At 40.7% G+C, this 96,042-nt stretch carries 80 protein-coding genes and 1 pseudogene (1 of these 81 cut by a window edge); 41 read left to right on the forward strand and 40 right to left on the reverse strand.

Features of this window, described 5'->3' with window-relative positions; all coding sequences use genetic code 11:
- Positions 1–605, forward strand: the 3' portion of a protein-coding gene (locus H6G08_RS11410; protein ID WP_190541918.1) for a class I fructose-bisphosphate aldolase. Its footprint begins 478 nt before the window's first position; only the last 605 of its 1,083 coding nucleotides appear in the window; its start codon lies beyond the left edge, outside the window; its stop codon occupies positions 603–605.
- A gap of 111 nt (positions 606–716) precedes the next feature.
- Here H6G08_RS11410 and H6G08_RS11415 read toward each other — a convergent pair whose 3' ends face one another.
- The gene (locus H6G08_RS11415; RefSeq protein ID WP_190541921.1) at positions 717–905 is read right to left on the reverse strand and encodes a hypothetical protein; all 189 of its coding nucleotides are present in this window, start codon (positions 903–905) and stop codon (positions 717–719) included.
- A gap of 261 nt (positions 906–1,166) precedes the next feature.
- On the opposite strand from H6G08_RS11415, the gene H6G08_RS11420 reads away from it, so the two are divergent.
- Complete coding sequence (locus tag H6G08_RS11420; RefSeq protein ID WP_190541924.1) at positions 1,167–1,967, forward strand: RMD1 family protein; 801 nt, start codon at positions 1,167–1,169, stop codon at positions 1,965–1,967.
- Positions 1,968–2,271: 304 nt separating this feature from the next.
- Here H6G08_RS11420 and H6G08_RS11425 read toward each other — a convergent pair whose 3' ends face one another.
- Positions 2,272–3,882: an acyl--CoA ligase family protein gene (locus H6G08_RS11425; protein WP_190541928.1), complete on the reverse strand. Its 1,611-nt coding sequence runs from the start codon at positions 3,880–3,882 to the stop codon at positions 2,272–2,274.
- Positions 3,883–4,009: 127 nt separating this feature from the next.
- Complete coding sequence (locus H6G08_RS11430) at positions 4,010–4,678, reverse strand: ribonuclease T2 family protein (RefSeq protein ID WP_190541931.1); 669 nt, start codon at positions 4,676–4,678, stop codon at positions 4,010–4,012.
- 243 nt (positions 4,679–4,921) lie between these two features.
- On the opposite strand from H6G08_RS11430, the gene H6G08_RS11435 reads away from it, so the two are divergent.
- Positions 4,922–5,584: a CAP domain-containing protein gene (locus tag H6G08_RS11435; protein WP_190541934.1), complete on the forward strand. Its 663-nt coding sequence runs from the start codon at positions 4,922–4,924 to the stop codon at positions 5,582–5,584.
- Between the two features lie 55 nt (positions 5,585–5,639).
- On the opposite strand, the gene H6G08_RS11440 is transcribed toward H6G08_RS11435, so the two are convergent.
- Both H6G08_RS11440 and H6G08_RS11445 read right to left on the reverse strand, forming a co-directional pair.
- Positions 5,640–5,843: a hypothetical protein gene (locus H6G08_RS11440; RefSeq protein WP_190541937.1), complete on the reverse strand. Its 204-nt coding sequence runs from the start codon at positions 5,841–5,843 to the stop codon at positions 5,640–5,642.
- Positions 5,844–6,956: 1,113 nt separating this feature from the next.
- Complete coding sequence (locus H6G08_RS11445) at positions 6,957–7,448, reverse strand: orange carotenoid protein N-terminal domain-containing protein (protein WP_190541940.1); 492 nt, start codon at positions 7,446–7,448, stop codon at positions 6,957–6,959.
- A gap of 252 nt (positions 7,449–7,700) precedes the next feature.
- Between H6G08_RS11445 and H6G08_RS11450 the strand changes: the two genes are divergently transcribed.
- The 3 genes from H6G08_RS11450 (at position 7,701) to H6G08_RS11460 (ending at position 11,114) form a co-directional block, all read left to right on the forward strand.
- Complete coding sequence (locus tag H6G08_RS11450) at positions 7,701–9,245, forward strand: FAD-dependent oxidoreductase (protein WP_190541943.1); 1,545 nt, start codon at positions 7,701–7,703, stop codon at positions 9,243–9,245.
- A 180-nt stretch (positions 9,246–9,425) separates the two neighbouring features.
- Positions 9,426–10,133 (forward strand): actin-binding WH2 domain-containing protein, encoded by a 708-nt coding sequence (locus H6G08_RS11455; protein ID WP_190541946.1) that lies wholly within the window; start codon positions 9,426–9,428, stop codon positions 10,131–10,133.
- Between the two features lie 273 nt (positions 10,134–10,406).
- Complete coding sequence (locus H6G08_RS11460; protein WP_190541949.1) at positions 10,407–11,114, forward strand: actin-binding WH2 domain-containing protein; 708 nt, start codon at positions 10,407–10,409, stop codon at positions 11,112–11,114.
- Positions 11,115–11,301: 187 nt separating this feature from the next.
- On the opposite strand, the gene H6G08_RS11465 is transcribed toward H6G08_RS11460, so the two are convergent.
- Positions 11,302–13,884 carry a CHAT domain-containing protein gene (locus tag H6G08_RS11465; RefSeq protein WP_190541951.1) on the reverse strand — a complete coding sequence of 861 codons (2,583 nt, stop codon included), beginning with the start codon at positions 13,882–13,884 and terminating at the stop codon, positions 11,302–11,304.
- A gap of 165 nt (positions 13,885–14,049) precedes the next feature.
- Between H6G08_RS11465 and H6G08_RS11470 the strand changes: the two genes are divergently transcribed.
- Both H6G08_RS11470 and H6G08_RS11475 read left to right on the forward strand, forming a co-directional pair.
- Positions 14,050–14,337, forward strand: coding sequence for a hypothetical protein (locus tag H6G08_RS11470; protein ID WP_190541954.1), 288 nt, complete (start codon positions 14,050–14,052; stop codon positions 14,335–14,337).
- Positions 14,337–14,681: a type II toxin-antitoxin system VapC family toxin gene (locus tag H6G08_RS11475; RefSeq protein ID WP_190541958.1), complete on the forward strand. Its 345-nt coding sequence runs from the start codon at positions 14,337–14,339 to the stop codon at positions 14,679–14,681. Before H6G08_RS11470 ends, H6G08_RS11475 begins: the two co-directional genes overlap by 1 nt.
- Before the next feature lie 120 nt (positions 14,682–14,801).
- Here the strand turns inward: H6G08_RS11475 and H6G08_RS11480 are convergent, their stop codons facing one another.
- Both H6G08_RS11480 and H6G08_RS11485 read right to left on the reverse strand, forming a co-directional pair.
- Positions 14,802–20,045 carry a two-partner secretion domain-containing protein gene (locus tag H6G08_RS11480; protein WP_190541961.1) on the reverse strand — a complete coding sequence of 1,748 codons (5,244 nt, stop codon included), beginning with the start codon at positions 20,043–20,045 and terminating at the stop codon, positions 14,802–14,804.
- A 776-nt stretch (positions 20,046–20,821) separates the two neighbouring features.
- A complete protein-coding gene (locus tag H6G08_RS11485; RefSeq protein WP_190541964.1) occupies positions 20,822–21,766 on the reverse strand; it encodes a putative 2-dehydropantoate 2-reductase in 945 nt (314 codons plus the stop codon).
- A 146-nt stretch (positions 21,767–21,912) separates the two neighbouring features.
- On the opposite strand from H6G08_RS11485, the gene cupS reads away from it, so the two are divergent.
- The 3 genes from cupS to H6G08_RS11500 all read left to right on the forward strand — a co-directional run bounded on the left by cupS (position 21,913) and on the right by H6G08_RS11500 (position 24,082).
- Positions 21,913–22,314 carry a CO2 hydration-associated protein CupS gene (cupS, locus tag H6G08_RS11490; protein WP_096643120.1) on the forward strand — a complete coding sequence of 134 codons (402 nt, stop codon included), beginning with the start codon at positions 21,913–21,915 and terminating at the stop codon, positions 22,312–22,314.
- 193 nt (positions 22,315–22,507) lie between these two features.
- A complete protein-coding gene (locus H6G08_RS37465) occupies positions 22,508–22,849 on the forward strand; it encodes a hypothetical protein (RefSeq protein WP_242046131.1) in 342 nt (113 codons plus the stop codon).
- Positions 22,850–22,942: 93 nt separating this feature from the next.
- The gene (locus H6G08_RS11500) at positions 22,943–24,082 is read left to right on the forward strand and encodes a glycosyltransferase family 4 protein (RefSeq protein WP_313941846.1); all 1,140 of its coding nucleotides are present in this window, start codon (positions 22,943–22,945) and stop codon (positions 24,080–24,082) included.
- A 111-nt stretch (positions 24,083–24,193) separates the two neighbouring features.
- On the opposite strand, the gene H6G08_RS11505 is transcribed toward H6G08_RS11500, so the two are convergent.
- On the reverse strand, positions 24,194–25,006 hold the full coding sequence (locus H6G08_RS11505; protein ID WP_190541969.1) for an Rpn family recombination-promoting nuclease/putative transposase: 813 nt from the start codon (positions 25,004–25,006) through the stop codon (positions 24,194–24,196).
- 334 nt (positions 25,007–25,340) lie between these two features.
- Between H6G08_RS11505 and H6G08_RS11510 the strand changes: the two genes are divergently transcribed.
- Positions 25,341–25,727 (forward strand): hypothetical protein, encoded by a 387-nt coding sequence (locus H6G08_RS11510; protein WP_190541973.1) that lies wholly within the window; start codon positions 25,341–25,343, stop codon positions 25,725–25,727.
- Positions 25,728–26,043: 316 nt separating this feature from the next.
- On the opposite strand, the gene H6G08_RS11515 is transcribed toward H6G08_RS11510, so the two are convergent.
- From H6G08_RS11515 to H6G08_RS11530, 4 genes are all read right to left on the reverse strand, one after another.
- Complete coding sequence (locus tag H6G08_RS11515; RefSeq protein WP_190541976.1) at positions 26,044–26,220, reverse strand: hypothetical protein; 177 nt, start codon at positions 26,218–26,220, stop codon at positions 26,044–26,046.
- A gap of 3 nt (positions 26,221–26,223) precedes the next feature.
- Positions 26,224–26,766, reverse strand: coding sequence for a bifunctional pyr operon transcriptional regulator/uracil phosphoribosyltransferase PyrR (gene pyrR, locus H6G08_RS11520; protein WP_096643124.1), 543 nt, complete (start codon positions 26,764–26,766; stop codon positions 26,224–26,226).
- Between the two features lie 131 nt (positions 26,767–26,897).
- Positions 26,898–27,869 (reverse strand): adenosylcobinamide-phosphate synthase CbiB, encoded by a 972-nt coding sequence (gene cbiB / locus H6G08_RS11525; RefSeq protein WP_190541979.1) that lies wholly within the window; start codon positions 27,867–27,869, stop codon positions 26,898–26,900.
- 231 nt (positions 27,870–28,100) lie between these two features.
- The gene (locus H6G08_RS11530) at positions 28,101–28,544 is read right to left on the reverse strand and encodes an Rrf2 family transcriptional regulator (protein WP_096643126.1); all 444 of its coding nucleotides are present in this window, start codon (positions 28,542–28,544) and stop codon (positions 28,101–28,103) included.
- A 457-nt stretch (positions 28,545–29,001) separates the two neighbouring features.
- On the opposite strand from H6G08_RS11530, the gene H6G08_RS11535 reads away from it, so the two are divergent.
- A complete protein-coding gene (locus H6G08_RS11535) occupies positions 29,002–29,415 on the forward strand; it encodes an AbrB/MazE/SpoVT family DNA-binding domain-containing protein (RefSeq protein ID WP_190541982.1) in 414 nt (137 codons plus the stop codon).
- 94 nt (positions 29,416–29,509) lie between these two features.
- On the opposite strand, the gene H6G08_RS11540 is transcribed toward H6G08_RS11535, so the two are convergent.
- Complete coding sequence (locus H6G08_RS11540; protein WP_190541985.1) at positions 29,510–31,393, reverse strand: chloride channel protein; 1,884 nt, start codon at positions 31,391–31,393, stop codon at positions 29,510–29,512.
- Between the two features lie 482 nt (positions 31,394–31,875).
- On the opposite strand from H6G08_RS11540, the gene H6G08_RS11545 reads away from it, so the two are divergent.
- Positions 31,876–32,253 (forward strand): hypothetical protein, encoded by a 378-nt coding sequence (locus H6G08_RS11545; protein ID WP_190541988.1) that lies wholly within the window; start codon positions 31,876–31,878, stop codon positions 32,251–32,253.
- Between the two features lie 859 nt (positions 32,254–33,112).
- Here H6G08_RS11545 and H6G08_RS11550 read toward each other — a convergent pair.
- Both H6G08_RS11550 and H6G08_RS11555 read right to left on the reverse strand, forming a co-directional pair.
- On the reverse strand, positions 33,113–34,468 hold the full coding sequence (locus H6G08_RS11550; protein ID WP_190541991.1) for a UDP-N-acetylmuramoyl-tripeptide--D-alanyl-D-alanine ligase: 1,356 nt from the start codon (positions 34,466–34,468) through the stop codon (positions 33,113–33,115).
- A 159-nt stretch (positions 34,469–34,627) separates the two neighbouring features.
- Positions 34,628–35,857: a TetR/AcrR family transcriptional regulator gene (locus H6G08_RS11555; protein ID WP_190541994.1), complete on the reverse strand. Its 1,230-nt coding sequence runs from the start codon at positions 35,855–35,857 to the stop codon at positions 34,628–34,630.
- Between the two features lie 183 nt (positions 35,858–36,040).
- On the opposite strand from H6G08_RS11555, the gene H6G08_RS11560 reads away from it, so the two are divergent.
- The 6 genes from H6G08_RS11560 (at position 36,041) to H6G08_RS11585 (ending at position 44,718) form a co-directional block, all read left to right on the forward strand.
- Positions 36,041–36,895, forward strand: coding sequence for an acyl-CoA desaturase (locus tag H6G08_RS11560; protein WP_190541997.1), 855 nt, complete (start codon positions 36,041–36,043; stop codon positions 36,893–36,895).
- 152 nt (positions 36,896–37,047) lie between these two features.
- Positions 37,048–39,711 carry a two-partner secretion domain-containing protein gene (locus H6G08_RS11565; RefSeq protein ID WP_190542000.1) on the forward strand — a complete coding sequence of 888 codons (2,664 nt, stop codon included), beginning with the start codon at positions 37,048–37,050 and terminating at the stop codon, positions 39,709–39,711.
- Positions 39,712–40,228: 517 nt separating this feature from the next.
- Entirely contained in the window at positions 40,229–40,795 is a 567-nt protein-coding gene (locus H6G08_RS11570) for a tail fiber domain-containing protein (RefSeq protein WP_190542002.1), read from the forward strand.
- Positions 40,796–40,871: 76 nt separating this feature from the next.
- A complete protein-coding gene (locus tag H6G08_RS11575; protein ID WP_190542005.1) occupies positions 40,872–41,402 on the forward strand; it encodes a tail fiber domain-containing protein in 531 nt (176 codons plus the stop codon).
- 53 nt (positions 41,403–41,455) lie between these two features.
- Positions 41,456–43,681: a TOMM precursor leader peptide-binding protein gene (locus H6G08_RS11580; RefSeq protein ID WP_190542008.1), complete on the forward strand. Its 2,226-nt coding sequence runs from the start codon at positions 41,456–41,458 to the stop codon at positions 43,679–43,681.
- A 95-nt stretch (positions 43,682–43,776) separates the two neighbouring features.
- Positions 43,777–44,718, forward strand: coding sequence for a sensor domain-containing diguanylate cyclase (locus H6G08_RS11585; protein ID WP_190542011.1), 942 nt, complete (start codon positions 43,777–43,779; stop codon positions 44,716–44,718).
- Between the two features lie 110 nt (positions 44,719–44,828).
- On the opposite strand, the gene psaB is transcribed toward H6G08_RS11585, so the two are convergent.
- A complete protein-coding gene (gene psaB / locus H6G08_RS11590; RefSeq protein WP_190542014.1) occupies positions 44,829–47,057 on the reverse strand; it encodes a photosystem I core protein PsaB in 2,229 nt (742 codons plus the stop codon).
- A 1,252-nt stretch (positions 47,058–48,309) separates the two neighbouring features.
- On the opposite strand from psaB, the gene aspS reads away from it, so the two are divergent.
- Positions 48,310–50,097 carry an aspartate--tRNA ligase gene (gene aspS / locus H6G08_RS11595; RefSeq protein ID WP_190542017.1) on the forward strand — a complete coding sequence of 596 codons (1,788 nt, stop codon included), beginning with the start codon at positions 48,310–48,312 and terminating at the stop codon, positions 50,095–50,097.
- Between the two features lie 273 nt (positions 50,098–50,370).
- On the opposite strand, the gene arr is transcribed toward aspS, so the two are convergent.
- From arr to pirA, 3 genes are all read right to left on the reverse strand, one after another.
- On the reverse strand, positions 50,371–51,120 hold the full coding sequence (gene arr, locus H6G08_RS38670; RefSeq protein WP_390625600.1) for an NAD(+)--rifampin ADP-ribosyltransferase: 750 nt from the start codon (positions 51,118–51,120) through the stop codon (positions 50,371–50,373).
- Positions 51,121–51,194: 74 nt separating this feature from the next.
- On the reverse strand, positions 51,195–52,397 hold the full coding sequence (locus H6G08_RS11605) for an acetyltransferase domain-containing protein (protein ID WP_190542024.1): 1,203 nt from the start codon (positions 52,395–52,397) through the stop codon (positions 51,195–51,197).
- 751 nt (positions 52,398–53,148) lie between these two features.
- The gene (pirA, locus tag H6G08_RS11610; protein ID WP_190542027.1) at positions 53,149–53,304 is read right to left on the reverse strand and encodes an arginine synthesis PII-interacting regulator PirA; all 156 of its coding nucleotides are present in this window, start codon (positions 53,302–53,304) and stop codon (positions 53,149–53,151) included.
- Positions 53,305–53,422: 118 nt separating this feature from the next.
- Here pirA and H6G08_RS11615 point away from each other — a divergent pair, with 118 nt between their 5' ends.
- The 3 genes from H6G08_RS11615 to H6G08_RS11625 are packed head-to-tail and all read left to right on the forward strand — an operon-like array spanning position 53,423 to position 55,641.
- Positions 53,423–54,265: an SAM hydrolase/SAM-dependent halogenase family protein gene (locus H6G08_RS11615; protein WP_190542030.1), complete on the forward strand. Its 843-nt coding sequence runs from the start codon at positions 53,423–53,425 to the stop codon at positions 54,263–54,265.
- A gap of 36 nt (positions 54,266–54,301) precedes the next feature.
- Positions 54,302–54,958: a DUF2301 domain-containing membrane protein gene (locus H6G08_RS11620; RefSeq protein ID WP_190542033.1), complete on the forward strand. Its 657-nt coding sequence runs from the start codon at positions 54,302–54,304 to the stop codon at positions 54,956–54,958.
- Positions 54,958–55,641, forward strand: coding sequence for an ElyC/SanA/YdcF family protein (locus tag H6G08_RS11625; protein ID WP_190542036.1), 684 nt, complete (start codon positions 54,958–54,960; stop codon positions 55,639–55,641). The genes H6G08_RS11620 and H6G08_RS11625 overlap by 1 nt, the downstream gene beginning before the upstream one ends.
- Before the next feature lie 219 nt (positions 55,642–55,860).
- On the opposite strand, the gene H6G08_RS11630 is transcribed toward H6G08_RS11625, so the two are convergent.
- Positions 55,861–57,012 carry an extracellular solute-binding protein gene (locus tag H6G08_RS11630; protein WP_190542039.1) on the reverse strand — a complete coding sequence of 384 codons (1,152 nt, stop codon included), beginning with the start codon at positions 57,010–57,012 and terminating at the stop codon, positions 55,861–55,863.
- A gap of 902 nt (positions 57,013–57,914) precedes the next feature.
- Here H6G08_RS11630 and H6G08_RS11635 point away from each other — a divergent pair.
- A complete protein-coding gene (locus tag H6G08_RS11635) occupies positions 57,915–58,292 on the forward strand; it encodes a hypothetical protein (RefSeq protein ID WP_190542040.1) in 378 nt (125 codons plus the stop codon).
- Between the two features lie 52 nt (positions 58,293–58,344).
- On the opposite strand, the gene cobT is transcribed toward H6G08_RS11635, so the two are convergent.
- The 4 genes from cobT to H6G08_RS11655 form a co-directional block, all read right to left on the reverse strand.
- Positions 58,345–59,478: a nicotinate mononucleotide-dependent phosphoribosyltransferase CobT gene (gene cobT, locus H6G08_RS11640; protein ID WP_190542044.1), complete on the reverse strand. Its 1,134-nt coding sequence runs from the start codon at positions 59,476–59,478 to the stop codon at positions 58,345–58,347.
- A gap of 83 nt (positions 59,479–59,561) precedes the next feature.
- The gene (locus H6G08_RS11645) at positions 59,562–60,323 is read right to left on the reverse strand and encodes a DUF2232 domain-containing protein (protein WP_190542163.1); all 762 of its coding nucleotides are present in this window, start codon (positions 60,321–60,323) and stop codon (positions 59,562–59,564) included.
- Between the two features lie 146 nt (positions 60,324–60,469).
- Positions 60,470–61,171 carry a Crp/Fnr family transcriptional regulator gene (locus tag H6G08_RS11650; RefSeq protein ID WP_190542047.1) on the reverse strand — a complete coding sequence of 234 codons (702 nt, stop codon included), beginning with the start codon at positions 61,169–61,171 and terminating at the stop codon, positions 60,470–60,472.
- Positions 61,172–61,792: 621 nt separating this feature from the next.
- Entirely contained in the window at positions 61,793–61,930 is a 138-nt protein-coding gene (locus tag H6G08_RS11655) for a hypothetical protein (RefSeq protein ID WP_190542050.1), read from the reverse strand.
- A 206-nt stretch (positions 61,931–62,136) separates the two neighbouring features.
- Here H6G08_RS11655 and H6G08_RS11660 point away from each other — a divergent pair, with 206 nt between their 5' ends.
- The gene (locus H6G08_RS11660) at positions 62,137–65,904 is read left to right on the forward strand and encodes a hypothetical protein (protein ID WP_190542053.1); all 3,768 of its coding nucleotides are present in this window, start codon (positions 62,137–62,139) and stop codon (positions 65,902–65,904) included.
- 82 nt (positions 65,905–65,986) lie between these two features.
- Here the strand turns inward: H6G08_RS11660 and H6G08_RS11665 are convergent, their stop codons facing one another.
- Positions 65,987–66,685, reverse strand: coding sequence for a DUF4253 domain-containing protein (locus H6G08_RS11665; protein WP_190542056.1), 699 nt, complete (start codon positions 66,683–66,685; stop codon positions 65,987–65,989).
- A gap of 232 nt (positions 66,686–66,917) precedes the next feature.
- On the opposite strand from H6G08_RS11665, the gene H6G08_RS11670 reads away from it, so the two are divergent.
- Both H6G08_RS11670 and H6G08_RS11675 read left to right on the forward strand, forming a co-directional pair.
- Positions 66,918–67,625 carry a sugar transferase gene (locus tag H6G08_RS11670; RefSeq protein WP_190542059.1) on the forward strand — a complete coding sequence of 236 codons (708 nt, stop codon included), beginning with the start codon at positions 66,918–66,920 and terminating at the stop codon, positions 67,623–67,625.
- Positions 67,626–68,053: 428 nt separating this feature from the next.
- Positions 68,054–69,223, forward strand: coding sequence for an RNA-guided endonuclease InsQ/TnpB family protein (locus H6G08_RS11675; protein ID WP_242046132.1), 1,170 nt, complete (start codon positions 68,054–68,056; stop codon positions 69,221–69,223).
- A 1-nt stretch (position 69,224) separates the two neighbouring features.
- Here the strand turns inward: H6G08_RS11675 and H6G08_RS11680 are convergent, their stop codons facing one another.
- The 3 genes from H6G08_RS11680 to H6G08_RS11690 all read right to left on the reverse strand — a co-directional run bounded on the left by H6G08_RS11680 (position 69,225) and on the right by H6G08_RS11690 (position 71,504).
- On the reverse strand, positions 69,225–70,067 hold the full coding sequence (locus H6G08_RS11680) for a carbohydrate ABC transporter permease (protein ID WP_190542062.1): 843 nt from the start codon (positions 70,065–70,067) through the stop codon (positions 69,225–69,227).
- Positions 70,068–70,241: 174 nt separating this feature from the next.
- Positions 70,242–70,826: a 5-formyltetrahydrofolate cyclo-ligase gene (locus H6G08_RS11685; protein WP_190542064.1), complete on the reverse strand. Its 585-nt coding sequence runs from the start codon at positions 70,824–70,826 to the stop codon at positions 70,242–70,244.
- A gap of 168 nt (positions 70,827–70,994) precedes the next feature.
- Positions 70,995–71,504 carry a pentapeptide repeat-containing protein gene (locus tag H6G08_RS11690; protein ID WP_190542068.1) on the reverse strand — a complete coding sequence of 170 codons (510 nt, stop codon included), beginning with the start codon at positions 71,502–71,504 and terminating at the stop codon, positions 70,995–70,997.
- Positions 71,505–71,515: 11 nt separating this feature from the next.
- Between H6G08_RS11690 and H6G08_RS11695 the strand changes: the two genes are divergently transcribed.
- Positions 71,516–71,992: a YraN family protein gene (locus tag H6G08_RS11695; RefSeq protein ID WP_190542071.1), complete on the forward strand. Its 477-nt coding sequence runs from the start codon at positions 71,516–71,518 to the stop codon at positions 71,990–71,992.
- Positions 71,993–72,124: 132 nt separating this feature from the next.
- Here the strand turns inward: H6G08_RS11695 and H6G08_RS11700 are convergent, their stop codons facing one another.
- Positions 72,125–72,514, reverse strand: a complete 390-nt coding sequence (locus H6G08_RS11700; protein ID WP_045868874.1) for a hypothetical protein — start codon at positions 72,512–72,514, stop codon at positions 72,125–72,127.
- A gap of 243 nt (positions 72,515–72,757) precedes the next feature.
- Between H6G08_RS11700 and queA the strand changes: the two genes are divergently transcribed.
- The 6 genes from queA to H6G08_RS11730 all read left to right on the forward strand — a co-directional run bounded on the left by queA (position 72,758) and on the right by H6G08_RS11730 (position 79,833).
- Positions 72,758–73,921 (forward strand): tRNA preQ1(34) S-adenosylmethionine ribosyltransferase-isomerase QueA, encoded by a 1,164-nt coding sequence (gene queA, locus H6G08_RS11705; RefSeq protein ID WP_190542075.1) that lies wholly within the window; start codon positions 72,758–72,760, stop codon positions 73,919–73,921.
- An 87-nt stretch (positions 73,922–74,008) separates the two neighbouring features.
- Positions 74,009–75,127 (forward strand): tetratricopeptide repeat protein, encoded by a 1,119-nt coding sequence (locus H6G08_RS11710; protein ID WP_190542080.1) that lies wholly within the window; start codon positions 74,009–74,011, stop codon positions 75,125–75,127.
- 1,300 nt (positions 75,128–76,427) lie between these two features.
- Positions 76,428–76,721, forward strand: a complete 294-nt coding sequence (locus H6G08_RS11715) for a hypothetical protein (protein ID WP_190542083.1) — start codon at positions 76,428–76,430, stop codon at positions 76,719–76,721.
- A 291-nt stretch (positions 76,722–77,012) separates the two neighbouring features.
- Positions 77,013–77,177, forward strand: coding sequence for a ribbon-helix-helix domain-containing protein (locus H6G08_RS11720; RefSeq protein WP_190542087.1), 165 nt, complete (start codon positions 77,013–77,015; stop codon positions 77,175–77,177).
- A 257-nt stretch (positions 77,178–77,434) separates the two neighbouring features.
- On the forward strand, positions 77,435–78,913 hold the full coding sequence (gene zds / locus H6G08_RS11725; RefSeq protein WP_190542090.1) for a 9,9'-di-cis-zeta-carotene desaturase: 1,479 nt from the start codon (positions 77,435–77,437) through the stop codon (positions 78,911–78,913).
- Positions 78,914–79,398: 485 nt separating this feature from the next.
- Positions 79,399–79,833, forward strand: coding sequence for an SRPBCC family protein (locus tag H6G08_RS11730; RefSeq protein WP_190542092.1), 435 nt, complete (start codon positions 79,399–79,401; stop codon positions 79,831–79,833).
- A 2-nt stretch (positions 79,834–79,835) separates the two neighbouring features.
- On the opposite strand, the gene H6G08_RS11735 is transcribed toward H6G08_RS11730, so the two are convergent.
- The 5 genes and pseudogenes from H6G08_RS11735 to H6G08_RS11755 all read right to left on the reverse strand — a co-directional run bounded on the left by H6G08_RS11735 (position 79,836) and on the right by H6G08_RS11755 (position 83,322).
- Entirely contained in the window at positions 79,836–80,054 is a 219-nt protein-coding gene (locus H6G08_RS11735; RefSeq protein WP_190542095.1) for a type II toxin-antitoxin system HicB family antitoxin, read from the reverse strand.
- Positions 80,047–80,259: pseudogene (locus tag H6G08_RS11740) on the reverse strand (type II toxin-antitoxin system HicA family toxin). Before H6G08_RS11740 ends, H6G08_RS11735 begins: the two are co-directional and overlap by 8 nt.
- Positions 80,260–80,700: 441 nt before the next feature.
- Complete coding sequence (locus H6G08_RS11745; RefSeq protein ID WP_096642387.1) at positions 80,701–80,940, reverse strand: 2Fe-2S iron-sulfur cluster-binding protein; 240 nt, start codon at positions 80,938–80,940, stop codon at positions 80,701–80,703.
- Positions 80,941–80,955: 15 nt separating this feature from the next.
- Positions 80,956–82,431: a cobyric acid synthase CobQ gene (gene cobQ, locus H6G08_RS11750; protein ID WP_190542098.1), complete on the reverse strand. Its 1,476-nt coding sequence runs from the start codon at positions 82,429–82,431 to the stop codon at positions 80,956–80,958.
- A gap of 486 nt (positions 82,432–82,917) precedes the next feature.
- Complete coding sequence (locus H6G08_RS11755) at positions 82,918–83,322, reverse strand: Npun_F0494 family protein (protein WP_190542100.1); 405 nt, start codon at positions 83,320–83,322, stop codon at positions 82,918–82,920.
- A gap of 215 nt (positions 83,323–83,537) precedes the next feature.
- On the opposite strand from H6G08_RS11755, the gene H6G08_RS11760 reads away from it, so the two are divergent.
- Positions 83,538–83,975: a peroxiredoxin gene (locus H6G08_RS11760; protein ID WP_190542104.1), complete on the forward strand. Its 438-nt coding sequence runs from the start codon at positions 83,538–83,540 to the stop codon at positions 83,973–83,975.
- Positions 83,976–84,097: 122 nt separating this feature from the next.
- Here H6G08_RS11760 and H6G08_RS11765 read toward each other — a convergent pair whose 3' ends face one another.
- From H6G08_RS11765 to H6G08_RS11775, 3 genes are all read right to left on the reverse strand, one after another.
- Complete coding sequence (locus tag H6G08_RS11765; RefSeq protein WP_190542106.1) at positions 84,098–84,493, reverse strand: hypothetical protein; 396 nt, start codon at positions 84,491–84,493, stop codon at positions 84,098–84,100.
- 45 nt (positions 84,494–84,538) lie between these two features.
- The gene (locus H6G08_RS11770; RefSeq protein ID WP_190542109.1) at positions 84,539–85,426 is read right to left on the reverse strand and encodes an ABC transporter permease; all 888 of its coding nucleotides are present in this window, start codon (positions 85,424–85,426) and stop codon (positions 84,539–84,541) included.
- Between the two features lie 231 nt (positions 85,427–85,657).
- Positions 85,658–86,677: an ABC transporter ATP-binding protein gene (locus tag H6G08_RS11775; RefSeq protein ID WP_190542113.1), complete on the reverse strand. Its 1,020-nt coding sequence runs from the start codon at positions 86,675–86,677 to the stop codon at positions 85,658–85,660.
- Between the two features lie 215 nt (positions 86,678–86,892).
- Here H6G08_RS11775 and H6G08_RS11780 point away from each other — a divergent pair, with 215 nt between their 5' ends.
- Entirely contained in the window at positions 86,893–87,360 is a 468-nt protein-coding gene (locus tag H6G08_RS11780; protein WP_190542116.1) for a VOC family protein, read from the forward strand.
- A gap of 91 nt (positions 87,361–87,451) precedes the next feature.
- On the opposite strand, the gene H6G08_RS11785 is transcribed toward H6G08_RS11780, so the two are convergent.
- Positions 87,452–87,952, reverse strand: coding sequence for a YcxB family protein (locus H6G08_RS11785; RefSeq protein ID WP_242046133.1), 501 nt, complete (start codon positions 87,950–87,952; stop codon positions 87,452–87,454).
- Between the two features lie 97 nt (positions 87,953–88,049).
- The gene (locus H6G08_RS11790; RefSeq protein WP_190542119.1) at positions 88,050–89,681 is read right to left on the reverse strand and encodes a CocE/NonD family hydrolase; all 1,632 of its coding nucleotides are present in this window, start codon (positions 89,679–89,681) and stop codon (positions 88,050–88,052) included.
- A gap of 663 nt (positions 89,682–90,344) precedes the next feature.
- Between H6G08_RS11790 and H6G08_RS11795 the strand changes: the two genes are divergently transcribed.
- The 4 genes from H6G08_RS11795 (at position 90,345) to H6G08_RS11810 (ending at position 95,872) form a co-directional block, all read left to right on the forward strand.
- On the forward strand, positions 90,345–92,516 hold the full coding sequence (locus tag H6G08_RS11795) for a glycoside hydrolase family 10-like protein (RefSeq protein ID WP_242046134.1): 2,172 nt from the start codon (positions 90,345–90,347) through the stop codon (positions 92,514–92,516).
- A gap of 509 nt (positions 92,517–93,025) precedes the next feature.
- The gene (locus H6G08_RS11800; protein ID WP_190542122.1) at positions 93,026–93,439 is read left to right on the forward strand and encodes a hypothetical protein; all 414 of its coding nucleotides are present in this window, start codon (positions 93,026–93,028) and stop codon (positions 93,437–93,439) included.
- A gap of 94 nt (positions 93,440–93,533) precedes the next feature.
- Positions 93,534–94,748: a sigma-70 family RNA polymerase sigma factor gene (locus H6G08_RS11805; protein WP_190542125.1), complete on the forward strand. Its 1,215-nt coding sequence runs from the start codon at positions 93,534–93,536 to the stop codon at positions 94,746–94,748.
- 5 nt (positions 94,749–94,753) lie between these two features.
- The gene (locus H6G08_RS11810) at positions 94,754–95,872 is read left to right on the forward strand and encodes a DUF1822 family protein (RefSeq protein WP_190542128.1); all 1,119 of its coding nucleotides are present in this window, start codon (positions 94,754–94,756) and stop codon (positions 95,870–95,872) included.
- Positions 95,873–96,042: the final 170 nt, after the last annotated feature.

Below are 96,042 nucleotides of genomic sequence, written 5' to 3' on the forward strand. Positions count from 1 at the left end.
AACAAGCTTGGAATTTAGGCGCAGCAGCCGTAGGCGCGACAATTTATTTTGGTTCCGAACAGTCTACCAGACAAATTCAAGAAATTAGCCAAGCTTTTAAATATGCCCATGAATTAGGCTTGGTAACTATTCTGTGGTGCTATCTCAGAAATAGTGCTTTTAAACAAGATAAAGACTATCATCTTGCAGCCGACCTTACCGGACAAGCTAATCATTTAGGTGTTACCATCGAAGCCGACATTATTAAACAGAAGTTACCAGAAAATAATAATGGTTACGGTGCTATAAACAAAGCCACTGGCGAATCTTACGGTAAAACTAACGAACGAATTTACACCGATTTAACCACAGATCATCCCATTGATTTAACTCGTTATCAAGTACTCAATTGCTATTGCGGACGCGCCGGATTAATTAATTCTGGTGGCGCTTCTGGTAAAAATGATTTTGCAGAAGCAGTGCGTACAGCCGTAATTAATAAACGCGCTGGCGGTACGGGATTAATTTCTGGGCGCAAGGCGTTTCAACGTCCTTTTGAGGAAGGTGTGAAACTGTTCCATGCAATTCAGGATGTTTATTTATCGCCAGATGTGACGATAGCTTAATTGTTGGTTATTTGTCATTGGTCATTTGTCATTGGTCATTGGTCAGGGGTTTAAATAATAAGGTGGGCGATTCGTCCACCTTTATTTTATTAACTGGCTCCCAGCAAATGATTAGCCATTTAACTTAATTACACCTTGATTCACTAAATTTTCCAGTTGAGAATTATCCTGTATTTGTGCGCGGACTAATCTTATCTGCTCGTGGCTGAGAATATGTAGCCCTGGGCGGATAATATAATCTTTGAGGGTGACACTTGGCGGCTGCTGGCTGTCTGTGCGATTGTAAGTAATGGAAGGCATATTTGCACTAAGTAGTAGAGAACTAAGGCAATCGGAATATTTCACTGTTACCCCTACAGCTTGACACAGCTTTTTCAACCAGAGGAATTTCTCAGATTAAGACTAGTAAAGTGTTCAACGAGCAACAAATTAACTGCTACTCATTGATTGGTAGCGGTGGACAGGTTTATTGGTAAGCTGAGATTGTGTTGATATCCGAAAATCTCGAAGTAATTGCGATCGCTACCACAATAAATGAACAGGCAGAGTATTAGCGCGACTATGCAAAAACTCCTTTTTAACGAAAGAGGTAGCTTGAGAGCGCAAGCCCTATTCCTTGGTAAGAAAATTAACTTACAATCATTGGATAATTACGTTTGCTTGGCGACTATGCCATTAATGGTTTCAGTAGGCGAACATGGCTGTGCGGTACTGTTGAGCTATGGTGCAGTTGTCTTATTTAACCTTGAGCCTGTAGAAAAGATAGACTTCTTGACTAAACTATCCTCTCAAGTTATTGACGCTTTTGCTAACCCAGAAACAGAAGAGGTAGAAATTCAACTCAAACTGGCTGAAAGTGAGAGAGTTAAGGAAGGAAAAATTTTACTCCATGATTTTAATGTAGAACGCTTGCAAATCGTGGCTGATATTCTCGCTAAAAGTGTTGTACTGTCTCATTATGAAACTAGCCTAGCTACTGTATTCGATCAAATTGAACCGTTTGCTGCTAGTCTTCAGAGTGAACATAGAAGTAAACGCCAAAGTCGGGAATTACTGCGTCAACTCGGTACTACGTTATTAGTTCAACATAAAATTGTGGGACGAGTAGAGATAATTGATAAGCCAGAGTTACTGTGGGAATCTCCACAACTAGAAAATTTATATTTGCGCTTAGAAGATGAATACGAAATTCGTGAGCGTCACCATGCTTTAGAACGGAAATTAGAGCTAATTTCCCAAACTGCACAAACAGTTCTGGAGTTCATGCAGCATAGCAGTAGTCAACGAGTAGAGTGGTATGTGGTAATTCTCATTGTGGTGGAGATTTTGCTGTCACTATATGACATAATTTTTAAAGGCTAAAGTATCACCTAAAGGTTGTGATGCGCTGCGGTTCGATTCGATTCAAAATTGTTTGTGATATGTGAATTGTCGCGAAGAAGGGCGGGGTTTCCCATTGGTGTCAACTTAAGCTCAAAACTTTTCTCTATCTCGTTTCCAGCCTCCGGCTGGAAATGCGTATTGCGAGGCTCTGCCTCGTCTTCTGAATAAATTGAGGCAGAGCCTCAGGATCATCGCTCCCACGCAGAGCATGGGAGCCAGTTAGGATAAGGGTTTCGCGTTAAGTTGACACCAATGGGGGAAACCCCGCCCCTACGGGTTGCAATTAACCGCCGAAAACTTTCTTTTCAAAACCTACCCATTCTTTTGCACGTAATAGATATTTTTGAATTTTACCTGTGCTGGTTTTGGGTAAATTTGTAAATTCAATCTTTGTCGGACATTTAAATCCTGCTATGTGCTGGCGACAAAATTGAATTAATTCTTGTTCTGTAATTTCCACTCCCTCTTTTAAGGTGACAAACGCTTTGGGAACTTCGCCGCGTTTGGGATGGGGTATAGCAATTACTGCACACTCTAACACGGCTTCATGGCGATAGAGACATTGTTCAACTTCAATACTAGAGACATTTTCGCCGCTAGTAATGATGATATCTTTCATGCGATCGCGAATTTCAATATAACCGTCAGGATGCATCACCGCTAAATCCCCGCTATGAAACCATCCGCCTCTAAATGCCCTTTCTGTGGCTTCTGCATCGTTATAATAGCCTGTCATCACCATATTTCCTTGCATCACCACCTCCCCCATTGTTTGTCCATCTGCGGGGACATCATGCATATTTGCATCGACTACTCGCAAGCCATCCGCACCTATATAAGGTACGCCTTGACGCGCTAAAAGTTTGGCTTTTTCCGTAATATCTAAATCTTGCCAATCTGCTTGATATTCACCCACGGTATAAGGGCCATAAACTTCTGTTAAACCGTAAACATGGATAATCTTGGCACCAATTTCGCTAATTTTAGCAATTAATGTGGGTGAAGGTGGTGCGCCTGCTGTGGTGATGGTGAGAGGTGTTTTTAATAATGGCGGACAATCGCGATTATTTAATAGCGAAATTAAAATTACAGGTGCAGCATTTAAATGTGTGACGCCTTCTTGTTGAATTAATTTCCAGACATGGCTTGGGTTAAATTTCCGCAAACAAATATGAGTACCACCAATAGCAGTTACCGCCCAAGTAAAACACCAACCATTGCAGTGAAACATCGGTAAAGTCCAGAGATAAACTGAGTCTGGTGTTAATGTAGTTTCAATAATTTCGCCTAAAGAATTAATATATGCGCCTCGGTGAGAATACATGACGCCTTTGGGTTTACCAGAAGTACCGCTAGTATAATTAATCGAGATTGTTTCCATTTCATCAGTAATTACCCAAGATACAGGCTCAGGATTACCAGTTTGCAGAAAGGCTTCATAATCCTCACCCTCCAAAGGTGCGAATTCGGCTATATCGCTGATATTAATGATATGTTTTACCGTCTCTAAACTATCTTGAATTGGTCGAATAATATTAGCTAACTCTGTATCGACAAACAAAAATTTAGCCCCGCAATCATTCAAAATATAGGCAACTTCTTGAGGCGCTAATCGAGTATTAATAGCTACTAAAACGCCACCAGCCAAAGGTACAGCAAAATGGGCTTCTAGCATGGGGGGAGTATTGAAACAAAAAAAGGCGACGCGATCGCCTTTTTCTAATCCACTATGACGCAACCCTGAGGCTAGACAATTTATCCTAGCTGTAAATTCGCCGTAAGTGAAGCGTTTTTGTTGATATATAATCGCGACTTTATGACTATATACTTTAGCATTACGTTGAATAAAGGTTAACGGAGTAAGAAGGCTGCGATAAACTAATTCAGGGTTCATGGCTAATGCTAATTGTGAGGATTCACAAGCAGCATATCATTTGTTAAGTCGGTAGGAGTAATTAAAGATAACTAGCTAGGGCTGTCATTTGTCATTTGTCATTGGTAAGATTTTTAGTACATACTGACTATCGAACATTTCTTACCAGAAAATCTGCTTGTCCGCAGCTTTTTTTAGATCTGTTGAGAATTTCTTGGCTACAAATACCTGGTTTACCGTCCTTAGAATAGCAGAAGAAAACTTCTTGTAAAAATCTGCCAGAACCAGAACAGTATGGAGCGATACTATTAGCATTTAATTCTGGATTAGCGTTGACAAACAAATTTTTTAGTCCTTGAATTGTAGTACGAAAAGGTTTAGCAGGACGGTTATAAGCTGGGGGAATAGCCACAGAATTTTTTAACTGTTTAGATAATGCTAAATATTCTGCAGGCGTTTTCCCAGAACAAGTACCATGTTTTTCCCATTCATGGCTGTAAAGCTTATCGCTAGGGAATAAACCCGGAAATTGCTGTTTTACTGTTGCAGGTAATTTTTCTCCTGTACAATTAGCCGGATAACCTTTTTGATACTGAGGCCAAAGTCCATGTAAGACAAAACCGAGTTTCTTACCGGCTTTGCATTGCTGTGGATCGCGATCGCTATTTTTGGCACAATAATCAGGCGACCAAGATAAAGTTAATACGTAAAAGTCAAACTGTCCAGGAGTTCCGCGATTTTGGGCGCTAACGGCGTTAGGTACCGCCAAGCTGGTAATTACTAGAGAAGATGCAACCAGGATGTTCTTCAACTGCATATCAGGCGTCAGTATTTGGTGTAATGTAATTTACGCCATCTACCTTAACTCAGTTGCGTAAAAATTGGAAAAATATAAAATTATTGCAAAATTTTCCTTGCCAGTATTCATCAAGACACTTTTTCTGGCAAAATGCATTTTAGGCATTGGTATTAATATTGCTCAGGGTTTGCGAAATTAAACCGCACACAACTGTAGCATCTACTAAATTTTCTATGCACCCCTAAAGCTTGGATAACTCAAATGAGGACAGAACGCAAAGTTAATATTTGGTGGCGATACGTTCTCTTATTTACGGCGCTTTTAATTTACAGCCCGACTTTTCATTTTGTTAGCCAGGCTTTACGAGGACATCCACTCGATATTAACTATTTTGCTAGCGAACTTTCTCCCAAGAAAATTTTTTCTGGTGGTTTGGATAATGGCGATGGTGGTGCAGACTGGAAAATAGGCAAACCAAAAGCTACAATCTGGAATGCAGAACAGTTGCGTTCTCTACCAGAAATTAGAACTTTTGCTTTAGATTTAGTAAACCGCGATCGCAATTTAAATAGTTTGTCAGCTTTAAAGGAAGATCCTCTACTTTCTTTAGCCGCGCAACTTCATGCAGAGGATATGCTCAAGCGCAATTATTTCGATCATACCTCTCCTGAAGGTATGCGTCCGCGCGATCGCTATCTTGCATTAGGTGGTAATCGCCGGGTTGGGGTTGGCGAAAATATTGTCAAAGGAAAAACCCAAGGTTTTGGTTTAACCTACGGAGAAGCCGAAAAGTTTCAACGGGGTTGGATGTATAGTAATGGACACCGGGAAAACCTTCTGACAGTTGAATACAGCAAATTTGGTTATGGAATTGCCACTGGCTTAGATGGCAGAATTTATGCAGTGCAAATGTTTGCTGATTGACTTTCGGTAGTGAGTACCAAAGTACTCACTACAAACCTTTGATTATTGATATTAGCTATAAACCTCTATCTGCTGCTAGCTGACGCAGTTTTTGGACTAATTCTCTACCATTATCTAGCTGACGTTTAGTCCCTAAATCGATCAATTCACGTTCAATTTGCTGGCGATCTATAGCGTCACCATCGAGGTAAAATCCACACACTATATCTACCATTGCATCTGTATTTTGGTTAGTTAAGCGTATCAAACTTTCTATCATGCCTAATCTCCAGAATTACTTGTAGTTAGCCTGGAGTAGGTAACAAAGCATAGTATAATCATCGGTCTACCTGCCCAGACTTATCTTATCCTTCCCGTGATTGTACTGAAACTAACACTTCTATGTGTTAAGAAATGTTCTAGCGATCGTTAAAATCACTCACACCCTCAGAAAATATTCGGTTAAATTGTGTAATATTTCTTCACGCTTACACAAATTTTGGTAGAAAGCATCCGATTACTTTTAAGCAATATAAAACCCTGAGTCACCCCAGGGCAGGCTAAAAAGTAATATACCAGCAATATAAATTATCGAACTGTTGACCGTAAAATCTTCTCGTCCGTTTGGTATATTTAACTATCTATCTAAAGGATTAAATAGTCATCATCAATGATATGTAACAAATGTCACATATAAAGATAAATTTTGAGATACAACAGATTATCGGTTGGTGAGGTATAGATGATTGTTGATTGTAGGGGCACTGGCACTGCCATGCCCCGAAGCGCTTAATTAAATAACCAACACTGCGAGCAAATCCTATCTCTCAACTTTTTTTTAATTAATGCTTTAGGTAGATATTGGATTGTCTAGCTAATTCTAAACTCATGTTTGGTAGGACACTTATGTAACGACTCACACGTCTTTCCTCACATTAATTATGTGGGGATTTTATTTTGTCTAATAATTCGATGTGATGATTAGAACTATTTTTAATATTTGTAGTGCGAGCATCTTGCCCGCGCGAGCAAGATGCTCGCACTACTTATTTTTACTTGATGCTTAACTACAAACTCTAAGTCACAATTTCCGCATGGGGTGATTATATCGCAATATCATTGCAATACATAAGGGTGAACATAGCTCAATACGGTTCAGTTAAGGATAATTGTAGGTTGGGTTGAACGAAGTGAAACCCAACAAACCCCTGGAAATGTTGGGTTTCGTTCCTCAACCCAACCTACGCAGTTTATGGTTTTTGGCACTAACTGAACTGTATTGGAACATAGCTATCAAAAGAATAAAATAGAAAAATATTAAGCTTCCCATAGTATTAAACTATAGGAAGCTTGTGTTCTGTTAGAGACTATAACAGAGGCAAAAGGTTAATTTTTAAAGTCCCGCACCGGCTTTTGCTTCAGCACCCATTGGTGCAACATAATCGCGGAACAGGGTAATTTGTTGCTCAAAAGCTAGATTTTTAATTCTATCTAACAAAGCTTTAGCTTGTGAGGGAAGTTGATAATCTCCAGGTATAGGGATGATAGTACCGTTATCCATACCTTGAGATAAGCGATACCAAAATAGTAGCTTAGTTGTTTCGCCTAATGAACCATATTGGCGAGAGATTTGGGTATCAACTTTGTTAATTAAATCCCGTTGAATTTGTAATTGTTGTTCGTGGGATAGTTCTTGAACTTGGTTAAACAAACCTTCAGCAATTTCTGGGGAAACGGTGCTAGCACCGGGTGCTGCTGGTGTGATTGCTTTACCCATTTCTTTGTAGATGAACCAAAACAAAGCGAGTTGTTGATCTACATCTAATTGTCGCCAAGCTTGAACATGTTCTCTGATAGTTGGATCGCCAGTTTGGGTGTATGTCATTACAAACTCCGCTTGTGATTTCTTTTTGTTTTATGTCACAAATAACCGTAACAAAGTTACATCCGTGGTTTAACCCTACTGAAGATAGAACATTAGGTATTAGTCATTAGTCATTTGTCAGAGACGCGATGAACCCTTGTCTGTACAATTTTCATTTGTTATTGGACTTTTGACGGTTGACTTTTGATCTGGCAAAGATATAAGAAGATTGAATTTCCCTCTATGCTGAGAATTAAGCATTACAGAGGGTTTATGAGCATCACTGAAGATATTCTTTCCCAATTACCAGGGGATGTGATGGCTGGTTTACGTAAAAGCGATCGCATCTTAGCATCCCTGCGAACCGATAAATCACCAATCCCATCGGTAGTTAAGGAAAATAATCAACTTTTAGATAGCGTAGACTGGGATGTAATTGTCTGCGGTGGTACTTTAGGGATTTTAATTGGCTGTGCTTTAGCTGTTAGGGGTGTGAAAGTCGGGTTAATTGAACGGGGGATTCTCCGAGGTAGAGAACAGGAGTGGAATATCTCCCGTAAAGAGTTAGAGGTATTTGTAGAATTAAATCTGCTAACTCATGCAGAATTAGAAACAGCGATCGCTACTGAATATAACCCAGCGAGAGTCAGCTTTTCTGGTGGTACGGAAGTTTGGGTAGAGGATGTTCTCAATATTGGTGTCGATCCGGTATATCTATTAGAGACATTGAAAAGCAAATTTTTAGCTGCTGGGGGTGAGTTATGGGAAAACACCCCGTTAACTGAAGCTGTGGTTCATCCCAATGGGGTGATGGTAAATAATCAACTGAAAACTCGGTTATTAATCGATGCGATGGGAAATTTTTCGCCAATTGCTCAGCAAGCCCGTCAAGGAGAAAAACCTGATGCTTTATGCTTAGTTGTGGGAAGTTGCGCTCAAGGTTTTCCGGAAAATAACACTGGTGACTTGTTGTTATCATTTACATCCTTGCACAATCAGTGCCAGTACTTCTGGGAAGCTTTTCCCGCTAGGGATGGAAGAACCACCTACTTGTTTACCTACATGGATGCGCACCCACAACGTATAGGTTTAGAAGATTTATTTGCCGAATATCTCCGCCTTTTACCAGAATATCAGGGTGTGGAATTAAATCAGTTAAAGTTTCAACGGGTACTGTATGGCTTCTTTCCTACATATCGCCAAAGTCCCCTGAAAACTCCGTGGAATCGCATTCTCCCAGTAGGGGATAGTAGCGGTAGTCAATCACCTTTAAGTTTTGGTGGTTTTGGCGCGATGGTGCGTCATCTCAAACGGTTAACTTTGGGGATTGAAGAAGCATTACAAACGGATCAATTATCTGCAAAGGCGTTGAATTTACTGCAACCTTATCAGCCTAGTTTAGCCGTAACTTGGCTATTTCAAAAAGCTATGAGTGTGGGGATAAATCAAAATATTTCCCCAGAGCAAATTAACCAACTGCTTGCAGTTGTATTTGCACAAATGCAAAAGCTAGGGACAACAGTACTCAAGCCGTTTCTGCAAGATATAGTGCAGTTTCCAGCCTTAACTAAAACACTTTTTAAAACAGCTTTAGCAAATCCCGGATTAATTGTCAAAATAATTCCCCAAGTTGGCTTGCTGAATTTATTAGATTGGGTGGTGCATTACATTAATTTAAGTGTTTATACTGCCTTATTTTCCTTGAGTACAATGTTAGAAACATGGATGAAGTATCTACCACAGCAACAACAATATTATTGGCATCGTTTAGTTGATAGCTGGAAATATGGCTCTGGTAGTGACTATCAAGACGGGTAATACAAATTCAAAATTCAAAATTCAAAATTCAAAATTAAGAAAGCCATATTTAGCAAGGTTTTTAAGTTTGGATCTGTTGCTGAATTTTGGAGAATTGGTATAACTTAACAAAACTCAAGACGCGACGATCTGATTAGCGATCGCTCGCGTTTTTCTCAAAAACCTGGTGTGAGGATTAAGATGATTGAACGGCAATCTTCGGGGATAAAATACTTTACAGTTTTGATTGGCTTATTGCGCGATCGCCAAAATTTTTTAGAAGAAATTACCCAAGGAATTAGATTACCCAATAAAATCATTTCCCTATTGGTTTGTAGTTCCCTATTTCTCGCTATTTATGGCGGTATTATTGGCGCATATCATAGCTGGATGCAAGCTTTATCTTCAGCAGTAAAACTACCAGCGCTTTATTTAATTACCCTACTGATTTGTTTACCCACCCTGTATTTTTCTAATATTATTTTCGGTTCCAAGCGCACCTTTGGACAGCATTTCGCCCTAGTATTAACGGCAGTATCGGTCACGAGTGTATTGTTATTTAGCTTTGCACCAATTACGCTGTTTTTCTTAATCACTACCAATAATTATCAATTTTTAATTTTACTCAATGTTGTGATATTTTCCTTTACCGGATTTATCGGTATTTCTTCCTTATACCAAGCTACAAGCGTGGTATTAGAACAAAATGATGATGAAAGTACAAAAACACGCCGCAAGATTATATTTTCCTGGCTATTTTTATATGCTTTCGTGGGTAGTCAATTAGGATGGACTCTCAGGCCTTTTTTTGGTACACCCGGTTCTATATTTCAACTATTTAGAGATAGAGAAGGTAGTTTTTACCTCAGCGTTTTACAAGCTATCGGCTATCTCTTAGGAATTCGTTAGGGGCTAGGGATTAGACTTAATTGTAGGTTGGGTTGAGGAACGTAGACGCGGAAGCGGCTTCCCGTAGGGTAACCCAACATTTACGTAACTAGGGATTAGGGATTAGGGATTTTTATATTTATTTATGAAATTTTTTCATAATTAATTGACTTAAAAAAGTTATTTCTCCCTTGTCACCCTTGTCCTCCTTGTCCTCCTTGTCCTCCTTGTCCCCTTCTCTGCCTTCCCTTCAAGACAAATTTTAACACCAACTTACTTAACAAATTTATCAACATGCTTGAGAAGCCATCTTACAAAAATCAACAGTTTGCGATTCTCATCAGTTTACTGCGCGATCGCCAAGGTTTTTTAGAAGAAATTAGCCAAGGAATCAGATTACAAAGTAAAACCAGCGCCTTGTTTGTTTCCAGTTCTATTTGTTTTGCGATTTACGGCGCAATTATCGGCGCATCTCACAGTTGGGGACAAGCAATATCTAGTGCCATTAAGCTTCCCGCATTTTATTTATTAACGCTGATAATTTGTTTTCCTACCCTCTTCTTTTTTAACGTTCTCTTTGGTTCTCGCAGCAGTTTTCAACAGCATTTCGTCGTTTTACTTACAGCTGTATCAGTAATTAGCGTGCTGTTATTTAGCTTGGCTCCCGTGACGCTATTTTTTATGATTACTGCGCCCAATTCTTACCAATTTTTTAAACTGCTAAACGTGTTAATTTTTGGTATCACAGGTATTTTTGGAATTAAGTTTCTCTATGAAGGAATGCAGTTACTTTCTAAACAAGATGAAGTAGGAAAGAAAACCCGCACGACGATTTTAAGATCCTGGTTATTTTTATATGCTTTTGTTGGGATGCAATTGGGATGGTTTTTAAGACCATTTTTTGGCGCGCCTGGTTCTAAATTTGAGTTATTCCGCGCTGTCAGTGGTAACTTTTATCTAGATATTGTTGCCGCAATTTCGGAAATTTTAGGTGGGCGTTAGATTAACCCCATGCAGTAGTTCATAGGGAGCATCCCAATTTTGACGCAATACCCTCAAGGGTATTGCTATACCAACAAAGCCTGCCTTCGCAGGCTATCAAACTTTTAGCCTGCGAAGGCAGGCTTCGTATTTCTAGCCCCACCCTTATAGGGTGAGGGCGTTTTTGCACATTTGGGATGCTCCCAGTTCACAGCCAATTACCAATGAGTATATATGCCGACCAAAAGCGGGGTGCTTTGTATTGGGGATCTTTCAATAACTTTAGCTGGGCTAGGCGCAAGGCTTCAGCTTTGCTAACGTTACCATGCTGAAGTTCTTGATAGAAAAGTCCGACAAATTTAGCTGTTGCTGCATCATTAATATCCCACAAAGACGCGATCGTACTTCTTGCCCCGGCGCGAACTGCAACTCCAGCTAAACCGAGTACAGCGCGGTTATCGCCGGTGGCTGTTTGGCAAGCACTTAAAAATAATAGTTCCATGCTGCTAGATTTGCCACCTTCGCGACTGCGCAAAATACTATCGAATTGGGTAACATTAATGGGGCCATCGGCAGCCAAAATAAAGGTATCTTCAGCACGGGAACTAAATTCACCGTGGGTAGCTATATGCACTATGTTAAAATTACTAGAGTTAATTTTGCTTTCTAAGGCTTTACTGGTAAATTGCTGTTCTAGAAGCTTGGTTGTCTCTACTCCGGTGTTAGCAATTAACTCAAATTCCTCTTCAATGGCAGGTAAGGGCGGATATTGAGAAAACCCTGGGGGAGAATTGATTAATCCGGCGGTAATAACTCTGAGTTTCTGTTTTGCTAAGGGGTGAGGATCGAGGAGTTGCAAACCGAGATTGAGAGAAACAGCATATTTCTCTAATAAATATTGTTTACCATCATGCAAAGCTGCCATTGGCACATTACGTAAAGTCCCATCTAGCAGAAACACTAGAGTTTTGACGCCAGCAGTTTGTAATTCTGACTCAATCGGTTGAATTAGCAAACTGTAAAGCTGCTGTAACTGTTTTTTTGTAGCTTTGCTAGTATATTGTTGATTGAGATTGAATCTTAGTTGATTCGCTATTTTCTCGACTTCTGCTTGCGGTATGTTGGTGGCATAATGTCGCAGGGGTTGTTTGGGAATTTTGACGATTACTTGGAGTGATTCTGGCAGAATTATCGGGTAAAAAATAGCGGCAGTGGGATTATCTTCGTCTACTAATTTATCTAGTACTACTGTTTGACCTTGTAAACAAGCTTCGCGGAAAAAGTTATCTAATTCGGCTAATTGCAAGGCTTCAATGCGTTGGCGAGCTTTCTCTAGAATTTTTTCATCCGGTTTATCGGCTTGAGAGCGCAGTAATATTTCTACTGATTCCCGATATACTGGCTCGACACTGTCACGAAAAGATAATTGCACATCTTGGTTAACAGTTACTAAGTCACTGCGGAGACTATCTAGGGTTGCTAAACTCCCATCATAGGCAAGAATTGCATCTTGAATATTTCCTTGTGCTTTGAATATCCTACCCAATTGCCATTGCCAGCGATAAGCTATTTCTGGTGCGTTGTGAGTTTGGGTTAAAAATAAAGCCTGCTCGGTGAGTTTTTGCGCTTCATTCCACTGTTGTGTTTGTTCGTAGAAATGCCCTAAAGTACCGAGTCCATAAGCTTCTGCTCGTTTATCGCCTAAATCACGGGCTTGTTGAATGGCGCTAGCTATGAGTTGGGAATTCTTAAGTGTTAAATTTTCTCCCCCTAATTTCAGCAGATTTTGGACAAAGTTAATCCGCGCATAGATGGCTAAACTACTGGGGGGAAGTTGGGCGATTTGCGATTGAATTTCTGGTAATAAAGTTTGCGCTTGTGCAGATTTACCCTGTTCAATCATTAATTTCAATTGATTCAGCTGTGCTTGGACTTTGGTTAGGGGTGAAGGAGCGATTTTAACTACTTGTTGATAAAATACCAACGCTTCTGTGATTTTACCTTCAGCATGAGCGTTATTCCCCAAGCTTAATAAACTGGCGGCTACATGATCAAAAGATTGCAACCGTTGAGCAATTTCCAGACTTTGCTGTAAAACCTTTTGCGCTGCTGATAAATTACCAGCTAATTGCAGACTATCACCAAGCGATCGCAAACTGACGACTTTTTCTAAAGAATCTGGTTGCGATTGTAACTGCTGCTGTACTTGGTTCAGTAATTTTATGGATTTTTGATAAAAACCTTGGATGCGTAAAACTTGAGCTTGATTGATTTGCGATCGCACTACGCCACTATTATCGTTTATTTTGGTATATATCTCTGCTGCCTGTTGCCAACTCCTCAAAGCTGCATCTGTTTGTCTCATACTTAATTGCAGACTAGCTTGCACATCTAGCGATTGAGCGAAAACTCCTAAATTCGCCGTTTTCTCGGAATTCGCTGTTAATAACTTAAGACTAGCTGTAATTGCTTGTTGGGCTTGATTCCAATTGCCCAGTTCTTGATAAGCTAGAGATAAATTACTCAAAGTTGCCGCTTGTCTGAGGGTATCGCCCTGCTGTTGATATTCTTTAACTGCTTGCTGTAAAAATTTCACAGCTTCCGCAAATCTGCCAGCATCATATAATTTTTTCCCCTGTTCTAAATTAGAGATAGCGACAGAGATTGATGTTTGTACATTTATGGGATTATTAGCAACAAATTTACCCATAGCTGGTGAAACATGGGTGCATATTATTGTAGTTGCTACTACCAGCGCCAAAAAAGAGTATAGTTTATTTTTAAATTTCATTGCAGTATAAAAGACGCAAGGAAGTTCTTATTCAGTAATTAATCTAACTATTTTATTTAGGTAGATTCCTATTCGATTATAATATTCAATGGCTATCAGCAATAATTACGTGTAAAAAATAACGCCGCAAAAAAGCTAATTAACAATTACAGGAGCTAATCATATATGAAATTTAGAGGCATAAAACGCGGTCAAAACATTGAAATATTAGAACAAATGCATAATATTCCTGACGGTACAGAAATCATAGTAGATTTAGAATTTATTGAAAGTCAAATTACAGAAACACAACACCCCCTAACAGAAACAGAAAGACTAGCAAAAATAAATCAATTATTTGGAGCTTGGAAGAACCAACCAGAATTAACCGAAATTTTTACAGAAATTGACCAACAACGACATAATTATCAAGGTGGAACTATAAATTCAATCGATAATCAAGATAACGAATAATGTATCTATTAGATACCAATATATGTATTGCACTACTCAATGAAAACCCCCTAGCAATTACTAAATTTAATCGCTTTTTCAGTCAGTGCTATCTTTCTATCATTGTAGTTTCGGAACTATATAAAGGTATTTATTGTTCTCAACATGTAGCCAAAAATTTGGAAATATTAGCACAGTTTACAGAACTCTTACCAGTAGAACCTTTTCATATTGAATTGGTATTAACTGTCAACTGTCAACCGTCAACCGTCAACCGTCAACTGTCAACTGTCAACTGTCAACTGTCAACTGTCAACAGCCCTCACGATGGGTTGTGCAACTTACAGCAATTTTCAGGTAAATAGACCACACTGTAGGGGCACGGCATCCACAATCTTCTCATATATACAATAATCTTACTGATGCCGTGCCCCTACTACGATTGTGGTTCAAATGCATGAAAACTGCTGTAAAAGTACAATAGCTTACCGAGAACTCGCGCAAGCAGCAGCTGTTAACGTCGGACTATGGGGTATAACATGAGAAGCTTGTGCAACTAAATAGATATCGCCGTTTTCACCCTTCATTAATCCCTGGGCTTCTACAATCTCCTGTGGGGAAGGATTTTCACTGATGCTACGCTGACTATTACCCGGAGAATTTTGATTATTATCTACAGTCACCCATTTTTTGACTACCGAATCTGTTTGCAGATATTCATAAGGATTAAACGGTAAACCGCCTCTTCCCGTAATCGTAAATGAACTGGCGCTTTGTTTACTACCAGCTTGACAAGAGTTATCAATTTGTCTGGAAGCATCCAGCAGATTGGCGCTGAGTTGCACTAAGCCTTTACTGGGGTCTACTTCTGGTGTATTTATAGTCACATTACCGCTAATACCCAATTCCGAACTAGCAGTGATACCGCTTTGTGCTGTCTGTTGTGCTTGGAATCCTATACCGAAGATTCCTTGAGTAGATATGTTAATATTGCCACCTTGACCACTAAAAGCATTGGCTGTAATATCGCTGTTTTCTGCGGCAATGGCGATGATGAAGGGACTGTTAATGGTAATGTTACCACCATTACCGCCTGCAAAATCTGTGCCTGCTGTGGCGGTAATGTTGCTATTACGCCGCACAAATAAAAAATCTTGAATATCTAGTGTAATTTCGCCGCCATTATTACTAGTAGTAGCAGCATTAATAAAGGCTTGATTGTCTAAAGTTAAAGTCCCAGCAGTTAGGGAAATATTGCCGCCTTTACCGCTACCATTACTATTTACGCCGATACCTGCACCGTTTTTAATAATAAAAATTTCTGGGTCAATTGTAATATTGCCGCTATCACCTGTTGCAGTTTTTTCGGTATTGGCAAATAGTCCGGTATTTGTGCCGTCTAAGGTGATATTATCTCTGACTTGGATGTTGATATTTCCGGCTTTTTTTGTACCAGATGTGGTGGTGAGAAATTGTCCGCCGTTATTGGCGCTTAAGGTATGAGCATTAATGTTGATGTTACCGCCTTGACCATTCATTGTGGAAGCGGAGATTTTCACACCATCATTAATATTTAAGTTTTGAGTGGTAATAAGAATATTACCTGCATCGCCTATACCAGTACTTTCAACTGCTAATTTTCCTTTACCAGTAATGTTGATATTTTCCGGTGCGGTGAGAATTAAGTCACCACCTTTACCACTGCCAGAAGTAGAAGCAGAAATATTAGAATTGGGGAACAGGTTAATATCTAAATTGGGTTGATTTTGGTAAGGATTAAGTTTTAATGTACCTGCGGGGGCTTGTCCTTGGGTTTCGGCAAAAATTCCCACAATGCCTGCTAGGTCTAATTTGGAGGCGTTTAAGGTGATGCTGCCACCTTCTTGGGTATTTGTGGCGGTCTTTGTGGCGGTGGCGGTGATGCTGGCGGTGTCGGATACAGTGAGGCTAGGAGTATTGACAATGATATTTCCGGCTTTACCTGCGCCAGTGGTTTCTACAGAGATAATTGGCGCAAAGTCTTGGACGCCTTTACCTATATTTACAAAATTTAGGGCGTTAACGCTAATTGTACCGCCATTTCCGCTACCAGAAGTTGAGGCAAATATTTTACCCTCATTAGTAATATTTAAGTTTCCAGTGGTCATGGAAATATTGCCAGCATCTCCTGTACCTTCAGACAAAGCAAACAAGCCACTATTAATTCCTAGGTTGGGATTTAAGAGATTCTTCTGGGATTGAGGTGTGTTTTGACCAGCAATATTAATCCTATCATTAGCAATAATATCAATATTTCCTGCTTTACCATTACTACCTCTGGCAGCAGTGCTTATGATTTGTCCTCCACTTTCTATATTGATATTATTAATATTAATCCCAATTTCACCACCATTATTGCTACTGCGTGTTAGCACACTGATAAATCCTCCATCTGCAAGATGCAAAATACCTTGAGGATTACCTTGATTAATGATAATAGTTCCACCCTTTCCACTATTAAGATTTTCACTGGAGGAAAGTAAACCACTATTAATTCTAAAGGCATTGACTCCAGAAATATCAAGAAAATCGGCATTTTTAATAAAAATGTTCCCTGCTGTACCTGCTCCCTTCGTTTGTGCTTCTATTCTTGCACCGTCTCTAATAGTTAAATTAGGAGTATCAATGGTAATATTACCTGCATTTCCCGTTGAATTATTTTCTGCTACAGCAAAGATACTACTAGAATTTTTGCCATCAGATGATGTACCAATTACTTCTACTGACTCGGAAGCAGCGATATTGATATTTCCACCAAAACCTTTATCAATAGTTCCCGCAAAAACTTTTGAACCATTATTAATACTAAGTTTATCAGTGATGATGTTTAAACTTCCTGCATTACCAGTTCCGTAGGTACTAACAGCAATAAATCCTCCTTCTTGGAGGGAAATCTGCTTTCCTTGAATTCTCGAATTACCAGCATTACCTGAACTAAAGCTTAAAGTTACTAAACCTCCAGAACCTTGTAAGATAATTTGGTCAGCATTAACTTCTAGATCACCACCATTGCCAACATCTGACAAATTAGACAATTGATTCTCAATTTGGTTGGTAATACTATCAGGAGTAATTCCACCCGAATTTAATATAAATTTTGTCTCTGAATCTAACTTATTAAATTCATCCTTTACTGCTAAAAGAATTGAATTAGGAAGGATAACTGAGATATATTTAGTTGCTATAGAGCCAGTAAATAATCCTGAATAATCTCTTGCCATTAGTTTTTTTGTATTTATTGTGAGTTTACCTGCTTCACCACTTCCTAAAGTACCTGTCGTTATTCCAGCAGAAATATCTACTAAAAATGATTTTAAATTTTCTCTAGTCAATTCCAGGGAAACTGTTTCTGTTTTGTTACCAATAATCTCAATTGATTCTGCGGCATTAATAAGAATATCTCCTACTTTACCCAGCTTAAAATCATCATTTGCAAATATTAAATAATTTAAATAATTTAAATTATTTAATTTAGATTTGATGATGCCTCGGAAATATGGTTGAGCCGTGGTAGTAATCCCAGTTTGGTACAGACGATGAGATCGATCTCGATTATCTTGAATTAGAAGTTTATTGGTTGTTAGTTGGATATTTCCAGCATTTCCTAACCCTTGTGTAATAGATTGTAATGCACCACCATTTTTTAAATTAACTTCTTTTGCATTAACAATTAAGTTACCACCACTACCACGACCCATAGTTGTAGTTCCGAAACGAGCATGATCAGTGCCAGAGATATTTAGTACATCTGCTTCAATTATTAAATTTCCACCTTTTCCTAAACCATCTATATCTACCGAAACATCATTATTATCGGACGTTATCCGTGGGGATTTGAAGTAAATATCACCTCCTACTATTGATGAGTTGCCACTACAGATATTTATTTCACTACAGAAATTAGTAAGACTGTTAATCAATCCTTCTATAGAGATAGAATTACCGCTAATTAGCTTAATATTTCCACCACTGTTATTTCGGGAAGTAGAAATAGTCCGTCCAACTCTAATATCTTTTGCCGCTTCTAGTGAGATATCTCCTGATCGTCCAAAATATGAAGCAGTATACAGTGGAGCAGTTGTAAAGATATTACCTGTTCTAGAAACAAGAGAAATATTTCCGCCCTTTCCATCTGTTTCTAACAGTGAATATGAGGATGAGTTTATGCCTTTGTCTATAGGAATATCACCCTGTGCAGCAATAGAAATATCACCCTGTGCAGCAATAGAAATATGACCACCATTTCCAGATTTTCCTGAAGGTGAAGATGAGTAGGAAAGTATGGCTTGATGAGTGTAAATATTGCCTCCAGATATGAGTGTAATTGCTCCTCCATTTCCTGCATTACCTGAATTAGCAGAATAAGAGTATGATTTTAGGGATTGTGTAAGTATATTACTCCCGGCTGTGAGTGTAATTGCTCCTCCATTTCCTGCATTACCTGAATTAGAAATGAAGGAAGTATCAATATTGCCTAATGTCAAATTTGCTCCCAAAATGCTAATATCTCTGCCATTGGTTTTAATAGTATCCGCAGCATTCATTTGAAAATTACCGATACCATCCCTATCAGCATCAGCAATAAAGGCGATTTTTCCGCTACCATCAGCTAAATTTAAAGTGCTATTAGTCAGAGAATCAACTGTAATATTATTAGTCGCTTGCAATATCAGATTTGTATTTCCAGACAAACCTTCTAATGTAGTTTGATAAACTGTAGCATCATTATTTTTATTTTCACTAATAGTCAGGTTTTTAGTATTGAGGAATAATGTAGCTGTAGCGATATTTCCTCTAGTTATTAAATTTTCTGTACCTGTTAATTGTACTTTTCCCTCTGGTGCTGTTAATGTGCCTGTATTAATCACATTGGCACCAAGTAAATTTATATTTTGACCAGCATCTACTGTTAAATTACCTTGATTATTAATCGTCGCTTGCTGATTGCTCAACGCATTGCTAAATAAAGCCCCTGGTTTGACTGTCAATAAATTACTATTTTGCGGATTAGTAGCACTAAATAAGCCATTTTCACCTAATCTAATGCCATCGGCAGTAGTCGCCGTAAAGGAACCGCGAATATCTAAAACTGCATTTTTACCAAAAATTATGCCATTGGGATTAATCAAAAACAGGTTAGCGTTACCCAATACCCCTAGAGTTCCCAGAATTTGAGAAGCATTATTTCCCGTCACCCTTGTCAAAATATTCTCAATTCCACTGGGATTGGTAAAATATGCTCCTCTTGCTGAGTCAATATTAAACTCACTAAAACTGTGGAAAAGGTTCGCCCCGCGAATTGCACCCCCATCTATTCTGTCACTGGGAATGCCTTTAATTGTATCAGGGTTGACAACTGAGCTTTCAGTGCCAAGGGTATTATCTGGGATTATTTGCGCCTTAGCCAAGCTAAAGTGAGCCAGAGTCAAGTAAATCAGACTGGTGAACGGTAAAAAACGTATAATTTGTGAAAATAGCCCGAAAGATACCTTTTTAAGGTTAGATTCTTCAAGATTGGACAGAAGTGTATTATCAGACTCAAGTGCAGCACGGGTATTATCAATTAAGCGGCTATAAGCTTCAATGGTTAATCCATGTCCTAAATCAAGATTTCCATCAATGGACTTTAGCAGAGCGAGACGACGTTGGGCTTTGTCAACACCAGCAGAACCACGAGTTCTCAAAGGCATTTTAGATTCTCCTTAATAGAGTACACTTTTAGGATAGGAGAATGACTTTATAGCTGATATGAGTAGATTTTGGGAATTAATTTTCTCTAAAAAGCAGTATTTCGCAATTTATATGTGTTTTTACTCATTTATCAATCTTTTCGGAATTAAGAGTTAACAGCGATCGCTAATTGAGTCAGTTTAGCCTGCTTTAGATATCGCAGAAACAGCAATTGTAGTGGATGTAGTGGATGTAGGTTGGGTTGAGGAACGAAACCCAACACCCCAAAGTCCTGTAATTGTTGGGTTTCACGACCTTCTACCCAACCTACGCATCTGTCTCATTTTTTTCTGGAATTGGTATCACCTCCGGATGCAGCTATATTTACAAAGCCTGTTAAAGCAGGCATGTTCAATATAACCCCAGGCTTTGAGCCTGCGGGCGTTATTTCGGGTATGACACGATTTTTTTACTCATTACCAGAATTGAGTTCTCAAACTGCAAATTGAGTTCTCAAACTGGGATTTGAGAACTCACTTGAGTATATTCCGCAGGCAAAAGTTAATATTGCCTTCTCAAACTGGGGTTTGAGAACTCATTTGAGTATATTCCGCAGGCAAAAGTTAATATTGCCTTCTCAAACTGGGATTTGAGAACTCATTTGAGTATATTCCGCAGGCAAAAGTTAATATTGCCTTCTCAAACTGGGATTTGAGAACTCATTTGAGTATATTCCGCAGCCAACCGTCAACCGTCAACAGTCAACCGCCAACCGTCAACAGTCAACAGTCAACCCTCAACCATCAACCGTCAATCTCCCATCCAAAAACTTGAGTTGCTGATATAAACAGTTAATCTGCGGTAAATATACACCCGCAGCTTGAGCTTTACGTAATGGAGTACCAAAAATTGCTTCTACTTCTAAAGGACGCCCTTCATCAGCGTCAATTTTCATGCTGGTACGATAAGGCTTCATCTTCACAGTATAGTCGAGCATCAGTTGAATAAAGCTGTCGGGAATTATGCGATCGCAACTTTTCGCCCCAGCCGCAACTTCATACATCAACTGTTCGGCTAATTTGCGCGTATGCTCGTAGGCCATTAATTCATCGGTTCTGGCGTTAAGAATCACAGATAGCCCATTATAAGGGATATTCCACACCAGCTTTTTCCATCGCCCTAATAATAAATCTGCAGTTAATTCTATGGAAATACCCCCATGAATAAAATCATCAGCTACTTGCTGCATCTTCTCGGTAACTCCGCAAGCCTGATAACCTGACGCATATTCCCCTAAGGTAATTTGTCCATAATCTAGGTGACGAATATGTCCAGCACCAACTTTATTAGAACAAAGAAAACACAACCCACCGATTATAGTCACATTGCTAACTATCGCTGCAACTTCTTCTTCCACAGCTAGCCCGTTTTGCAATATCAACACCACCCCACCCGCTTTGACAACAGGTGGTAAAATCTGTGGTAATAAATGATTTTGTGTCGTCTTCAGTGCCACAACTACCACATCACACTGAGGCATTTTTGCGACATCATTATAAGCATTGACTTGGGGTAGGGTGAAATCACCATCTACAGATTCCACCACTAAACCAGAGTCTCTGACATATTCATAATCACTTTTAAGCAAAAAGTGGACATCTAAACCAGCTTTTTGCAATTTCGCACCATAAAAGCCACCTAATGCACCAGTTCCTAGAATGGCGTAACTACGCTCGGACATTTTGCTTACACAGAGATTCATCTATGACAATCATAGGGCGATCGCGCTATATACTTGCAGCCCTATTTACCGCTAAATTTATTTAATATAGCTTAAAAATAGTTTACTATCCTTTAAGATAACATACACAGATTCAGGTGAAAAATATGCCCGATATTGTTGATATTGCTGTTTCGGCTGACTCTTTTAAAACCCTAGTAACTGCTGTCCAAGTTGCAGGTTTAGTAGAAACATTAAAAAGTCCTGGCCCCTTCACAGTCTTTGCACCAAATGATGATGCTTTTGCTAAGTTACCACCAGGAACTATTCAAACTCTCGTGCAGAACATTCCCCAATTAGCACGGATTTTGACATTTCATGTAGTGCCTGGAAAGCTTTTCAAGGCTGACTTAGAGAAATTAGGAACAGTAACTTCCGTCGAAGGTTCACCAATTAAAATTGACTGTTCTGAGGGTTTTGAAGTGAAAAACGCCACCGTCTTAGCAGCCGATATCGAAGCAGATAATGGCGTAATTCATGTCATTGATACAGTGATTTTAATGGGTTAATTTCACGATGGTGGGCATTACCCACCATATCCATTATTAAATATTCACAATTGCAGAGATAAATTTAAATTATGTAACATAGTTGATGCGGGCACTGCAATATAATGCTAAGGTAAGTTCAATTATTTATAAATATATTAAATTTAAATATATTAAATTTGTTAGTATATGCGAACATTATCCCAACACATTGATGCTCGATTTCCATACCTTAGCTGAGTTCTCCCGCACCAACTGTGTAAGTATTTGCGCATTCTTGGTGCCAGCAAACTTACTAACCACAATCCTGACAATGATTCTGACCGCATTCCGTCGCCCATCACATCATGTATGGCTATCGGCGGGAATTGCCAGTATTTTTGCCTCGATCATGGTAATGCATGTCTATAGCTGGTTTCTCGTCGGCGTAGTCATGTTACCGACATATATCTTGTTAGCTTTAGCAATTACTTGCTTATTAATAAATTCCGCCGCAATTATTTGGCTGAGACTAACCCCTAATTTTACTGTCGCCATTAATACCGCCTCTAAGTAAAAATAGTAGTCAACCACAGTAGTCAGGGCTTAATTTCTGTATTGTAAAATACTAAATTCCTGACTACGGATACTACATCAATTATTTACTCAAGTGGGCGCAAACCTGAATTTTAACAATCAAGTTAATCGCAAAGCCAATCATGTATTTGTATTTTTAGAAATTTTTGTACATGAGGGTGGTATTCAGTCCTACGTTAAAGATATTTTCCGTGCCTATCAAAAATTAAATCCCCGGTATCAAGCAGAGGTATTCGTGCTGCGCGATCGCCCCAATTCTGCACCTGACTGGGATGAAAAACTGCGATTTCATGGCTTTCAAAACCAATCGCCCTATCTGGGTAAATTAAAAATGACCTTGGCGCTATTGAAGTGTCTGCTGCTACAACGTCCCCAGCATGTTTTTTGCGGTCATATCAACTTAGCCACACTGATACAAACTCTTTGTCAACCTTTAGGAATTCCTTACACAGTCTTAACCTACGGCAAAGAAGTTTGGGAACCGCTACCTAATAGAGAACGTCAGGCACTTAGATCGGCATCAGGGATTTGGACAATTAGCCGTTACAGTCGCGATCGCTGCTGTGCGGCTAATTTTATCGATCCAAGCCAAGTAAAAATACTACCATGCGCTATTGATGGCAATAAATTTACACCAGGAATTAAACAGCCAGAATTGATAGCTAAGTATGGTTTAGATAATACCAGAGTTTTGCTCACAGTAGCTAGGCTATGGTCGGGAGATATATATAAAGGTGTTGATGTGACAATTCGGGCATTACCGCAAATTCTCCAAGTTTTCCCCGATGTTAAATACTTAGTCATCGGTCGTGGCGATGACCAACCAAGATTAGCCCAACTAACTCAAGATTTAGGTGTAAGCGATCGCGTTATATTTGCCGGCTTCGTCCCCACAGAAGAATTAATGGCACATTACCGCCTAGCTGACGCCTACATTATGCCTTCCCAAGAAGGTTTTGGTATTGTATATTTAGAAGCAATGGCTTGCGGTATACCCGTACTCTCCGGTGATGATGATGGTTCTGCCGAACCCTTGCAAGATGGTAATTTAGGCTGGCGCGTTCCCCACCGCGACCCCAACGCCGTAGCGAATGCTTGTATAGAAATACTCACAGGAGTTGACCAACGTTGTGATGGAAATTGGCTCAGAGAACAAGCGATCGCCCTTTTTGGTATGGATGCTTTGCAAAAACGGTTACAAGAGTTAATTTGATGGGCATGGGGCATTGAAACAATTTTGGATTTTGGATTTTGGATTTTAGATTGGAATCCAAAATCGCAAATCTAAAATCTAAAATTCCTTGTCCTCCTTGTCCCCCTTCCCTTACGTCCCTTTTTCCTGTGCAGCTAGGCGAACAGCTTCTAGATTCACATTTAGTTGTTGTGCAATCTGTTCTATAGTCATTCCCGTTTTGAGTAACAAAGGCACGGTAACTTTCAGTATTTCTACTTCCCGTTCTTCTCGGCCTAGTTCTCGTCCCTCAGCTTTTGCTTCCTGGTAAATCCTGGTTTGCTCTAAACTTAGTCCGAGCATAGCTTCCACTTCCTCTCTACTCAAAGATGAAAACTTGTAAACAGCAATTGTTGTGATGATATCGATAATTTCCGTTTTCGGCAGTGGGTCTGTTTGTTCTAATTTTACCCGTTGAATTAATTGCTTGGCTTGTTCGGCGATCGCTTCATCGGATGCAATTGTTAGCTGGAATAAATTTATACCTATTGGCTGCTGATTGGAGCTACCTAACTCATCCAAATAAATGCGCTGTACTTGGTCGCTGTTTAAAAATATGCGATGAGTAGTAGTATCGCTTGGTTCTAAGCTGCGTGATGGAAAAATTACCACACAATACCAGTCATCATATTGAGACTGATTCCGGTTCAAATACATCATTGATTCGGTAAAGAACCGATGATAAAGACCTTCGTCTTTCTGAAATTGCACTTCTGCAAACAAGATTATCTTGGGTTTTGCATCTTCTGGCGGTAAGAACACCCCATCAATACGAAAGGTAGTTTCTTTGACCTCCACTGACTCAAATCGATAGTTCTGCGCTTGCTCAGGACGGTAATCAATGAGTTCAAAAATTAATCCGGGAAAGCGTTTAAAAATTTGGTAATAAATCGAGTCGCGCTTCACTCAAATATCCGAAAATATGGCTAAATTACGTCAACTTAATAGTTAAACTTTTAATACACAAGTACTATAAAATATAGATGTAAGCAAGTAGTTTCTCTAAAAATTCACTATATCCAGCCATTAAACAACAATGACTTTGGTGAGATTTTACCAAGCGCTCATAATCACAGCCAAAGGGAAATTAGCTCTCAAGAGCGATCGCTAAAAAATTATAGGTTTCCAAATATACTTAATTTACCAACCATTGACCATTGACACTTGTACAGACGCGATTAATCGCGTCTCTAATGACCAAACTCGCTATCCTAGAAACAGAGCAACAAGATATTTAAAAATGAGCCTTAAATCTTTTCCATCACAGCTTGAAAGTCTTCGCCCTTGGCTAACAACGTTAGCAGTGTTTTGGTTGCTAGCATCTTTAGGCTTGGGTTGGTTAGTAAATTCACTACTGTTTATTTTTGGGCTGTTACTATTAGCACCCGTAATTGCCTTTTTGGGATTTCGCTGGTGGTTGCAACGGAACTTAGTTGTCGATCAATGTCCTGTATGCCGATATGAGTTTACAGGCTTAAATAATAGTCAATTGCAATGTCCCAACTGTGGTGAGCAATTGTTAGTCCAAAATCGTCATTTTCGCCGTTTTACTCCCGATGGCACAATTGATGTCACAGCAGTTGAGGTACCGACAAAATCATTGGAAGATTCAGGGACTGACAACTAAAAAAAATATCCTATCGCTTTTTTGGCAAGGGTGCAGGGGGCAGGGAGCAGGGGGAGAAAGAAAATATTCTCTCTCGTAAATTGGATAATTTATTTTCTGGAAGTCCCTAAAGCCACAAAGCTTTGGTTGTCTCTGATGGTGTCGCAATTAGCGTTATTGTTTGCCATTTGCTGAAATTCAGCCAGATTAAGTTTAATACTTGGTCTTCAGATGCGATCGCTTCTCAATGTTTACTCAATTTCGTAAAGCATGACCTAAATTATACCGAGCTTCCTATGGTTCTAGGATGCGATCGCATCTTCACATTCACCTCAATTCAACCCTTCCGCCAATTCTTGCTAAATTTAGCGAGTTGACTGTTGACTGTTGACTGTTGACTGTTGACTGTTGACTGTTGACTGTTGACTGTTGACTGTTGACCGTTGACTATTGACTGTTGACTGTTGACTGTTGACCGTTGACTATTGACTATTGACCATTGACCATTGACCATTGATTAATCCCCAATCAACTCCACCGCATCTTTACCATCCCAATCTTGTAAATAAACTTTCACCACCTCTTCTTTTGCTGTAGGTAGCTGCTTACCAGTAAAATCAGGATGTATTGGTACTTCTCGATGACCTCTGTCTACCAAAACAGCTAAACGAATTACCTCAGGTCTACCATATTCATTTACCGCATTCAACGCCGCACGAATTGTTCTGCCTTTGAATATCACATCATCAACCAAGACAACAGTTTGATCTGTCAAGTCAAAGGAGATATTGGTTTTGGCTGGAGTTCGCAACCCAATTTGATCTAAATCATCGCGATAAAATGTAATATCTAATGCTCCCACCTTAACAGTCACGCCTTCTAATATCTCAATTTGACGGGCTAATAACTCAGCTAATATTACACCCCTAGTATAAATACCTAGCAAAACCAGCCCAGATAAATCGCGCGTCCGCTCCACAATTTCCGAAGCTAGGCGATTTACAGTACGACGAAGTTCTTCTGCTGAGAGAATTTCAACTACTTTTACAGACATAGTCATAGACAGATACCCCTGAGTAATGCATGATACCAGATATTTAAGGCGACTGGAGGAGGACAAGGAGGACGATTGTAGAGACAAGGGTTCATCGCGTCTCTAACTAACCAATGCCCAATGCCCTATATCTATGATTACCTGTTTAGGTGAATTAAGAGTAGAGCGATCGCTACTCCTAACCAAAGTAAAAAACAATATCTGGTTAATTGCAAAGCAGATTCAATAGTTTGTGGTGTAATCGGATAAATGTCATCACCTAAAAGTGGTTTATGTTTAGCTACGCCGCGATACCAATTTGTTCCACCCATCTGCACGCCTAAAATCGCTGCATAGGCGCACTCACTCCAACCAGAATTAGGACTAGGATCTTTGACAGCATCTCGGCGACAAATTCGCCAAACATGCAGGGGTTTACCTGAGAACACAGCTAAAGTGATGACTGTTAACCGACAAGGAAGCCAAGTTAAATAATCTTCTAACCGCGCGCTAAACCAACCCAAATAAGTATAAGGTGCTTCTTTATAACCCACCATTGAATCTAAAGTACTGCTAGCTTTGTATGCTAAAGCTAAGGGTGCAGCGCCAATAACGGGAATAAATGCACCAACAATTGCATAAAACAACGGAGCCGTCACCCCATCAGTTGCATTTTCGGTGACAGTTTCTAAAATCGCTCGCAAAATTTCTGCTGCGTCAAGGTCTTTGGTATCTCGACCTACATAATTACTTAAAGTATCGCGAGCCTCTGTTAAATTTCCGGCTGTCAGAGGTTTTAAAACAGTGACTGCGGCTGTTCTCAAACTTTTAAGCGCAAAACAACTAGCTAAAATTATGCTTTCTGTGATAATTCCCAATATGGGATGCAGCCATCTAGCAATGTGAATGATTAACCAGCAGCTAACTCCGCTACCAATTACTAAAATAATGCCGAGGAAAATTCCTGCGATTCGTTGGCTGTGAGGATGGTGAAAATATTTCCCAGATACTTTAGTAAACCAAGAAATTCCCCATCCCATTACTTGTACTGGATGAGGCCAACCCCAAGGATCGCCAATTATATAATCTAAAATTGCCGCAACAATCAATATATAAATGTTATTAGTCATTAGTCAATGGTCAATGGTCAGTAGGGGCGGGTTTATTGAAAATAATCATTGTTCGGTGAGGATATTTGTGAACCCGCCCTTACAATGGTCAACGGTCATTAGTCCAGAAATTGTTAACTATAGACTTTTGACTATGAACTTTTGATTCTAGACTTTTGTACTGGCGGATTTAACCAACATATTTCATTTCCCAATGAAAATTTGACAAAACCCACCCCTGCTGACTTTTGACTAAACTACAAAATTTGCTTCTTCTCCTAGTGAAGCCTGCCTACTGCGAGCGTCGTAATAGAGATCGGCTAAGGTAATACTATATATAGCTTCTTTTAATTTTTGGTTGAGTCTTTGCCAAAGTGTAAATGTGACCCAATCTTCAGCTTGTGCCGATGTTGGGGCGCGATCGGGTAAATAAGCGATCGTTTCACCCACAGACTCTAAAATTTGACCTATAGATATTTTTACAGGTTCTCGTGCCAATTGGTAACCGCCAACACTACCACGAATTGATTTTACCAATCCAGCACGACGCATTTCTATTAACAATTTTTCTAGGTAAGGAGCAGGAATATCTTGGCGATTGGCAATTGCTCTCACAGATACAGGGCCATACTTTGGCTGTAAACTTAAATCTAGTAAGGCCTTTACACTGTATTGTCCTCTCGTTGTTAGTTTCATTGTTAGCAGCTTTCTTATTTAGTCTAGAGTCAATGGTCAATGCTCAAAAAACTTTGGACTTGACAGTCTTGTACGGGTAGGTTTAAGCAAATATCTCTCATTACCAAATGGATATTTTGCAAAACCCACCCTTACTGACTCAGGATTGGTTTTGCCGATCGCTCTCTACCTCAATTCTCTATATCAGCAACTAGACAACTTTTTTCGTCATACTTTAGAAAACTTAAACAAGTATAGTTTAGCAGTAATTCACAACCTATATATAGTTATCACTATTGCCAGCATTCTACAAAATAGATTGTCATAATATTGAAAATCTAGTAACAATTCTGCCAATGAATGTAATATACTTGGCAAGGCTGAAATAAAAACTAAAGGATTTTGTTCCTACTAGCTCAATGTCAGCTAAAATAAAATCGATTCAAAGACTTGAAACATTCGTTTTCGACCTAAGTTGATGGCTAAACAGAAAAAAATTGAACCACTAGTCGGTGAAGATCTGCTCAGAAAAGTCAAAGAGCTAGAGAACGAGAGCAAAGAAGACAAAGCTAAGAAGTGCGGCTACTATACCGTTACAAAAAATGGTATAGAGCGCGTCAATATGATGAAGTTCTTAAACGCCCTAATTGATGCTGAAGGCATTCAATTAGACAGTACACCTAGTGCTAATGGGCGTGGTGGACGCAGTGCTAGCTATAGAATTAGCGTGCAATCTAACGGCAACTTGCTGATAGGTTCGGCTTATACAAAACAGATGAATCTCAAGCCTGGAGATGAGTTTCTCATCACTTTAGGGAAAAAACACATTCGTCTCAGACAAGTAGATCCAGAAGATAGAGAAGATATCGAAGATATAGAAGCCACAGCTTAATAAATTAGTCAAGAGTCAAAAGTCCATAGTCAAAAGTCCCAAGTCTATTGACTGTTGACTATTGACCATTGACTAATAAGTAGTTATCACGTATTTATAACAGCTGCATGGATAAATACTGGTGAATTGCCTGATTTGTAACAGCTAAACTACAAGTCAATGCAATTTGCTCCTTTTCTAGTAGACCTAAAATGCGCTCGTGATTATCTCTGGCGACTACAGGTAATTGATGCAAACCTCTCAGCGCCATTCGGTCTAAAGCTTCAGATAAAGGTTCATCCATCCAAGCATAAAGAATTTCCGTGGTACAAATATCTAGCAAAGTTTTGCTAGATAAATCGCTCTGAATTTCGATGGGCAAATTTTGATAGTTTTGCCTGCGACGAAGAGTACGGTTAATATCTTCTAAGGAAATAATCCCTACTAATTGCTCGGCTTCATTAATTACTAAAGCATGATGGCAGCGATCGCGGATCATTTCCTTTGCTGCCTCTAACACTCCTAATGTGGCTGCTAATTTTTTCGGGCAAGTAAGAACTGCATCTTTAACTAAAATTTGCTGCAACATTTCTGTCTTCTCATCTTTCAATTCCGACAGCCCAATCTGTTGCAGATTAGAATTAGAACTAGAATTTGGTTTGAGGCGTTCGATTAACCAAACACTCAAACCCACAGCCGCCATTAACGGTAAGACAATGCGGTAGTCGCGGGTTAATTCAAATAGCATGATAATTGCTGTTAACGGCGCTCTGACGCTAGCTGCTAAAACGGCTGCCATACCTACCATTGCATAAGCTGGGGGAGCCGCCATTTGGGCACCAATGCTAGGAGAAATTACCGCAACAATTTTGGCATAAGCAGAACCAAAGGAAGCACCTAAAAACATTGCAGGTGCAAACAAACCGCCAACAAAACCACTTCCGCTACTAATTGCTGTCATCAGCAGCTTGAGAATTAACAGTACCAGCAATAAGGGCAAAGAAAACTCCACATCTTGCAGCATGGCTTGGACTGTGCCATAACCAATACCCAAAATTTGCGGATAATATAAAGCTGTTATCCCCACGATCGCACCACCAATGAGCGGATGGATGTACCTGGGAATTCGTCCTAAAAACGCCACCACAGGAACTTGTCCGACAAAGCAAGCTTTAGCGATGCGAATTGACTCTTTGTAAGCCAGCGCCACCAGACTTGCGCCTAAGCCCAATCCCAGATAAATAGGCAATTCTAAAGGACTGCGGACTTGATAGACAGGTAAAGCAAATGCAGGTTGGGCACCCAACCCAATTTGAGCAATTAAGGCTGCAACTACAGCAGCTAATAACACCACACTCACTGCAGAAGTGGCAAAAGAAGTAGCTCCGATTACCACCTCTAGGGCAAAAAATACCCCAGCAATGGGAGCATTAAACCCGGCTGCTAATCCTGCTGCTGCACCCGCACCTAAAAGTAAGCGTTGTTGTTCTTGGGATACTTGCAGCACCAAAGACAACAGCATCCCAAAATTAGCACCTATTTCGACGCTTGGCCCCTCCGGCCCCAAAGAAGCACCACTTCCCAAGGATACCGAAGCAGCTAACATCTTCGTGACTGGGCGCAGTGGCTGCTTAATTTCTTTACCCTGAGAAGCAGCAATTAAAGAAGCCAATCCAGGGCCAAAATCTTGGGTACGCCAGCGCATTAATCCCACAATTAAGCCGCCAAGAATCGGAACGCAGGCTAAAGTCCAAGCACCCCAGGTACCGATCGCGCCCATAAAGTTTTCCAGCATCAAATCGTGAATCAGCTGGATTAAATAATGAAAAGTAACTACACCCATACCCGTACCGCCGCCAATTAATACGGCTAAAAGCAGCACAACGGTTTCTAACGATGGTTGAAAACGATTAATTAAGCGAGCTAAACGAGTGGAAAGAGAAGGAAAAGCAGGTGGTTCCGTCACCTTCCTCAGTTCTTTGGGCGGCAAGAGAGTCATTGAGAGGCGAGGTAAATGTAAGAAAAAATTTAAATTTTTATCTGTTACTTCTCATTGTGAGCCATGATTTAGCAACCAGACAAGTATGCGAGATTCACGAGTTTTGCAAAGTTTCAGTTAAAAAAAATTCCACTATGCAAAATTTTGATGGGGAGAATGATTAAATGGGAGAGAATTATTATAGTTAATGATAAACCAGCAGTGGTAAAGTGTAATTCAGTATAAAATTAAGCCGTAGAATAATCGTACAGTACGGAGGATGTTGGTGATTGCACCAACGGCAAACACTAACCAAAAGCATCCTTTGCTAAAGCTAGCTATACTCGTGTTGCAGTCATTCAACTAACTTGAGTAGCAAGAATACTGTATGTGTAATTAAAAACGGATGTTAGACCACATCAGTGAGTCGATTCAGGGTGAAACGGGAATTCACTATAACTATTGTTTATAGAGCGAGTCAAGGGACTAGGCGGATAAATTAGATGAATACACACATATTTGATAATCATTATGTTACTTGTCCGATTTGCCAAAGAAATGCCACACCTAAACCTTTAAAGTCTTGTGTTGGCTTGTTTAGTTGTCCATATTGCCAAGAAAAACTGGTAGTTTGTCCTAGCGGTCATTATGTCCGCGATCCATTTACCATTAAGCAAATGATGGTTTCTGCGGAACTGCGGCGTCAAAGCAGTCCTTTAGCCAGGATAGTGCGAGATTTTCTGTTTCTCAAGCGTCCGGCGATCGCATTAGCTGTGGGCAGTATGATGCTCTTGGGGACAATCGCTCTCACTCAACAAAACACCAACTACGAACAGTCAATCACTCCCACAACAGAAAACTTGAATGAAAAACTATATTAAGTACAAATACTCTATTAAATGTAATATTATATACTTTTAATAGATTTTCCCAGTATAGCACTAATCACACCGTATACTATCCCCATGAGGATGTATACGGTTGAATTTTTTCAACACTTTAAATTAAGTGGTTCAAGTTAGAGCGATCGCTTATCAATTGATCTAGCTTCTGTAGCCTACCAAAACTAGTAGTCTGGCAACTCAACTTTAAAGGGTAAAGAAACGAACCACGTTCGCGAAGCGTCTCGCAGAGAAGACGCGAAGTACTCAAAGAAAGAGGACAAGAAGAGAACGAGAAAATTTGATGCATCTAGCATAGTTCCCTTGTCAAACTACTAGAAACAAAACTTTTCCATAACCTCCATCAGGTGAAAGATATAGAGAAATAGCCAGCAATTTACTCTCACCCCCCTCAGAATTAATGACGGAGTTTTATCAACAGTGGCAAAAAAATCCTGATAAGGCTGTGGCTTTAATGCAATGCTGATGACGATGAAGAAGCATCCTCGCCCTATTGATTGGGCGGCGTTAACTGGCTCCCATGCTCTGCGTGGGAGCGATGATCTGTGGGCTACCGCCTCAATTGATCAGAAGACGAGGCAGAGCCTCGCAATACGCATTTCCAGCCGGAGGCTGGAAACGAGATATATAAAGGTTTTGAGCTTAAGTTGACACCAATGGGTAACCCCGCCCCTACGAGTTGCGAGCTTGGTAAGTTAATGATTGGGATGTTTTTTTTATTTGGAAGTCCCTATGAGGAACAACTGACAACTTACAGTAAAAAGCTAATGACCAATTGCACCTTTAGTCATTAGCGATTTTTCATTTACCTATAACCCATTATTGATGACTACAAATCTCAGTTAGCGAATTCCGCACGCAACTGGTTAACAACTTGATCCAATCCAACAGAATGGGCGGCTTTAAACAATAAACGATCGCCTGCTTGCACAAATGTCTTTAATCTCGCTACTAATTCTGCATGGGTGGCAAAGCATTCTGAGGGGATACCTGGGGCACTTTTGGCGATCGCTTCGGCATCGGTACCATCAACTAACACTAATAACCCATCTAATTGCAATTTCTGGACTGTTTCGCCAACTCGCTGGTGTAATTGTGGCGATCGCTCTCCTAATTCTTTCATCGCGCCTAAAACGGCAATTTTGCGCTTTCCTGGTGTATCTGCTAATAATTGCAAGGCTGCTAGCATAGCTTCTGGTGCAGCATTGTAGGTTTCATCTAAGATTACAATATCGTTGGGTAAAGCAAAACGTTGCGATCGCCCCGTAGGCATGTCAACTTTAACACCAGTTTGCAGACTAGCCCAATCAATACCCACAACTTGAGCAACTGCCAAAGCTGCTAGGAAATTGGTGGCATTGTGACGACCGGGTAAAGGTAGGGGTAGTTGCATATCTCCTACTGTCAGGGTTTGATTATCTACCACCTTTCCTGAGATATCGCCGCCAGATAAGCCGTAAGTGATGACTTTTCCTTGCCAAACCTTTGCGGCAGTGGACATTAATAAAGAATTATCCTGATTGAGAATAGCGACGCTATTTTGAGGCATTTGGGCTAATAACTCACATTTAGCTTCAGCGATCGCAGTTTCCGAACCGAGTAATTCAATATGTGCCGTTCCGACATTAGTAATAACGCCAATTGTCGGATTAGCGATTTGGGTGAGTTCAGCAATTTGTCCCTTACCCCGCATCGCCATTTCAATTACAGCAAAATCATGTTCTGGGCTGAGTTCTAAGAGAGTTTTCGGGACACCAATTTCGTTATTGTAATTTCCATAAGTTTTATGGACTCGTCCTTGAGTGGCTAAAACTGCGGCGATCAGTTCTTTAGTAGTAGTTTTACCGACAGAACCAGTAACACCAATTACTGGGATCTTAAAGCGATCGCGCCACCAACGAGCAATTTTTTGATAAGCCTCTAGAGTATTTTTGACTTGTAATACTGGTAATCCGGGATTTTCATATTCAAAATCAACAATCGCTGCGATCGCACCTTTAGCGATAGCAGCTGCAACAAACTCATGTCCGTCAAACTTTTCACCTCGCAAAGCCACAAACACCTCACCTGGCTTGAGGATACGAGTGTCTGTTTGGATACCGCTACCCAACTGTGCTAAAGCCGCAGTTGATAAGTTTACAGGCTGTGCTAAAAGAATTTCAACCAGTTGATTTAAAGTCGCAGAACAAGGCATAAGCGAGGAACTGTTTTAAAGCATAAATTAATGAAATATGGTCAATGGTCAAGGGTCATTAGTCAATAGTCAGAGAGGCGATGAACCCTTGTCTGTACAATTTGTCCCCCTTGTCCCCCTCTGCTTCCTTCTGCCATCTGCCTCCTGCCTTCTGCCTTCTCAATTCGGTTTATGATCCAACCGGGTAGCTTGCTCTAATGCGGCTTTTTCTTTGGATCTGCGGGCGTAGGGTTGTAATTGCGTGCGATCGCAACCGGTGAGGATGCTCAAGTTTTCTAAGGTAATTCCCCGCATTAACATTTCTACGCGCCAGGTGTGTTGTGCTTGAGCGATCGCTGGTGGTTGTCCTTGGGGTGTTAACATTCCTTCTGTCCACATTTCCCAACGACTGATAATTTCAGATTCGGAAATTGCCTCGCCTAAGCTGTTAAGAAACATCGCCATTTGATTATCTTTCCGACTCTTCAGCCATTTAATTAAGGGATTGTTAGTATAAGAACCGTACTGTTTCCCTAAAATCCATTGATTTACAGGAACTTGGCGGACTAATCCGGGAGTGGTAATTTGCAAAAAGTGTCCTTGATCGTCGTAGATTTGATGCGATCGCTGTAAGTTAACTATCTCTGTAGGGGATAAGCCGGCTGCAAATAATATATAAGCTAAAGCCGAATCTTGCAGTCCTAATCTCTTGGCTTGGCGCAAAATTTCATGGACTAACGCCGCAGGTAAATCAGCTACCTCTATACTGACATCATGTTCTACACCATAATTAATTGCTAATTCTGGTGAAGGTGACATCGCACCACGTAAAAACAATTCCACTAAGTTCTCTAAAAAATCATCTCTGTCTTCCCAGAGTTCGTGAAATTCGCTAGTAAACTCGATTACGGCGTAGCCTAATAGCATCCCATTCAGCAAACTGGCTAATTTTTCTGCCGGTAGATAGGTATTTAAGTGTCCTTGCTCAATTACTGTAGCTAAGTATTGAGCAACATAGCGGTTAGCTTCGGTTAAACCCCTCCCCAAGGCGCGACGATTTTCGGCTGGGTATCGATCGGCTTCACCCACTACAGATCTGACAAACTCCGGTACCCGCTCTAGTGCAAGCAAGCTATCACTTGCATAATCCTTCAGGGCTTGATAAACGCTACCTGGGGGACTAGCGCGCCGTACTAAGGATTCCCCTAAGTTCTTAAAAGCCGCAGATTCTTCCAAAACAGCTAACATCAGCCCATGTTTATTACCAAAGTGGCGAAATAACGTCACTTCATTTACTTCTGCTTTTTCGGCAATTTGCCGGGTAGTAGTATTGCTGACTCCTTGGGCTGTAAATAGTTCCAGCGCTGCTTGAATCAGGCGTTGACGAGCTGAATGGGTGGGAGATGCCATAAAAATAAATAATGCAAGTAGCACTTGCAGATAAAGAAAGAAGTTGTTAGGATACAAATGTAAGTGATACTTGCTCTACTTTACTGTAACTAACTTATACAGAACGGGTAATTCCCTTGTCACCAATGCAAGAGTACATCCGCAAAAAGCAGATCGCTTAATTCATCATCAACAGGAATTTTTATGACTGCAAAATCTCTGACGTTCACCCCCGAACAAGGAACGTCAAAGCTCAGTTGGACGAACGTATTATTTTTTGGTACAGTTCATCTGTTAGCGCTCTTAGCGCCTTGGTTTTTTTCTTGGTCAGCATTAGGTATACTGCTGTTTTTGCACTGGTTACTCGGCAGCATTGGGATTTGTTTGGGATATCACCGACTTTTGAGCCATCGGAGTTTCCAAGTACCGAAATGGTTAGAATATGCGATCGCTACCATTGGTGCTTTAGCATTACAAGGGGGGCCGATTTTCTGGGTGGGTGGACACCGTCAGCATCACGCCCATACTGAAGATATCAACTTAGATCCTTACTCTGCCACAAAAGGGTTTTGGTGGAGTCACATGTTATGGATTTTTTACCCCCGTACAGAATTCTTTGATGCAGAAACTTATCAAAAATACGCCCCAGATTTAGCCCGTCAACCATTTTACCGTTGGTTAGATCGCTACTTCTTGTTATTGCAAATCCCCTTGGGTGTGTTGTTATATGCTTTAGGCGGTTGGTCTTTCGTAATTTATGGGATGTTTGTCCGCGCTGTTTTATTATGGCACTCCACTTGGTTTGTCAACTCAGCAACTCATAAATGGGGCTATCGTACCTTCGATCATACAGATGATTCCCGCAATCTTTGGTGGGTATCCTTGGTAACTTATGGTGAAGGATGGCACAACAACCATCACACTTATCCCCATGTTGCCAAATCTGGATTTGCTTGGTGGGAAATCGATATTACTTGGTGGAGTATTAAAGCACTGAAGACTTTAGGTTTAGCGAAGAAAGTCATTATGCCACCTTCGAGTAGCGCTAGCCAAGGATAAATTGTCAGCAAATTAAAGTTTATCTCCTATGCCCACAGCGCGATCGCACTGTGGGCAAAATTATCTCGATCAATTTCAGCACATAATACTTGCAGCGATTACGGGAATACTGAAATAAAGACGAATCGCCAGATTTGGGTAATTTGCATTTTATGAATTCGCCCTTTATTCTCACTATTGCTGGAATATTTGCAACTACACATCTGATATTGACTCAACCTTGTTACCCCCAGGCGATCGCCCCAGATGGTAGTCTGAATACAAATGTTACTTCTACTGATGGGTTAAATTTTTCCATTACGGGTGGTAATCAAGCTGGCGGTAATCTTTTTCATAGCTTTAGCGAATTCTCTGTACCTAATGGTGGTTCTGCTAATTTTAATCATGCAGCCTTTATTCAAAATATTATCAGTCGCGTGACTGGGATCGTGCCTTCTCATATCAATGGCATAATCCATACTCAGGGAAATGCTAATTTATTCTTAATTAATCCTAATGGCATTATTTTTGGTGCTAATGCCAAATTAAATATTGGTGGCTCATTTTTGGCAACTACTGCTAAAAGTTTACAGTTTGCCGATGGCAAAGAATTTAATACAAATATAGATAAAAATCCTCCATTATTAAGTATTAATGTTCCTATCGGATTACAATTTTCTAGTAATTCAAAACCTATCCAAGTACAAACAGCTAATCTGAGAGTTTCCATCAATCAAACTCTCGCCCTGATTGGTGGTGACGTTAATATTAATGGCAGTCAATTAACTGCCGATAGCGGTCATATTGAACTCGGTGGAATAGCCGATGCAGCCACGGTTGGATTTTCATTAAACGCGAATCATTCACAATTCAATTTTCCTGACAATATTAACAGAGCTAATGTATCAATCACAGATAATTCTTTAGTCACAACCAGTGGTGATGGTGGCGGTAGCATTCAACTGACAGGAAAGCAGTTAATTATTGAAAATTCCTGGGTAAAAGCGGATACATTAGGTAATATTTCTGGCGCAAATTTAAAATTAAATGCTTCAGATTCAATCATAGTTTCAAGCAACAGAACAACCGGACTGTTTACAGATGGATTATTTGCCACAACTAGTGGTAGTGGTGATAGCTTAGGCATCACAATTAATACTAGAAATCTTCAGGTTAAAGGCGAATCTCGCATATCTACCGCTACTTTAATAGGTTCATCTGGTAAAGGAGGTAATTTAACTATTAATGCGCAAGCAGCAGTTGAATTAATGGGTGCTGACTCTGATGATTTTTCTTTATTTACTGGGTTATTAGCAGATACTTCTGGAACTGGTAGCGGGGGAAATTTAACAGTAAATACCGGGCGATTATTCGTGCATCACGGAGCGCAAATATCTGCTGCAACTATAGCAGATGCCACAGGTGGAAACTTGACAATTAATGCTGCTAATAGTGTGGAATTAATCGGAGTCACAGATTCTGATTCCTTCAGTAGTGGTTTGTTTACAGCAGTTCAAGAAGGTAAAGGACAAGGTGGTGATTTAATAGTTAACACTAAGAAGTTAATTATTCATGATGGGGCACAAATTTTTGCAGGTACTGCAGCCGCAGGAAATAGTGGAAATATTATCATTAATGCTATAGACTCTGTCAACGTCAGCGGAGTATCCCTGATTCAGAAAATTCCTGGTGGTCTTTTCAGTGGTAGTAATCCCAATACTACTGGCAATGGAGGCAATATTAACATTAATACGCGGGAATTAATAGTAGAAAATGGAGGTAATATTGCTGTTGAAACCCTTGGCTCTGGCAAGGGAGGAATCCTCACAATTAATGCCACTGATGCTATTAAATTAATAGGGCAAGGTTCGCTGAGAACAGATCCGTTAGATGAAAGCAAATTAATCCCAACATTTAGTAGCCTATCTGCTAGCGTTTTAGATAGTGAAAATCATCATCCGGCTGGTAACTTAGAAATTTCTACAGGTAAATTCTTAGTTCAGGGCGGTGCTAGGTTAAGTGTAGATAACGAAGGTAAGGGTAAGGGGGGAAATATTAATATTCAAGCTGACTCTATAGAACTAGATAATAGAGGGAATCTACAACAAGATTTAGGAGGAATTCAAGCCACAACTAAATCTGGTGAAGGAGGTAATATTATCTTACATATTCAAGATATTTTATTAATGCGGAACGGTAGCAAAATTACTACTGATTCTACAGGTGGTAATGGTAATGGTGGAGATATTAATATTACTTCTGGGTTATTAGTTGCTGCTGATAATAGCGATATTACAGCTAATGCAATTGCTGGTAGAGGTGGGAATGTGCAAATTACAACGCAAGGAATATTTGGGATTGAATTTCGTCCCGAACTCACTGATAAAAGCGAAATTACAGCTAGTTCTCAGTTTGGTTTAAGTGGAACTGTAGAAATTAAAACTTTAGCTGTCGATCCTAGCAAAGGAATTGCTGTTTTACCAACACAGCCAAATGATGCTTCAACATTAATTACTCAAAGTTGTGGACAAAATAATCCCGCAACATCCAGCCGTTTAACTATCATTGGAAGAGGTGGTTTACCACAAAATCCAGAGGTAGCTTTGGGTGGGGATCTCACTTTGCAAGATATCCAAACAGTCCCCATTTACAGCAGTAGCGATCGCACTAGAGGAGTTACTGCTTTTGCCAGTCTACCACTACCTCACTCTGATGAAATTGTCGAAGCTCAAGGACTGATAGTAACGCCCCAAGGAGATGTTGTTTTAACTGCACAGGTACTAGTACATACCCCTCATAATTCTGGATTACCCTCAGCTACTTGTAATTCAAATTAGATAATTGAGTAACTTTACTTAGCAGATATTTGAGATGTTAATTGTTATAGATTGAATAAAGTTCCGAGCTAAAAATAACCGTATTATTACTGAGAAATAATTTCTTTAAAATGGGAAAAATGAATTTATGTTAAAGAAAAAATAATTGTATGACAATTATATATTGCCACACAAAATCAGGATTTTTGTGGCTTTCAAAGCTAATATACATTAATTGCTATTGCCGCAGGCAGCAATCTCAGTAACTCTATTTTAAAGCATAGATAAACTCTGCATAGTGTTAGTAAATTGCTATTAGCATGTCTAGCTTAAAGTTGATTTAACAATAGAGAATTTACAGGGAAGCAGAAATTGTCAACAATATGATTAAATAACGGTTGTACTAGGTTGTAACTATTTCAATCTGGAAAAGATATCAGCATGATTTCATACCTCATTGCCGATATCAATGATGAATGCCAGATAAATTTGCTGCGTTTTTTGTTGGCAATTAGTTTATAAATAAAAGGTTCAATGTATGCTAAGTAACTCCCAGAATTTAACCAGTACAGAAAGTCTGATTGCAGATCTCAACGATCAAGAATTAGCCGATTGTGTCGGTGGCTGTGATATTGCAGTTACTCTTGGGGAACAAGAGGTAGCAACAGTCCCACTAGTTGAATCAAAATTATTAGGCTATACCAGTATCAATGCAGGCGTGAAAATTATCAATCAAGCTCTAGATTTAGGAGTCACTTACGATCCTAATGGCTCAAAGCGCTTCTTGAGCGATCGCAATGTCAAAGAAGCCGTCGCTGAGATTGATGTTCACGATATCCTCAAGGGAATTGTGGATTTACCCATCACCACTTGGAAATATAAAAACCAAGATGAAACAATTCGTCATATAGGCCCGATGGCGCAAGACTTTGCAGCGACGTTTAACTGTGGTGAAAGCGATCGCTTTATCAATGCTGTAGATGCTAATGGTGTCGCTTTAGCTGCAATTCAAGCACTTTACCAACTGATGCAGCAAAAAGATTCCCAAATCAGAGAACTGCAAATACAGTTACTGCAACTACAGCAACAGATAACTGATAAATAGGCTCAATTTATCGCAAAAATGCCATTAATTAGCCAATATTGTCCATATCTAATTTCAAACGATCATCAGGAAAATTATGTACAATGATGACCAAAACCCTGTACCCACAGTCAGCTTAATTGAAGAATTAACGGATGATGAATTAGCAAATTGTGTTGGCGGTACTGGCTATATTAATCCTGCAGAACAAGAAATTCCTGGAAATCATGGCACACTAAACGCTCTCGGTTTACAGGATAACCTACATCTATATTTAGATCCTGATGGCTCAAAGCGTTTCTTGAGCGATCGCTATGTCAAAGAAGTTGTAGCTGATGTCGATGTTCAAGCTATTCTTTTGGGAATTGCCAATTTACCCATAACTTCTTGGAAGTATAAAAACCAGGATGAAACAATTCGCCATATCGGCCCGATGGCGCAAGACTTTGCGGCAATTTTTAACTGTGGTGAGAGCGATCGCTTTATTAATAGCGTAGATGCTAATGGTGTCGCTTTAGCGGCAATTCAAGCACTTTATCAAAAAATACAAGGGCAAGATTTACAAATCAATAGCCTAAGTCAGCAAATTAGCGAAATAAAACAAAATTTGCTAATCAAGTCCCAATAAATTCTTGTTTTCGCAAAAAACCTTTACTGTGTTTATATTGCACAGCAAAAATTATGCTCATCCAGCCGAAGTTTTACGAGCATTTTCATATTGAATTATCTCCTCCCAAAACTGTATTTTTATTAAGTGAAAAAGGGCATTTTGTCCTGAATGGGCGTTTATATTACCTTTTAGCACCCCTACTTAATGGACTTTACACAGTAGAGGAAATCATTCAACAATTGCAAGGACAAGCTAAGGCTGATGAAATTCTTTATGGTTTAGAACAATTGCATCGTAAAGGTTATATTACCAACGCAGATAACATTCCACCTCATGAATCTGCTTTTTGGGGACTGCTAAATCAAGATGCTAACTCGGTTACCCAAGCGCAAAAAGCAGCTAAAGTTAGCATTACCACCTTTGGTAGCGTCAAATCACAGCCATTAACTGCAATTTTAGAATCTCTGAATATTCCCTTGGCGGATACTGGTAAATTTGCTGTGGTGGTTACAGATGACTATCTTCAACCAGGATTAGCACAATTTAACCACGAAGCTTTACAACAGCAGCTTCCTTGGTTATTAGTCAAACCTGTAGGTAGTGTAATTTGGATTGGCCCCATTTTTCGTCCTGGCGTTACAGGTTGCTGGGAATGTCTCGCACAGCGTTTAAGAATGAATCGTGAGGTTGAGTCTTTTTTACAAGAACAAAAGCAAACCCTCAACCCATTTTTGATTTCTCGTGCGGCGTTACCTTCAACTGTAGATACTGCGCTGAATTTAGCAGCTACAGAAATTGCTAAATGGTTAAGTAATCCCGAAAATCATACCCTAGAAGGGACATTATTAACTTTTGATTTAATCAATCTCAATATTCAACGCCATACTTTAGTTCGTCGTCCCCAATGCGATTGTTGCGGCGAAATAGCCTATCAGCAACCACAACCTCAACCATTGGTATTAACTAGCCAACCCAAGCAATTCAGCGATGATGGGGGGTATCGCAGTTGTTTACCAGAGCAAGCTTGGCAAAATTACGAACATCATATAAGTCCGGTAACTGGCGTAATTAAAAATATATTTCAACCCTTCCAGAACAACGAGCTGATTCACGCCTATGTTGTTGAGCATAGTTTACCGTATAAAGGCAGAAGGTTAGAGGATTTACGTCAAAAAAGCTTTGGTAAGGGGAAAACAGCCGCCCAAGCGAAGATGAGCGCCTTAGGCGAAGCAATTGAACGCTATTGTGGAGCTTTTACGGGAGAAGAACCAAGGGTGAAAGCTGCTTATGCTAATTTGCAAGAATTGGCGATTCATCCTGATAAGTTTATGCATTATAGCGCCAATCAATACCGCGATCGCCAAATTTGGAATCAGCAACACCATGTTATTCAATGGATACCCGATCCCTTTGATGAAAGTCAAGAAATAGAATGGTCGCCGCTTTGGTCGCTAAATCAGCGACAATTTAAATATCTGCCAACAGCCTATTGTTATTATGGCTATCCTCTCCCAGAAAACCACAACTTTTGTTTTGCAGATACTAATGGTACAGCTGCGGGAAGTTGTAAAGAAGAGGCTATTCTTCAGGGATTTATGGAATTAGTCGAGCGGGATGCAGTAGCTATTTGGTGGTATAACCGACTAGCAAAACCTGGGGTAAATCTCCAAAGTTTTGACGAGCCGTATCTAAATAAATTACATACATACTATAAATTTATCGGTCGTGATTTGTGGGTATTAGACTTAACTACCGATTTAAATATTCCCACATTCGCTGCAATTTCTCGCCGCTACAATCAACAGCCAGAAGATATTTTATTTGGCTTTGGTACTCACTTTGATGCCAAAGTTGCTCTGTTACGTGCTGTTACAGAAATGAATCAGATGGTATTTCTCTCTAGTGGTGGAAATCCTCAAGCTTCTGCCAAATTTAGCCGTCAAGATATACAGTATTGGTGTACGACTGCTACATTAGAAAATCAGCCTTACTTAGCACCGGATATTAATGCTAGACTCAAAGTTTACACAGATTATGCTCCCTACCATAGTAATGATTTGCAACAAGATGTAATTAATTGTGTAAATTTAGCTGCAACAAAAGAGCTAGAAATATTGGTTCTAGAGCAAACACGCCCAGATATTGCTATACCTGTTGTGAAAGTTGTGGTTCCCGGCTTGCGTCACTTTTGGGCACAGTTTGCACCAGGACGATTGTATGAAGTTCCCGTAAACATGGGATGGTTAAAAGCAGAACTTCCAGAAACTCTGCTTAATCCAATTCCTATGTTTTTGTAAAACTTTGATTAAGAAGATTAGTAAAATAACTTATCTGTAATGTTATAGGTATTAATAAAATTATCGATATTTATATAATACCTTATATTTAAATTATGAAGTTTAAGATAACTAGCGATCAAGCTAGTATTTTCCCATCTAAAAGACAACCATTTATCGGCAAAAGTTATCAAGAAAATTTTGTGAATATTTTTGATGCTTATCCCGATTTGATTTTGTTAACAACCTTGGGCAAGGGTTCTTGCGTAGAAGTAAATCAAACTTTTTTAAATATCACAGGCTACAGCCGGGAAAATGTCATCGGTACGCCAATTACAGTTTTGGATATGGGATTAACCATTGACAGTTATGCGCAAATCAAAAAAAAGTCCCAGACACAGGATTTTATCCAAAATTTAGAAATTGAATTTTGTTTAAAGTCTGGGGAAAAACGCATCGGGTTGCTATCTGTTAAGCGCTTAGAATGGTTCGGCAAAACTTATTTACTAAATGTGATTCGTGATATTACAGAGCGGAAACAAATAGAAGATGATTTACGCCGCATAGCTATGCACGATCCCTTGACAGGTTTACCCAATCGGGCTTACTTTATGCAGCAATTAGATTATGTCATTGAATCGCTGCAATATCATCCTGATTCTTGTTCTTATATTCTCTTTTTAGATTTGGATGCATTTAAAGCAATTAATGACAATTTCGGTCATGCTATGGGAGATAAATTATTAGTTGAAATTAGTCAGAGGCTCAGAGCAATACTCAGATGGGGAGATTTTATTGCGCGTTTAGGTGGTGATGAATTTGTGATTCTGCTGGAGGATGTGCAAAATTTTCGTTATGCTACGCGCATTGCTAATCAAGTAATTACTGCACTTAAACAACCAATGTTATTCAATGGGCAGAAAATTTCTTGTTCGGTGAGTATTGGGATATCCATGATTTCTGATGCGGAAAAATCACCGGAGGAAATATTAGATAAAGCTGATGCGGCAATGTATCAGGCGAAAGCGTTTGGTAAGAGTCGGTATCATGTGGGTTAGAGACGCTAGAGACGCGATGAATCGCGTCTGTACAAGAAGAAAAAATCCTCCGCTATGCGATCGCTTAGGGAGGAAAATGCAAAAGGTCAGAGGATATCAAAAATTTTTATTTAGCCAAATTTACCAGCAGTTGAAGAGATGAGGAATGCCGCAAAGGTGAGGACATAACCGACGGTGAAGTGAGCTAGACCTACTAACCAACCTTGAACAATGGAAAGCGCCACAGGCTTATCTTTCCAGCGCACTAGGTTAGCGAGGGGAGTACGCTCGTGTGCCCATACGAGGGTTTCAATTAGCTCTTGCCAGTAGCCTCTCCAAGCTATGAGGAACATAAACCCGGTTGCCCAAACCAGGTGTCCGAAGAGGAACATCCAATCCCAAACAGATTGGTTATTTACACCGTAAGGATTATAGCCATTAATTACTTGTGCGGAATTAGCCCAAAGATAATCTCGGAACCAGCCCATGAGATATGTAGAATTCTCGTTAAACTGAGCTATGTTACCTTGCCAAATACCGAGATGTTTCCAGTGCCAGTAGAAGGTTAGCCACCCCAGAAGGTTTAACATCCAGAAGGTAGCGAGGAAGAAGGATTGCTCCCAAGAGGAGGTTTGACAGGTACCGCCTCTACCAGGGCCATCACATGGGAAGGTAAAACCGAAGTCCTTTTTATCGGGCATCAGCTTTGTTCCACGAGCATCCAAGGCACCCTTGACGCAAATTAGGGTGGTGGTATGCAAACCGAGAGCGATCGCGTGGTGAACCAAGAAATCGCCAGGGCCGATGGTTAAGAAGAGGGAGTTAGTACCGGAGTTAATCGCATCTAGCCAACCAGATAACCAGACGTTACCGTGGTTAGGCCAAGCTGTATAAGCAATACTATCTGGATTAGATAGCAGCGCATTCATGCCATAAAGCGCTTTACCGTGAGCAGATTGTACAAACTGAGCAAACACAGGCTCAATTAGAATTTGCTTTTCGGGAGTGCCAAAGGCAACTACAACATCGTTGTGAACATATAAACCGAGGGTATGGAAGCCTAAGAATAGCGATACCCAACTCAGGTGGGAGATAATCGCCTCTTTATGCTTGAGTACGCGCTCCAGAACATTGCCCTTGTTTTGCTCTGGGTCGTAATCACGTATCCAGAAAATTCCAGCATGGGCGAAAGCACCAATCATCAAAAATCCAGCTATGTATTGATGATGGGTATACAGTGCCGCCTGTGTTGTGTAATCCTTCCCCATGAAGGCGTAAGGAGGCATTGCGTACATGTGCTGCGCCACCAAAGACGCGGCTGTACCTAGAGCTGCTAAGTGTATAGACAGCTGAAAGTGCAGCGAGTTGTTGTAGGTATCGTATAACCCTTGGTGTGGGAGGTTAAATTGACCTTCTGTTTGCACGCCAAAGAAATTTCTGGCGTTGAGCATTTCTTTGATGCTGTGACCAATCCCAAAGTTAGTCCGGTATTGGTGACCGGCGATGATGAAAATTACTGCGATCGCTAAATGGTGATGCGCCATATCAGTCAACCACAGCGATTCAGTCTGGGGATGGAAGCCACCCAAAAAAGTCAAAATTGCTGTCCCGGCACCTTGGGATGTCCCAAATAGATGCCCTGCTGTATCTGGATTTTGAGCGTAAACGCCCCAGTTACCCGTCCAGAATGGTGTTAAACCTGCTGGGTGAGGTAAGGTGCTGAGGAAATTGCGCCAACCTACGTGAACACCACGTGATTCGGGAATAGCAACGTGTATTAAGTGACCAGCCCAAGCCAAGGAACTGACACCAAATAAACCTGCCAAGTGGTGATTTAAACGAGGTTCTGCACTCTTAAACCAACTCAGACTAGGACGATACTTTGGTTGTAAATGCAACCAACCAGCAAATAGGAACAATGCTGCTAACAGTAGTAGAAACACTGAACCCATGTACAGGTCGTTGTTTGTCCGCATCCCGATGGTATACCACCAGTGATAGACCCCGGAATAAGCAATATTAACGGGATTGCTAGCACCGGCTTGGGTAAACGCATCAATTGCTGGTTTACCAAAGTGAGGGTCCCAAATCGCATGAGCGATGGGGCGAATATGTAGGGGATCTTTAATCCACTGTTCAAAGTTACCTTGCCAGGCTACATGGAACAACAGGCTAGAAGCCCACAGAAAGATGATTGACACATGACCAAAGTGGGTAGCGAAAATCTTTTGGTATAGATTTTCTTCAGTCATGCCATCATGGCTTTCAAAGTCATTACCCTGAGCCATCGCGTACCAAATCCGACGAGTAGTCGGATCTTGCGCGAGATCCTGGCTAAATTTCGGAAATTTTCTTGCCATGTATTTTAATCAAATCCTCCCTAAACGCTATTTCAAGTTGCTACTTCTCCCGAGTCAGCAACACGAAAGCAATTGAATAGATAACCTTTTGGCTTAAATCGGAGGTTAATTCCATAGAACAGCTGGCAAACATCAGGATGAAACATCCATAATGACTAAGTTCATATACTTAGTCCTTATGATGGTGCAACTCATGCGTATAGGTGTAATCAAAAAATTATTAGCAATTATTTCCATCACACTTAAGGCGTAGATTAGTATTAAATCAACTTGTAGCCCTGAACACAAAGCAGATTTTCTAATAGGAATTAGGTAGAATTTCCCTAGAAATTAATTAGCTATATTGCAATAGGGTTCAGTTAAGATATTTGTAGGGGCACGGCGCTAGTAAGATTCTCTAGTTGTGAAATATATTGTGGGTGCCGTGCCCCTACGATATAATCCATCCCAGCCTAACTGAACTGTATTGATCTATATTGCAGAGAATGCTTATTGAATAAATATTTGACAAGTAAATGCATAATTTAATTTAATTAAAAATCAAATATCATTTTTAGATTTAGGTAGTCTTCTTAATAAGAATTAAATTAATTTTTATTTTTTTTGACCTAGAATAGTGGCAATATAAATGCTTGAAGTTATATAAAATATTGCAAAATTTTTATTGGATAAATACAAAAATATTTAACTCAATTTATTTGAGATTAAACCTGGTTCAGTAATTAAATATTTATAGTGATGACTTCAGTCCTTACTTGCAGACTCAAGCTGTTAATCGGCAATTCATTTTAATATCTTTACAACGCTTAACATTTTGATTGATTGCCATGCTAGATCCCCGACTTCTTTAAGAAGTCGAGGATCTGACTACCACAAACTTCTCACAGTCAATTTAAGACAGTCAATCAGGGAAAAATCCCACAACTAAGCATGAAAATTTGTCTTTCCATGCCCAATGCCCCATGCCCCATGCCCATTTTAAAGTTAGACAGATGCAAAAAAAATTCATGCAAACAGACTCAAGCCTCAAGATACTGAGAAACGACCGCTAAAAATCCTGTTTACCTGGGCTATGCACCAATCAGGGCACAAGCTGGTATATTGTTCAAAAAGATATATCTCAGCGATCTCCTCAGCTACTTGGCCGGAGATTATGCCATCTTGTCTTCAATTAGATACTATTGATGCTAGATAATGGGAAAGCTTTGACATTTACTTGCCCATCTAGAGCGGAAGAACAGAATTAACTACTATGCGAACTCACTATTGCGGCGAACTCCGAAAAGAAGATATTGGAGAAACTGTTACCTTGTACGGATGGGTAGACCGTCGCCGCGATCATGGGGGCGTGATATTTTTAGATTTACGCGATCGCTCTGGCATTGTCCAGATTGTCAGCGATCCGCAACGCACCCCAGATTCCTATGAGCCAGCCAATGCTCTGCGGAATGAATACGTTGTCGCAATCACTGGAAGGGTGACACAACGTCCCGACGAATCCCTCAATCCTCGCCTACCTACAGGTGAAGTGGAAATCTACGCGGATAAAATTGAACTACTCAATGGCGTTCGCAAGCAACTACCATTCCAAGTTTCCAGCGCTGATACTGAGTCAGTGCGGGAAGAATTACGACTAAAATATCGTTACTTAGATTTGCGACGCGATCGCATGGCGCGAAATATCCAATTGCGTCATCAAGTTGTAAAAGCTATGCGTCGCTTCTTGGAAGACGTAGAAGGCTTTATTGAGATTGAAACCCCAGTACTGACTCGTTCTACCCCAGAAGGCGCTAGAGATTACATCCTTCCCAGTCGCGTCAACCCCGGTGAGTGGTTTGCTTTACCTCAATCACCGCAATTATTTAAACAATTGCTGATGGTATCCGGTATGGACAGATACTATCAGGTGGCTCGTTGCTTCCGCGATGAAGATTTACGCGCTGACAGACAACCAGAATTTACTCAGTTAGACATGGAAATGAGTTTCATGTCCCAAGAGGAAATTATGCAACTAAATGAGAAATTAGTTGCTTATATCTTCAACGCTGTCAAAGGAATTGATATACCCCATCCATTCCCCCGACTTACCTACGCCGAAGCAATGGAACGCTATGGTAGCGATAAACCAGATACCCGTTACGATTTGGAACTAGTTAATGTTTCAGATATTTTAAAAGATTCGGGTTTCAAAGTCTTCCGCGATGCGATCGCTCATGGTGGTGTCGTCAAAATTTTACCCATTCCCAACGGTAACGATGCGATTTCTAATGTCCGCATCAAACCAGGCGGTGATATTTTCAAAGAAGCGAGTGAAGCTGGCGCTAAAGGTTTAGCTTACATCCGCGTGAGAGAAGACGGTGAAATTGACACAATTGGGGCGATTAAAGACAACCTCAGCCCCGAACAAAAAGCCGAAATTTTACGCCGTACAGGTGCAAAAGCCGGTCATTTGCTATTATTTGGGGCGGGTGATGTAGCTACAGTTAATAAAACTTTAGATAGATTACGCCAGTTTGTTGCTAAAGAATTTGGGTTAATCGATTCCGAAAAAATTAACTTGCTCTGGATTACCGATTTCCCTATGTTTGAGTGGAATGCAGATGAAAAACGTTTAGAAGCATTACACCACCCCTTTACAGCACCCCATCCCGATGATTTACACGATTTAAAAACCGCCCGCGCCCAAGCTTACGATTTAGTTTTCAATGGCTTTGAAGTTGGCGGTGGTAGTCGGCGGATTTATCAGCGAGATGTACAAGAACAGGTGTTTGAAGCGATAGGTTTATCACCTGAAGAAGCTCAAAATAAATTTGGCTTTTTGTTAGAAGCTTTTGAATATGGAACACCGCCTCATGGTGGTATCGCCTATGGTGTAGATCGGTTAGTCATGCTATTAGCTGGCGAAGAATCGATTCGCGATGTCATCGCTTTTCCGAAGACACAACAAGCACGCTGTTTGTTAACAGATGCGCCTTCTGGAGTTGATGCGAAGCAGTTAAAAGAATTGCACGTTGCTTCAACTTTCAAACCAAAAACTTAGGCGATAATTTGTAATTTGTAATTCGTAGTCAGGACTTTAGTCTTTTATTTGCAAACACTAAAGTGCTGACTACGAATTAATTTTCATCAATCAGGGTAAAATCTCGCCCTGATATTTTTTTGTCTCTAGAATAGTTCGATAATTCTTCAACTCTTCATCGCTGACCACCTTCGAGGTAAAAATACTCATACCAATTTGAAGAATGATTGCTACAAATGTAGGTTGGGTTGAGGAACGAAACCCAACACCCCAACGCCTTGTATATGTTGGGTATCAGTCCTCGATTGCTTCAACACCAAGTTGCTTCAGTCGCTCAAGGTTATTCTTCATGGTCAGGATCGCTTCTGGAGAGTGCCCCTGCCAATCCATGACCTCGCCCATAACCCGCAGTGGCTCCCGCGAGCGGTATGACTTCGTCGGATTACCTGGGAATTTCTTGTCCGTCACATTGGGGTCATCCTCGATCTGCCCGATCGGTTCCACGATGTAGATTCTGCCGCGTCCCTCGCCAAGAGCTAGTTCAGCCCCCCAGGTTGCTGCATCCAAAGTGGCAGCCAAATAAACGTAGCTCGCCTTCTTCCTCTGACCGTAGTTAGAGTAATAACCGGGTTCGATTAGGTCTCCTGGCTTCAAGTCTGCCCTTGTACCATGATAAAGAGTCCACTCCGTGACCACTCCCGTGACTCGCAACGGCTCGCGGGAGCGGTATGACATCGACAGATGCTTCGGAAACTTCTGCTCGGTGAGTTCGGGGGCATTTTCAATCTGACCGAGCGGCTCTACGATGTAGACTTTGCCGTGACCAGATCCCTTTGCTAGCTCTGCCTCCCAGATAGCCGCATCCAGGTTAGGGGTTAGGTAGACATAGGTTGCCATCCTATCCCGCTCATCCACATCCGGGGGATTGCAGGACTCGATCAGGTCTCCTAGCTTCAGGTCTGCCTTTGTACCGTGGTAGAACTGCTGCTTCCTCAGATCGTTGATCGCTGCCATCGGCTTGCTCCTTTTACTGTTCGACTGCATTGAAATCACGGGATAGTTATAACTGTCCCTGACGACTAATACATCTTTCCAATAGCCGAGCTATCATCTAAAAATCATAAAAATCGAAACCACCAAGATTTATTTTTGACCTTGTACTTGGCATACCAATTACATATTAGATAAAGAATAAAAACTATGACAATCCATACCAGATAAACATACTGTAAATCATATCCATAATTTTCTGGCATGGCTCTAGATGATAGATAGGGCAAAGTTATTGCCTTAAACCCATATTTAGGTAAGGCTAGCAAAATGGCAGAAAAATGTATCAACCAAAGATGAATAATGTAAAAGAATAATGGCACCCTCCCCAAAACAATCAGAGGTTTGAGAAATGATAAATTTTGCTTTTCAAATATATAAAGTAGTAAAAAAGCTATCCCCAGTGTAATTAATAAATAAGCTAATGATGGGGGATATTTATTACAATTGATAAATGATAATATGGTTTTCAAAAATGTAGATTGAACTAACCAAGGTTGTGGATCGCCATAAATATTTATCCCTCTGATAACTACAAAGCTAAAAATTAAACCCCAACCCAAATTTTGTAACCAACGGAGACGTTGAGTCTTTGGTTTAGTCATCACATATCCAAAGGCATAGCCACATACCATTACTCCAACCCAAGGGATAAGTGGATAAACCAAGAAAAAGCGAATTCCTGATGTCGATATAAACATTGTCCGCTCGTGAAGAAATGACCAAATCCAGCCAAAATTTCCTAGTTGTTTAGCTTGCACACTATCAAGCAAATTATGTCCAATAATCAGTAGGACTCCAAATATAGCTATATTTCTCATGGGGAACTGGATTAGTAGGGCTAAAACAACCATAGACCAGCCAATTGCCCATAGTACTCCTGCCATAAAAATACCAGGAGAAAATGTCCATGCCAAACTAACTATACTTAATTCCAAAAATATTAGCCAAAATCCCCTTATCAATAAAAAATGAGCTAGCTCTTGCTTTGTTTTTCCTCTTTTTAAGGAAAGATAAGCAGCCACACCTGCAAGGAAAATAAATGAAGGGGCACATAAATGGGTAATCCATCTCGTCAAAAATAGAAGAATATTTGATTTTTCTATATCTAACGCATCAAAACGAACATTAGAAAAAAAATCTCTGGTATGATCTAATGTCATCAAAACCATCACCAAACCACGTAGTAAATCTATTGATACGAGGCGTTTAGTTCTGAGTTGAGCGTCATTTTTATGGTCGTTATTAGAAGCATTTGAATATATATCCATAATTACAACTTACTCTGAGAGCCAATTAGCCTAATTTCTTTTACCCTGAAGATGCGCCAGTGCGTGGAATGCTAACTAGTGATTAGACAGAATTTTTCTGGATATGGTTTTTTGTATGTCCCCTCGGAAAGGTTAAATTTATGCCTTCTGTAGAATCAACGCAACTACCGACGGCATTTATGCAAATTTATAAATAAGTTATATTTCTTTACTTAATGTCAGGAATCGCTATGCCAAAGAAGATTTTTTAAGCTTAGGAATCTGCATCTGCTGCAACCGCACAAGAATGTTGCGCAGTAATGGCTATTGAAATCCTTGCCAATCAAGCTTTTGAGCAGGCTAATCAATGGGATAATGATTTATGAGGAAATACGTAAGTATTTAAATATGATTTATAAAACTTGTTTTTAGTCTATATATTATGCAAAGTATATAATATTAACCTCAAAATTCAATTAATATGAGTATTTAAACATACATTTACATATTCAGTGTTTTTTAACGTATGATTCCGAATTCCTATATAGCTTTTTAAACACAATAAAAAAGCTATATTTTTGGCGGGAATAATTTATTTTTGATTGTTATTTGATTTATTTACGATAGTTCTGAATTGCTTATGAGTGTAGTTTATTTATGTTACTTCTTGAAGTGCGGAATGTGGGATTATATGAATTATCCCATGCCCTATAAAAAACAAAACCCGCAGATGCGGGTTGGTATACAGAAACTATACAAATAAAAGCTTGATTTAGCCAAAGTAGCGCATTTCCGCTTCTAATTGCCGAACTAGATTTTCATCACCTTTGGATCTAGCTACTTGCAAGCGGCGCTCAATATCGCGTTGAATATTTTGTTTGTGTGCTTCTTTGGCTCTGTTAGCAGCTTGTAGTCTATTTGTATTCATAATGATTACCTGGTTAAGTTTTCATTCTTTTATTTCGTTTCCCTAATATAGCACAAATTTCGTAGCGTTTGTTACAGAAATAATTACTTTTTTGCATGTGTATAGATATACGTCTACCATGACCATAGATCGAGCAATCATCTCTGATGCATCTTCACCGCAGCAACAAAAATTACCACAACCCGGTATTGTGACGTTATTGAGCGATTTTGGCGATCGCGATATTTATGTAGGAGTAATGAAAGGTGCGATCGCGCAAATCAACCCCAACCTCAAAGTTATCGATTTAACCCACCAAATTCCGCCGCAAAATATTGCTGCTGCTAGGTTTTGTTTAATGAATGCTTATCCTTATTTTCCTGTAGGGACAGTACATATAGCGGTGGTAGATCCGGGTGTGGGCAGTAGTCGTAGAGCGATCGCAATACAATGTGCTATGGGATTTTTAGTAGGGCCGGATAATGGGCTATTTAGTGGCGTACTCAGTCAAAATATAGCGATCGCAGCCGTTGAGTTAACAAATTTTAACTATTGGCGCAATTCCCAACCAAGTAACACATTTCACGGGAGAGATATTTTTGCGCCGGTGGGAGCTAATTTAGCTAATGGTGTACCAATTCAAGAATTAGGAACAGCTATCGATCCCGCAACCTTGGTACAGCTTAATATTGGTGAATGTCAGCAAACAGCCAGTGGTTTCTTGGGTAATATTCAATATATTGACCACTTTGGTAACTTAGTGAGTAACATTCCGGGGAGTTACGTTCAAGGTAAAAGCTGGTATGTGCAAGTGAGGGATCTGACTATTCCTGGTGGTGAAACATATAGTAATGTGGGGATAGGAGAAGCGATCGCTTTAGTTGAGAGTAATGGCTGGGTAGAAATCGCCATTAATAACGGAAACGCACATTTACAATTACAGATAAACTTGCAAGATAGTCTAGAAGTCATTAATTATTAGACTAGTTACTAGATACGCCATCCAAATTGATGAATTATGACAACACAAACATTATCCACACCAACAGTTTATCAAGGTCAGTTTGGGGAATTTATAATTACTCAGAGCGATCGCATCGGTGTTATCGTCTACCGTGGGGGATTAATGGTAGCTGCACTGAGTTTTGCGATCGCTAGTGCTTTGGTATTATTTAACAATCAGCCGATTAATTACCAGATTCTCACCCTACTCTACGCTTGTTTTACTCTGGCGCTCGGCGTGAGTTTATTTACCATCCATATATATATGGTAATGCTGCACCGATTGTTACAGGTTTTTTGGGCAATTGGGACTATTACATCAATAGCATTGGCATTATCTAGCCCTGAACCATTAGCTATTAATGTTTACAATCATCCCCTTACCTTATTCGGAATAGGTTTTACCTTTGTTGCACTTACAGGTATTTATTTCAAAGAAGCTTTTTGCTTTAATCGCCTAGAAACTAAATTCTTAACTTTTATCGTTCCATTATTGTTACTCGGTCATTTAGTAGGAATTTTACCAATTCAATGGGAACAAGTTATATTGGGAGCTTGGGCAAGTTTATTTTTAGTATTTGCTCTGCGGAAGACAGTACAAGCCATTCCTGCAGATATTGGAGATAAATCTGTCTTTGCTTATTTGAAACAACAAAGTGCAGCAAAAGTTTAATGCAGAAAATAAGAAATCGTCGGAGGCTAAAAATTCCGAAAATTTCCTTAATCAAACGCCAAGAAATCTGGACGCTAACGGCTCCGGGATGGATCATAGCGATCGCTATCATTGCTAATTGCGCAATCTTCACAATTAGTCATATCCATCCCTTTTTAGCTGTGAATTTTCCAGTAAAATCAGCAGAGATAATGGTGATAGAAGGATGGCTACCAGACTATGCGCTGCAAGAAGCTTTCGCTAAATTCCAAAGTGGTAATTATCGACAAATAATTACTACAGGAGGTACCTTAGAATTAGGAACTTATTTAGCAGAATATAAAACCTTTGCCGATTTATCAGCAGCCACTTTAAAAAAAATGGGTTTACCGCCTGATAAAGTGGTAGCTGTATCATCGCCAATGGTAATTAAGGATCGTAGTTATGCATCTGCGATGGAATTGCAGCATTGGCTATCGCAGTCACATTTACACCCAAAATCAATTAATTTAGTATCTTTGGATGTGCATACTCGCAGGAGTTGGTTAGTATTTAAAAAAATCCTGTCTCCGCAAATTCAAGTAGGCGCGATCGCCACTAACACCCAAGAGTACGATCCGCAGCAATGGTGGTTTTATAGCCAAGGTGTACGGTCAGTTATTTATGAAACTATTGCTTATATTTATGCCATATTATTTAATTAATATTTTTTCACTAAATTACTGAATATATTATACCAATTTAAAAAGACAATCCTACAGATACACAACCCTTAACCCTTGTTCTGTCAGCATTCTTAATTTTGAATTTTGAATTTTGAATTTTGAATTGGTATTACACCAATTAAAAAAAATAATGCGACAGATACACAGCCCTAAACCTTTGATCTGTCTGCATTTTGAATTTTGAATTTTGAATTGGTATTACTCAATTTTAATTAAATTAAATAAGGTTTCATACTGCTTATTTGCTTCGGAAGATAAGGGAAGTAAAAATTCGCTTTTAGCCAAAACTTCTCGATTATTGACTAACAAGTTTCTCAAGGGTTCAGGAAATTCAGCAGCGACAATGTTGGGAGCAATAGGCGAATTAGTTTTACTGAGTACAGAAATATCTTTAGCGATCGCACTTTGCAAACAAAAATCCATCCATTGATTAGCTAAAGCTTCTTTCTCTGAACCTTGAGGACGTACCCACAAATCAGCCCAGATTGCTGTTCCTGATTTGGGAATTACGACGCTGAGGTGGGGATATCGCGACAACAAGGGAATGATATCATCAGACCAGCCAACAGCCAGCCAAGTATCCTCAATAATTAACGGTTCTAGATAGGTAGTAGAGTTATAGAACTTGACTTGTTGATTTAAAGCGCGTAGTTCTGATTCTAAATTTGGTACCTTATCGATATTCTCTGTATTGTAGGAATTACCTAATTTCTTTAACACCAAACCTATAACTTCTCTGGGGTGGTTGAGGAGAGAAATTCGCGATCGCAATTCACTACGCCACAAATCACTCCAATCTGTTGGTGTCCATCCTAAATCTTGAAACTTTTCTCGGTTGTAAACTATTACCGTACTACCCCAACGGTAAGGAACCGCCCAAACTTTTCCTTGAGGATCGGGATTACCTTGCTCATTGCGGGTTACCAGCTGCTTCCATTGCGCATCTAAAGCTGACCAATTTTTAATTTGCGCTGTATTCAATGGTTGAATTAGCTTTTGCTCAATTGCTGCTTTTAGCCAATAATCACCCAATGTTACCACATCAGCTATTGGAGTTTTTTCTGCTTTGATCCAAGGGATATAGCGAGTCCATCCTTGCTCATCCTGAGATTTGGGCTTTTGCTGCCAAGTTTGTAATTGTTTAAATAAATCTTGTATTTGCGCTACAGGAGAAAATTTTAACTGCTCCTGAGATTTTAACGCTTTCTGAAATTTATTAACTACCTGACCAGGTATAGAACCATTTAATAGCTGTACTTTTAGTTGCGTCTGGTTGTTAGCGCCACAGCCAATCAAAAGTTGTGAAAGCGCCAATGTACCTGTACCTAATATAAAGGAGCGTCGATCCATTGAATTTAAACATAAAATTCCATATTATAACTCTCTTTTGCCTGTTAGTAGCATAATGGCTTGGGGACTAGGGGCGCTTGGACTGTTTTCCAACCCTAATATTAGACTTAGGAAATTGGGCATGGGAAAGAGTTAATTATTAGTTAAATTATCATAATTTAAACTGTATCTACTTTAAAAACTCTAAATTTTGCCGATTAGCTTTTATTTCTACAATTTACACTATTCCCTTGTCAAAAACTCTAATGTTCAAGGTGAATAAGTTTTAACTTAACGATCCTCAATGCAATTCTTCTAGTTTTATCTTGCTTATGGTAGATGATAAGTGTCTCCTATCTTAATTTAATTATTCAAGAAATTATTCCCTATCCTAAAATAAATTCTGCTTTTTAATTTGCAGTTTTGAATCAGTAATTTAATTATTTATAGCTGTATCCGTTACTTTTATGAGTTTTGGACTAGCAATTTTTTTAGTTACCTACATCACTCAATTCTTAATTATTTCTTCGGTTTTTAAGTAAATGGTCGTAGTTCCGTAATCACAACTAGAGATAGCCATCTATAGATAACAGGTGCAACAGAATTATTGGTAACAGGCTCATGTTTATCGTTTAGAGAAGATAGCTGAAACAGCCAGGATGACGCAAATTAGCGGTGAAAAAGCAAAAAAGCTGCAAAGATAGCCAAAATAATTCCATTTATTCAAAGGTAATAGCAATTCGCTTCATATTTCTTAATATAGTTGTAAAATTTCCTGTCAAAAATATTGAGTTATGTTTATAAGTAATGAAATTAATGTCACATTCCTACAGTGCGTGGGAAAAATTAAATAATTCATAAGTATGTTTAAGGTTGCCAGTAAATTGAATAACATAGAGAAAATATGCGGATTAGGGTATTAAATGGAGCCATTACAAAAGCAGATCATGACTCTGAGCTATAAACTGGATGCTCTCTGCCAAGTAATTGAGGAACTTGATAATAAAGTCTCTCAAACTTTGTCAGAATGCTCTTTAGCTAGAACCCAGGCCAGAGAAAGTTATTCAGAAAATAGCGAAGTCGTACATTACCATCAATTCAAAGCAAATATCAATTTCAATCCTGAGATGGAACACAAGGATGTGTTATCAGACGGGATTTATTCAGATATGAATCGTCAAGGGGGAGAAAGAACCCTGTCGCCAGAAATTCAAATTCAACGATTAACAGCACAATTAACCGCCGCCTACAATCGCATCGCCGCCTTAGAAGAACAATTACTGCGGGAGAGAATTCACTAAGTTTATTTATTGCCCAAGAGATTTACCTGAAATTTCTGAGTCTTGGCATCCGCTATTGGTGATTGAATCTGCTCAAACGCTCAATTTGTTTTTCAATGGCTTCCAAAAGTTGTGGTTGCTGCCAACCTAGACTAAGACTAGCAGCGATCGCAGCTCCTCCAGCGCCCATGCCTTCTTTCACAAAACCCTGCTCGTAAGCTTGGAGTTGGGGATAACGAGAATCAGCAAAACTCAGTTGAGTCGCTAGTAGGGGTGGAGCCTCTCCACCCCAAGAGTTGTTTGTTTGAGATAAATTCAGCGCTAATTCCACCGTACCGCCTGTAGGATCTTCGGCTACCCAGCGAGTTGTACCCACAACAACCTCTGCTTGTTGCCAAGGTAAATTGTAGGTTTGAGCGATCGCTTTCATCAAGGCATAAACCGCCAACATTTGCGTCCCACCAGCCAGCAACACACCACAGCGACGACTAGCCGCGATCGCTATTCCGGCAACTACTACCTGCATCGGATCGCCAACTGCGGCGACTAATTCTAAAGGATCGAGAGAATTTGCGTTTTCTTGCATCCTAGCTAAACCGGCTTGTACCACAGCCAATTTTTGTTCGTGGTTACAAATTGGATGGCTGCTGTTAACCTTCCCCGCAGCAGCTACACCCAAACCCTGTAAAATTGCCAAAGCGGTAGTCGTACCGCCAACTACACATTCACCTAAAATTAAATAACTCTCCTGAAGATTCGCCGCCAACACCGCACCCCATTGCAAGCCTTGCTCTAGGAGGTGCTGGACTGTTTTTAGTTCCATCGCCGCACCTTGACTTAAACACCGAGCGGGAACTCCGCCCAAATCGATTGTGGGTACAGCTGGGGGTTGGTGTAAGCCAGCATTAAATATATAAAGTGGAGTTGGTAACGCCTCAACCACAGCGCGGGAAATCAATACAGGTGAAGCACCCGCAATTAAAGGTGGTAAAGGATACTTAGCTTGATGTTCTGCTCCGTAATATAAAAACTCAGCATCAGCACAAGCAGTAAACTTGCGGTCTTCTGGAGTCTTTCCCGCCGCCGAAATCCCTGGAATTAAGCCAGTTTCCGTAAAACCTAAAATACAAGCAAATACAGGTAAGCGATCGCGATACTTAGCAATCCAGGCTGCACCCTGGTCTATTTGAGTATAAATATTAATCATAGGTCAATGGTCAATGGTCAATGGTCAATGGTCAATGGTAAGAAAACTATGGACTGTGGACTATTGACTCTGGACTCTTGACATTATTCATAATCCATTAAAACCTGTACCCAACGTGGCGGACGGGGGATGGGATTTCCGAGACGATCTAAAAGTAGCCAGGCGGCGATGTGAACGATAAACAAGTAGATAAAATTATTAAACATAATCAGAGCGATCGCGCCGATTTGAATCCAGAAGATACTGGGATTGGTCAATAAGCCTAGTTTGAGGAAGATCCACTCTGCTAACTCTGTGACTTGATTGATGGCATAAATCCACAGATCCTCACCAGATAACAAAGATAGTAACCAGACGCGGAAAAAAGCGCCCAAGGTACCTAGTAGCATACCCAAGGTAATAGAAACTATCCAAGGTACGCGACGGTTCCATGTAGTGCCTAATAACACGCCCATAAAACCAAAGGGCATAACAAACAATAAACTCCGGACTGGCCCCATTAATACCGCCAGCAGTAACCCAGATGTTACCGCTCCCATCCAAGCGGCTCTACGTCCCCAACGGAGATAAACTAAAGCAATGGGTACAGGGAAAAATATTCGTAAAACTGGCCCTAAGGGAAAGTAAAAATTAATAAACCAAATTAAGCTAGCAGTACTGGCTAAAAAAGCCGTTTCCACCATCCTCAAAGGTGCATCAACTTTAAGTTGGGGCGGTTTCAGTGTAGTCTGATTTTCCCACTTTTGGTAATTATCTGGTTTGTCTAACTCTGGATTTTGGCTAGTTGGTGATTTTGGTGACGGACTTTGCTCCGGCTCTTCTGGCAAAGAATCTAAGATACTCATCAAAACTCCTGGGTCGTTCTCTGCCACTTGTCATTGCTCATTTATCCTTTGTTCCAGCAAATGACAAATGACAAATGACAAATGACAAATAACAGCTTTCACGAAAAATGTCCAATCTAGACGCGCTTTAGCTAAATTGGCAAGTGTTAAACGATTGTGCGTTCCAAAGCTAACAAATCAGGAATACAAATGATGTCCTGATCCCGTTTAATCAAGCCTTTCTTTTCTAACCTAGTCAACACTCTTGTCACCGTTTCCCGTGCTAGCCCGCTTAAACTACTAAGTTCTCGGTGTGGTAAATTAGGTATTTCCGTTCCAGTCTGAGCTTTTTTTCCTTGTCCTTCTGCCAAAAACAGCAAAGTATCCGCTACCCGCGATTGGCTGTCCGATTCCCGCAAGCGCAAGCGGCGATTAACTTGGCGTAAGCGTCGCGCCATCAATTGAGCTAATCGCATTCCCGCTAAGGGTTCTGTTTGCAGTAACTTGACAAAATCCTGGGATGGCATACTACCAATTACTGTAGGTGTCAGGGTAATTACATCGGTAGAACGAGGTACTTCATCGAGTGCCGCCATTTCTCCAAACAATTCTCCCTTACCGAGAATATTCAAAGTTACTTCTTTGCCTTCTAGGTTATAGGTACGAATTTTAACCCATCCATCGACAATAAAATATACAGAACCACCCCAGTCATTTTCCAGTAAAATTACTTGATTGGCTGGGTGAGTACGAGTTACAAGATGGGTGAGAGCTGGTTCTACAACCAGTTCGGGCAACCCTTGAAAAAAGGGAGCCGAAGCGATCATCCAGGGATTTGCGGGCGTCTGTAGGCTATATCGGTCTTCCATTACAACATTTTGATTACATACTTATTAAATAAAGCTGTTGGGTATACAACAAACGCGATCGCTATGTTCAGCCTAAGCTATCAAAGCACAGCCCTTTACCAAAATAAAACTAAACTATGATACACAACAAAGCCATATAAACCTAGATAGAATCTGCGCCCAGCCAATTTTGGCTTTAAAAGTCTTCGGCGTCTAACTCCAAGGAAAGCCCGATGACTTAAGAACATAGGTAGCCAACATTAATGATACTCAAGGGAGTTAATTTTTGCTAACCTAAAGCTTTTACCTGTTTTTGGCTGCACTAGGGGCATGGGGCATGGGGCATGGGGCATTGGGCATTGGGCATTGGGCAAAAGTCAAATAGAATTCTTAATTTTGAATTTTGCGGAAAGTCTGAGCGCCGGCTTCCGGCGATCAGAACTTTCCAAGAGAGAATTTTGAATTTTGAATTATTTGTCTCCCTATCCTCCTTGTCTTCTTTCCTGGTTCTTTTTCTTCAAGGCTGTATTAATGGCTAGTTCAGTACACAAATGATTTTTTTACCAAAAGTAGTTTCATGAACTGCGATAATTTTTTGGTTTTTTTATGCTATGAAATCTGAGAAGCTATAACATTACCTGTTTAATCAAGCGCAAACAGCACCCAGTAGCCTGCTGTGCTGTTGATGCTACCAAACAGTTGTTGTCCTCCAAGACTTTTAGTAGCTACCAAGCCAATTTTTGTAAATAGCCATGATGAACTAGGTACGCCAGGAAACATGAAAAATTTATTTCGTCCCCCTAACCCCTAGTCCCTAGTCCCTAGTCCCTAGTCCCTAATTAACGATTGCCCAGATTGCCAAAAGCGATCGCATGATTAAATTGCACCCAACAACTCAACGGGTCAAAGCCAGCCGTTGTAACTTTAATTATTGTAAATTAATTTCCTTGCCAATTTAACGTAAATTTCTACATAAGGTATCTAAAGTGACTTCTCACCAAGATGAAATTCAAAAATTGATCGCAGATATTGACAACTTACTAACTAGTAATGGTAAGCGTTTGTCTAAGCTATTATCTGGACAGTCTCAAGAGCCACGAGAGGTTTTAGAACGCACTCGCGACTTTCTCAATAGGTTGGCAGCGACCGCAAATCCACCAGGGGATGAGGTAAATAAAACTGCCGACATCAAACCCATATCACCTTTGTTAGCTAGATTTGTCGAACAAAATCTTCAGTCTGTCGATGACAATCAGCAACCACAACCTGAGCCGGTGAACGCCGCGCTATCAGCACAATTTAATAGTCAAGTTTCGGCGTTAATTCAACCTTTACAAGCAGAATTAGCCAGTTTAATCCAAGAGCGCACGGCGCTGGTACAAGAAATTCGCCAGCTAGAGCAAAGAAGACTGCAAAACTACTCTCTTAGTCAGCAGTTAGCCAATCAAGAGCAGATTATAAACGAATTTTTACAGGTTTTAGGCAATCGCTTGCTACCAAGTTTAAGCCAGCAATTAACTCAGGGTTTAACAAATTCGTCAATTGCGGTGAATTCAGATTCTAGTTTATTAGCAACTCCACCCCAAGGAGAGCAGTTAACCAAGCTAGCCAAGGACTTAGATCAACGCTTATTATCCCTGGATGGTACGGTGAATGTTGTATTTGAAGCACTACAACGCAATATTCTGACTTACCATGAATCCCTATCGCAAGCACTGGCGAGAATGCACAATCAAGGATTGCAAGGCGAGCAGGTAATGGCTAGCTTTGTCAATAACTTAACTCAATATCTCCAACAATATCCAGGCGATCGCACAGATTTATCAGTTAGCAACACCAATATTGATTTAGCTGAAAATCAGACACCAATTCTCCAATCACAACCTGTAGAACCCGCTCCTAGCACAGAAGATTTAGATACGGTATTGTCTCAACTCATTGCAGATGAGCCACCACCTACCCCATCAACTCCATCAATCATCCCGAATACCTTCGAGGTTGATAGTTCTCAAGCTGATGAAGTAGATCAACTTTATGCAAGCTTATTTGGTAGAGAAAATATTCCCAACTTAGTCAGCGAAACAGCAGCGCCAGTAGTAGCTGAAGATAATTCTGTAGCGGATTTATCAGAGTTGACTCTGAGCGATACCCAACCAGAAACTGCAATTAATCCAGCATCAATTTTACCAATTCCTGCGCCACCCCCACAGCAAACTGAACCAACGCCAGAGTGGCAAGATTTATTTTTTGAGGAAGTAACAAATACAACTACTGCTCCAGCAGAAGTAGTTAATATACCTGAAAATCGGGCTAGTGAATCGGATATTTATACAATTACAGCGCTGACAGAATTACTAGGGGATGAGGTTACGCAACAGGAGGTGCTTCCTGTATCAGAAGCCGTACCAGAAATCATTGAAACTACAACCATCACCACTAATACCCCAAAACCAGAAGTAGTGATTCTCGATGAAGAACCAGCTCAATCTTTAGAAAACTATGTTACTGCTTCTTCCAGGGAAAATTTGCTAGAACCAGAACCAAATTCCAGCATACCGGAGATTAGTTTAGATGAAGAGCAGTTACAGTTATTAGATGAAGATTTAGCGCAATTTGATGGGTTACTCAATTCCCCATCCAAACTGATTACTAACTGGGTAAATAGCAACAATCAAAACCATCAAGAACAGTTACCTAGCGAAGCAGATAGTGCAGAATTATCACAAATGGGAGCGGGTGCGATTCCCCAAGGGGAGCCAGAGTTAGATTTTAGCCCCATAATTGAAAAAAAAAAGGAAGACACTACTCCCAGTACCGTAAATCCTTCGTTGTCTGTAGCGCCAAACGCCAATCCTCCAGAAGTATCATCTGCAAATAGTCAGGAATCGCGCTGGTATTTAGGTATTGATTTAGGCACAACGGGAATTTCTGCGGCATTATTAAATAGTTCAACCTTTGTGGTTTATCCTATCTATTGGTCAGCAGAAAACCAAGGGGGAAAATCTGCCTTTCAGCAATCATTTAGATTACCAGCAGAGGTGTATTTACCGACGGCTTCTGTAAATCAAAGCGATCGCGAAAATTCCGCCAATCAGTCAGGAAAAGCAGCAGATAATTTAACTAATACCCCCTATTCGGCACAGTTGAAACCATATTTACAGTTAGCTATTCCCTATAAAAGCGCCCAACAAAAATGGGAACCTGTACTGCAATTTAACGAATTTTCAGCAGGGCCATTAGTTTGGGTAGTGCGATCGCTCTCTAAGCTACTATTAACATTAAAATCCGATCGCCAAAGTACCACCCAAGGTTTAACTGCGGCGGCTGTAGGTTTAGACGAACAAAGCTTTCATCAGATTATCAATAATATTGCCGGAGCAATTTGCACTTGTCCAGCTAGTTGGTCAGAACAATATCGCTTTAATGTCAGGGAAGCATTACTAACGAGTAAATTAGTCCAACATCCCCAGCAAGTATTTTTTATCGAAGAAGCGATCGCTAGTCTTTTAAGCGTACTCAATACTGGTAACGGTGAAACTGTACAATTAAGCAGTCCAAAAGGTTTACAGCCGATTCAAATCCACGAACAACCATTACTGGGTAATACTTTAGCCCTAAATATTGGTGCTACCGCCACAGAAATGGCATTAATAGATTTAGGTGAAAGCTTGAGCGAATTAACCCATAATGATTTTATGCTGCATAGCTTTGCCTATGGTGGTAAAAGTATTGAGCAAGATATTATTTGTCAATTATTAGTACCCCCAAAATCTCGCCAATCGCGCTCAGAAACTGGTAGCGAGCAAATTAGCTCTCAGCCAGGATTATGGCGCTCAAATATTCCCGGTTTAGACTACATGCAATGGCAAAGTTTAGGCTTGGAAGAATTAGAACTTCCCCGCGTTGGCGAACCAGATATTAGCGCTCGCGTTCGCCTCCAGCAGCGTTTAGAAAGTTCGCTGTTAGGACAAGCGGTACTTGATGCTGCCCTAGCTTTGAAATTGATTTTACAACATCAAGAATCTTTTACCTTAGATTTAGCTGACCAGCGTTGGGTATTGCAACGGCGAGATTTAGAAAGCCAAATTTTAGTTCCCTTTGTGCGTCGCCTAAATCGCGAACTCAACAAATTATTAGTTGCTCGTGGTATTCCCACAGAAGCGATTAATCAAGCTATTTTAACTGGTGGGGTTGCAGCGATCGCTACTACTAACCGTTGGTTAAAGCAAAAATTACCCAACGCCAAAATTATTCAAGATGCATATTTGGGTGAAAATGGCGCTCCCAATTGTAGCCGAGTTGCTTATGGTTTAGCGATGTTACCTTTACATCCCCAGGTGTTAGAACTACCCAGACAACAATACACCGATTATTTCCTGTTTACAGAATTACTGCGACTATTACCAGAACGTCCCCTATCCTTTAATGAAGTTCTGCAATTATTTGAGGGTAGAGGGATTAACACCCGCACTTGTCAGCAACGCCTGTTAGCCTTCTTAGAAGGAGAATTACCTGCGGGTTTAATTCCCAGCAGCACAGATGCTGCTTGGCTTACCCCAAGTTCTCAGAATAATCCAGATTATCAGGCGATCGCATCTGCTCCCTTATTTGAAAAACAAGGTAATCTCACCTATCGCCCTAATTCTCAGCAACTTCTAGCTTTACGTCGCTATTTAGATGCAATTAAAGCTAGTACTCGTCAATCTTTGGAAGAACCCTATACCCTGAATTTTTCCTTAGAAGTTGCGCATTAGTTTGGGGACTTGCAAAGAAAAACATCCCCATCATTAACTTACCAAGCCCGTAACTCGTAGGGGCGGGGTCACCCCGCCCCTACTAATCCCACCATAGGCGTACCCGACGTTCTTTTTGTAAACGCTCAACTACAGAATTCAGATTTGCTTCTCTACCGTTTTCTGTAATTACATCCCCGCAAATACGATATATTCGCTCTGCTAACTCTTTGGGGTTTTCAATCGGTTCGAGAAATAATAATTCAACCATAGCGCCGTAACAATCTCGCAGCATGAAAGGATATTCAGCATCTAATTCACGCAACCAACTAATAAAACCTTGCATATCGTGGGGTTCATCTTCATCCGCACCAAAATGTTGATGAAAAGTTTCCACCACCAAAAACCGAAAATCCCCAGGAATGAGGCCGATAAAATATTCTGGCTGAGGAATTCCATGTCCTAGCCTTGATGAATAGGCTGTAAACCCCATGTAATAAAAACGTTCTTGAACTTGGTCTAATATGTACTCAGCTAAAAGTTGCGATCGCGCACAATCGCCAAAGACTCCTTTTGGTTGTGATGCTTCGTACCATAATTGAGCTTCAACTACTGTGGGATTTTCTCGCAGAGTGAAAAGCGATCGCTTTTGACTATCTTGATACCAACGCTTGGCTGTTTCCATCAGTCCAAAATTTACTGCACCTGTTCCCACTGAAAGCACTAAGGGTTGAGGTTCGCATTCACATAGCTTTGAAAGTTCTAGAATCGCATCGTTATATCCTGGCAAATCTGGATTCATTCTAGGCAATAGATCTGTCTAGGAAAATTCTACGCATTTTTACACATCACCGACTTTTTTCATCTCCCGGAAAAACACTGAAACTTTATATTATTTCACTAATTTAAAAAGATTCTGTAAAGTCGCCGTCGAACTTGCAGAAAATTGTCTATATTAGCACTCAGTACAACTCTCGGTGGAAACGGAAAATACAGTAGTAACGGCTAAGTCCAGTAAAAACCGAAGGCTAATTATGTCCCTATCTACTTTCACTACTGACGCTCAAGATTGTATTGTGGATAATTTTACTTTATTGAGTCAAATTAATTCTGTAAATTTAGCACCACAACCTTTACATCCTTCTATCAGCAGCAAAAGAAAACGATTCATTGATATTCTCGGTGCAATTGTTGGACTCGCGATTACGGCTTTAGTTGCAGTTCCCGTAGCTCTTGCTACATTTATTGACGATCCAGGGCCGATATTTTATTGCCAAGTGCGTTGTGGTTTAAACGGAAAATCCTTCCGGATGTGGAAGTTCCGCTCAATGGTTGTCAACGCTGACAAACTCAAGCATTTGGTGAAAAACGAAGCTCAAGGTCACATTTTCAAAGCCGTAGACGATCCCCGCATTACTCGCGTGGGTAAATTTCTTCGTCGTACCAGTTTAGACGAATTACCCCAATTTTGGAATGTTTTAAAAGGAGATATGAGCCTAGTTGGTACTCGTCCACCCACGCCTGACGAAGTAATCAAATACGAACCCCGCCACTGGGAAAGATTGCGCGTCAAGCCTGGTATGACAGGAGAATGGCAAGCTAACGGTCGTTCCAGTATTATCAATTTTGAAACGATCGTCAGTATGGATATCGATTATCAGCGTAAGTGGTCTATAGGTTACGATCTGGGTCTAATTTTTAAGACTATCCACGTAGTGTTGTTAAAAAGTGGTGCTTATTAATAAATACCAATTTGTCAAAATTCAACAATAAGTATTTTATCTTTCTAATTTTGAATTTTGAATTTTGAATTGGTATGGGTGTGCCTATCTCAAGATGAGATAAAGTTCAACATTATGAATTCAGACATCCTATTTGATCCGGGAATTCATAATATTGAATTTTGCGTTGTTTAACGTTGCGCGAAAGTCCCCACCTTCAACGAAGTAAGGTGGGGATGAATAGCGGGCTACTACGATTGCATCTTTGACCATCATCAACCGTAGGTTGGTAAGGAAAAAGATGTATGAGGAGTAGCCAAATATTTTCCGATTTTACTTTACTAGCAAGTGTAGATAGTAGTAAGATATATAAATCAAGGAGGTGATATTGAGTGTTGCATAAAGCTGTTCAGGTTCGTTTATACCCATCAAAAGAGTAAGAAAAACTTTTGACGCAGACATTTGGGTGTTCTCGCTGGTGGTGGAATTACGCTCTAAATAAATCAATTGAGACTTATAAAGAAACGGGTAAGGGACTGGGACAGTCAGCACTCAATGCGCTTTTACCAAAACTCAAAAAAGAGAAAGATACAGAATGGTTGGCTGATTGTTATAGCCAAGTTTTACAAGCTACTACACTCAACTTAACTACTGCGCATAAGAACTTTTTTGACAAACTTGCTGGATTTCCTAAATTCAAATCCAAGCATGGCAAACAGTCGATTCAATATCCTCAGAACGTCAAAATTGTGGATGGCAATGTTAAACTCCCCGGCAACATCGGGATAGTTAGAGCCAAAATACATAGACCAATTGAGGGGAAAATCAAAACCGTCACTGTTAGTAAAACTCCATCAGGTAAATATCTTGCATCTATTCTGACTGAACTAGAAGGGGAATATCCAACTATTGCAGAAGGAAAGATTTATGGTGTTGATTTAGGTTTGAAACATTTTGCTGTTGTAACTGATGGTGAAAAAGTTTCTAAATACGACAACCCTAAACATATTGCCAAGCATGAGAAAAACCTGAAGGTGAAACAGAAAAAATTAGCACGTAAAGTCAAAGGGAGTAATTCCAGAAATAAGTATCGTAAAGTTGTTGCCAAAGTGTACGAACAAGTTAGTAATTCACGGCAAGATTTTCTACATAAACTTAGTCATAAGTTAGTCAGCGATAGCCAATCTGTCATAGTAGAGAATCTTCATGTCAAGGGCATGGTTCGTAATCACAAATTGGCGCTCATCATATCTGATTGTGGCTGGGGAATGTTTACTAATTTTCTAGCCTATAAGCTAGAGCGCAAAGGTGGGAAGTTAGTAGAAATTGATAGATGGTTTCCCAGTTCAAAACTCTGTTCTAATTGTTTCCATCAAGTCAGTGAGATGCCATTGGATGTCCGTGAATGGATTTGTCCTCACTGTGGCACTCACCATGACCGCGACGGAAACGCAGCGATAAATATTAGAGCAGAAGGAATCAGAATGCTAAAGGCGGATGGTTCAGCCGTCTCTGCCGTAGGAGGGGAGGTAAGACCAAGAATGGGACGAAAGTCTCATTTGCGGCACTCGCCTGTGAGTACGGAAGCCCACAGTGATGGCGTTGCCAACTGTGGGTAGTTCACCCTTTCACCCCACTCCCAGTTTCTGTAGGTACAATATAGCGTTGCAAGAAAAGAAACAGTACCAAAACAGGGGCTATAGAAATTACCGAACCCGCAGCTACCAAACGCCAATCTAAAGAAAACGTACCTGCAAGCTTGGCAACTCCTAATGGAAGGGTATACAAACTTTCGTCTTGAATGACAATCAAAGGCCAAAGAAAGTCACTCCATGAACCGATAAAGACGAAGATAGCCAGGGTTACCAAAGCCGGACGAATCGCCGGTAGCATAATAAACCACCACAAACCTAACTCGGAGCTGCCATCCATACGGGCAGCTTCTTCTATCTCTTTGGGAACGCTCATAAAAGCTTGGCGTAAGAGAAAAATCCCAAAAGCAGAAGCTAAACTCGGAAAAATCATTCCTAAATAAGTGTTTCTTAAGCCGATTTGCACCGTTAAAATATACAGGGGTATCATCACGATTTGAAAAGGAATCATAATCGTGGCGACAATAGCAGTAAAAATCCAGTCTCGCCCCCAAAATGAGAGTCTAGCTAAGGGATAAGCCGCTAAGGCGCAAAATAGCAGATTTAAAGCCACAGTTAGTAAGGCTACCAAAGTGCTGTTATATAAGTATTGGGCAAAAGGTAACGATTGCCACACATGAGAGAAATTATCTAATGTCGGTTGACTGGGTAATAATTGCGGCGGCGACTGCAAGATATTTTCTGTAGGCGATTTGAGCGAGGTACTGATTAACCAGAGTAAGGGAAATAGAGTTAGGATAGCGATCGCTCCTAACAACCCATACATTCCTAATATTTGCAGCCGTGATTGGTGATGTTGTAAGTTAGTCATTTGTCAATGGGCATTGGGTATTGGGCATTGGGCATTGGGCATTGGTAAAGGTTGCAAGTATATTTTCGTTTTTTTATATATTTTTCTCAACTTACGCAAAATGCGATCGCATTTATATAAACGCCCGCCCGTTCATCATTAACGTTAATATAGTCATCATCCCAATCCTATGCCCTATGCCCCATGCCCCATGCCCTTATATTGAGTTTCTGTAACCACGAAATTTAAAGGTTTATCCCAATGTGCAACGGGTAATTGCGGTAAATAAGCAAAATCAAAGATAATTCCGATAGTTGGCTTTGTCGCCCATTCTGGAGAACTCAATAAGCGATCGTAATAACCGCCGCCATAACCTAAGCGATATCCTTGGCGATCGCAAGCCACGCTAGGAACTAAAATTAAATCAACTTCTTCCGGCTTGATAACTGGCGCGTGGGGATGGGGTTCGCTAATACCATAACTACCGATGGCTAAAGTATCTTCAGGATTCCAGAGATGCCAATACATAGATTTACCCACACAACGAGGAAATCCCCAACGGTACTGATTATTTGTAAATAGCGGACTTAAATCTGGTTCTTGGCGAAAACTGAAATAAGCGAGTATGGTTTTAGCTTGGATAAATAAAGGAGAGTTTTGCAGTTGATGACAAATGCGATCGCTTTTTTCTCTCCATTCATTAACCGACATTAATTGGCGTTGTTTCAGCAGAGTACGCCGCAGTTTGGTTTTAGCTAATTGCGAATCATCTACGATCATTCTCAGGGACTTATAAAAATATAGAATATGATTACGTAGCTTACTTCGATGTAGCAGTACTAAGTAAGTGGGCGGGAATAAACCAAACTATCTACGTTACGTCAACATGCTTAAAACCCTTACCAATGACAAATGACAAATGACAAATGACAAAACTAAAATCATCCACTAAGGACAAAATAACGTATCTCTTGTATCCCTTCCTGTAGTCGGATTAGTACCCTTAGCCACTTTACATAATTTTTTCTGCTCATCGGGACGCAACAGCACATCAGTAAAATCTGCACCATCAACAATCGCAGCATCGAATTTCGCATTCGCCGCAAAAGCACCTTCTAATACCGCATTGGTTAAATTGGCTTTAATGAAGCGAGCCGAATCTAAAGTAGCATTGCTCAGATTAGCTCCCTCAAAATTAGCTGATTCTAAATTTGCAGCAAAGAAACTTACACCACTTAAATTAGCATTACTAAAGTTGCTTTGTTTAAGATTAGCTTTAGTAAAGCTAGAGTCTGTTAAATCTCTACCTGCGAAATCCGCTCCTATCAAAATTTCCTTATTGTATTCCAATGCCAAAGCCGTAGGCGCAACACCTATAATTGCGGTGATGCCAACTAATCCCCACAGCAATACACTAAATACAGTTGTCCAAATTCGCACCGTAAATTTCTGCATCATATTTTTAACCAATGACCAACCCTCCTGCATCTCATTATCCCGACATTGGGCACTTAGGTGAAGACCTAGTAGCACAATGGCTGCAATCTACAGGTTGGTTAATTCTCCATCGGCGCTTTTTTTGCCGATGGGGAGAAATTGATATTATTGCTCAATATGATGATGGCAGAGTTACTCAAAACTCAACCTTGGCATTTGTCGAAGTGAAAACTCGTAGTCTAGGTAATTGGGATTTTGGCGGGAGAAACGCTATCACCGTCAAAAAGCAAACAAAACTGTGGCGTACTGCGGAAATGTTTTTAGCTCAGTACCCGGAAAAAGCCGATTACCCTTGCAGATTTGATGTTGCTATTGTCTCCTGTCTACCAGTAGCAAACAATGTCTCTCAAAGAAACAGTACCCACAAACCTCTAGCAAGTTCATTAGTTGCTGACTACGAATTCCAACTGCAAGAATATATTGTCGCTGCTTTCGACTCCATAGCATGACAATATTTATGGGTTCGCAAACTGTAGGGCACGGCGTAGATAAGATATCTGTATAGACGGGATTCTTGCAAATACCGTGACCCTACTTGCGGATTAATCTATTTTGTGGTAAAGCCTCATAGCTCGCGAAACTCATGCCAAGGTTTCGGGACAGTAGCCTAATCCACGAACAAACTGTTGGCGGAATGCCTCAATTTCTTCTCGTTCTGGACTACCATGAGAAACTATGGCTACTTGGTAGCGACGCATCACGTCTACAGGACATTGCCCTGCTTCTAAACTCCAAAGTGCCATTTGTACCCGCATTGGTGGCTCGTAGCTAATTCCTAATTCATTCAGGAAAGCCCGGAAGTCACCATCAACTTGGGGGGAAACTTGACCTTTGAGTTTGATCCTTACCACCCAGCCATCTATTTGGTGAATTACGGTAACGAAAGAAACAGGCATCTGGGGTCTGCCGTGCAGGTATTGTACGACCCTCAGAGTTAGACTGGCATTTGCCAGGTAATACAAGTATTCCATGTTGGTGCTTGGGATCAAAGCCAATCCTACATATCTATATTCCTCAATAAATCCATGTTTCCGGTAGGGTAAAAGCCCCCGTTTTTAGATAGGGAGGTTTACCCAATTTTTATCTTGGGGTTTCCGTGTTACGGATTAGTATTAATACTTAATATTTAGGAATGAAATTGAGCAGCTATTCCCGATATTTACCTAAATCAGGAAAACTTACTCCCGACTTCTAGGAAAGCAGAATAAATCGCTATGAAGCATCAAGTAACACCAAACAACATCAACAAACCTTTGAATCCAGAAGTAACAAATGTGGAATTAGACTGTTCATTAGCGGGTTACGATTACGAACTGCCGCCCGAACTAATCGCCCAAAATCCAGTTGTGCCAAGAGATAGCTCTCGCCTACTCGTAATAAATTCCCGAAGTATACACCATATTTTTAGAGAGTTACCAGAAATTTTACAATCCGGGGATTTACTGCTAATGAATAACAGTAGAGTTATACCCGCTCGTCTATATGGCCGTAAATCTACGGGTGCAGAAGTAGAGGTTTTACTGCTAGAAGAGCGACGACATAACTGTTGGTTAGCTTTAGTCAAACCGGGAAAACGCTTCAAACGCGGATCGCAAATTATTTTTGAACCTAAAGCTCAAGCAGCCATTTCCCCCTCATCCCCTTCATCCCTAACAGCTACCGTCTTAGAAACAGATAAAGCCACAGGCGGAAGGTTATTGCAATTTGAGTTACCAGAGGGAGTTTCTCTGGTGCAAGTTTTAGATGTATTTGGTGAAGTTCCGTTACCGCCTTACATCACTGCTTCAGAAGCTGACGACGAACAGTATCAGACAGTTTATGCCAAACATCCAGGAGCGATCGCAGCACCAACAGCCGGATTACACTTTACGCCAGAATTGCTGGAAAAATTGCGCGATCGCGGAATTAATCAAGCTTTTATTACCTTGCACGTGGGCGTGGGGACATTTCGCCCGGTAGAAGTGGAAGATGTCACCAGCCACCAAATGCATGAAGAATGGATTGAAGTTCCCGCTTCTACAGTCGAGCAGATTCGCGCAACGAAAGCCGCAGGCGGGCGGATTATTGCTGTAGGGACAACAGCAGTACGCGCTTTAGAAGGCGCAGCCCAATCGGGAAGTTTACAACCATTTTGCGGGAAAACTGACTTATTTATCTACCCTGGTTACAAATGGCAGGTAGTAGAAGGTTTAATTACTAATTTTCATCTACCACGCTCTAGTTTATTAATGTTGGTTAGCGCTTTAATTGGCAGACAAAGATTATTAGATGTTTACCAAGAAGCGATCGCCTCTCGATATCGTTTTTATTCCTTTGGTGATGCGATGTTAATTTTGCCGGAAGCAGTCATAAATTTAAATTCCCAGTCACAAATTTAAACTTTTTATTTTTGACTGTTAATTTTTCATGTTGTGGTGGGTACTTTAACTTTAAGGATCTAAACAACAAGTAAAGGCCTACCACTCATGTTTAAACAACATCAACTTCCCCAGTGGTTTCGTAGTTTGTCTCAAGTAGCACTGCACCGGCAGTTGCTCTCAACTTCTGTGGCATTTTTGGTATTGGCTGCACCAACCATAATTAATTTACCCGGAAGCAAACTCTTGGCTCAGAACGTTGTAAGTAAAGATCTAGATGCAGCCAGTTTTTTCCAGCAGGGCGTCACCCGCTATAACCGCCAAGATTTGCAGGGCGCAGAAGATGCTTTCCGTAAAGCTTTACGGCGCGACTCTAAATTAGCGATCGCCAGAAATTATTTAGGCAATATTCTCTTAGAGCAAAACCGCTTGGATGTTGCGATTCAAGAATATGCAGAAGCAATTCGCCTCAATCCTAATTATGCTGATGCTCATTACAATCTAGGTTTAGCTTTACATAAACAAGGTCAAAGAGAAGCGGCGATTACTGCTTATCGTCGCAGTTTGGTAATCGATGCCAAAATGCCAGCCGCTCAATATAATCTAGGTTTGGCACTTTACGAACAAGGACAAATCCCAGACGCGATCGCCGCTTACCAAGAAGCAATTAATCTTGATGGTAGTAATGCCAATGCTTACTTTAATTTAGCGATCGCCCTGCAAGATCAAGGTTTGCTTCCAGAAGCGATCTCAGCTTATCAACAAGCTCTGCAACGAGATCCTAGCAATCCCAGCACTTACAATAATTTGGGCAGCTTGATGGCTATGAACGGGCAAACAGCTGAAGCGATCGCAGTTTACCAACAAGCTATTCGTCAGAATCCCAAAAATGCTGTAGCTTTCTACAATTTAGGGGTGACTTTATATAATCAAGGTCAGATTAAACAAGCTAACAGCGCCTTCAAACGTGCCCGTAAAGAATACGAAGACCAAGGTAACATTGCCCAAGCCGACAAACTTGGCGTGTTAATGGTACAAATTGCCCAAATGTTAGCGCCTCAAACTGCTCAAGCCAATAAACCATCTACGCCTGCGGCTTTATCAACTACTACAAACACAGAAAAGCCAAATCAACCACAAGCACCCCAAGCTACCCCAGATACGCCTGCTCCTATTATTATTCCAATTTCGGCACAACCACAGCCTACATCGATGAATTTACCCTAAGCTACGTCAACAAGAGGTAGAAAGCAGTTTTCTGCGGAATTTATCCAAATAGCATTTAATTTCCAGTTGAGGTTGTCAATAGTCAATAGTCAATATGGTGTTTACCATTGGCTGTAGATTGTTGACAACCTTAATTTTTATGCGCTTCCTGTGTCAGAGGCGTAGGTTGGGTAGAACGAAGTGAAACCCAACATATACAAGGCGTTGGGTGTTCGATTACCCTACGCGAAGCCCATCTGCGTCTACATTCCTCAACCCAACCTTGTATATTGTGGGTAGTTTTTAGATGTCTTTGTAGGGGCGGGTTCACCGATATCCTCATTTATTAACAAAGATCCAAATAAACCCGCCCCTACAAGGATTAATGAGAATAGCTCATGAATCCCGCCTACCACGCTCCTAAACTCCATCCCCAAGGGGATGGAGTTTTTCATTTTCTCTCCCCTGCTCCCTTGCCTACAAGGCGATGGGGTATTTTTTGAGTGAGAATTGTCCTATTTTCTAATTCCTATTGCCTATTTTCTAGATTTCTAACTTACTGAAAACTTTATGAAGTCAAGGTATGCTGAGGTTTTGCTATTAATTATTTGCACTTATAAATAAAGTATAAATAATCACTGATATACTATTTATAGTATTGCTAGGAATAGTTAAAATCTAGCATAATTCCCTGAACGTCTAATTTCTTATTGTGCAGCATTATGTAAATTGTCAGTTTAATTTACTGAAAATTTAGATTAACAAATCTGACTTTGTAATTATTTTATAAACCGCAGAAATACTGTTATCTATCTTGACCATAAAGATTATTTAAATTTTAGCAATAATAGCTATAATAAATGCACCCAAAAAATATTGAGGTGTACAATATTTTTTATACAGAGATGGTTAGTTGCATCATGGCTTAGTACACAACAGTTTCCCAAGACTTTGAGATCTAGATAAATCATCTGGAATGAAGATATGCTTCCCCAAGTAAATCGGGTTTTGACAGTCTTTGCAAGAAACAAGTTTTAGCCTAATTTTTTTCTAAGAGAATGAGAATTTATCATCCCATTTATCTGGGATAAATTCTTAGTATCTACAAAGAATACTCAATTCATAAAATAGGAAAAAATGTGGCTTTTGGCAATTATGAATTACTCACAAGGAGGAAACTCAATAATTTAGATCAAGTCTCCATAATTTTATACAAAGGTTAATGTAACGAAAACTATCTAATTCATTGGGAGGTATTCAAGTTCTACGGGATGAAAAGCGCAAATCTAATAGAGATAGGAAACACTAACAAGACTAAACTTTGGCACTCATAGACATATTTAGCTCTGAGTATGAACCAGGTTTACAATCACAAGATGGTAGTGACAACAGTTTGCAATCCTACAGGTTAGCTGGTGTTTGGAGCTTCTTAGGCGCGATCGCACAGCAACTCTCCAGATCAAACATCTTTACCAAGGCTGCGTTTAAAAATAATGATTTCCGCAAACTTGAATGTGAGATGTTATGGTATTATGTTTTTTCCACACTTGTTTATGAATTGATTCTCAAGAGTTGGCGATATGCTTTTGTTAAAGAAAAATTGAGAAAATTTTGATTTAGATAAAAGTATGAACGCCCTTTGATTGCAAAAATTTAATCGCCAAACTTAGCAAAGTTACTTTTGCCGCTATCACTTTCTTTAACGGCAAGTGTGCGCTATTTTTCCTGTCACAACGGCAAACAATCAACTCTGTCTTTTATATTTTATTGGAAAATGAACAACTTTTGAGAAAACTGGTTTTTTCTTACTAATGGCATACCTGGTTTACTGACACTAATTATAAGAATATTTTCTTTTGATTCTTTAATTAGATGTTTTTAATGATGTTAATAGATAGCAAATAACATGATAATGACAAATAAAAAGTGGGCCGTCAAACGTATAACAGTTAATCTTGCCGCACAGGAAGCGGAGAAGCTGGAACAATATTGTCAGCAGACTGGTAGACCAGCAACCGATGTAATTCGGGAACTGATCAGAGGTTTATCTACCGCAGAAGACAATAAATAAACCAGCAGTTAGGAAGTGTTTGCCAAAATGCGGGAAATACTGATACTGATTCAGTATTTACCGAGTAAGTGCTGAGTTAGTTAATCCTTTGGTTTGAGGGATGGATGAGGTATTACTCATAACTTAGGACTGCTAGACGATGAGCTTGTGTAATCAAACACTTCTATGCCCTGAAATGCTAATTAACTAAATGTCAGTAGCAAATTCCGACACCAGGCCAGTTACAATCTGTAAAGAAACTGAAAAGGGACGACGGAATGCGCGTTGCAATCGTAGGTGCGGGACTAGCAGGGCTAGCAACTGCTGTTGATTTAGCAGATGCTGGCTGTGAAGTGCAGATTTTTGAGTCCCGTCCGTTTGTGGGTGGAAAAGTTGGCAGTTGGGTAGATAGCGATGGTAACCACATAGAAATGGGGTTGCATGTATTTTTTGGCTGCTACTATCAACTGTTTGACTTAATGGGCAAAGTGGGGGCCTTAGATAACTTACGCCTAAAAGAACATACCCACACTTTTATCAATAAAGGGGGGCGCACAGGTGCTTTAGATTTTCGTTTCTTCACAGGTGCGCCTTTTAATGGCTTAAAGGCATTTTTCACGACTTCCCAACTATCACTACAAGATAAATTACAAAATGCGATCGCCTTAGGCACTAGCCCCATAGTTAGGGGTTTAGTGGACTTTGACGGGGCGATGAAAACCATTCGCGATTTAGATAAAATTAGCTTTGCTGATTGGTTTCGCCGTCACGGTGGCAGTCAAGGTAGCATTAAGCGGATGTGGAACCCCATCGCCTACGCTCTAGGCTTTATTGATTGCGAAAATATTTCTGCTCGTTGTATGTTGACAATCTTCCAGTTCTTTGCTGTGAGAACGGAGGCTTCTATATTGCGGATGCTGGAAGGTTCGCCCCATGAGTACCTACATAAGCCAATCTTGGAATATTTAGCGGCTAGGGGGACTCAAGTTTATACCCGGCGTCAAGTGCGGGAAATTCAATTTACGGAATCAGAGCAAGACACCCGCGTTACTGGTATCGTAGTTGCCCAAGGCGAGCAAGAAGAAGTAATTACAGCTGACGCCTACGTCTTTGCTTGTGATGTACCGGGAATTCAGCGAATTATTCCCCAAGAGTGGCGAAAATGGTCAGAATTTGACAATATTTATAAATTAGATGCCGTACCTGTAGCCACAGTCCAACTGAGGTTTGATGGCTGGGTGACAGAACTGCAAGATGGGGAAAAACGCAAACAGCTAAATCATGCAGTGGGTATAGATAATTTGCTTTATACCGCCGATGCTGATTTTTCTTGTTTTGCGGATTTAGCGCTGACTAGCCCATCTGATTATTATCGTTCAGGGCAGGGTTCATTGTTACAGTTGGTACTGACACCGGGAGATCCGTTTATTAAACAAAGCAACGAAGCGATCGCCCAGCACGTACTTCAACAAGTACACGAACTGTTCCCCTCATCGCGGGAGTTAAATATGACTTGGTACAACGTAGTCAAACTGGCGCAATCTCTCTACCGCGAAGCGCCGGGAATGGATCTGTACCGTCCCGATCAAAAGACACCTATACCTAATTTCTTCTTGGCTGGAAGTTACACCCAGCAAGATTATATCGATAGTATGGAAGGAGCCACTATTTCCGGGCGGCGGGCGGCAAAAGCGATTCTGGAGAATGTCAGAAACCCCAGCCCTAAAGGGCGGGGCTTGAAAAAAGCCCTAATCTGACCAGACTAAGTTCTTAACTGAACTACGTTAGAGGCAAGAGTTAAAGACCTACCAGGGGATGCGTTCGCGCAGCGTCTCCCCTTGGGATAAGCTAGTCCTCTGCTCTAGAACCGAACGATTAAACAGGCTTAAAGGGGTTAAACCAGTGTCGTTCGGATAGTTACCCCTTCGGGGTTCGGCAGTTGTTCATTTTGGAAACCAAAAAGACCACACTGCCTCACCGACCTCTAACATTGTCGAAGCTCACATTACCCCGCAAGGGAGGCTCTTTCGAGCAAAACATTATGCGTACAGGGTTGTAAAGTTTGAAACGGTAACTGTCCCGTTGAAAGTACAAAACAAAAGTACACCGAATGCAGCAACCCCAAGGCGATAATGTGAGTGCGAATAAATTCGCCTGCGCCTTACCCCCATGTCTAAAGCCCGGTAGCTCTCCACGGCGCGAGGACTTTGGTGAAAAAGTAACCAACTGCAGAGGAAGAAAAATGTCAGACTGGTTAGAGCATAGCGTACAGGTAGAAGTAGAGGCTCCGATAGATTTTGTCTGGAGTCTCTGGTCTGACTTGGAACAAATGCCAAAATGGATGAAGTGGATTGATTCGGTGAAGATATCGCCAGAAGATCCAGATATATCTATTTGGAAACTGAGTACTGGCGGTCTAGATTTTAGCTGGAAATCCCGGATTCTCAAAGTAATTCCCAATCAGATTATTCAGTGGGAATCGATTGATGGCTTACCAAATCAAGGGGCGATTCGCTTTTACGATCGCCATAGTAGCAGTATTGTTAAGCTCAGTGTTTCCTATGCCATTCCGGGGATTATTGGCAAAATCATGGATAATTTGTTTTTGGGGCGGGCGGTAGAATCGACAATTCAAGCTGATTTGGAAAGATTTCGAGAATACGCCCTAAAAAGGTAATTTTATGCGGCGTTATAAAATGCTGGTTCTGGAAGCGGATCGCCAGCCGCTTCATAAGCAATAATTAGAGACTCTAATGCTTCAATTCCATTTGCTACTGCTGACTCGTAAGTATCTCCATGAGTCCGCCAGCTTTGTCCTGGAAAATCAGGAAATCCTACCAAAAAGCAATCATCTTCTTCAGACCACTGAATCACCATCTGGTATTTAAGTTTACTCATTTTGGCTGTTACCCTCTACTGACTCAATAGCTTGTTTCACTTCCTTTTCTTGGTAGCGTTTAGCATCCGATCCATCTTTGCCTGAAATCGTAACTTTTCCATGATAGAGGGGATGTATCCAGTTAGTATGACTTCCTTTTCCTGGTAGTTCTGTAAAACCAGCCTAGAGAAGCATTTGTTTGAGTTCTCGAATCTTTTTTGGCATTTTTTTAAGATTTCATTGAGTTATCAAATGCTAGAAAGTTTTCCTCTATTTGGCTATTACATGGGAATACATCTTTGTTGCGCTTTAGATTCACAAGGTTAAATAAATTTAGAAATTCTCTATCTCCAGAAAATTTGTAATAATACCAATTCAAATAATGTTTGCGACAGATAAATTCTTTGTAGGGGCACGGCATCCACAATCTTTATGGCATATCAAATATTTTACTGGTGCCGTGCCCCTACTACCCATCTGTCGCGTTCTTTTTTCAAAATGGTATAATTTGTCAAAATAATATTTACACCAAAATAACCGACGATTGAGGGCAGAAGTTGAGTAGCATTAACTACTAAAGTGCTTGTGTTAAAACACTGTCAGCCTTCACATACCAGATATTTTTGACTTTTTACTGATAGCAATCATGGAGGATGTGACTAACCATTACCAAGTCGGATCGCTAAATAGATTAATAGTTAATTGTTCGCGTCCGGGTGGTATTGCTGTAATACAAGCGCGGATGGTTTCGCCATCTTCTAATTCCACAGTGCAAGCGTGACAAGTCCCCATAAGACAACCAGTGGGGATAAATATCCCCGCCCGATCTGCTACTTCTAAGAGGGGTTCCCCGACTTCCGCATTAACTGTGACATCATCTGGTAAAAATTGGACGCGAACACTCATGAAATAGCAACCTCTCTAGGATAAAAAGAGTGTTAAGTCTAAATGATTTTCAATTTCGCTGGCTAGGGAATCTAAAGTTTGCTCTCGCTGTTCGCGGTAGTTTGCAACACCAGTAGGCAAAGATTTTAAACCCCGTTGTTGACGCAGACGGTTTAACCAAGCGCGTCGCCAAGGCCCGTTATCAAATAGTCCGTGGAGATAAGTACCCCACACTGATTGACAACTATCCACTAACCCTAAGTTAACATCATCAAACAGGGGTTGATAGGCTTGGTTATCTGCTTGCTGTTCAATGCGCGATCGCCCTTGATGTATTTCAAACCCATACACTGGTAAGCCCATTTGCGGGAAATTCGAGCTAACTTGGCGCTGACGGGCGATTTTTTGCCCTGTAATTACAGTTCTGATGGGTAATAAATTTAATCCTTGGTATCTACCGGCTTGTCCTTCTATACCTTCAGGATCGGCAATCATCTGACCTAGCATTTGATAGCCGCCGCAGATGCCTAATACTGTACCACCAGAAGCCGCATAATGTTGGATTGCTTCTGCCATACCGCTTTTTTGCAGTACTATCAAGTCAGCAATTGTGGTTTTTGTACCGGGGATAATGACGGCGTCTGGATGACCTAATTCTTGCTTGGGGTTGAGATATCTTACCGATACGCTGGGTTCTGATTCTAAGGGGTCAAAGTCGGTAAAGTTGGAAATTCTCGGTAAGCGTAGGACTGCGATATCTAGGTCAGCTTGGCTTTTATGAGGTTTTCTTTCTAATAGATTGAGAGAATCTTCTGCGGGTAACATGTGTTCCAAGTAAGGAATCACACCAATTACTGGGATACCCGTCCGGTCTTCTAACCATTGTATACCTGATTCTAAGAGCGATCGCTGTCCTCGGAATTTGTTAATTACTATACCTTTAATTAAATCCCGTTCTTCCTGGTCTAATAACTCTAAAGTCCCAATTACATGGGCAAAAGCACCGCCACGGTCAATATCAACTACGAGTATAGTGGGTGCATTTAAATATTTTGCTACCCGCATGTTTGTTAAATCGCGGTGCTTGAGGTTAATTTCCGCAGGACTGCCAGCACCTTCACAAACTAATATGTCAAATTCTGTGCCTAAATGTTGTAGGGATTCTTCGATTGTGCGCCAACCAAGCTCAAAATATTGCTCGTAGTAATCTGCGGCGCTGACTTTACCTACAGGCCTACCTTTGAGAATGACTTGGGAGGTCATATCACCTTGGGGTTTGAGTAAAATTGGATTCATTTCCACCCAAGGGACAACTCCCGCCGCCCATGCTTGGACTGCTTGGGCGTAGCCAATTTCGCCACCGCTAGCAGTAACATAAGCATTTAAAGCCATATTTTGACCTTTAAAGGGGGCAACTCGCCAGCCACGCCGCGATAAAATGCGACAAATCGCTGTAGTTATCAATGATTTCCCTGCATGGGATGTTGTCCCCACAACCATAATTGATTTCATAATGACTTTCGGTTTTGCAATATAAGGGGCAGAATTTGTAGGTTGAACGGTAATTTGACAATTCACTTGTCAACATTTAACAAGCCAGGGAGTTGATATCAGCAAAGAAGATAGAGGTGTTGAGTCACTAACACCAGAGTATACCTTAGTGCTGATGATATCCTCTGTTACCCCATATCTATTGGTTAATCCGTACCTTCACTGTACGCACTCAATTAGAGGCTAATGATAAAGGCTTTATAAATGGGGTCGATGCTTGCGTATATATTGTTCCCTTTTAGTTGCTGATGCTAACTTTTTGATTGGGGCATGGGGCATGGGGCATGGGGCATTGTGTAAGAGTCAACTGTCAACTGTCAACAATATTCTTCTGCCATGAGGATTTTCAATCTAGTCCCTCATAGGAAAAACACATAACCAAACATGAAAATCTCTAGCCCCTAGTCCCTAGCCCCTAGTCCCTAGCCCCTAGTCCCTATTTTCAATCTAAAAAGGTAATCTTAACCAACGGGCGATCGCATTTTGTAAGCGATCGCTGAATGAAGGGTTAGGCCAAGTTTGATTTTGGTATTTTTCGGCTAACTTTTGCCCTAGAGGTGTGAGGCGGTAACTGTCTGTGATTCCTTGTCCATCAACTTCGCGGCGCAATACACCTACTTGAATTAGCCAATCTAAGGCGTTATCGCAGGCTAATTCTGATAAAAAACGTTTGCTGTAGTTATTTTTGATGCCATTATTTTGAGCGATCGCACCCAATGATATGCTTTTTTGTTGCATTGCCGCCAATAAAGCTGGATTGAAGGGAGAACAAATTAGCGATCGCTCGGCGCGTTCTACAGTAGTTTGAGGATAAGCAAAGGTTTTTGGGGTTGGATAATTAGCAGCAGGCATTTTGAATTGGGGGATTGTGTGATGGGCAAAGGTCAACAGTCAACGGTCAACAGTCAACGGTCAACGGTCAACAGTCAAGAAATTTTAGGCTGTGAACTATAGACTTTTGACTATGGACTCTTGACTATGGACTTTTGACTAGTAATTAACTTAATTATTGTAAATTATTGTAAAATTTCAAATGCCCCAACAATCTCAAACAGGGAAGGTTCATTATGCCTCTAGCAGTCGGTACCGATGCACCTGCTTTTACCGCCAAAGATACTAACGGCAACACTGTCTCTTTATCTGATTTTGCTGGTAAGACAGTAGTTTTATATTTTTACCCTAAAGATGATACCCCAGGCTGTACCAAACAAGCTTGTAGCTTCCGGGATGCCCAAGAGAATTATCAAGGTAAGGATGTTGTAGTACTAGGAGTGAGTGCAGATGATGAAGCTTCTCATCAAGCGTTCACTAGCAAATATAATCTGAATTTTCCTTTACTGGCTGACACCGATAAAAGCCTAATTCAGGCATACGATGTTGATGGTGGTGGTTACGCTAAACGTGTAACCTATGTCATTGATCCCAATGGCAAAATTATTCACGTTGACGCCAGCGTTAATACAGCAACTCATGCCAGTGATGTTTTAGCTGCTCTGGGGCTATAACAATTTTCCTTTAGAAAATACCCCAATTATAGGGGCACGGTAGAGAAAGATTTTTGTGTTTGACAGAAATCTCCTCTATTCCGTGCCCCTAATTAGTGAGTAATTGATGTTTTGGGATTCCTTTAGTTTTTTTCTGGCACTAAGGGCTGTACTGTATTTTCTGGCAGTCTGATAATCGGTGAATTTTGGGATGCAGTGCCTACGTTACCGCCATTTTGAATTGCTTGTTGTTGTCTTTGTTTAAAGAGGAGAGCGGCTTCGTCTAATTGTTGGTTTTGCTGTTCGGCATTCCAATTCAAGGTGCCAAAATTTGCCTGATGTATCAGGTTGAACATGTTGAACTCTGTACCACCGTTACGAGAGAATGGATCGCCATTATTCTGATTAGGATCGCTGTTGGTGGAATCAATTGTACCGAGTTGAGCGAAGGTAGGTTGAGCGACAAAGAAAGCGGAGAAGCTAACGCCTGCGACAGTAGCAAGAGCGATTTTTGTCAGGGTGAGAAACATTTTTTCCATGAGGTTTTTACCCTAAAGTTATTGCAAGTGAATCATGCTTATATATTAAGCAAGAGTTCGTCTTAGTTGGGGTTGAATACTTAATAAAGCGACGACAGCGAAGCCAAGCAATATTAGTAAAGCGCCACCAAAGGTAACAGCACCCCAAGGAGCTTGCATGACTACGCTACCTAATCCCCAATTGCTATGAAGATACAGATAGCGGATTGGTTCAATAGCGTAACTCAGAGGGTTAAGAGTGGCAACTACCTGCAACCACTGGGGCATGAAGGATAATGGTGCTAAAGCCGTACTGGCAAATAATAGCGGTAGGTTGGTGACAAAAATTACGGCGATGAGTTCAATGTGTCCTGGGAGAGCAAAGGCCAAGCCGAGAGAGATAGCGGTGACACCCAAAGCCAAAAGAAAGACAATTAAGGCGATCGCACCTAACCCAGCTACATCGGGTAAACCTGCGCCTAAAAATGCGGCTGCTGCCACAATTACCGCCGCTTGCAGTAAACTTTGGCTGATAATAAAGATTGCGGAAGCAAAGACAATCGAAAACCGCGATGCTAAAGGTGCTACCAGTAAGCGGTTTAAAAAGCCAAACTCCCGGTCAAACATTACAGGCAATCCAGCATTTAAGGCTCCGGCAAATGCTGTAAAAACAATTACACCAGCAGCTAAAAATTGACCGTAATTTGTCGTACTGCCAAAAAGTCCTTTGGGAGCATTTTGGAATAATGCGCCAAACAGCACCAGCCACATGACAGGCTGAACAATTCCCGCCGCCAAAGTTGAGGGACGGCGTTGCAATTGAATAAACAAGCGACGAGTTAAAGCTAAAGTCTCTTGAACTACTTCACCAAAAAAATTAGGTTTAGCATCCGCGTAACCTTGCGGTGATGTGGCTGGTTGCCAATTTATCTCAGATTTAGGAGTAACGCTCATAATTTGTCATTTGTCATTTGTCATTTGTCATTTGTCATTTGTCATGGGGCATGGGGCATGGGGCATGGGGCATGGGGCATTGAAACAATTTTGGATTTTGGATTTTAGATTGAAATCCAAAAGACGCTCGCGGACTCGCTAACGCTGCGCTATCGCAAATCTAAAATCTAAAATTTCTTGTCCCCCTTGTCCTCCTTGTCCCCCTTGTCTTCCTTGTCTTCCTTCCAGTCTTTATCTCATATTTTGCTTTTTCTCGGCTTTGGGATCGCGATTGGCTACTGCTGCGAGTTCTGCATCCATTAAGGTGCGTCCGGTGGCGGCGAGGTAGACATCATCTAAGCTGGGGCGAGATTGAGCTATGCCGAAAATGGGTAAGCCTGCTGTATTTAGGGCTTGCTGAATGGTAATTAGGGCGTCATTTTGCGGTGTTACCACTAAGTTTAGGGAATTACCTTGAGCGCTGTTAATAATTACTTCCTGCACTAATGGCAAAGTTTGCAGCAGGTGTTTGGCTTTTTCGGCTTCTTCGATGGGGGAGAATTCGCGGATGCGCAAAGTAATGCGATCGCCTCCGACGCGATCTTTTAATTGTGATGGCGTACCTGATGCAATCACCACACCGCGATCGATAATCGCCACGCGATCGGCTAGGGCGTCAATTTCTTCTAAATAATGGCTAGTAATTAATACTGTGGTTCCGGAGGCGCGTAACTTCCGCAAAAATTCCCAGACGATAAAGCGGCTTTCGATATCCAGCCCTACTGTTGGTTCATCTAACACCAACACATCTGGGGCGTGAAGCAATCCCGCCGCTAAATCTAGGCGTTTGCGTAATCCGCCTGAATAAGTTCCTGTTTTTTTATCAGCATATTCTTGCAAATTGAGTAAATCTAATACTGTCTCAATTCGCTGTTTCGCGATCGCTTTGGGGAGGTGATAAAGCGCAGCTTGCAGTTGCAGCAGTTCTCTACCAGTCAGCACCTTATCTAAAGCGACTTCTTGAGCCACATAACCAAGCTTTTGTCTGGCTACTTTGGGGTTAGCTAACACCGAAATTCCAGATACTTCGATTTTGCCAGCATCCGGGGTGGTGAGCGTACACAAAGCACGCAGAGTAGTAGTTTTGCCAGCGCCATTGGGGCCAAGCAAGCCAAAGATTTCTCCTGATTCTACAGTCAAGGTGACATCTTTGACGGCTTCAACCGTGCCATAGCGCTTTTGCAGATTTTCAATTAAAACGGCGGGAGCCATGACAGCTAATCCCCAACGATACAAATCTCAACAAAGTCTATATATATTGTAGTTGAGGAGTGCCAGTTAAATAGTTGAATGAGAACATCCTACCAATCCGAGCATTGAGGTATGTCTTGATGTTTTTATATGCAGTACAGTCAAGGTAGAAGTTTTGCGCATTTGGGATGCCTAGCAATTAAACTTCTATCTTTGTAAAAAAAGTTGATTCTGCCATGCTATCTAACTCCTGTACAAAAAGTGTCCTGGCTCCAGGTATTTTACGGAAAGTACACCACATTGCACTCAACGTTAAGGATATGCAAGCTTCCCGACATTTTTACGGGACTATTTTAGGATTGCACGAACTCACAGGTGATGAAGTACCCGCCACATTAGTTGAACTTGTCGCCGCCGGGAAGGTAGCTAATTTTATTACTCCCGATGGCACAATTATTGATTTGTTTGGCGAACCAGAATTATCACCGCCAGATCCCAATCCAGAAAAGACTTTTACTAGAGCTTATCATTTAGCTTTTGACATTGAGCCGCAGTTGTTCGATCAAGCTGTAGCAGTAATCAAAGATAATCAAATTGCGATCGCACACGGCCCTGTTACTCGTCCTACAGGTAGAGGTGTCTACTTTTACGATCCTGATGGTTTCATGGTTGAAATTCGTTGCGATCCCGAAGATAGTCAATAGTCATTTGTTAGAGACGCGATAAATCGCGTCTGTACAATTGTCATTTTCAATGCCCAATGCCCCATGCCCCATGCCCCATGCCCAATTCCCATCACCATAATTTAATTAACTGTTTACCTTCTAAAAATAAATCAAATCTGTGCATATCTTTTTCTGACTCGAAGGCGGCTATCGGCAAGTAGTGAAATTGTGCTTTTGTTATATATAGAAAATAAAATTCACCTTTTTTAACTACTTTTATAAAATGCTCATATCTGAGTTTGGTGATACTACCATCTTCAAAAAATATGGCGATAAAATTTTCATCCATTTCGCAATATCTGTTTTGAAAATTTAAGGCAGAAGTTCTTCCTTCTAGACGTAACCAATAAGGTACAGAGAGCATGTAAGCTAGGAATCCCAAGAAATATAATAACCACCAACTAAATTTTTGTTGGATGATGGACAAAATAATATCTATAACGGCTAAAACTGAAAATAGAATTAAGAAAAATTTCATCCGTTTATAATAATCAACGGCAATAATTCCTCTTAGTTCTTTAGGCGATATTTGAAATTGCTTGGTTTTAATTAGCATAATGTTATTAGTCATTAGTCATTAGTCAGAGACGCGATGAATCGCGTCTGTACAATTGTCCCCCTTCCCTTGTCTTCCTTGTCACCCTTGTCCTCCTTCCCTTCTCTAGCTCCTAGTTGGGCGCAACTACAGGTAATAAAAGTTGAGAATTCGTCTCACCTCCACAACGGATTGTTAAGGTAATAATTTGAGCATTCAGCAAACCTTCGCTATTAATTACTGCGCCAGTTCCAGAGTTCATGGGGTAGGCGGGAAAACAAGCTGCACTCAAACTCAAGCGCAAAGCATGACCTTGAGGGATACGGGCACAAGTCGCTTGCAGTTGCATTTTCAACGGTGCGGGATTTGTGCCGATTGGACAATGTATATAACCTTGGGTTAAATTATATACCTTTCCATCAGGATGAACCTCAGAGAGGATGGCGCACAAATCGTAACTTGCTCGATCGGCGCTACAAAAGATTTCTAGGATGATATCTCCGGCTATATGTAAGTCTGCTGCAAGGGGTTCGGTAGTGTAGGTTAATACATCGGCACGTAAATCTAAATGCGATCGCTCAAATACTCCGGCTGGTATCGCTGCATGACCGCCTAAAGCGGGAACCGGTCGCCAAGGATCGTGAACTAATACATCGGAATTTTGGCTATGAGATTGACGATTGGCGGTGAGGCTTCCGGAATCTTCGCGGATGCTGGCTAAACCAGTTGTTGACAAGTAATAGAATTTTTGGTTTGATACTTTTAAGCTAGGAAAATTGCGCCAAATATTGCTTCCCATTTCAAATAAGCACACAGGTTCTTCTTGCAGTAAACCTGTATCGATATCTTTAAGAAATTGATTGAACCAGCGAATTTGCATTATATCTACAGGGCTAGCTGCATTCAATCCGAAGTCAGCATCACCAACTTTTCGACCCCAAGGTAAATGCGCCCAAGGCCCGACTAAGAGATGTTGGGGCGTGCTACGGGCTGCCATATCGTCATATAACTGTAGAGTTCCCCGCAGGTAAGTATCAAACCAGCCGCCAATGTGAAACATGGGCAAATCAACAGATCGTAAGTGGCGTTTGGGTGAAAGTTCTTGCCAGTAAGCTGCGTCTTCTTGAGAATTAGCTAGCCAATCGTGATAAAAAGATTCTGGGGCGAGAGATTGGAGAATTTCGGGATTATTTACAGGAAGATTACGAGAAAGAGCAAATAATGCTTGATAGACTACTTTATCTTGACGCAACCGGGCGGTTTCCGTTACTAATTGAATTGCCCATGCTAGATTTGTTTGCAAACAGAATGCGCCGCCTTCATAAGCCCAATCTGCATATAAATCATAGCCAATCATTGCCGGACATATTGTTTTTAAAGCGGCTGGTTGGTTGACTGCGGCATATAGTTGCGTCATTCCTTGATAGGAAAAGCCATACATCCCCACCTTACCATTACTTTGGGGAAGGCTCGCCGCCCAATTTACCGTGTCTTCACCGTCGGTAATTTCATGACTAAATAATTTAAATTCTCCCTCAGAACTGCCTCTTCCCCGGACATCTTGAATCACGACGATGTAACCTTGGGCTGCATACCAAGTAGGATGAGCATATACTACAGTAGATGCGATCGCTCTACCATAAGGTTGTCTCATTAATAATATCGGAAACTCCCCCTCCCCATCGGGACGGTAAATATCTGCATCTAAGCGTGTGCCATCACGGGTTTGCATTGATGCTGTTTGCTTGGGAAGAACTGTAAACATAGGAGGAAGGGGGTTAACAATTCAAAATTCAAAATTCAAAATTCAAAATTAAAGACATTTTCAGTCTGGGTATAAATCCCCGTCTGAAAATGATACTACGTATAGACGTAGGTGTCTTAAACCCTGTTATTTACGATAAGGGGGACAAGGAATTTTAGATTTTAGATTTGCGATGGGTGGATTCAAATCTAAAATTTAAAATCCAAAATTGTTTCAATGCCCAATGCCCAATGCCCAATGCCCATTGTCTATTTTTCTAGTTGTTGTCGACGAAGTTGACAAAAGTAGGAGATTTTGGCACTAATTACCTGTTGATGGCGTCAATTATCTCACTAAGCTCTACTGCATCAGATTTTCTGATGCAGTAATTTTATAGGAAAAAGCTAGGTTCAAAACCTCGCCCCTAGTGGGCGAAAGAATCCTTGTTTCCCAAGGTAGGTAGAAACCCCAACGCCAGTTCTCTCAAGTCGGGACACCCGCCCACGAGACTGGCTCCCCCTTGTGGGTGGCTGTCTTTAATTTTGAATTTTGAATTTTGAATTTTGAATTTTGAATTGATTCATGTTTGGATTGTCGGGAATTTTTAGCAAGCTGATTTAGATGATAATGGTAAATTACATTCGCAATAAAGGTATAAAAATTTTTAGCTTGCTAAGTAAGCTAATGTCTTTTATTATGCAATTTTCTTTTATTTATAGACTTTCGCGCTTAATTAAGCGATCGCTGTTGATTCTCTTTGCATTATCATTTGCTACAGTATTGCTGCTCAATCACCTCACCCCAGTAGCAGCGCAAATTTCGCCGTCACCCCAGGAAGAAATTCGCGGGGTATGGCTAACTAATAATGATTTTGACATTTTGAGCGATCGCGCGAAACTGCAAAACACCATTACAGAACTACGTCGCTTGAACTTTAACACCATTTATCCCCTAGTTTGGAATGATGGTTATACAAAATATCCCAGCGCTGTAGCTCGACGCGCAGGTATTCCCTTTTATTTTAAAGGTAAAGAAGGGCAAGACATAATTGCAGACATCGTTAATCAAGCCCGTAGTCAAGGAGTACTCGCTATTCCTTGGTTTGAGTTTGGTTTCATGGCTCCCCTAACTTCCGAACTCGCCGCAAATCATCCCGATTGGCTGACGCAAAAGCAAGATGGAACCCAAACTTCTATTAGCGCTGCGGGTGAAGTCGCTTGGCTGAATCCCTTTCACCCAGAAGTGCAACAATTTATTACTGATTTGGTATTAGAAATTATCACCCAGTATAACGCTGATGGCATTCAATTTGACGACCACATGAGTTTACCGGTTGATTTTGGCTACGATAAATACACAATCAACTTATATACTCAAGAAACTGGTAGCCCACCGCCACCAAATCCCCACGCCCAAGCTTGGAAGCAATGGCGTGCAGATAAAATCACTGCTTTTATGATGCAGCTAAATCGAGCAGTGAAAGCGAGAAAACCCAATGCAATTTTCTCTGTATCTCCCAATTACTACGATTTTGCTTATAAATATCAACTCCAAGATTGGCTGAACTGGGTAAGGTTGGGTGTAGTTGATGAGTTAATTGTCCAGCTTTATCGTAACGATTTGGATAGTTTTAATAGTAAACTCACCAGCCCAGAAATTATAGAAACTCAACAATTAATTCCGACTGGTGTTGGTATTATGACAGGCTTGAGAAATCGCCCAGTTTCTATACAACAAATTCAATCTCAAGTACGGGCGGCACAACAACGGGGTTTAGGTGTAACCTTTTTCTATTATGAAAGTCTGTGGGATTATGGACAAGAACCAGTAGCCCAACGCCAAGCAGGTTTTCAAGAAATTTTCCCCAATCCGGTTGTGCGGGATACTTCTCAGGTGATTGCGCGTAAGCCTAGCTTTAATAGTATATCTGTTCCTTTATATACTAAAGGTTCCGTTGGGCAACGGGGACGCGGTTATTTTATGGAAGTATCTGTTGCTGGGGGTCAACCAAAACGGGTGTTAATCGATACAAATTCTGCTGGGTTGAGAGTTCCGCCGGCATTTCTCGGTAATGCGCCTATCAATAGAACAGGTCAAATTATCAAAGAAGTTCTCAGTGATGGCACTGTTTTAGAAGGTGAATTAGCTTACACTATTATGCAGATTGGTTTGATCCCTACAGATGAACCTATCCCTGTACAAATTGTTACCAGTCGTCAATGTCTGCCGCAAAAACCGAATTGTTCTGCAAAAAGCGGTGGAGCATTTTCTGGTATTATTGGCGTCAACTATGGCGAAGCTGTACTTCCCTATAATCCTTTGCGGAAACTCCCAGGAAATCTCAGTAGCGGATTGATTATTAGTGGTAATGGTGGCGGTAAAAATAACGGTAATTTAATTCTGGGTTTAACCGCTAATAATCGCGAAGGTTTTAGCATGGTTCCCTTAAGTCAACAACCTGGGATTAATGATATACCGGGTAATAGATGGAACTCGCAACTGAATGGAGTTTGTTTAACTATTGCCGGGACTGCTGTAAAAAATGCCTGCAATAGTATTATGGTTGCGGATACAGGAGTAATTAATGCTGCGACAGAATTACAATCTGCTGCTCTTATGGGTAAGCTGAAACCTGGAAGATTGCGTCCGGAAAATGCTGTGAAGGTGACAATTCCGGGAATTTTTGACTACAGTGTCAAACCAGGAAATCGCGACGGATTTAATGTCTGGAGCGTGAATATTAACCCTAAGGCGGAAAATCCTGTAGTTTTAAATCCGGGAATTGGATTTTTTGACAAATACGATGTATTGTTTGATCCGGTAAATGGACAACAGGGTTTTCGCAGTCGCAGGTAAAGGGACTTGCAGCTAAATGGATAACTTGTTGACGGTTGACGGTTGACGGTTGACTGTCAACAGCGCTGACGATGGATTGTGCAACTTACAGCAGTTTTCACCTATTTAAACCACATCTGTCGTAGGGGCACGGCATCGACAATCTTTTGGTATATACAATAATTTTACTGGTGCCGTGCCCCTACAGCGTGGTCTATTTACAGGAAGATGCTGTAAAAATATTCCAATCATAAACTTACCAAACCCCCAACTCGTAGGGGCGGGGTAACCCCGCATAGGTGTCAATTTAACGTGAAAGGCTTTGTTGCTCAAGATATTCGATCCCCCTAAATCCCCCTTAAAAAGGGGGACTTTGATTCTTTTCCCCCCTTTTTTAAGGGGGGTTAGGGGGGATCGAAAGTTTATGATGCAAAGAGAGAGAACCCCAAATACTTACGCTGTATCCATCTAAGCTTAAATTGACACTAATGGGGGTTACCCCGCCCCTACAATTTGGGATAATTTATTTTTTGGAGTTCCCTTATCCTGAGGCTCCGCCTCAATTTATCAGAAGACGAGGCGGAGCCTCGCAATACGCATTTCCAGCCGGAGGCTGGAAACGAGATATTACAATCAATGTTGTGTTGATTGCAATCAATGTTGTGTTGATTCGCGTCAATGTTGTGTTGATTGCAATCAATGTTATGTTGATTGTCGTCAATGTTGTGTTGATTGCAATCAATGTTGTGTTGATTCGTGTCAATGTTGTGTTGATTGCAATCAATGTTGTGTTGATTCGCGTCAATGTTGTGTTGATTGCAATCAATGTTGTGTTGATCGCAATCGATATCAAGGTGTCATGTCTCAGACAAGGGACTCCGCGCCGATTGCATCAAAGTGCGATCGCATTATTATACCAATTCTCTGTTGACAAACCAAAATAACGAAAAAGTTGATGATTATGTCAGAAATTGATATTCTGCACAGAGGATTAATTTCATATCAGTATCTTAAGCTTACTTAGCAATTGATTAATTTATGCGCTCTCGGCAAAGCATACCGGAAATGTTTGCAACTTTCCTGCAATTTGAGGCAGAACGCTTTAATGGTTGGGTATATGATGCCAAACTGCGGCGCAATATGCAAAATCTTTTATTAAAGATATCACATACAAACACATCAGAGAATTTTTGGGCGGTTTACTGGCACAAGGTTTGGCAAACTCAGCCAAATTCCTTGGCGCTGGGACATTTATCTGCTTATTTGCAAGAAACTTGTTATTGGGCTGTCAATAAAACTATTCCTCAATTTGCTAGTATACACAGCAATTTAGCTGACTGTTTTCAAATTGCGATCGCTCAAGTACCAAAAATCCTCAAAGGCTGCGATCCCGAACAAAAAGCTAGTCTCAAAAGTTATAGTCATGTCGCTTTTGCCAATATTATCCGCGATGCTTTGCGTCAACAGCAAGAAATTGATTACGCTAACGATTGGGCTTTATTGCTGAAACTCAGCCGCAAGCGACTTGTGGAAGCTTTGCAATCTGCTGGGCTAAGTGATGAGACAATCGGGCGTTACTTGTTGGCTTGGAAATGTTTTAGCGATGGTTATATTCTCAGTAAATCACCAAATGCCCGCAAGTTACAAAGACCTGATGACCAAACTTGGGAAATTATTGCTCAATTTTACAACCGCGATCGCTTAACTCAACTTAACCCCCCAGCCCCAGAATCTTCTCCGCAAAGTTTGGAGAAGTGGTTGATTTTGTGCGCCAAATATGCTAGAGCTTATTTATATCCGGCGATCTCTTCACTTAACGCACCGAAAGTCGGACAGGCAGAAAGTGAATTACAAGATGATTTACCAGATAATAGCGAGCATGATTCCTTATTAGAAAACCTCATCGCTGTTGAAGAAGCGGAAACCCAGAAAAATCAACAGCAAGAAATTCACAATTTGTTAACTAATACTTTGGTAAACTTGCCAGCGCGATCGCAGGAATTATTGCAACTATATTATCAGCAGGGATTAACCCAACAACAAATTGCTCAAACCCTGGAAATCCAACAATACCAGGTTTCGCGCCAATTAACCAAGGCGAGAGAATCTTTACTGTTAGCAATTACCAAATGGAGTCAACAAACAGTGCATATTTCTGTGACTTCCAACGTGGTTAAACATATTAGTGCTGTATTAGAGGAGTGGTTACAGCATTACTTCGCTAATGTGCTAAACCACGCCTCAAAGGAGTAATCGCGATGTCATCCTTCTGTGTTCCGCCGACTCAACTATGGTTAGAAGTTTCGCCAGAAATGCAAAACCAAGCTTGGCAGCAAAGTCAATCTTATCTTAGTGCTGATGGGCGTTGGAATGCCTTTCTCAATCAAGTTTGCGCGAGTAGCTTTTTACCTTGGTTACAAACCGAGTACGCCCCAGAAGCGACTATTGATAACCAAGTGGGTAATTGGGAATATGTCAATGGTGCGGCGATAAGTTTAGATACAAAGCGCCTGATTTTGATTCCCGATAAAAATTTAGAAACTAGCGACTTTCACGTACCCCAGGAATGGATAGATATTCCCCAATGGGCTGGAGATTATTATTTAGCAGTACAAGTCAATCCTGATGGAGAATGGCTGAGAATTTGGGGTTATACCACCCACGAACAATTGAAAACTCAAGGTAAATATGATGCGCAAACGCGGAGTTACTATTTAGATAGTCAGCAAATGGTGGAAGATTTGACTGTGTTGTGGGTAGTGCATCAACTCAATCCCCAAGAACAAACCCAAACAGCTATATTACCTTTACCAAATTTATCAGCTACTCAAACAGAAAACCTTTGGCAAAGGTTAAAAAGTCCCACCATTACCCAGCCGCGCCTAGAATTACCCTTTGAAATTTGGGGAGCATTATTAACAAGTCAAAAACCAGCGCCGCTCAATTTGCGTCACTGGTTGCAAAATATTGTCACTGAAAGTTGGCAGACAATTGAAACAATTCTCGGTACACAACCAGATTTCGCCTTTAGCTTTCGCCAAGTCAGCGACACCAACGAACAGCTAATTCAACGTATCAAGGTAATTGAATTACCCGATAATAATTTACCAGTCTTTTTGATGTTGAGTTTAGCCGCAGAAACAGACGGTAGAGTCAGCATCCGCATTCAATTATTCCCCAGCGATCGCAATTTTTATCTTCCTAGAAATATTAAACTGGCATTAATTGCGGCATCAGGAGAAGTTGTACAATCAGTACAAGCAAGAGAAGCAGATAACTCAATTCAACTTAAACGCTTTCGCTGTCCTGAAAACACACGCTTTACTATTCAAGTAAGTTTAGACGAGTTCGTTTTTACAGAAGAGTGTGTTGGATAGGAATTGGGCATTGGGCATTGGGCATTGGGCATTGGGCATTGGGCATTTGTCAGAGACGCGATGAATCGCGTCTGTACAATTGTCCCCCTGCTCCCTGCTCCCTGCCCCCTGCTCCCTGCCTCCTGCCCCCTGCCCCCTGCCCCCTGCTCCCTGCTCCCTGCCCCCTGCCC

The sequence above is a fragment of the Calothrix anomala FACHB-343 genome (assembly GCF_014696435.1).
Classification (GTDB): Bacteria; Cyanobacteriota; Cyanobacteriia; order Cyanobacteriales; family Nostocaceae; genus Aulosira; species Aulosira anomala_A.

Bases quoted from the DNA above. Each gene is read 5' to 3' on its own strand.
- H6G08_RS11415 (WP_190541921.1), bottom strand. From the start codon at position 905: ATGCCTTCCATTACTTACAATCGCACAGACAGCCAGCAGCCGCCAAGT.
- H6G08_RS11420 (WP_190541924.1), top strand. From the start codon at position 1,167: ATGCAAAAACTCCTTTTTAACGAAAGAGGTAGCTTGAGAGCGCAAGCC.
- H6G08_RS11425 (WP_190541928.1), bottom strand. From the start codon at position 3,882: ATGAACCCTGAATTAGTTTATCGCAGCCTTCTTACTCCGTTAACCTTT.
- H6G08_RS11430 (WP_190541931.1), bottom strand. From the start codon at position 4,678: ATGCAGTTGAAGAACATCCTGGTTGCATCTTCTCTAGTAATTACCAGC.
- H6G08_RS11435 (WP_190541934.1), top strand. From the start codon at position 4,922: ATGAGGACAGAACGCAAAGTTAATATTTGGTGGCGATACGTTCTCTTA.
- H6G08_RS11440 (WP_190541937.1), bottom strand. From the start codon at position 5,843: ATGATAGAAAGTTTGATACGCTTAACTAACCAAAATACAGATGCAATG.
- H6G08_RS11445 (WP_190541940.1), bottom strand. From the start codon at position 7,448: ATGACATACACCCAAACTGGCGATCCAACTATCAGAGAACATGTTCAA.
- H6G08_RS11450 (WP_190541943.1), top strand. From the start codon at position 7,701: ATGAGCATCACTGAAGATATTCTTTCCCAATTACCAGGGGATGTGATG.
- H6G08_RS11455 (WP_190541946.1), top strand. From the start codon at position 9,426: ATGATTGAACGGCAATCTTCGGGGATAAAATACTTTACAGTTTTGATT.
- H6G08_RS11460 (WP_190541949.1), top strand. From the start codon at position 10,407: ATGCTTGAGAAGCCATCTTACAAAAATCAACAGTTTGCGATTCTCATC.
- H6G08_RS11465 (WP_190541951.1), bottom strand. From the start codon at position 13,884: ATGAAATTTAAAAATAAACTATACTCTTTTTTGGCGCTGGTAGTAGCA.
- H6G08_RS11470 (WP_190541954.1), top strand. From the start codon at position 14,050: ATGAAATTTAGAGGCATAAAACGCGGTCAAAACATTGAAATATTAGAA.
- H6G08_RS11475 (WP_190541958.1), top strand. From the start codon at position 14,337: ATGTATCTATTAGATACCAATATATGTATTGCACTACTCAATGAAAAC.
- H6G08_RS11480 (WP_190541961.1), bottom strand. From the start codon at position 20,045: ATGCCTTTGAGAACTCGTGGTTCTGCTGGTGTTGACAAAGCCCAACGT.
- H6G08_RS11485 (WP_190541964.1), bottom strand. From the start codon at position 21,766: ATGTCCGAGCGTAGTTACGCCATTCTAGGAACTGGTGCATTAGGTGGC.
- cupS (WP_096643120.1), top strand. From the start codon at position 21,913: ATGCCCGATATTGTTGATATTGCTGTTTCGGCTGACTCTTTTAAAACC.
- H6G08_RS37465 (WP_242046131.1), top strand. From the start codon at position 22,508: ATGCTCGATTTCCATACCTTAGCTGAGTTCTCCCGCACCAACTGTGTA.
- H6G08_RS11510 (WP_190541973.1), top strand. From the start codon at position 25,341: ATGAGCCTTAAATCTTTTCCATCACAGCTTGAAAGTCTTCGCCCTTGG.
- H6G08_RS11515 (WP_190541976.1), bottom strand. From the start codon at position 26,220: ATGGTCAATGGTCAATGGTCAATAGTCAATAGTCAACGGTCAACAGTC.
- pyrR (WP_096643124.1), bottom strand. From the start codon at position 26,766: ATGACTATGTCTGTAAAAGTAGTTGAAATTCTCTCAGCAGAAGAACTT.
- cbiB (WP_190541979.1), bottom strand. From the start codon at position 27,869: ATGACTAATAACATTTATATATTGATTGTTGCGGCAATTTTAGATTAT.
- H6G08_RS11530 (WP_096643126.1), bottom strand. From the start codon at position 28,544: ATGAAACTAACAACGAGAGGACAATACAGTGTAAAGGCCTTACTAGAT.
- H6G08_RS11535 (WP_190541982.1), top strand. From the start codon at position 29,002: ATGGCTAAACAGAAAAAAATTGAACCACTAGTCGGTGAAGATCTGCTC.
- H6G08_RS11540 (WP_190541985.1), bottom strand. From the start codon at position 31,393: ATGACTCTCTTGCCGCCCAAAGAACTGAGGAAGGTGACGGAACCACCT.
- H6G08_RS11545 (WP_190541988.1), top strand. From the start codon at position 31,876: ATGAATACACACATATTTGATAATCATTATGTTACTTGTCCGATTTGC.
- H6G08_RS11550 (WP_190541991.1), bottom strand. From the start codon at position 34,468: ATGCCTTGTTCTGCGACTTTAAATCAACTGGTTGAAATTCTTTTAGCA.
- H6G08_RS11555 (WP_190541994.1), bottom strand. From the start codon at position 35,857: ATGGCATCTCCCACCCATTCAGCTCGTCAACGCCTGATTCAAGCAGCG.
- H6G08_RS11560 (WP_190541997.1), top strand. From the start codon at position 36,041: ATGACTGCAAAATCTCTGACGTTCACCCCCGAACAAGGAACGTCAAAG.
- H6G08_RS11565 (WP_190542000.1), top strand. From the start codon at position 37,048: ATGAATTCGCCCTTTATTCTCACTATTGCTGGAATATTTGCAACTACA.
- H6G08_RS11570 (WP_190542002.1), top strand. From the start codon at position 40,229: ATGCTAAGTAACTCCCAGAATTTAACCAGTACAGAAAGTCTGATTGCA.
- H6G08_RS11575 (WP_190542005.1), top strand. From the start codon at position 40,872: ATGTACAATGATGACCAAAACCCTGTACCCACAGTCAGCTTAATTGAA.
- H6G08_RS11580 (WP_190542008.1), top strand. From the start codon at position 41,456: ATGCTCATCCAGCCGAAGTTTTACGAGCATTTTCATATTGAATTATCT.
- H6G08_RS11585 (WP_190542011.1), top strand. From the start codon at position 43,777: ATGAAGTTTAAGATAACTAGCGATCAAGCTAGTATTTTCCCATCTAAA.
- psaB (WP_190542014.1), bottom strand. From the start codon at position 47,057: ATGGCAAGAAAATTTCCGAAATTTAGCCAGGATCTCGCGCAAGATCCG.
- aspS (WP_190542017.1), top strand. From the start codon at position 48,310: ATGCGAACTCACTATTGCGGCGAACTCCGAAAAGAAGATATTGGAGAA.
- arr (WP_390625600.1), bottom strand. From the start codon at position 51,120: ATGCAGTCGAACAGTAAAAGGAGCAAGCCGATGGCAGCGATCAACGAT.
- H6G08_RS11605 (WP_190542024.1), bottom strand. From the start codon at position 52,397: ATGGATATATATTCAAATGCTTCTAATAACGACCATAAAAATGACGCT.
- pirA (WP_190542027.1), bottom strand. From the start codon at position 53,304: ATGAATACAAATAGACTACAAGCTGCTAACAGAGCCAAAGAAGCACAC.
- H6G08_RS11615 (WP_190542030.1), top strand. From the start codon at position 53,423: ATGACCATAGATCGAGCAATCATCTCTGATGCATCTTCACCGCAGCAA.
- H6G08_RS11620 (WP_190542033.1), top strand. From the start codon at position 54,302: ATGACAACACAAACATTATCCACACCAACAGTTTATCAAGGTCAGTTT.
- H6G08_RS11625 (WP_190542036.1), top strand. From the start codon at position 54,958: ATGCAGAAAATAAGAAATCGTCGGAGGCTAAAAATTCCGAAAATTTCC.
- H6G08_RS11630 (WP_190542039.1), bottom strand. From the start codon at position 57,012: ATGGATCGACGCTCCTTTATATTAGGTACAGGTACATTGGCGCTTTCA.
- H6G08_RS11635 (WP_190542040.1), top strand. From the start codon at position 57,915: ATGGAGCCATTACAAAAGCAGATCATGACTCTGAGCTATAAACTGGAT.
- cobT (WP_190542044.1), bottom strand. From the start codon at position 59,478: ATGATTAATATTTATACTCAAATAGACCAGGGTGCAGCCTGGATTGCT.
- H6G08_RS11645 (WP_190542163.1), bottom strand. From the start codon at position 60,323: ATGAGTATCTTAGATTCTTTGCCAGAAGAGCCGGAGCAAAGTCCGTCA.
- H6G08_RS11650 (WP_190542047.1), bottom strand. From the start codon at position 61,171: ATGGAAGACCGATATAGCCTACAGACGCCCGCAAATCCCTGGATGATC.
- H6G08_RS11655 (WP_190542050.1), bottom strand. From the start codon at position 61,930: ATGTTTCCTGGCGTACCTAGTTCATCATGGCTATTTACAAAAATTGGC.
- H6G08_RS11665 (WP_190542056.1), bottom strand. From the start codon at position 66,685: ATGAATCCAGATTTGCCAGGATATAACGATGCGATTCTAGAACTTTCA.
- H6G08_RS11670 (WP_190542059.1), top strand. From the start codon at position 66,918: ATGTCCCTATCTACTTTCACTACTGACGCTCAAGATTGTATTGTGGAT.
- H6G08_RS11680 (WP_190542062.1), bottom strand. From the start codon at position 70,067: ATGACTAACTTACAACATCACCAATCACGGCTGCAAATATTAGGAATG.
- H6G08_RS11685 (WP_190542064.1), bottom strand. From the start codon at position 70,826: ATGATCGTAGATGATTCGCAATTAGCTAAAACCAAACTGCGGCGTACT.
- H6G08_RS11690 (WP_190542068.1), bottom strand. From the start codon at position 71,504: ATGATGCAGAAATTTACGGTGCGAATTTGGACAACTGTATTTAGTGTA.
- H6G08_RS11695 (WP_190542071.1), top strand. From the start codon at position 71,516: ATGACCAACCCTCCTGCATCTCATTATCCCGACATTGGGCACTTAGGT.
- H6G08_RS11700 (WP_045868874.1), bottom strand. From the start codon at position 72,514: ATGGAATACTTGTATTACCTGGCAAATGCCAGTCTAACTCTGAGGGTC.
- queA (WP_190542075.1), top strand. From the start codon at position 72,758: ATGAAGCATCAAGTAACACCAAACAACATCAACAAACCTTTGAATCCA.
- H6G08_RS11710 (WP_190542080.1), top strand. From the start codon at position 74,009: ATGTTTAAACAACATCAACTTCCCCAGTGGTTTCGTAGTTTGTCTCAA.
- H6G08_RS11720 (WP_190542087.1), top strand. From the start codon at position 77,013: ATGATAATGACAAATAAAAAGTGGGCCGTCAAACGTATAACAGTTAAT.
- zds (WP_190542090.1), top strand. From the start codon at position 77,435: ATGCGCGTTGCAATCGTAGGTGCGGGACTAGCAGGGCTAGCAACTGCT.
- H6G08_RS11730 (WP_190542092.1), top strand. From the start codon at position 79,399: ATGTCAGACTGGTTAGAGCATAGCGTACAGGTAGAAGTAGAGGCTCCG.
- H6G08_RS11735 (WP_190542095.1), bottom strand. From the start codon at position 80,054: ATGAGTAAACTTAAATACCAGATGGTGATTCAGTGGTCTGAAGAAGAT.
- H6G08_RS11745 (WP_096642387.1), bottom strand. From the start codon at position 80,940: ATGAGTGTTCGCGTCCAATTTTTACCAGATGATGTCACAGTTAATGCG.
- cobQ (WP_190542098.1), bottom strand. From the start codon at position 82,431: ATGAAATCAATTATGGTTGTGGGGACAACATCCCATGCAGGGAAATCA.
- H6G08_RS11755 (WP_190542100.1), bottom strand. From the start codon at position 83,322: ATGCCTGCTGCTAATTATCCAACCCCAAAAACCTTTGCTTATCCTCAA.
- H6G08_RS11760 (WP_190542104.1), top strand. From the start codon at position 83,538: ATGCCTCTAGCAGTCGGTACCGATGCACCTGCTTTTACCGCCAAAGAT.
- H6G08_RS11765 (WP_190542106.1), bottom strand. From the start codon at position 84,493: ATGGAAAAAATGTTTCTCACCCTGACAAAAATCGCTCTTGCTACTGTC.
- H6G08_RS11770 (WP_190542109.1), bottom strand. From the start codon at position 85,426: ATGAGCGTTACTCCTAAATCTGAGATAAATTGGCAACCAGCCACATCA.
- H6G08_RS11775 (WP_190542113.1), bottom strand. From the start codon at position 86,677: ATGGCTCCCGCCGTTTTAATTGAAAATCTGCAAAAGCGCTATGGCACG.
- H6G08_RS11780 (WP_190542116.1), top strand. From the start codon at position 86,893: ATGCTATCTAACTCCTGTACAAAAAGTGTCCTGGCTCCAGGTATTTTA.
- H6G08_RS11785 (WP_242046133.1), bottom strand. From the start codon at position 87,952: ATGACTAATAACATTATGCTAATTAAAACCAAGCAATTTCAAATATCG.
- H6G08_RS11790 (WP_190542119.1), bottom strand. From the start codon at position 89,681: ATGTTTACAGTTCTTCCCAAGCAAACAGCATCAATGCAAACCCGTGAT.
- H6G08_RS11795 (WP_242046134.1), top strand. From the start codon at position 90,345: ATGTCTTTTATTATGCAATTTTCTTTTATTTATAGACTTTCGCGCTTA.
- H6G08_RS11805 (WP_190542125.1), top strand. From the start codon at position 93,534: ATGCGCTCTCGGCAAAGCATACCGGAAATGTTTGCAACTTTCCTGCAA.
- H6G08_RS11810 (WP_190542128.1), top strand. From the start codon at position 94,754: ATGTCATCCTTCTGTGTTCCGCCGACTCAACTATGGTTAGAAGTTTCG.